The organism is Lysobacter capsici (assembly GCF_014779555.2).
GTDB classification, from domain to species: domain Bacteria; phylum Pseudomonadota; class Gammaproteobacteria; order Xanthomonadales; family Xanthomonadaceae; genus Lysobacter; species Lysobacter capsici.
Genome location: NZ_CP094357.1, coordinates 1837619 through 1951588 on the forward strand (window position 1 = coordinate 1837619; position 113970 = coordinate 1951588).

The 113970-nt window shown below is 67.8% G+C and carries 97 protein-coding genes and 1 tRNA gene (2 of these 98 only partly in view); 48 read left to right on the forward strand and 50 right to left on the reverse strand.

The window, feature by feature from the left end:
- From IEQ11_RS07615 to IEQ11_RS07655, 9 genes are all read right to left on the reverse strand, one after another.
- Positions 1-1079: the 5' portion of a hypothetical protein gene (locus IEQ11_RS07615; protein ID WP_191821454.1), read on the reverse strand. 109 nt of this gene lie to the left of the window's left edge; 1079 of the gene's 1188 nt are visible here — the first part of the coding sequence; its start codon is at positions 1077-1079; its stop codon lies beyond the left edge, outside the window.
- Between the two features lie 141 nt (positions 1080-1220).
- On the reverse strand, positions 1221-1733 hold the full coding sequence (locus IEQ11_RS07620; RefSeq protein WP_310981747.1) for an HNH endonuclease: 513 nt from the start codon (positions 1731-1733) through the stop codon (positions 1221-1223).
- A 529-nt stretch (positions 1734-2262) separates the two neighbouring features.
- Entirely contained in the window at positions 2263-4053 is a 1791-nt protein-coding gene (locus IEQ11_RS07625) for an acyl-CoA dehydrogenase C-terminal domain-containing protein (RefSeq protein ID WP_191821408.1), read from the reverse strand.
- 143 nt (positions 4054-4196) lie between these two features.
- Positions 4197-4679: an LEA/WHy family protein gene (locus IEQ11_RS07630; protein WP_046656026.1), complete on the reverse strand. Its 483-nt coding sequence runs from the start codon at positions 4677-4679 to the stop codon at positions 4197-4199.
- 293 nt (positions 4680-4972) lie between these two features.
- A complete protein-coding gene (locus tag IEQ11_RS07635) occupies positions 4973-5620 on the reverse strand; it encodes a response regulator (protein WP_036101948.1) in 648 nt (215 codons plus the stop codon).
- Between the two features lie 82 nt (positions 5621-5702).
- On the reverse strand, positions 5703-6419 hold the full coding sequence (locus IEQ11_RS07640) for a sensor histidine kinase (protein WP_191821409.1): 717 nt from the start codon (positions 6417-6419) through the stop codon (positions 5703-5705).
- Entirely contained in the window at positions 6416-9778 is a 3363-nt protein-coding gene (locus tag IEQ11_RS07645) for a serine/threonine-protein kinase (protein ID WP_191821410.1), read from the reverse strand. Before IEQ11_RS07645 ends, IEQ11_RS07640 begins: the two co-directional genes overlap by 4 nt.
- A complete protein-coding gene (locus IEQ11_RS07650) occupies positions 9775-10776 on the reverse strand; it encodes a GAF domain-containing protein (RefSeq protein WP_194735090.1) in 1002 nt (333 codons plus the stop codon). The genes IEQ11_RS07645 and IEQ11_RS07650 overlap by 4 nt, the downstream gene beginning before the upstream one ends.
- Before the next feature lie 78 nt (positions 10777-10854).
- Positions 10855-11730: a DUF6689 family protein gene (locus IEQ11_RS07655; protein WP_191821411.1), complete on the reverse strand. Its 876-nt coding sequence runs from the start codon at positions 11728-11730 to the stop codon at positions 10855-10857.
- Positions 11731-12000: 270 nt separating this feature from the next.
- Here IEQ11_RS07655 and IEQ11_RS07660 point away from each other — a divergent pair, with 270 nt between their 5' ends.
- Complete coding sequence (locus IEQ11_RS07660) at positions 12001-13392, forward strand: S8 family peptidase (protein ID WP_057921168.1); 1392 nt, start codon at positions 12001-12003, stop codon at positions 13390-13392.
- 214 nt (positions 13393-13606) lie between these two features.
- Here the strand turns inward: IEQ11_RS07660 and IEQ11_RS07665 are convergent, their stop codons facing one another.
- Together IEQ11_RS07665 and IEQ11_RS07670 are read right to left on the reverse strand one after the other, a co-directional pair.
- Positions 13607-14197, reverse strand: a complete 591-nt coding sequence (locus IEQ11_RS07665) for a hypothetical protein (protein ID WP_191821412.1) — start codon at positions 14195-14197, stop codon at positions 13607-13609.
- Positions 14198-14665: 468 nt separating this feature from the next.
- Positions 14666-15130: a DUF6491 family protein gene (locus tag IEQ11_RS07670; protein WP_191821413.1), complete on the reverse strand. Its 465-nt coding sequence runs from the start codon at positions 15128-15130 to the stop codon at positions 14666-14668.
- A gap of 168 nt (positions 15131-15298) precedes the next feature.
- On the opposite strand from IEQ11_RS07670, the gene IEQ11_RS07675 reads away from it, so the two are divergent.
- Positions 15299-15374: transfer RNA gene (locus IEQ11_RS07675), tRNA-Phe, on the forward strand.
- Positions 15375-16229: 855 nt separating this feature from the next.
- Positions 16230-16805: a GNAT family N-acetyltransferase gene (locus IEQ11_RS07680; RefSeq protein WP_247024754.1), complete on the forward strand. Its 576-nt coding sequence runs from the start codon at positions 16230-16232 to the stop codon at positions 16803-16805.
- 64 nt (positions 16806-16869) lie between these two features.
- Here the strand turns inward: IEQ11_RS07680 and IEQ11_RS07685 are convergent, their stop codons facing one another.
- From IEQ11_RS07685 to ftsY, 5 genes are all read right to left on the reverse strand, one after another.
- Positions 16870-17139, reverse strand: coding sequence for a DUF6289 family protein (locus tag IEQ11_RS07685; protein WP_036101959.1), 270 nt, complete (start codon positions 17137-17139; stop codon positions 16870-16872).
- A gap of 136 nt (positions 17140-17275) precedes the next feature.
- Positions 17276-17545 (reverse strand): oxidative damage protection protein, encoded by a 270-nt coding sequence (locus IEQ11_RS07690; protein ID WP_036101961.1) that lies wholly within the window; start codon positions 17543-17545, stop codon positions 17276-17278.
- A gap of 59 nt (positions 17546-17604) precedes the next feature.
- Positions 17605-18693, reverse strand: coding sequence for an A/G-specific adenine glycosylase (gene mutY / locus IEQ11_RS07695; RefSeq protein ID WP_191821415.1), 1089 nt, complete (start codon positions 18691-18693; stop codon positions 17605-17607).
- Between the two features lie 22 nt (positions 18694-18715).
- A complete protein-coding gene (locus IEQ11_RS07700) occupies positions 18716-20020 on the reverse strand; it encodes an AsmA family protein (RefSeq protein ID WP_191821416.1) in 1305 nt (434 codons plus the stop codon).
- Between the two features lie 6 nt (positions 20021-20026).
- Positions 20027-21454, reverse strand: coding sequence for a signal recognition particle-docking protein FtsY (gene ftsY / locus IEQ11_RS07705; protein WP_191821417.1), 1428 nt, complete (start codon positions 21452-21454; stop codon positions 20027-20029).
- Positions 21455-21519: 65 nt separating this feature from the next.
- On the opposite strand from ftsY, the gene rsmD reads away from it, so the two are divergent.
- From rsmD to IEQ11_RS07745, 8 genes are all read left to right on the forward strand, one after another.
- A complete protein-coding gene (gene rsmD, locus IEQ11_RS07710; protein ID WP_191821418.1) occupies positions 21520-22194 on the forward strand; it encodes a 16S rRNA (guanine(966)-N(2))-methyltransferase RsmD in 675 nt (224 codons plus the stop codon).
- A gap of 135 nt (positions 22195-22329) precedes the next feature.
- Positions 22330-22836, forward strand: a complete 507-nt coding sequence (gene coaD, locus IEQ11_RS07715) for a pantetheine-phosphate adenylyltransferase (protein ID WP_036101968.1) — start codon at positions 22330-22332, stop codon at positions 22834-22836.
- 40 nt (positions 22837-22876) lie between these two features.
- Positions 22877-23368, forward strand: coding sequence for a hypothetical protein (locus IEQ11_RS07720; protein WP_036101970.1), 492 nt, complete (start codon positions 22877-22879; stop codon positions 23366-23368).
- Between the two features lie 1193 nt (positions 23369-24561).
- Complete coding sequence (locus tag IEQ11_RS07725; RefSeq protein WP_036101971.1) at positions 24562-24810, forward strand: YfhL family 4Fe-4S dicluster ferredoxin; 249 nt, start codon at positions 24562-24564, stop codon at positions 24808-24810.
- Between the two features lie 14 nt (positions 24811-24824).
- Positions 24825-26570: a gamma-glutamyltransferase gene (gene ggt, locus IEQ11_RS07730; RefSeq protein WP_191821451.1), complete on the forward strand. Its 1746-nt coding sequence runs from the start codon at positions 24825-24827 to the stop codon at positions 26568-26570.
- 303 nt (positions 26571-26873) lie between these two features.
- Positions 26874-27455, forward strand: coding sequence for a hypothetical protein (locus IEQ11_RS07735; protein ID WP_191821419.1), 582 nt, complete (start codon positions 26874-26876; stop codon positions 27453-27455).
- Positions 27456-27771: 316 nt separating this feature from the next.
- Entirely contained in the window at positions 27772-28662 is an 891-nt protein-coding gene (locus IEQ11_RS07740) for an MBL fold metallo-hydrolase (RefSeq protein ID WP_191821420.1), read from the forward strand.
- On the forward strand, positions 28659-29447 hold the full coding sequence (locus tag IEQ11_RS07745) for a TMEM43 family protein (protein ID WP_191821421.1): 789 nt from the start codon (positions 28659-28661) through the stop codon (positions 29445-29447). The genes IEQ11_RS07740 and IEQ11_RS07745 overlap by 4 nt, the downstream gene beginning before the upstream one ends.
- A 248-nt stretch (positions 29448-29695) precedes the next feature.
- Here IEQ11_RS07745 and upp read toward each other — a convergent pair whose 3' ends face one another.
- The 4 genes from upp to IEQ11_RS07765 all read right to left on the reverse strand — a co-directional run bounded on the left by upp (position 29696) and on the right by IEQ11_RS07765 (position 32785).
- A complete protein-coding gene (gene upp, locus IEQ11_RS07750) occupies positions 29696-30331 on the reverse strand; it encodes a uracil phosphoribosyltransferase (RefSeq protein ID WP_036101979.1) in 636 nt (211 codons plus the stop codon).
- A 131-nt stretch (positions 30332-30462) separates the two neighbouring features.
- On the reverse strand, positions 30463-30903 hold the full coding sequence (locus tag IEQ11_RS07755) for a hypothetical protein (RefSeq protein WP_191821422.1): 441 nt from the start codon (positions 30901-30903) through the stop codon (positions 30463-30465).
- A gap of 33 nt (positions 30904-30936) precedes the next feature.
- Entirely contained in the window at positions 30937-31179 is a 243-nt protein-coding gene (locus IEQ11_RS07760) for a hypothetical protein (RefSeq protein ID WP_036101983.1), read from the reverse strand.
- 106 nt (positions 31180-31285) lie between these two features.
- Entirely contained in the window at positions 31286-32785 is a 1500-nt protein-coding gene (locus IEQ11_RS07765; RefSeq protein WP_191821423.1) for an aminotransferase class III-fold pyridoxal phosphate-dependent enzyme, read from the reverse strand.
- 426 nt (positions 32786-33211) lie between these two features.
- Here IEQ11_RS07765 and IEQ11_RS07770 point away from each other — a divergent pair, with 426 nt between their 5' ends.
- The 10 genes from IEQ11_RS07770 (at position 33212) to IEQ11_RS07815 (ending at position 43467) form a co-directional block, all read left to right on the forward strand.
- A complete protein-coding gene (locus tag IEQ11_RS07770; RefSeq protein WP_191821424.1) occupies positions 33212-33409 on the forward strand; it encodes a hypothetical protein in 198 nt (65 codons plus the stop codon).
- A 283-nt stretch (positions 33410-33692) separates the two neighbouring features.
- The gene (locus IEQ11_RS07775; protein ID WP_046656056.1) at positions 33693-34877 is read left to right on the forward strand and encodes a sensor histidine kinase; all 1185 of its coding nucleotides are present in this window, start codon (positions 33693-33695) and stop codon (positions 34875-34877) included.
- Positions 34874-35476: a response regulator transcription factor gene (locus tag IEQ11_RS07780; protein WP_036101987.1), complete on the forward strand. Its 603-nt coding sequence runs from the start codon at positions 34874-34876 to the stop codon at positions 35474-35476. Before IEQ11_RS07775 ends, IEQ11_RS07780 begins: the two co-directional genes overlap by 4 nt.
- Before the next feature lie 338 nt (positions 35477-35814).
- Positions 35815-36864 (forward strand): tRNA preQ1(34) S-adenosylmethionine ribosyltransferase-isomerase QueA, encoded by a 1050-nt coding sequence (gene queA / locus IEQ11_RS07785; RefSeq protein WP_096414020.1) that lies wholly within the window; start codon positions 35815-35817, stop codon positions 36862-36864.
- Between the two features lie 162 nt (positions 36865-37026).
- The gene (gene tgt, locus IEQ11_RS07790) at positions 37027-38133 is read left to right on the forward strand and encodes a tRNA guanosine(34) transglycosylase Tgt (RefSeq protein ID WP_191821425.1); all 1107 of its coding nucleotides are present in this window, start codon (positions 37027-37029) and stop codon (positions 38131-38133) included.
- 277 nt (positions 38134-38410) lie between these two features.
- The gene (gene yajC / locus IEQ11_RS07795) at positions 38411-38761 is read left to right on the forward strand and encodes a preprotein translocase subunit YajC (protein WP_191821426.1); all 351 of its coding nucleotides are present in this window, start codon (positions 38411-38413) and stop codon (positions 38759-38761) included.
- A 58-nt stretch (positions 38762-38819) separates the two neighbouring features.
- Complete coding sequence (gene secD, locus IEQ11_RS07800; protein ID WP_096414021.1) at positions 38820-40682, forward strand: protein translocase subunit SecD; 1863 nt, start codon at positions 38820-38822, stop codon at positions 40680-40682.
- A gap of 16 nt (positions 40683-40698) precedes the next feature.
- Positions 40699-41664, forward strand: coding sequence for a protein translocase subunit SecF (gene secF / locus IEQ11_RS07805; RefSeq protein WP_036101997.1), 966 nt, complete (start codon positions 40699-40701; stop codon positions 41662-41664).
- 135 nt (positions 41665-41799) lie between these two features.
- Positions 41800-42126 carry a hypothetical protein gene (locus tag IEQ11_RS07810; RefSeq protein ID WP_191821427.1) on the forward strand — a complete coding sequence of 109 codons (327 nt, stop codon included), beginning with the start codon at positions 41800-41802 and terminating at the stop codon, positions 42124-42126.
- A 72-nt stretch (positions 42127-42198) separates the two neighbouring features.
- Positions 42199-43467 carry a class I SAM-dependent methyltransferase gene (locus IEQ11_RS07815; protein WP_191821428.1) on the forward strand — a complete coding sequence of 423 codons (1269 nt, stop codon included), beginning with the start codon at positions 42199-42201 and terminating at the stop codon, positions 43465-43467.
- A gap of 117 nt (positions 43468-43584) precedes the next feature.
- Here the strand turns inward: IEQ11_RS07815 and IEQ11_RS07820 are convergent, their stop codons facing one another.
- Positions 43585-44403 (reverse strand): inositol monophosphatase family protein, encoded by an 819-nt coding sequence (locus tag IEQ11_RS07820; RefSeq protein WP_036102003.1) that lies wholly within the window; start codon positions 44401-44403, stop codon positions 43585-43587.
- A 96-nt stretch (positions 44404-44499) separates the two neighbouring features.
- Here IEQ11_RS07820 and IEQ11_RS07825 point away from each other — a divergent pair, with 96 nt between their 5' ends.
- The 3 genes from IEQ11_RS07825 (at position 44500) to IEQ11_RS07835 (ending at position 48582) form a co-directional block, all read left to right on the forward strand.
- Positions 44500-45357, forward strand: coding sequence for an RNA methyltransferase (locus IEQ11_RS07825; protein ID WP_191821429.1), 858 nt, complete (start codon positions 44500-44502; stop codon positions 45355-45357).
- Positions 45358-45517: 160 nt separating this feature from the next.
- The gene (locus IEQ11_RS07830; RefSeq protein ID WP_247024756.1) at positions 45518-46453 is read left to right on the forward strand and encodes a phosphate/phosphite/phosphonate ABC transporter substrate-binding protein; all 936 of its coding nucleotides are present in this window, start codon (positions 45518-45520) and stop codon (positions 46451-46453) included.
- Positions 46450-48582 carry a putative bifunctional diguanylate cyclase/phosphodiesterase gene (locus tag IEQ11_RS07835; RefSeq protein WP_036102008.1) on the forward strand — a complete coding sequence of 711 codons (2133 nt, stop codon included), beginning with the start codon at positions 46450-46452 and terminating at the stop codon, positions 48580-48582. The genes IEQ11_RS07830 and IEQ11_RS07835 overlap by 4 nt, the downstream gene beginning before the upstream one ends.
- A gap of 214 nt (positions 48583-48796) precedes the next feature.
- Here the strand turns inward: IEQ11_RS07835 and IEQ11_RS07840 are convergent, their stop codons facing one another.
- Positions 48797-49495, reverse strand: a complete 699-nt coding sequence (locus tag IEQ11_RS07840; protein ID WP_051546708.1) for an exopolysaccharide biosynthesis protein — start codon at positions 49493-49495, stop codon at positions 48797-48799.
- Positions 49479-50819: a hemolysin family protein gene (locus IEQ11_RS07845; protein WP_036102010.1), complete on the reverse strand. Its 1341-nt coding sequence runs from the start codon at positions 50817-50819 to the stop codon at positions 49479-49481. Before IEQ11_RS07845 ends, IEQ11_RS07840 begins: the two co-directional genes overlap by 17 nt.
- Before the next feature lie 405 nt (positions 50820-51224).
- On the opposite strand from IEQ11_RS07845, the gene IEQ11_RS07850 reads away from it, so the two are divergent.
- Both IEQ11_RS07850 and IEQ11_RS07855 read left to right on the forward strand, forming a co-directional pair.
- Positions 51225-51851: a DUF47 domain-containing protein gene (locus tag IEQ11_RS07850; RefSeq protein ID WP_096414026.1), complete on the forward strand. Its 627-nt coding sequence runs from the start codon at positions 51225-51227 to the stop codon at positions 51849-51851.
- A 10-nt stretch (positions 51852-51861) separates the two neighbouring features.
- A complete protein-coding gene (locus tag IEQ11_RS07855) occupies positions 51862-52989 on the forward strand; it encodes an inorganic phosphate transporter (protein WP_036102014.1) in 1128 nt (375 codons plus the stop codon).
- 492 nt (positions 52990-53481) lie between these two features.
- Here the strand turns inward: IEQ11_RS07855 and IEQ11_RS07860 are convergent, their stop codons facing one another.
- Entirely contained in the window at positions 53482-53889 is a 408-nt protein-coding gene (locus IEQ11_RS07860; RefSeq protein ID WP_046656072.1) for a hypothetical protein, read from the reverse strand.
- Between the two features lie 40 nt (positions 53890-53929).
- Here IEQ11_RS07860 and IEQ11_RS07865 point away from each other — a divergent pair, with 40 nt between their 5' ends.
- The 3 genes from IEQ11_RS07865 to IEQ11_RS07875 all read left to right on the forward strand — a co-directional run bounded on the left by IEQ11_RS07865 (position 53930) and on the right by IEQ11_RS07875 (position 55457).
- Positions 53930-54268 (forward strand): MGMT family protein, encoded by a 339-nt coding sequence (locus IEQ11_RS07865; RefSeq protein WP_191821430.1) that lies wholly within the window; start codon positions 53930-53932, stop codon positions 54266-54268.
- A 92-nt stretch (positions 54269-54360) separates the two neighbouring features.
- On the forward strand, positions 54361-55089 hold the full coding sequence (locus IEQ11_RS07870) for a rhomboid family intramembrane serine protease (protein WP_096414027.1): 729 nt from the start codon (positions 54361-54363) through the stop codon (positions 55087-55089).
- Between the two features lie 65 nt (positions 55090-55154).
- Complete coding sequence (locus tag IEQ11_RS07875) at positions 55155-55457, forward strand: hypothetical protein (protein WP_191821431.1); 303 nt, start codon at positions 55155-55157, stop codon at positions 55455-55457.
- Between the two features lie 10 nt (positions 55458-55467).
- On the opposite strand, the gene IEQ11_RS07880 is transcribed toward IEQ11_RS07875, so the two are convergent.
- Genes IEQ11_RS07880 through IEQ11_RS07890 form a run of 3 tightly spaced genes read right to left on the reverse strand, consistent with a single transcriptional unit; the run spans position 55468 to position 58234 of the window.
- On the reverse strand, positions 55468-56394 hold the full coding sequence (locus IEQ11_RS07880) for a tetratricopeptide repeat protein (protein ID WP_191821432.1): 927 nt from the start codon (positions 56392-56394) through the stop codon (positions 55468-55470).
- Positions 56391-56867, reverse strand: coding sequence for a hypothetical protein (locus IEQ11_RS07885; RefSeq protein WP_046656079.1), 477 nt, complete (start codon positions 56865-56867; stop codon positions 56391-56393). Before IEQ11_RS07885 ends, IEQ11_RS07880 begins: the two co-directional genes overlap by 4 nt.
- Positions 56867-58234, reverse strand: coding sequence for an ATP-binding protein (locus IEQ11_RS07890; RefSeq protein ID WP_036114799.1), 1368 nt, complete (start codon positions 58232-58234; stop codon positions 56867-56869). Before IEQ11_RS07890 ends, IEQ11_RS07885 begins: the two co-directional genes overlap by 1 nt.
- Positions 58235-58496: 262 nt before the next feature.
- On the opposite strand from IEQ11_RS07890, the gene IEQ11_RS07895 reads away from it, so the two are divergent.
- From IEQ11_RS07895 to IEQ11_RS07910, 4 genes are read left to right on the forward strand one after another with little or no spacing between them, the layout of a single operon-like run.
- The gene (locus IEQ11_RS07895) at positions 58497-59639 is read left to right on the forward strand and encodes an AAA family ATPase (protein ID WP_191821433.1); all 1143 of its coding nucleotides are present in this window, start codon (positions 58497-58499) and stop codon (positions 59637-59639) included.
- On the forward strand, positions 59636-60052 hold the full coding sequence (locus tag IEQ11_RS07900; protein ID WP_036114774.1) for a bpX5 domain-containing protein: 417 nt from the start codon (positions 59636-59638) through the stop codon (positions 60050-60052). Before IEQ11_RS07895 ends, IEQ11_RS07900 begins: the two co-directional genes overlap by 4 nt.
- Before the next feature lie 3 nt (positions 60053-60055).
- The gene (locus IEQ11_RS07905) at positions 60056-61915 is read left to right on the forward strand and encodes a hypothetical protein (protein ID WP_191821434.1); all 1860 of its coding nucleotides are present in this window, start codon (positions 60056-60058) and stop codon (positions 61913-61915) included.
- Positions 61908-64679: a bpX6 domain-containing protein gene (locus IEQ11_RS07910; protein ID WP_191821435.1), complete on the forward strand. Its 2772-nt coding sequence runs from the start codon at positions 61908-61910 to the stop codon at positions 64677-64679. Before IEQ11_RS07905 ends, IEQ11_RS07910 begins: the two co-directional genes overlap by 8 nt.
- A gap of 250 nt (positions 64680-64929) precedes the next feature.
- Here the strand turns inward: IEQ11_RS07910 and IEQ11_RS07915 are convergent, their stop codons facing one another.
- Positions 64930-66942 (reverse strand): M13 family metallopeptidase, encoded by a 2013-nt coding sequence (locus IEQ11_RS07915; RefSeq protein ID WP_096418253.1) that lies wholly within the window; start codon positions 66940-66942, stop codon positions 64930-64932.
- Positions 66943-67432: 490 nt separating this feature from the next.
- Between IEQ11_RS07915 and IEQ11_RS07920 the strand changes: the two genes are divergently transcribed.
- On the forward strand, positions 67433-67879 hold the full coding sequence (locus IEQ11_RS07920) for a hypothetical protein (RefSeq protein ID WP_191821436.1): 447 nt from the start codon (positions 67433-67435) through the stop codon (positions 67877-67879).
- A gap of 221 nt (positions 67880-68100) precedes the next feature.
- On the opposite strand, the gene IEQ11_RS07925 is transcribed toward IEQ11_RS07920, so the two are convergent.
- Positions 68101-70191, reverse strand: a complete 2091-nt coding sequence (locus IEQ11_RS07925; RefSeq protein ID WP_060410630.1) for a M13 family metallopeptidase — start codon at positions 70189-70191, stop codon at positions 68101-68103.
- 372 nt (positions 70192-70563) lie between these two features.
- The gene (locus tag IEQ11_RS07930) at positions 70564-72669 is read right to left on the reverse strand and encodes a M13 family metallopeptidase (RefSeq protein ID WP_191821437.1); all 2106 of its coding nucleotides are present in this window, start codon (positions 72667-72669) and stop codon (positions 70564-70566) included.
- A 418-nt stretch (positions 72670-73087) separates the two neighbouring features.
- Here IEQ11_RS07930 and IEQ11_RS07935 point away from each other — a divergent pair, with 418 nt between their 5' ends.
- From IEQ11_RS07935 to IEQ11_RS07945, 3 genes are all read left to right on the forward strand, one after another.
- Positions 73088-74461 (forward strand): MBL fold metallo-hydrolase, encoded by a 1374-nt coding sequence (locus IEQ11_RS07935; protein WP_191821438.1) that lies wholly within the window; start codon positions 73088-73090, stop codon positions 74459-74461.
- Between the two features lie 155 nt (positions 74462-74616).
- Positions 74617-75150 (forward strand): type II secretion system protein GspG, encoded by a 534-nt coding sequence (locus tag IEQ11_RS07940; RefSeq protein ID WP_191821439.1) that lies wholly within the window; start codon positions 74617-74619, stop codon positions 75148-75150.
- A gap of 104 nt (positions 75151-75254) precedes the next feature.
- Positions 75255-75671, forward strand: a complete 417-nt coding sequence (locus IEQ11_RS07945) for a hypothetical protein (protein WP_191821440.1) — start codon at positions 75255-75257, stop codon at positions 75669-75671.
- A gap of 63 nt (positions 75672-75734) precedes the next feature.
- Here the strand turns inward: IEQ11_RS07945 and IEQ11_RS07950 are convergent, their stop codons facing one another.
- From IEQ11_RS07950 to IEQ11_RS07970, 5 genes are all read right to left on the reverse strand, one after another.
- Complete coding sequence (locus tag IEQ11_RS07950; RefSeq protein WP_191821441.1) at positions 75735-77279, reverse strand: BCCT family transporter; 1545 nt, start codon at positions 77277-77279, stop codon at positions 75735-75737.
- Positions 77280-77642: 363 nt separating this feature from the next.
- The gene (locus IEQ11_RS07955; RefSeq protein ID WP_191821442.1) at positions 77643-78158 is read right to left on the reverse strand and encodes a DUF3304 domain-containing protein; all 516 of its coding nucleotides are present in this window, start codon (positions 78156-78158) and stop codon (positions 77643-77645) included.
- A gap of 81 nt (positions 78159-78239) precedes the next feature.
- Positions 78240-79439, reverse strand: coding sequence for a low temperature requirement protein A (locus IEQ11_RS07960; RefSeq protein ID WP_191821443.1), 1200 nt, complete (start codon positions 79437-79439; stop codon positions 78240-78242).
- A gap of 14 nt (positions 79440-79453) precedes the next feature.
- Positions 79454-79738, reverse strand: a complete 285-nt coding sequence (locus tag IEQ11_RS07965; RefSeq protein WP_191821444.1) for a hypothetical protein — start codon at positions 79736-79738, stop codon at positions 79454-79456.
- A 173-nt stretch (positions 79739-79911) separates the two neighbouring features.
- A complete protein-coding gene (locus tag IEQ11_RS07970; RefSeq protein WP_046656092.1) occupies positions 79912-80685 on the reverse strand; it encodes an SDR family oxidoreductase in 774 nt (257 codons plus the stop codon).
- 151 nt (positions 80686-80836) lie between these two features.
- On the opposite strand from IEQ11_RS07970, the gene IEQ11_RS07975 reads away from it, so the two are divergent.
- The 4 genes from IEQ11_RS07975 to IEQ11_RS07990 all read left to right on the forward strand — a co-directional run bounded on the left by IEQ11_RS07975 (position 80837) and on the right by IEQ11_RS07990 (position 89501).
- Positions 80837-81706, forward strand: coding sequence for an AraC family transcriptional regulator (locus IEQ11_RS07975; protein ID WP_191821445.1), 870 nt, complete (start codon positions 80837-80839; stop codon positions 81704-81706).
- A gap of 331 nt (positions 81707-82037) precedes the next feature.
- Complete coding sequence (locus tag IEQ11_RS07980) at positions 82038-82934, forward strand: ABC transporter ATP-binding protein (protein WP_036114746.1); 897 nt, start codon at positions 82038-82040, stop codon at positions 82932-82934.
- Between the two features lie 13 nt (positions 82935-82947).
- Positions 82948-86520, forward strand: a complete 3573-nt coding sequence (locus IEQ11_RS07985; RefSeq protein ID WP_191821446.1) for an ABC transporter permease/M1 family aminopeptidase — start codon at positions 82948-82950, stop codon at positions 86518-86520.
- A 1637-nt stretch (positions 86521-88157) separates the two neighbouring features.
- The gene (locus IEQ11_RS07990) at positions 88158-89501 is read left to right on the forward strand and encodes a DEAD/DEAH box helicase (RefSeq protein ID WP_036115933.1); all 1344 of its coding nucleotides are present in this window, start codon (positions 88158-88160) and stop codon (positions 89499-89501) included.
- A gap of 228 nt (positions 89502-89729) precedes the next feature.
- On the opposite strand, the gene IEQ11_RS07995 is transcribed toward IEQ11_RS07990, so the two are convergent.
- The 5 genes from IEQ11_RS07995 to IEQ11_RS08015 all read right to left on the reverse strand — a co-directional run bounded on the left by IEQ11_RS07995 (position 89730) and on the right by IEQ11_RS08015 (position 97422).
- Entirely contained in the window at positions 89730-90143 is a 414-nt protein-coding gene (locus IEQ11_RS07995; RefSeq protein WP_247024758.1) for a hypothetical protein, read from the reverse strand.
- Between the two features lie 354 nt (positions 90144-90497).
- On the reverse strand, positions 90498-92156 hold the full coding sequence (locus IEQ11_RS08000) for a CHASE2 domain-containing protein (protein WP_057921201.1): 1659 nt from the start codon (positions 92154-92156) through the stop codon (positions 90498-90500).
- Positions 92153-93760: a FecR domain-containing protein gene (locus IEQ11_RS08005; RefSeq protein WP_247024760.1), complete on the reverse strand. Its 1608-nt coding sequence runs from the start codon at positions 93758-93760 to the stop codon at positions 92153-92155. Before IEQ11_RS08005 ends, IEQ11_RS08000 begins: the two co-directional genes overlap by 4 nt.
- A 564-nt stretch (positions 93761-94324) precedes the next feature.
- Positions 94325-96190: a DUF885 domain-containing protein gene (locus tag IEQ11_RS08010; RefSeq protein ID WP_343226534.1), complete on the reverse strand. Its 1866-nt coding sequence runs from the start codon at positions 96188-96190 to the stop codon at positions 94325-94327.
- 317 nt (positions 96191-96507) lie between these two features.
- The gene (locus IEQ11_RS08015) at positions 96508-97422 is read right to left on the reverse strand and encodes a TolB family protein (RefSeq protein ID WP_191821872.1); all 915 of its coding nucleotides are present in this window, start codon (positions 97420-97422) and stop codon (positions 96508-96510) included.
- Between the two features lie 142 nt (positions 97423-97564).
- Between IEQ11_RS08015 and IEQ11_RS08020 the strand changes: the two genes are divergently transcribed.
- Together IEQ11_RS08020 and IEQ11_RS08025 are read left to right on the forward strand one after the other, a co-directional pair.
- Positions 97565-98638 (forward strand): sensor histidine kinase, encoded by a 1074-nt coding sequence (locus IEQ11_RS08020; protein WP_191821873.1) that lies wholly within the window; start codon positions 97565-97567, stop codon positions 98636-98638.
- Between the two features lie 26 nt (positions 98639-98664).
- Positions 98665-99405: a LytR/AlgR family response regulator transcription factor gene (locus IEQ11_RS08025; protein WP_191821874.1), complete on the forward strand. Its 741-nt coding sequence runs from the start codon at positions 98665-98667 to the stop codon at positions 99403-99405.
- A 347-nt stretch (positions 99406-99752) separates the two neighbouring features.
- Here the strand turns inward: IEQ11_RS08025 and IEQ11_RS08030 are convergent, their stop codons facing one another.
- The 6 genes from IEQ11_RS08030 to trxA form a co-directional block, all read right to left on the reverse strand.
- Positions 99753-100565 (reverse strand): queuosine precursor transporter, encoded by an 813-nt coding sequence (locus IEQ11_RS08030; protein ID WP_096414051.1) that lies wholly within the window; start codon positions 100563-100565, stop codon positions 99753-99755.
- The gene (locus IEQ11_RS08035) at positions 100562-101767 is read right to left on the reverse strand and encodes a PQQ-dependent sugar dehydrogenase (RefSeq protein WP_191821875.1); all 1206 of its coding nucleotides are present in this window, start codon (positions 101765-101767) and stop codon (positions 100562-100564) included. Before IEQ11_RS08035 ends, IEQ11_RS08030 begins: the two co-directional genes overlap by 4 nt.
- A complete protein-coding gene (locus IEQ11_RS08040; RefSeq protein ID WP_191821876.1) occupies positions 101764-102444 on the reverse strand; it encodes a DUF502 domain-containing protein in 681 nt (226 codons plus the stop codon). The genes IEQ11_RS08035 and IEQ11_RS08040 overlap by 4 nt, the downstream gene beginning before the upstream one ends.
- A 433-nt stretch (positions 102445-102877) precedes the next feature.
- Complete coding sequence (locus IEQ11_RS08045; RefSeq protein ID WP_057921207.1) at positions 102878-104857, reverse strand: bifunctional serine/threonine-protein kinase/formylglycine-generating enzyme family protein; 1980 nt, start codon at positions 104855-104857, stop codon at positions 102878-102880.
- Between the two features lie 207 nt (positions 104858-105064).
- Positions 105065-105523 carry a DUF4442 domain-containing protein gene (locus tag IEQ11_RS08050; RefSeq protein ID WP_191821877.1) on the reverse strand — a complete coding sequence of 153 codons (459 nt, stop codon included), beginning with the start codon at positions 105521-105523 and terminating at the stop codon, positions 105065-105067.
- A 125-nt stretch (positions 105524-105648) separates the two neighbouring features.
- Entirely contained in the window at positions 105649-106518 is an 870-nt protein-coding gene (trxA, locus tag IEQ11_RS08055) for a thioredoxin (protein ID WP_046658903.1), read from the reverse strand.
- Between the two features lie 115 nt (positions 106519-106633).
- Here trxA and IEQ11_RS08060 point away from each other — a divergent pair, with 115 nt between their 5' ends.
- Positions 106634-107287 (forward strand): DUF998 domain-containing protein, encoded by a 654-nt coding sequence (locus IEQ11_RS08060; protein ID WP_191821878.1) that lies wholly within the window; start codon positions 106634-106636, stop codon positions 107285-107287.
- Positions 107288-107426: 139 nt separating this feature from the next.
- Here the strand turns inward: IEQ11_RS08060 and IEQ11_RS08065 are convergent, their stop codons facing one another.
- Positions 107427-107648, reverse strand: coding sequence for a hypothetical protein (locus tag IEQ11_RS08065; RefSeq protein WP_057921209.1), 222 nt, complete (start codon positions 107646-107648; stop codon positions 107427-107429).
- Between the two features lie 126 nt (positions 107649-107774).
- Here IEQ11_RS08065 and IEQ11_RS08070 point away from each other — a divergent pair, with 126 nt between their 5' ends.
- Both IEQ11_RS08070 and IEQ11_RS08075 read left to right on the forward strand, forming a co-directional pair.
- On the forward strand, positions 107775-108329 hold the full coding sequence (locus tag IEQ11_RS08070) for a hypothetical protein (RefSeq protein WP_191821879.1): 555 nt from the start codon (positions 107775-107777) through the stop codon (positions 108327-108329).
- A 3-nt stretch (positions 108330-108332) separates the two neighbouring features.
- On the forward strand, positions 108333-108725 hold the full coding sequence (locus IEQ11_RS08075; protein WP_191821880.1) for a hypothetical protein: 393 nt from the start codon (positions 108333-108335) through the stop codon (positions 108723-108725).
- A gap of 2 nt (positions 108726-108727) precedes the next feature.
- On the opposite strand, the gene IEQ11_RS08080 is transcribed toward IEQ11_RS08075, so the two are convergent.
- Positions 108728-110044, reverse strand: a complete 1317-nt coding sequence (locus IEQ11_RS08080; RefSeq protein WP_191821881.1) for a metal-dependent hydrolase family protein — start codon at positions 110042-110044, stop codon at positions 108728-108730.
- 368 nt (positions 110045-110412) lie between these two features.
- Here IEQ11_RS08080 and IEQ11_RS08085 point away from each other — a divergent pair, with 368 nt between their 5' ends.
- The gene (locus IEQ11_RS08085) at positions 110413-110703 is read left to right on the forward strand and encodes a hypothetical protein (RefSeq protein WP_191821882.1); all 291 of its coding nucleotides are present in this window, start codon (positions 110413-110415) and stop codon (positions 110701-110703) included.
- A gap of 205 nt (positions 110704-110908) precedes the next feature.
- Here the strand turns inward: IEQ11_RS08085 and IEQ11_RS08090 are convergent, their stop codons facing one another.
- Positions 110909-111607, reverse strand: a complete 699-nt coding sequence (locus IEQ11_RS08090) for a hypothetical protein (RefSeq protein WP_191821883.1) — start codon at positions 111605-111607, stop codon at positions 110909-110911.
- A gap of 381 nt (positions 111608-111988) precedes the next feature.
- On the opposite strand from IEQ11_RS08090, the gene IEQ11_RS08095 reads away from it, so the two are divergent.
- Complete coding sequence (locus IEQ11_RS08095) at positions 111989-112192, forward strand: hypothetical protein (protein WP_046656106.1); 204 nt, start codon at positions 111989-111991, stop codon at positions 112190-112192.
- 199 nt (positions 112193-112391) lie between these two features.
- On the opposite strand, the gene IEQ11_RS08100 is transcribed toward IEQ11_RS08095, so the two are convergent.
- Positions 112392-113970 carry the 3' portion of a sensor domain-containing diguanylate cyclase gene (locus IEQ11_RS08100; RefSeq protein ID WP_191821884.1) on the reverse strand. 146 nt of this gene lie beyond the right edge of the window, so the window shows 1579 of its 1725 coding nt (coding positions 147-1725); the start codon falls outside the window, past its right edge — the gene reads right to left on this strand; the stop codon is at positions 112392-112394.

Below are 113970 nucleotides of genomic sequence, written 5' to 3' on the forward strand. Positions count from 1 at the left end.
TCGGCGACTTCGGCCTCGGTCACGCCGCTGGCCTCGGCGATCTCGGTCACCGTCGACGGCGCCTTCATCATCACCGTGGCGATGCGGAAGTGCTTGGGGTATTCGCGCTCGGTCTGCGGCCACTTGGTCATGCGGTAGCGGCGCTGCGGGTCGTAGCCCGGGGCGAGGCGGCCGTGGCCGGCCAGCAGGTTGCCGAACCACACCAGCCGCGCCAGCGGCATCGGCGCGCCGAGCTGGGCGGCGGCGCTGTCCCACTGCGCGGCGGGAAGCAGTTCGAATTCGGACGGGGCGAAGCCGCGGTCGAACAAGCCCGCCAGCGGCTTGAGCGCGGCCGGGCCGTGGTATTTGCGCTGATCGGCGTCGATCAGCAGGCGTTCTTCGCCGCTGCCCACGCGCAGCAGGCCGCGCAGACGGCCGGCGACCAGCCAGTCGAGCAGGCCGTCGCCGCGCGCGGTGATGCTGGGTACCGCCGGGTTGGCGACGGCGGGCGCGGCGGCCACGGGCGCGGCAGCGGGTGCGGCAGGCGCGGCGGCAACCGGAGCGGGCGCAACCGGCGCAGGCGCGGCGGGCGCCGGAACCACCGCTTCCGCGGGCGGCGCGGCGACCGGCGCCGGCGCGGACTGCTGCGCGGCCGCCTTGGCCTGGGCCAGGTCGGTTTCGAGCAGGTCGACCACCACGTCGGGCAGCGCCGCGGTCGGATCGGTGCGCGGCTGCTTGGGAATCTCGATCGCGGTCGGCGCCGCGGCGGGCGCGGGCTTGGCGATCGCGTGGCCGCTGAGGGTCGCGATTTCGCCGAGCAGGGTCGCCATCGAGTCGGCGCTGAACGGATGCGCCAGCAGGTGGTCGGCCTGGGTGCGCTGCGCGGCGGTCAGCGCGATCACCGACTTGCCCGAGGCGTGCAGGCGCAGCCAGCTCATCGGGCCGTACATGCTGTCCATGTCGACCACGACGAAATCGGCCTGTTGTTCGGGCACGAGACTCCAGTGACCGCCGAGTTGAGCGTTGGCGACCTTGAAGGCCGTCTGCAAAGCAGACTCCGTCGCCGGGTCCATACCGGTCAGACCGAGGGTCAAAGGCATCTTGATTACATCCGTAAGTCGATGGCGACGAGTGTCCGGGACGACTGGATTGTCGTCAACGCGCGCTTGACGTCGCATATGCGCACTGATTGGCACATTCGGTGCGGCTATTTTGTGAATACTGCGACGCGTTTCACGACTTCAGCCGTTGAGGCGGGCTTTCTTCGGCAGCTGGTTTTTCAAGAACGCCATCTGATCGGCCAGGATGTTCCTGTTCGACAGGATCAGATGCTCGACCCAGCTGGGCCGGTACGGCACCGCCAGCAGCGGCATGCCCGCCTGCTGCGGGGTGCGGTTGCCCTTGCGCGAATTGCAGGCGAAGCAGGCGGCGACCACGTTCTCCCACAGGTCGCGGCCGCCCTTGGACACCGGCACGACGTGATCGCGGGTCAGGTGCGGGCGATGGAAGTCGTGGCCGCAGTACATGCACAGATGACCGTCGCGCGCGAACAGCGCGGCGTTGGTCAAGGTGGGCGTGGGATCGAGCGCGCCGGGCCGCGCATGGCCGCGCGCGGCGACGATGGGATGCAGTTCGAGCACGCTGCGCTCGCCGGTGAAGCGGTTGATGCCGCCGTGCACTTCCAGGCAGGGTTCGCCGAGGGTCCAGGCGACCGCGCCGCGTGCGTACAGGCAGCTGGCTTCCTGCCAGTTCATCCAGTCCAGCACCCGCCCATGCGCGTCGAGCGACAGCAGTCGCACCGAGTTGAGTCGTTCCAGGGCGTTGCGCGGCACCGCGCGTGGACCGAGCCACGGCGAGTAAGGATCGGGGACACCCGAGGCATCCGGCTCACGCTGAAGCATTTCAGCGTGGGTTCCGGTTCGGACCAGGCGGATCTTCGCTCTATCGGTCTCCATCGGGGACCCAGCTTATACCCTCTGGATTACATTTTGTGTAGACGGGGCGACCTGTTGTCGACCGACCGGCGGCACATCGGCGGGGTCGGTGGACGATCGCGCGTGCTCACCCGGGCGGGTGAGTCGCGATGCTCGGTGTTCGCCTGATCGGAATTTGCGCCGGGGCTTGCGGCGGCGCGGTCGCAGCTTGCGCAGCTCCTACAGTGGGAGCCGTGGCGATCGCGGTGGGTGCGGATTGCAATTCGGGCGAGGTCGCGACGCGGCAGCGTCGAGCCTGAGAACCTTCTTAGGAGGTCTCAGGCATCGACGCTTTCCGCGCCGGACGGGCTCAGTCGCCGAAACCTTCGGCCGACAGGTCCATCAGCGGCGCGGTGCCGCTGTCGATCGCGGCCTTGTGCGCCTGGGTGCGCGGCAGGATGCGGCTGAAGTAGAAACGCGCGGTCTCGCGCTTGCTGTCCTTGAAACCCTGAGACTGCTTCGACGCTTCAGCCGCGGCGACGCTGCGCGCCCACCAGTAGGCCAGCGACACGTAGCCCGAATAGAACAGGTAGTCGTAGGCCGCCGCGCCGACTTCGTCGGCATTGGCCGCGGCGCGCTTGCCGATGCTCATGGTCAGCTGCATCCATTCGGCCGCGATCTTGCGCAGCGGCGCGACGAATTCGGCGACCGCGGCGTTGGCTTCGTTTTCGGCGCAGAACGCTTCGATCTTCGCCAGCATCACCTGCAGGCCCGCGCCTTGCAGCTGCATGACCTTGCGGCCGAGCAGGTCCAGCGCCTGGATGCCGGTGGTGCCTTCGTACAAGGTGGTGATGCGTGCGTCGCGGGCGAGCTGTTCCATGCCGTGCTCGGCGATGTAGCCGTGGCCGCCGAAACATTGCAGCGCGTGATAGGTGCACTCCACGCCCCATTCGGTCAGGCAGGCCTTGACGATCGGGGTCATGAAACCGATCAGCGCGTCGGCCTCGGCGCGTTCCTTTTCGTCCGGCGCGGCATGGGCGATATCGACCTGCAGCGCGGCGTCGTAACCCATCGCGCGGCCGCCTTCGACCAGTGCCTTGCAGGTCAGCAGCATGCGCCGCACGTCGGGATGGACGATGATCGGATCGGCCGGCAGTTCCGGGAACTTGGTGCCCGACAGCGAACGCATCTGCAGACGGTCGCGCGAATAGCGCAGCGCGTTCTGCAGCGCGCGGTCGGACAGGCCCAGGCCCTGCAGACCGACCGCGAGGCGCGCGGTATTCATCATCGTAAACATGGCCATCAGGCCCTTGTTCGGCTGGCCGATCAGATAGCCCTGCGCGCCGTCGAAATTCATCACGCAGGTGGCCGAGCCGTGGATGCCCATCTTGTGTTCGAGGCTGCCGCAGCGCACCGCGTTGGCCTCGCCGACGCTGCCGTCGCGCGCGACCTTGATCTTCGGCACGATGAACAAGGAAATGCCCTTGCTGCCGGCCGGTGCGTCGGGCAGGCGCGCGAGCACCAGGTGGATGATGTTGTCGGTGAGGTCGTGCTCGCCGGCGGTGATGAAGATCTTGGTGCCGGTGATCGAGTACGAGCCGTCGGCCTGCGGTTCGGCCTTGGTCTTGAGCAGGCCCAGGTCGGTGCCGCAATGCGGTTCGGTGAGGCACATGGTGCCGGTCCAGCGGCCTTCGACCAGCGGCTTGAGGAACACCTCCTGCTGCCATTCCTCACCGTGATGCAGCAGCGCCTCGGTCGCGCCGTGCGACAGCAGCGGGAAATTGCCCCAGGCCAGGTTGGCCGCGTCGATCATTTCCTTGAGCGGCACGCCGGCCGCGTGCGGCAGGCCTTGGCCGCCGAACTTCACTTCCGCGGTGAGGCCCGACCAGCCGCCTTCGACGAACTGGGTATAGGCCTGCTTGAAGCCCGGCGGCGTGGTGACCGCGCCGGTGGCCTTGTCGTGGCTGCAGCCGATCTGGTCGCCGATGCTGTTGAGCGGGGCGAGCACGGTTTCGTTGAAGCGCGCGCCTTCTTCGAGCACGGCATCGAGCGTGTCGCGGGTCGCGTCGGCGTAACCCAGGCGCTCGAACTGCGCTTCGGCGCCGAGCAGGTCGAACAGCACGAAACGCATGTCGGTGAGGGGGGCTTTGTAGGTGCTCATGGTTGTCCGGGAATGGGGAATGGGGAATCGGGAATCGGAAAAGCGCAGGTGCGAGGGGCGGGTGGGAACGCAACGAGAGCGGGACGTCGGGCTTTTGTCTTTCCGATTCCCGATTCCCCATTCCCCATTCCCGATTCCCGGCTCTACCTCATCACCCCAGGCAACCCAGGCGCCGGGCTCAGCGCGCTGCTGCGCTCGATGGTGTAGGTGCGCTGCTTGGCTTCGTCGGGGGTGGCGAAGATGTCGCCCTTGAGGCTGTAGTTCAGGCTGCGGCCGCCGGACAGGGCGTCGGCGATGGCGAGCTTGGCCGCGCCGCTCGGGGTCAGCTCGACCTTGACCACGTCGGCCGATTCGGGGCCGATCGACAGGCCGGGCTGGGCCTGCAACTGGCCGGCGGCGTCCTCGCCGAGCTTGAGCTGCAGGTCGAAGCGGTCGAAGCGCATCGGGATGCTGCTGAAGTTCTCGATCCGCACTTCCACCGCCCAACTGCCGTTGGCGTGCACGGTCAGCTGCTGAATGCGCGCGGCCGGCTCGGAGACGCGGCGGACCGGCCCGGTGCCGCAACTGGCCAGCAACGCCACCATCATCGTCAGACCGACCATCCGCACCCAGGCCCCTGCTTTCATGCCGCTGCTCCGTCGCTATCGCCAGATTGGCAGGCGAGGATACTACGGCGCATGGTGGCGCCGGCAGGGCCGGGATCGGCGGTTCGTGGCGGGTTGGTCGGCGGTTGCGGCAAATCCCCTTGGCCCCCCTCTACAAAGGGGCGGTCCTTCGGCCGTCTTCGCAGCGATCGGGGTGCGGCGCGTGAATCGGTGCCCACTTTGGAAAAGGGGGCAAGCGCCCGGCGCGGGGTCGTTATCAGGTCATCGTCCACAGCGCGGGGGATTCGCTTCACCCCGCGAGCCGCCGCCCCAGCTCAATCCAGCAACCGCTTGCGCAACGCATACCGCACCAGTTCCACGGTATTGCGCACCCCGAGCTTTTCCAGCACCCGCGCCCGGTGGTTCTCCGCGGTCTTCACGCTGATGCTGAGCTGGCGCGCGATTTCCTTGGTGGTCAGGCCCTCGGCGATCAGATGGAACACCTCGCGTTCGCGCGCGGTCAGGCGGCCGTAGGGATCGCCCAGGTCGCGTTCGGGATGACGCAGTTGCTCGGCCAGCGCGCGCGCCGCCTGCGGGCCGAAATAGCCCTTGCCGGCATGCACGCTGTGCACCGCGGCGAGCAGTTCGGCGGCCGGGCTGTCCTTGACCATGTAGCCGGTCGCGCCGGCCCGAACCGCCTGCAGGATGTACTCGTCCTCCTGGTGCATGGTCAGCACCAGCACGCGCGTGTCGGGCAGGGTTTCGTACAGGCGGCGGATCACTTCCAGCCCGCTCAGACGCGGCATCGACAGATCGGTGACGACCACGTCCGGGCGCGTGGCCTCGGCCTGCCTGAGCGTGTCCAGGCCGTCGGCGGCCTGGGCGACCACGTCGATGCCGCCGCCGCGCAGCAGCTGCACCAGGCTTTCGCGGACCATGGTGTGGTCGTCGGCGATCAGGACGCGTACGGGCGGAGACTGCATCGTCGCAGGGTGGGCAGGGTCGCGGCGGGCGTCAAGCGCGGGCGTCGACGCGGCGAACGGCGATGTGTCGATCAAGTGGGTTTCATGTGTAATCCAGCGGCACCTGCGCACTCACGCGCAAGCCCGCGCCGGGCGCGCCGCGCAAGTGCAGGCGGCCGCCGTACAGGCGCAGGCGTTCGCGCATGCCGCCCAGGCCGGTGCCGCCGCTGCCGAGCGCGAGCGCGGGGTCGCAGCCGCGGCCGTCGTCTTCGATGTCCAGCGACAGCGCCGCGCCCTGGCGCTGCAGGCGCACGCGCACGTGGCTCGCGGCGGCGTGCTTGGCGGCATTGGTCAGCGCTTCCTGGGTGACCCGGAACAGCAGGGTCTGCAGTTCGCCGTCCAGCTCGGGCAGGGCCTCGATCTGCAGATCGACGCGCGCGCCGCTGGCCTGGCTCTGGCTGCGCACCAGCCAGCGCAATGCCGCTTCCAGGCCGAGGTCGTCGAGGATCGGCGGCCGCAGCAGGCGCGACAGTTCGCGCGTGTCCTCCAGGGTGTCGCCGCACAGCGCCAGCGCGGCGGCGACGGTGTCGCGCAAGCCGGCCGGCTGCGCGGGCAAGGCCGCGTCGAGTTCGTGCAGGCGATGCTTGAGCACGGTGAGGTTCTGGCCGACGCCGTCGTGCAGCTCGCGCGCGATCCGGCGGCGTTCGTCTTCCTGCACTTTCCACACCGCGCGGCCGAGCCGGCGGAACTCGCGCTCGTTGCGTTCCAGCCGTTCGAGCAGTTGTTGGTACAGCTCGCGCAGTTCGACGGCGTCGTTCATGGGCGCGGCGCCGTGGCGGGTTCGGCTTGCGGCGACGCGTGCGGCGCGGTTTGCGCCAATGCCGCGCGCTCCGCGCCGGCGCGCAAGGCCGGCGGCAATTGTTCGCGCAAGCGTTGTCGCGCGGTCGCGGCGTCGTTCTCGGCCGTCGCTGCGAGCGCCTTGTCGCCGGCCGCATGCGCGGCGCTGACGGCCAGCGTGTGCAGCGCGGCGGCTTCGAGATTGTCGCCACGGCGCAGCACCGGTTGGATGTCGCGATAGATGCGCAGCGCGGCGGTCGGGTCGTGCCGCGCCAGCGCTTCGCGCATGCGCGCCTGGGTCCATTGCAGGCGCAGGCCGGCGTGGCCGAGCGCGGCGATCTGCGCCTCCACGGCCGCGGGCAAGCGGCCGTCGCCGGCCGCCTGCAACGCCACCTGCAATTGCAGCAGACGCACGCCCGAGGCCTGCGCGTCGCGCTGCGCTTCGGTCAGGGCGCGTCGCGCGCCGTCGCGGTCGTTCGCGCGCCGCGCCAGTTCGGCCTGAAGCAGCGCGGCGATGCCGCGTTGCTCGGACGAGGCGGCGGCGATCTGCGCGGTCAGTTCGGCCAGGCTCTTGCGCGCCTGATCGTCGGCGTCGGCGCGCAGCAAGGCTTGCGTGCGCAGCAGGCCGACATCGACCTGGCCGCGCGCGTCGCTGCGCTGGCGGAACAAGGCGTCGGCCTGCGCAACCTGTTCCAAGGCCGCGCCGAGATGGCCCTGCATCAGTTCCAGTTCGGCCAGATTGCGCCGGCTCACCGCGGCCTCTTCCATCATCTGCTTGGCCAGCGCGTCGCGCAGCGAGGATTGCAGGCGTTCGCGCGCCAGCGGCCATTGCCCGCGCGCGGCGGCGAGCTGGCCGAGGTTCTGTGCGGTGCGGATGCGTCCGGTTTCGTCATCGAGCTTGGCGTAGGCCGCCTGCGATTGCTGCAGATAGGCCTCGGCGTCGTCGTAGGCGCCGAGTTGATAATGGGCAAAGCCGATGTCGTTGAGCGCCTGCGCGGTGCCGCCGGCATCGCCGGCCTGTTGCCAGGCCGACAGCGCGCGGCGGAACGCGGCCAGCGCGCCGGGATAGTCGCCGCGTTCTTCGGCGAGCAGGCCCAGTTCGTTCTCGACCGCGGCCAAACCGTGGCGATCGTCGAGCGCGGCGTGCAGTTCGCGCGCTTGCTGCAGGCTGCGTTGGGCCTCGTCGAACTGGCCGGTCAACACCAGCACATTGCCGAGATTGCGCAGGCTGGTCGCGAGCCCGCGCCGGTTGCCGACCGCGCGGCGCAGTTCCACCGCTTGCCGGTATTGCGCCTGGGCGTGATCGTTCTGACCCAGGCGCGCATAGCCGATGCCGAGCGCATTGACGGTTTCGCCTTCGCCGTAGCGGTTGCCGCTGCGCTTGTACAGCACCAGCGCGCGCACCAGATAGTCGTCGACCGCCTGCTGCGCCTGGCCGTGCAGGATCGAGAACTTGCCGCGTTCGAACCAGGCGCGCGGGTCGTCGGGATCGCGCTCGCTGAGCGTACGCGCCTGCGCGATCGCGGCGGCCGGATCGCCGCCGGCGCCGAGCGCGCGCGCCAGGCCGAGCGCGGCGTAGGTGTCGTCGGGCGTCGCGCGCAGGCGCTGGCGCCAGTAGTTGGTCGCGGCTTCGGCGTCGCCGTCGAGTTGCGCGCGCTGCGCCGATACGTAGGCCTGCATTGGCGCATTGCCTTTGCCGGGCCGCTGGCTGTTTTCGAGCGCGGCATAGGCGGCGTCGATATCGCCGGCCGCCTGGTTCGCATCGGCCAGGGCGAGCCAGGCCGATATGAAATCCGGCGCTTGCGCGGTGGCCGCGGTGAAGCCGGCGATGGCTGCGGCGATGTCGCTGTTCTGGCGCGCGAGCAGGCCCGCGCCATAGGCCTGCAAGGCCGCATCGGACGAAGGCAGCGGCAGCGGTGTCGCCGTCGCCGTCGAGGTCTGCACGCCGGGCAGATCGCTCAGGCGCTGCGAGGCGATCAATGCGGTGAACGCGCGCAGCGCGGTCGCGCCGTCGCCGGTCGCGACGATGCGCGGCGCGGCGGCGCCGTCGTGCAACCGCGCCTGCATTCGCCACTGGCCTTCGTGCCGGCTCAGTTGCAGCGAGACGATGCGATCGGCGCGCGCGATCCGGGCCAGATCGGCGGCGCTCGGCGGCGCGGCACCGCTGGGATCGAGCTGACGGATCGCCTGCTGGCTGCGTTCGTCGTCGACCACGGCCAGGCCGGGCAGGGTGGAGAGCGCTTCGCGCAGCAAGGCGGTGAAGGCGCGGGCCTGTTCGGCATCGACCGCGCCGGCCGGCGCCTGCAACGGCGATACCACGATCCGGTGCAGCGTCGCCGCCAGCGACGCCGCGGAGAGCGAAGCGGGCGTAGCCGGCGATGGCGCGGGCGAGCGCCACAGCCACGCACCCATGCCCAAGGCGGCGAGCAACGCAGCGCTGGCCGCGCCGATCCACAACGTCTTGCCCGGCCGCCAGTCGCGCGCGACGTGGCGGGTATCGATCGCCTGCATCACCGCCTGCGCGCTTTGCAGCCGATGCGCGGGTTGCGAACGCAGCAGCCGGTCGACCAGTCGCACCAGCCACACCGGCGTATCGGCGCGCAGGCGGCTGACCGGCGGCGGTGTGCGCAGCATGCGCTGGGCCAGGATCTCGCTGATCGTGCCGCCGTCGAACGGCATCTTGCCGGTCAGCATTTCGTGCAGGATCAAGCCGAGCGCGTACAGATCGCTGCGCCCGTCGCTGGGTTCGCCGCGCGCCTGTTCGGGCGAGAGGTAATCGGGCGTGCCGACGATCGCGCCGGTCTGGGTCAGGCCGCTGCCGGCGAGCGAGCGGGCCACGCCGAAATCGCTGATGTAGGCGTCGCCGGCGCGGTCGATCAATACGTTGGCGGGTTTGAGATCGCGATGGATCACCCCGCGCGCATGCGCCGCCGCCAGGCCCTCGGCGATCTGCCGCGCGATCGCGATCGCATCGTCGATCGGCAGCGCGCCGTCGCGGTCCAAGCGCTTGTCCAGCGCCTCGCCGTCGATCAGGTCCATGCCGATCAGCCATTGCTGCTCGTGCCGGATCAGGTCGTGGATGCGCACCACCCGCGGGCTGGACACCTGGCGCGCGGTCAGCAGTTCCTGGCGGAAACGTTCGAACGCGTCGCCGCGCGCGGCCAGTTCCGGCCGCAGCAGTTTCAGGGCCACGTCGACGTCGAGCGCGGTGTCGCGGGCGCGGTAGACCACGCCCATGCCGCCGACCCCGATCAGCGCTTCGATGCGGAAACGGCCGGCCAGCATCGCGCCGGGCTTGAGGCTGTGCTGGGTGTAGATGCCGGTCGCGGTCGGTTCGCTCATGGCGTGGTGACCTGGGCGTCGACGATCCGGCCCCAGCGTTGCGCCGACCCGGCCGGGTCCGGCGCCAGCGCGTCGAACGCGCGCTGCGCGAGCAGCCACAGCGCGGCGCTGTCGGCGAAGGCGCACAGCAGTTCCAGGTCGAATTCGCTGATCGCCTCGCCGGCGCCGCGGCGATCGGCATAGACCGCGCCGAGCACGCGACCGGCGTGCAGCAGCGGCAGGCAGACCAGGCTCTTGAGGCCGCCGGCGAGGACCGAGGCGCGGCGCGCCAGCCACAGTTCGTCGGCGATCCAGTTGACCACGATCGGCCGGCGCTCGGCCAGGCAGCGCTGGACCGCGCCGACGCTGCCGGAGAACGCGCGCTGCTGCAGCGCGTCGCGGTCGAGCATCAGGCTGGCGCGCACGACGAAGTCGCCGTCCTGCGCCAGCAGCAGGAAACCGCGGCTGCAGCCGGCCAGTTCGACCACGCCGCGCAGGATGTCGTCGGCGAGGCCGGCGCCGGGATCGCGGCGGTCGGGTTCGGCGTTCGCGGGCGCGGCATTACCGGGCGCCGGCGCAGCGGCGGGTTCGGGCGAGGGTTCGGCCGCCGCGATCACGGTCGCGCCGATGCCGAGCCGTTCGACCTCGATCCGGCGCGTCCACGCCGCCGACAGGTCGCGCTGCGCGCGCTGGCGTTGTTGCTGGTCGTGCGCGCAGACTTCATCGATCACCGAGAACTCGCACAGCACATCGCCGAAGCGCAGCCAGCACTCGCCCTGGTCCAGCCGCGCGCGGCTGATCTCGATGCCGTCGACGTGCGAGCCGTTCTTGCTGCCCAGGTCGAGCAACTGCCAGCCGTTTTCGTCGTGCAGCAATTCGGCGTGGCTGCGCGACACGGTCGGGTGGTCGATGCGCAGCCCGCAATCGCTGTCGCGGCCTATCTGCACGCGCGAGCCGTCGGGTATCCATCGGCTGATGGCGGCGGCTTCGGGCGGGTATGCGATCAGGCGAGCCGGCATGGCCGCATCTTAGCGCGCGGCCATGACGTCCCGCGCCTGGTCACCGTCGTGTTTCGGACAGCCGTATCGAGGCCCGGGTTACGGGCCGTGGTCGCGCAGGAAGGCGATGCTGAAGCGCAGGGTCGCGGCGCCGGCGGCGAGCTCGCCGGCATGGTTGCGGTGGGTGCGGGTCGCGCGCCAGGTGTTGGCGATGTAGCTGCCGGCGCGGGTCTGCGCGCGGCCGCGGACATCGTCGGTCGCGGCCAGGGCGGCGGCGTAGTCGGCCACCGCCAGGGCGCTTTCGACGTCGTCGAGCAGGTCGTCGAAGCCGGCGCGCTCGGCCAGCGGCAGCAGCTCGACCCGGTTGCGCAGGCGCTGGATCTTGTTGGCGATGACCGTGCCGGTCGGGCGCAGGTCGGCCAGGATCAGGAACTGCGAGAACCCGCCGTAGGTGCCGCGCGCGCGCACGCTGCCGGCGGCGATTTCGTCGGTGATGTCGCGGAACGCGCCGCCGACCGGCGCCTTGAACAGGCGCAGCCGGCTGCCGGCGGTGTAGGGCAGCAGGTGGGTGTGCAACTCGACCCGGCCGGTGCCGTTGAAGCGCAGGCCGCCGTACAGCGGCGGTTCGATCGTGACCATCACCGGCAGCGCCGACTGCAGGGTGGTCAGGTCGACGTCGGGCAGGCGCGCGAGCAGGTCGGCGTCGCTCAGGCTCACTGTGCGCGCGCTGATCCCCAGGCTGTAGGCGCTCAATCCGCTGGCGTCCTCGAAGTCCAGCAGCACCTCGGCCAGGGGCGAGCCCGGCAGGCCGGGCAGGGTGATGCTCGCCTCGGCGTGGTTGCCGCTGGCGCTGACGCTGATCGGCAAGGTCTGCGCCTGCGCGCTGGCGGCGAACAGCCACAGGGCGGTGAGTGTCCAGGCGAGCCAGGCGGCGCTGCGGCGCGGGGCCGGCGATTGCGCGAACGTGTGTCTCATGGTCCTTCCCCCTGTTGCGTACCGGTTGCGGACCAGGTTTCCGCGCCGGCGTGACTGCCAATCCCGGTTTTTGTCGGAATCCGGGTTCCCCGTCGCAGCGATGTTGCGGTACCGGTCCGGGTTTGCACAGCCTACTGCGGGTTTCCCGGCCGGTCTGTAGGGGTTTCTCCCTATGCCGGCTGGGCGGTCTTCCGGATGTCGCCGCAACCGCCGTGCGCGCCAAGGTAGGCCACCCCAGTCGAGGGGGTCTACCAGGGAGTTTCGCCGAACATGCAACTCAACCGCCGCACCCTCCTCAAATTCTCCGCTCTGGCCGTCGGCATGATGGCCAGCGGCATGAGCTTCGCCGAAGCCCGCCTCGGCGCCGCGCTGGAAACCGCGCTGAGCACCGCGCAGGCCGCCAAGCCGCTGGAAGTGATCGTCTCCTACAACCAGAACGGCCCGCTGCGCGCGAGCCAGCTGCAGGCGCTCAAGCTGCTGGGCATCGACACCGGCGTGAGCATGCGCGCGCTGCCGATCGCCGGCGCCTTGGCCACCCCGGCGCAGATCCGCGCCCTGGCCCAGCGCGGCGACGTGCTGTCGATCCACCTCAACAAGCCGCTGACCTATTACAACCAGGAAGCGCGCGAGCTGTCCGGGGTCAACCGCGTGCAGGCCAACCCGGGCGACTTCGGCCGCACCACGCCGTTCACCGGCAAGGGCGTGACGGTGATGATCAACGACTCCGGCATCGACGCCACCCACGCCGATCTCAAGTACGGCCAGCGCGTCGTCCAGAACGTGCAGGCGCTGACCAATCTGCACTCGGTCGTCGACTTCCTGCCGGTGACGGTGCTGGAAAACCAGCTCAACACCGACATCAGCTCCGGTCACGGCACCCATTGCGCCGGCACCGTCGGCGGCAGCGGCGCGCAGTCCGCCGGGCTGTACCGCGGCGTCGCCACCGGCGCGGATCTGGTCGGTTACGGTTCGGGCGCGGTGATCTCGATCCTCGATGCGGTCGGCGGGTTCGACTACGCGATCTCGCACAAGAACAGCTTCGCCTCGCCGATCAAGGTGATCTCCAATTCCTGGGGTTCCTCGGGCACCTTCGACCCGACCGATCCGGTCAGCCTGGCGACCTACGAGGCCTACAAGAACGGCATCGTCAGCGTGTTCGCCGCCGGCAACGACGGCCCCGGCGCCAACACCCACAATCCTTATGCGCAGGCGCCGTGGGTGATCTCGGTCGGCGCCGGCAACAAGGACGGCACCCTGGCCGACTTCTCCTCGCGCGGCAATCCGGGCGAGACCGGCAGCTTCACCATGCCCGACGGCCAGAGCTGGACCTACGTCAACGAACCGACCCTGGTCGCGACCGGCGTCGACATCGTCTCGACCCGCGCCCTGACCGGCGCGCTGCCGTTGCTGGCGATCCAGCAGGACGCCTCGCTCGGCGCGCGGCTGCCGTTCTACACCCACATGAGCGGCACCTCGATGGCGACCCCGCACGTGGCCGGCATCGTCGCGCTGCTGTTCGAGGCCAAGCCCTCGCTCAGGCCGCTGGAGGTCAAGCAGATCCTGAGCCAGACCGCCAACCCGATGGCGGGCCGGCAGCGATTCGAAGTCGGCAGCGGCCACGTCGACGCCTACGAGGCGGTCGGGGTGGCGAACGCCTACTGATACACCCGAGTTCGGACCGGCCGCTCTCGTCGTACCGGTCCGCACCCCGTCCGCGGCTTCGCGTGCCCGATGCCGCGGGCGTCTCTCTCCGAGTGCGGCAACTGTTGTCATGAACGGGTATCCGGGTGGGTGCGGATACCCGTTTTTTTTGCTTGCGGGGTGGGGTCAGATCGCGCGGCGGCCCGGCCGGGTGATCGCGATTGGCTGGAATCGCTCAGCGCGGCGTCGCGGCAGCGCGAGGATCGCCCGTCCCGACCTTGAACCGCGCCGCGGCGGACGGCGATACCTCGTCTTGATGCAAAGCGCTCGAGTTGCCGGGTATCGGTGACGCGCGCTGCGACAGCGCCGCGATCAGCGCGTCATGCTCGTGCGGGTAGCCGGCTCCGCGCGAAGCGTTCGATGCGCGAGCGGCGGAGCTTGCGGCGGTGACGACGTCCACAGGGGTAAGCAGTACGTGCGGAGCCGAGGCGGCGGCGACGTCAGCAGGGGAAAGGAGCGCGCGCGGAGCCGAGGCGGCTACATCCGCAGCAGATGCGGGCACGGCGGAAACGCCCGAAACAAATGCGGGCGAAGCAGACGCAGGCGCATCAGAAGGGGGCGAAACAGAAATGGGCGAAACAGAAGAGGGCGAAACAGAAGAGGGCGAAACAGAAGAGGGCGAAACAGAACGAGACAAAGCAGAAGCGCGTGAAGCAGAAGGAGCCGCTGCTCGGGCCAACAGCGCCAGCGCCGAGACAGCGGCCAGTACGAGGAGGTAGCGGGGCAGCGCGCGGACCGAATCCTGGACCCAGATCGCTGCCTTCATACACGCGTCCCGCATCGTCCCAGCGAGACAAACCGAGCGGCCATCCTGGCCGTCGGCGCAAGTTCCTTTTTGCCGTGCATACCGCTACTCCAACCTCTGCAATCAGTAACCCCGGCTCCGCTGGCTCACCTGCTCAAGGGTGACGGCCTGTTCTCCATTGCTGAGCGGCATCCGTGTCATCGCATCGACCGTGCTGCCGGGGCCCGCATAGATTGAGCCGCAGCCCCCGCGAAAGCAGTAGGCCGACGGCGCGGCGGGGTGTAGGAATTTTCTGACCCCGATCAGGGCGCGGGTGCGAACAAACCATCCGGCCGGTCGCTGCGCCCTGGCGCGGCGCGCGACTGCGCGACCGCATTGAGACGAGGCAGCTGAGCGGCCTCGTCGCGGAATGCGCCGGTTCCATACACGGCGCATCTGGGTAACGCGTCGCGCGATGCCCGGCTGGCCGCGAATCGCCAAGTCCGACCTTCAGGGCTTCGCGTCTTCCGGCATCGTCCCGGCCGCGCGCATGTCCTGCTGCGCCTGCTTGATCGCCTTGACGTCGAGCGGAAGGATCCGGCTGATGAAGCACGGCATCTTGATCGACTGCCGGCCGAGCACCAGGACCTTGTCGAAGCGTTGATGCACGCGTCCCATCTGATTGCTGACCGTGATCGCCTGGGCGAAGTCCAGGTCCGGGCAGCGGCCGTTGAGTTCGAGCAGATAGGCCTGGTTGGGTTTGGTCCACAGCGCGAGCGCGCTGTCGCCCAGCGGCGTCCAGCCGTTGATGCTGCCGAAATACTGGAAGCTGTCGACCGGCGCACCGGCGTGCGCGCGGTACAGCGCCAGCCGCTGGTCGTCGTCCATCTTGGGGCCGGTCGCGCAGCCGGCCAGCGCGAGCGCGGCGAGCAGCGCCGAAAGCAGCGAGGGAGCCAGCGAAATAAGCCGTTTCATGATCGATCTCCGGGCGGCGCAGCCGCCGTTGCGGGCGTTCGCAGGCATGATGCGCCCGCCCGCGAACGGCGGCGTCGATGCGGCCGGGCATCGTTCAGCGCGCATGAGGCTTGCCATCGCCGCCTGCCGTCCGTATCATGCCGCCTCTCTCACGGGTTGCCGTGAAATGGCCGGGTAGCTCAGTTGGTAGAGCAGGGGATTGAAAATCCCCGTGTCGGGGGTTCAATTCCCTCCCCGGCCACCATTTCGAAACAAGGGCTTGGCAGCGATGCCAGGCCCTTTGTTTTTGCTTCTGGCCGATTCGTGCCGCGATCGGGTCGCACGATTTCTTCGTCGCGTTATCCGTCAGTCGACGATCCTGCGAGCAAAGTCGCTCGCATCGTTGCGAGCTGCGCAAGCCCGCTTGTATATCGCGCATGCTGGATCGACCGAACATGCAAAGTGTCGCGTCCGTGTCCCGGAATCGTTGTGATCGGTACGGCGCATAACGATGGCGATACCTGGTACCGATACAGGACGAGTCCGGACGCACGGCCGCGATCCGTCCCATCCCAGCGCGCACAGTCAAGCCACGACCCGTCCGGATCAGGCTTGACAGCCCCAGGCACGGACATTACGTTCGCATTCCCCATTACCGCTGATCGGCGGGCCCAGAGGGATACCATGTCTGAGAGTGTAGCCACCCGCTAATCCTTCGCTGCGCGAAGGTGGGTAACGCGTCGAGTCTTACGCCGTTCGCGCCATGCGAATGGGCGTCGTCGCGTTCGTTTCGGCTACAACCGACATGCGATATGAAAATTTCCCAGCGACAGCCGCGCATAGTGCGCGCGCGAGCCATGGGTGGAGCATCGCTCCATCGAACCAACGAAAGCCGGCGCCTGGCCGCCGATCCGATCCAGCAGTCCGTCGCCACCGCGTCGTGTCGTGTCTTCGACGACACCGCGGTCGGTTCGTGCGCGGCACGCAGGCATCGCCATGGGCACTGCTGGCCCGATGATTACGTGCAATGCATCGACATTCCGACGATCGGGCGTCACCGGCGTCGGTACGCCGTAGGGCCGAAGCCGATGCGTTTTCATCCTCACGACGAGGCGACGTCATGCTGAGCTTGCTGATGTTTGCCCGTACGTCTTGTCTTTCGAAACCATGCGCCATGGAGGAGCTTATGCAGATCGAAATCGAACAACCGCGGCATCACGCCGAAGTCTTCGAGGTCACCCGCGCGGCTTTCGGCGGCGACGACGAAGCGCATCTGGTCGAGCGCCTGCGCGCGGACGGTCTGGTGCGGCTGTCGCTGGTCGCGGTCGAGGACGACGAGGTCGTCGGCCATGTGCTGTTCACCGATTTGGCGGTGACCGTCGACGGACGTGCGTTGCGGGCACTGTGCCTGGCGCCGGTGTCGGTGCGGCCGGATTACCAGAACTCCGGCGTGGGTTCGATGTTGATCCGCGAAGGCTTGCGGCAGTCGGCGCTGGCTGGTTTCGAAGCGGTGGTCGTGCTCGGGCATCCGGCCTATTACCCGCGTTTTGGTTTCAGCGCGAAGCTCGCCGAAAAACTCGTCGCGCCGTTCTCCGGCGATGCGTTCATGGCGATCGAACTGGTCGACGGCGCGCTGCAAGGCGAGGCCGGGACGGTGGTTTATCCCGAAGCGTTCGGGATCGTCGAGGGACATTGAGCCGATGCGAAAACACAAAGCCCGGCGATACGCCGGGCTTTGTGCATGCGCGCAGGCCGACGGCTCAGGGCTGCGGATTGCTGCCGCAGTTGACCGTGCGGATGGTGAAGTAGCGGGTGTGATCGCCCCAGTCGAACGGCTCGCCGCACGAGCCGTACGACCAGCCGCCGACGACCACGGTGCGGGTGGCGTCGGAGTAATAGGTGTAGGTCTGGCTCTGACCCGGGCCCGCGGGCGGAATCGCCGCGGCGGTCAGCGAAACGATCAGGCCTGCGGCGAGCAGCGACAGCTTGGTCCTGAGCGATGTGGGCGTCTTGAACATCCGATTGAACATGTGACCCTCCTTCGTGGCGTTGCCAGGGATCGCGGATTTCTCCGCAATGCCGGTGATACACCAATGGCGAGGATCGTCGCGGGCCTGGGTCGCAGATTTCCGATCGCGAAGCGTGACCGCGGTCGGAGCGCGACGATCAGGCTTCGGGCACGTAGCCGGCCGGCTTGTCGGCGCCGCCGCCGAACAGGAATTTTTCCATCTCTTCCTGCAGGAAGGCGCGGTGCTTGGGATCCAGCGGCGACAGCCGGTTTTCGTTGATCAGCATGGTCTGGTGCGCCAGCCACTTGGCCCAGGCGGGCTTGCCGATCTCGGCGAATACGCGCTTGCCCAGTTCGCCGGGCCAGGGCACGAAATCCAGGCCCTCGGTCTCGCGTTGTTCGTAGTGGCAGAAAACGCTGCGGCTCATGGGATGGTCCTGGTTGGAGAAGGGGAGCCGCTCGAGCGGCTAAGGATGGCGAGCGACGATCAAAGCGCCGCTTCGATCAGTTTGCGGATCGGCGCCGGGATGCCGAGCGCGGCGAGTTCGGCGCGGCTGTACCAGCGCAGATCGTCATTGTCGCCGACTGCGTCGCGCAAGGCGACCCGACGCCAGCGCCGCGGCTGCAATTCCAGTTTGTAATGGCTGAACGCATGCGCGATTGGCGTCAGCGTTTCGCCGGCGTCGAACTCGATACCGGTCGTGTGCGCGGCGAACCACTGCGCGGCCTGCGCTTCATCGTCGGTCTGCGGCAAGGTCCACAACGAGGCCCAGATACCGACCGGCGGACGGCGCTGCAGCAGTACGCGATCGTCCGCGTCGAGCAGCCACAGCACCTGCGCATGACGTTGCGGCGCGACCTTGCCCGGTTTGGGCGTCGGCAGTTCGGCGACGCGGCCTTCGATGCGCGCGACGCACTCGTGTTGCAGCGGGCACAGGATGCACGCGGGATCGGCGCGCGTGCACAAGGTCGCGCCCAAGTCCATCTGCGCCTGGGTGTAATCGACCATGCGCGTGTGCGGCAGATGCGATTCGGCCAGCGCCCACAGTTGCCGCTCGATCGCCGGCAGGCCGGGATAGCCGGCGACGCCGTGATAGCGGCTGAGCACGCGCTTGACGTTGCCGTCGAGGATGGCGTGGCGATCGCCCCAGGCCTGCGAAGCGATCGCCGCGGCGGTGCTGCGGCCGATGCCGGGCAGCGCGGTCAGCGCGTCGAGATCGCGCGGCAGGTCGCCGCCGTGGTGTTCGACGCACAGCTTGGCCGCGGCGTGCAGATTGCGCGCGCGGGCGTAGTAACCCAAGCCCGACCACAGCCCGAGCACGGTATCCATCGGCGCGGCGGCAAGCGCGGGCAGGTTCGGCAATGCAGCGACGAAGCGTTCGAAGTAGGGCGCGGCGGTCTTGACCTGAGTCTGCTGCAGCATGATTTCCGACAACCACACCCGATACGGTGAGCGCGGGTGTTGCCAGGGCAGGTCGTGGCGGCCGTTGACGTCGAACCACGCCAGCAGTTTGCCGGCGAAGGCGTCGGTGTCGTCGTTGTTGTTGCTTTTGGCGCTATGGCTGGGGGCTTTCATCGACATCGGATGGGGTGAACGGCTAAGGCGTCGGGGCCGACGTCGGTGGCGGGTCGTCTTGTTCGATCTCGATCTCGACGCCTTCCAGGCTGGCGCCGGAAACCTCGATCTTCGGCGTGCTCAAGGTTCCGCTCAGCGGCGGCAGCAGCGCGCCCTGCGCGCCCGCATCGACCCATTGCAGCATTTCGGGCAGGCGAAAGCGGCCGTCGAAACGGGTCTGGTCGCGGCGCAATTGCAGCGCGGTGTCGCCGGAGAAATCGGCGGCGCCGCGGTAGTCGAGCACGAACGGCAGCGGCGATTGCGATTGGCCCAGCGGCGGCGGCAACGCCGGCCAGGCGTCGGGCCATGCGGCCAGTCGGCCGTCCAGTTGCAGTTGCATCGTCTCGCCGAACGCGAAGCGTCCGGCCGCATCGAAGTTGGGCATCACGCCGGCGCCGCGCACGGCCGCGCCCAGCGGCGCCAGGCTGACCTGGCCGTCGCGATAACGCAGCGGACCGAATAGCCCGAACGCAAACGGCAGATCGGTATCGCCTGCGCGGTAGCTCGCCTGCGCGGCCAGGCGCGTGCGGTCCAGGCCGAGTCCATCGTCGCCCGCGTGCAGCAGCGCGCCCAGGCGGATGCGCATCGGCAGCTTCCAGTCCTTGGCTTCGACCGCGACCCGGCCGGCGAGGCCGAGCCCGCGCGCGGCGGCGGGACGTTGCAAGGTCGCGGCGAGATCGAACGGCACCTGTACGCCGCTGCTTTGCACGCGGCCTTGCAGGCGGCCGCGCGCCGGCCGGTCGGGATGCAGTTCGGCGATGGCCACGGCGATGTCGTCGATCGACCAGCCCGCGCCGCCGACCCGGCCGCGCATCACGCGCAAGCCATCGCTCAGCGACGGCAGCCGCAGCGGTTCGCTCGACGGCGGACGCGTCGCCAGCCAGCGTTGCAGCGCGGCGATGTCGAGCTGCGGCGCGTCTAGCTCGACGCGTTCCACATCCAGCGCCGCGCCGGCGGCGCGGATCGTGCTCCACGGCAGCGACAGGTACACGCGTTCGGCGCGCAGCAGCGGCACGGCCGCGCCGGGTTCGCGCGCGACCAGATCGCGCACTTCCAGCATCGGGGTGCCGCGCAGGCGGTATTCGCTGGCGCCGCTGGCGGTGATCTCCAGGCCGAGCGCCTTGCCAGCCTGGCCGAGCACGATCCAGCTGACCTGGCTGGGTCGCGACACCCAGCGCAGCGCGATCAGCGCGAGCAACAGCAGCGCCGCGACGATCAGCAGTTTCCTGCGCCAGCGTCGCGGCCGCGGCGGGCGAGGCGCGGGCGGCGCCGTCGTGTCCGCGGGCATCGCGCCTCAGCCGCCGAGCGCTTCGGGCAACAGGGCGTCGACGAAGGCTTCGGCGTCGAACACGCGCAGGTCTTCCGGACGTTCGCCGATGCCGGCGAAGCGGATCGGAATGCCGAACTCGCGCGCCAGCGCGAACACCACGCCGCCCTTGGCGGTGCCGTCGAGCTTGGTCACCACCAACCCCGTGACGCCGACCGCCGCATGGAACTGGCGCAGTTGCGACAAGGCGTTCTGCCCGGTGGTGCCGTCGATCACCATCAACACTTCGTGCGGCGCGGTCGGATCGACCTTGCCGAGCACGCGGCGGATCTTGCCCAGTTCGGCCATCAGGCCGGTCTGGGTGTGCAGGCGGCCGGCGGTGTCGGCGATCAGCACCTGGGTGCCGCGCGCCTTGGCCGCCTGCAGCGCGTCGAACGCGACCGATGCGGCGTCGGCGTTCTGGCCCTGAGCGATGACCGGCACGCCGTTGCGTTCGCCCCAGGCCTGCAACTGCGCGACCGCGGCGGCGCGGAAGGTGTCGCCGGCGGCGAGCATCAGCGGACGGCCTTCGTCGCGAAAGCGCTTGGCCAACTTGCCGATGGTGGTGGTCTTGCCGACGCCGTTGACGCCGACGGTCAGCAGCACGAACGGCTTGGCATTGACGTCGATCACCAGCGGCTTGGCCACCGGCTGCAGCATCGCGATCAGGTCGGCGCGCAACGCCGCCAGCAGCGCGTTGGCGTCGGCGAACTCGCGCGACTTCATGCGCTTGCGCAGGTTCTCGATCAGCGCGGTGGTCGCGCCGACGCCGACGTCGGCGGTGATCAGCGCGGTCTCGATTTCGTCGAGCAGGTCGTCGTCCAGGCGCGGGTTGCGCGAGAACAGGCCGCCGAAGCTGCGCGCGAACGCGCTGCCGCGCAGGCGTTCGCGCCAGCCGAGCTTGCCGGCGGGGGCGGCGGGTTTGTCGATGTAGTCGGTCGGCTCGACCGGCTCGGTTTCGGCCGAGATGGTCTGGACCGATGGCGCTGCGATGGGTTGCGTCGCGGGCGTGACCGCGGCGGCGGGCATCGACGGGGCGGGCGCGGGCGCGAAGGCAACCGGAGTTTGCGCGGCAGGGGCTTGCGCCGCGGGCGCTTGCGTCGCAGCGGCAGGCACCGACGCAGCAGGAGCCGCCTGCGCAGGCACGGGTGGCTGCGTCGCCGGCTCGGCCTTCGCCGGTTGCGCGAGCGGCGCTTCGATCTCGTGCAGCGCGGCTACGACTTCGGGCGGCACCGGGGGTTCGGTCGCGCGCGGCGGGTCTGCCGGCTGATGGGCGGCGGCGGGCGGTTCAGGCGCGCCGGCTTCGGGTGGCTGCGCGCTCGGGAACGCGGCGGCCAGTTCTTCGGTGCTGAAGCCGCGCTCGGCCGATTTTTCGGCGGCGGTTTCGTTTTTCTTGCGGCGGAAAAAGCTGAGCATGAGACGGGAGATGGGGCCATGCGCGAGAATCACCACATGCTAGCACCGGCCCCCAGAGTCCCCCGATGAACACTTTTCGACGCGGCCCGCGCGGCGGCGCCGACGCCGGCCCGCCACGGTCCCCGCGAAACCCCGCCAAGCCGGGCGCCGGCGGCGGCCACAACGCGCAGGCCGGCAAGGTGCGGATCATCGGCGGGCACTGGCGCGGCACCCGTCTGAACGTGGCCGAGGCCCCCGGATTGCGGCCGACCTCCGACCGGGTGCGCGAAACCCTGTTCAATTGGCTGATCCCGGCCTTGCCCTGCGCGCGCGTGCTCGATCTGTTCGCCGGCAGCGGCGCGCTCGGCATGGAGGCGCTGTCGCGCGGCGCGGCGTCGGCGGTGCTGGTCGAACGCGACCCGGCCCTGGCCGCGGAACTGCGCGCGCTGGCCGGACGCCTGCAGGGCGGCGAGGCGGCTCAGGTGGTCCAGGCCGACGCGCTGGCGTGGCTGGCGCAACAGCCGCCGGCCGGCGAGGGCGACGCCCCGGGCTTCGATCTGGCCTTCGTCGATCCGCCGTTCGCGGCCGGGCTGTGGGACGCGGTCTGGCCGCTGCTGTTGCCGAGGCTGGCGCCTTCGGCCTGGCTGTACGTCGAAGCCCCGGCCGACGCCGCGATCGCACTGCCCGCGCAATGGGACCGCCATCGCGAAGGCGCCACCCGCGAGGTGCGTTACGCGCTGTACCGCCGCCGGCCGGCCTGAGCGGCCCGGTCGCGACCCCGGCGCGGCGCCCGCTGCGGGTGCTGACCGGCGCGCGCGGACGGCTGCTACACTGCGCCGCATCCGGCGGGGGCGGCCCACCCGCTCCCTGTCATTCCATCAGCGAACGACCATCGAATGAGCTCGGCCCGCAACCGAATCGCCGTCTATCCCGGCACGTTCGACCCCATCACCAACGGCCACATCGACCTGGTCGACCGCGCCGCTCCGTTGTTCGAACGGCTGATCATCGGCGTGGCCGAAAGCCCGAGCAAAGGTCCGGCGTTGCCGTTGGAAGTGCGGGTTGACCTCGCCCGCGAAGCGGTCGCCCATCATCCGCATGTCGAAGTGCGCGGCTTCAATTCGCTGCTGGCCCATTTCGTCGCCGAAGTCGGCGGCGGGGTGTTGCTGCGCGGACTGCGCGCGGTGTCCGACTTCGAATACGAATTCCAGCTCGCGAGCATGAACCGCCATCTGATCCCGGAGGTCGAGACCTTGTTCCTGACCCCGGCCGAACAGTACGGCTTCATTTCCTCCTCGCTGGTGCGCGAGATCGCGCGCCTGGGCGGCGACGTCTCGGGCTTCGTGCCGCCGGCCGTGGCCGCGGCGCTGCAGGCCGAATGGCGGCGCAGCAAGCAACACTGATCATCCACACGACACACGACCAATCCTTAAGGGGCTTACGATGAAAACTTCCTCCCGCTTGCTGCTGATCGCCTGCCTGACGCTGCCGTTCGTGGCCGCCTGCCAGAAAGAGGAGAAGAAGGAGGTCGTCGAAGCCGCGCCGTTGTCGGCGCCCAAGACCAGCGACGAAAATGCCTGGAACGCGTATCTGACCGACGTGGTCAAGCGCAATCTCGATAACGTCACCGGCAGCACCTACGTCTACGTCCTGCCGGCGCCGGAAGCGCCGACCTTCGCCGGCGAATACGAGCGCATGGTCGAGAAGGCGCAGACCGACCTGTCGCGCGGCATCCTCGAAGGCAACTTGGTCGCGTTCGGCTCGCCGAATTCGGCCAAGAGCGCCGACCTCGCCGTGGCCGCGCTGTCGAAGGCCGAGCCGGGCACGATGAAGGGCGTCAAGTTCATCTTCATCGGCGACGCCGCCGACAGCGAACGCGTCAAGGCCGCCGCCGCGCCGGCTGGCGTGAACTACGTGTTCGCGCAGGTCAAGTAATCGAGATCGAGTAAGCAGGGCTGATCGGGCTGGCGACGCGGTGTGTGTACCGTGTCGCCGAACGCATCGGCATGTGTCGGTCGCGTCAGCGGCCGCTGCGGGACCGCAGTACTGCAGCACTGCATAGTCGAATCGAGCCGCTGATGCGGCTCGATTCGTTTTTGTGGGCGGTCGCCGGCAATCAGATCGGGTAGGCGGTTTGTCGCGAATCTGTTCAAACCGGCCTGCTTACGCCATCCCGCTTAAGCCAACCCACTCAAGCCATCCCGCTCAAGCCGAATCGCTCAAGCCGAATCGCTAAAGACAAATCGCTCAAGCCAGCCCGCTCTTCAAGCAGGCTCTTTCCGCTTGGTTCTTTAGGCCCGTGGTCAAACAAACCCGGCCAGGCGCGTGACACAGCCCACTTTGCAAAAGGGGGCGGCGCCCGGCGCAACCGCGAGGTCGGGAAACACTGCAGCGCGGGGGATTCGCTTTTGCTTTCGCTCCACTCGCGCAGCAGAGCAAAAGCGAATCCCCCCAGTCCCCCTTTTCCAAAGGGGGGAACAGCGGTGGCGGACTGGTTGCAGCGGCCTGCTTAAACCCGGGCATATGGGCACAAGCAACGCTCTAGGCACGGATCTAATAAACACGGGCAAGCGTGTGACACAGCCCACTTTGCAAAAGGGGGCGGCGCCCGGCGCAACCGCGAGGTCGGGAAACACTGCAGCGCGGGGGATTCGCTTTTGCTTTTGCTCCACTCGCGCACTAGAGCAAAAGCGAATCCCCCCCAGCCCCCCTTTTCCAAAGGGGGGAACAGCGGTGGCGGACTGGTTCGCAGTGGCCTGCTTAAGAGCGCGTGACACAGCCCACTTTGCAAAAGGGGGCGGCGCCCGGCGCAACCGAGAGGTCGGAAAACTCTGCAGCGCGGGGGATTCGCTCCAGTCAAGGCATCGCTTCTAATCAAGGCATCGCTACAGCCAAGGCACCGCTCCTAGCCAAGTCATCGCCCCAGCCAACACATCGCTCTGACCGACACATCGTCCAACCCCATACCCACAACCCCGATCACACCTGAACAACACCGCCAGCCCACCGATCCCCGCCCACGCGACGCAGCATCCCGGCCCATGGCTATGCCCAGCGACCCGGGGGCCCTAAACTGCGCGCATGCGCTGCCATAGCGAATTCCGCTGCCCCCACGGCGCTGCCTGCCCATGTCGCTGAAGATCAACGAACTGTGCGTCAACTGCGACGTCTGCGAACCGGCCTGTCCCAATCAGGCCATCGCCCAGGGCGAGACGATCTATGTGATCGATCCGGCGCGCTGCACCGAATGCGTCGGTCACTACGACGAACCGCAATGCGTGGTCGTGTGTCCGGTCGAGTGCATCGACAAGGACCCCGCCCACCCCGAATCCGAGCCGCAGCTGCTGGAAAAACTGCGGCGTCTACAACTGGAGTGAACCCGATGCGCAAGATGCCGTGGCCGCGAGCCGGTGCGTTGTCCCCGTGGCTGCTGGCCTCGTTGCTGCTGATCGTCGCGCCCGCGTACTGCGAAGCGCCGGCGCAAAAAACCGCCGCGCGCACGCAGGCCGGCACCAGCGCCGCGCATCCGCCCGGCGCCGCGATCGCCAGCGCGCATTCGCTGTCGACCCAGGCCGGCCTGGAAATCATCGGCAAGGGCGGCAACGCCTTCGACGCCGCGATTGCGGTGTCCTCGACCCTGTCGGTGGTCGAACCGATCAGCTCGGGTATCGGCGGCGGCGGTTTCTTCCTGCTGCACGATGCGAAGAGCGGACGCGATGTGTTCGTCGACGCGCGCGAAACCGCCCCGGCCGCGTCCACGCCGGCCGCGTACCTGGACGACAAGGGCGAACTCAACCGCGACCGCGCCACCAACGGCCCGTGGTCGGCCGGCATCCCGGGGCTTCCGGCCGCGCTGGTGCACCTGGCGCAGAAGTACGGCAAGTTGCCGCTCAAGACCTCGCTGGCGCCGGCGATCCGGATCGCGCGCGAAGGCTTCCCGATCTACGCGCGCCTGGAAAAAGGCTACGGCAGCCGCCGCGAGGTGATGGAGCGTTACCGCGGCACCCGCGAGGTGTTCCTCGCCGCCGGTCACGCGCCCAAGACCGGCGAGATCCTCAAGCAACCCGATCTGGCGCGCACGTTGGAACTGCTCGCGGCCAAGGGCTTCGACGGTTTCTATCGCGGCGACGTCGCCGACAAGCTGCTCGCCGCGGTCAAGGAAGAGGGCGGCCAATGGCAGGCCAGCGAACTGGCCGACTACAAAGTCCGCGAGCGCGAACCGCTGCGGCTGAAGTACCGCGGCTGGGACATCGTCACCGCGCCGCCGCCGTCCTCGGGCGGCGTGGCGATGGCCGAGATCCTGCAGGTGATCGAGGGCTGGGACCTGAGCAAGCTCGATCCCGCGCATCGCACTCACATCCTCGCCGAGGCGATGCGCCGCGCGTACCGCGACCGCACCATCTATCTGGGCGATCCGGACTTCGTGAAGATGCCGCTCAAGCGCCTGACCAGCCCGGATTACGCGGCCGGCCTGCGCGCGACGATCCATCCGGAAAAGGCCACCCCGAGCGATCTGCTGTCGGGCCAGCCGGCGCCGCTGGAAGACGACGAGACCACCCATTTCTCGATCATCGACCGCGACGGCAACCGGGTCTCGGCGACCCAGACGGTCAACCTGCTGTACGGCTCGGGCATGATCGCGCCGGGCACCGGCGTGCTGCTCAACAACGAGATGGACGACTTCGCCCTGCGCCCGGGCACGCCCAACGCGTTCGGCGTGATGGGCTTCGCCGCCAACGCGCCGGAGCCGGGCAAGCGCATGCTCAGCTCGATGACCCCGAGCTTCCTGGAATCGCAGGACAAGGTGATCGCGGTCGGCGCCCCCGGCGGCAGCCGCATCATCACCCAGGTGCTGCTGGCGATCCTGGCCTACGACGCCGGCCTGCAACCGCAGCAGGTCGCCGCGCTGCCGCGCATCCATCACCAGTGGATGCCCGACGTGATCTCGGCCGAGCAGGGCGCGCTCGACGCCGATACGGTCAAGCAGCTGCAGGCCATGGGCCACAAGGTCAACGCTGGCGAATCGAGCTGGGGCAACCTGCAGACGGTGATGTGGGACAAGCGCGCCAACACCTTGTCGGGCGGCACCGATCCGCGCAATCCGGTGGGGTTGGCTGAGATGTTGTTGAAGCCCTGAGAAGCCGGGAATCGGGAATTGGGAGTCGGGAATCGTAAAAGCGGCTGCGTCGGCTCTGGCTGTTCCGATTCCCCATTCCCGCCGCGTGTCGGTGACATGCGCAGGTGTTGTCGAAGCTCCGATGGGCCGGGAATCGGGAGTCGGAATCGTAAAAACGGCTGCGTCGGCTTTGGCCGTTCCGATTCCCCATTCCCGATTCCCCATTCCCGTCGCGTGTCAAACCAATGGCGCACCCGCCACGCCGTGCAGTAGATTGCGCCGCATGGACAGCACGCACGGCGTTTCAGGACAGGGGAATCGGCAATGAGTGACGACGACAAGCGTTGGTACACCCGCGTGCCCGCGATCTCGATCGCGCTGGTCGCGTTTCTCGTCGCCCTGACCACGCTGATCAACAACGTGCGCGAGATCGGCGGGCTCAAGGACAAGACCCCGCCCGCGCCGGCCACCGCCACGCCGGCCGCGCCGGCGGTCAAGCCCGAGGCGCCCAAGGCGCCGTCGCGCTATTCGGTGCTGCTGACCCTGGAAAAGATCGAAGTGATCAACGACGGCACCAGCGGCAGCACCTCGTGGTCGTTCGACGTCAGCGCCGGCGGCCAGGATCTGTTCGAACTGCCGGCGCGCGATTACCTCGACACCGAGGAAAGCCGCAACGTCACCCCGCGCACCAGCGATCCGTCGATGGGCCGGGTGGTCCTGGTCCCGGGCCAGGAAATGCTGATCAAGATCAGCGGCCGTTCGTCCGGACTGATCAGCAAGACCTCGGCCAGCGGCACCGCGACCCTGGTCGCCGAGCGCGCGCTCGCGCCGGTGCGGGTGGTCGCGGCCGATCCGCGCGACGGCGAGTTCGTGTTTCATTTCGCTACGGTGGCTACGGCGCAGTGAAGCTGTGAGGCCGGGAATCGGGAATGGGGAATAGGGAATCGTAAAAGCGGCCCCGATGCGATCATGCTGTTTCGATTCCCGATTCCCGATTCCCGATTCCCGATTCCCGATTCCCGATTCCCGATTCCCGATTCCCGGCCACTTCCCGATTCCTGGCCGCGACCGGCAATGAAGCCGAGATTGGTGAATCGGCAATAAGGAATCGGAAACGCAAACGCCGGCGTGGCCTGCTTTTACGATTCCCGATTCTCCATTCCCGATTCCCGGCCCCAAGCGGCTAAAATCGACCTTCCCCCGCCAACCCGGTAGAACCGCCATGAAACTCTGGTCGATCCTGGGCAACTCGCAGAAGCTCGACGGCGGCGCGATGTTCGGCAACGCGCCGCGTGCGATGTGGGCCAAATGGTCGCCGCCCGACGAACACAACCGCATCGCGCTGGCCTGCCGCGCGCTGCTCGCCAGCCCGCTGGCCGGCAAGACGGTGTTGTTCGAGGCCGGCATCGGCGCGTTCTTCGAACCCAAGCTGCGCGAGCGCTACGGCGTGGTCGAAGATCGCCATGTGCTGATCGAGTCGCTGGCCAAGGCCGGTTTCGCGCCGCAGGACATCGACGTGGTGGTGCTGTCGCATCTGCATTTCGACCATGCCGGCGGTTTGCTGGCGCCGTGGTCGCAAGGGCAGGCGCCGCAGCTGTTGTTCCCGAATGCGTCCTACCTGGTCGGCCGCGAACATTACGAGCGCGCGCGCCATCCGCATGCGCGCGACCGCGCCAGTTTCATCGCCGAGTTGCCGCAATTGCTGGAAGCCACCGGCCGCCTGGAACTGGTCGAAGGCGCGTATTCGAAACTGCTCGGCGACAGCGTGCGCTTCCACTACAGCGACGGCCACACGCCCGGCCTGATGCTGGCCGAGATCGTCGGCCCCGAGCGCGAAGACGGCCAGCCGCACGGCGGCGTGGTGTTCTGCGCCGACCTGATTCCCGGCCGGCCGTGGGTGCATGTGCCGATCACGATGGGTTACGACCGCAACGCCGAGCTGCTGATCGACGAGAAGAAGGCGTTCCTCAGCGACAAGCTCGAACGCAACGTGCATCTGTTCTTCACCCACGATCCCGAGTGCGCGCTGGCCCAGGTGGTGCGCGACGACAAGGGCAAGTTCGGCACCACCCACGAGGTCGCCGAATTGCAGGCGCGGGCCTTGGCTGCATGAACCTGCGCCGCGCGATGCGGCGTTGGCGCGGCCTCGCGCTCGCCGCGGTGGTGCTGATCTGCGCCGCCTGCCCGTTATCGGCGCAGGAAACCGCGGACGGCGAACCGCTGGGCGACCCGCAGGCCGGCAAGGCCTTGTCGGATCGCGATTTCGGCGTGACCACGCGGCAGTTCGGTCTCGATCGTCGGGTCGAGATGTATCAATGGCGGCGCGAGTTCGGTATCGCCACCCAGGGCGACGGCTACGAGCGGGTCTGGAACGCGGCGCCGATCGATTCGACCGGTTTTACTTCCGGCTACGTCAATCCGCCCAGGATGCCGCTGGAAAACAAGCGCTGGTGGTCGGAGTCGGCGACGCTCGACGGCAAGCCGCTCGGCAGCGAGGTGTTGCGCGCGGTCGGCGAGTGGCGGGTGTTCCGGCCGAATTTCAGCCGCTTGCCGGCGAACCTGGCGGCGACCTTCCAGCCCGAAGGCGATGGCCTGGGCAGTTCCGAGAATCCGCTCGATCCGCAGATCGGCGACCTGCGCGTCACTTGGCGCGAACTGCGCCTGCCGTCGCTGGAGGGCAAGCTGGAACTGCGCGACGGCGTGTGGCATCTGCGGCCCGAAGCGATCGCCGCGGCCCTGAATCCGGCGGCGGCGCGCGATCGCGCGATCGTGGTCGGGCCGGAGCCGGAGGACAAGCGCTGGTCGCCGGGGTGGTTCGCGCTGGCGGTCGTGTTCGCGCTCGGGTTGCTGTATCGGTTGCGCAGGCGGCGTCGGGCTAAGGCGCAAGCGAAGTCGTAGTTGCGCAGGTCGGCTACGTCATGTCTGCCGCGCAGAGGCGTCAGTGCGTTTTGCCTTTATTGCTCGTCATTCCCGCGAACGCGGGAATCCAGCGACTTTCGCGCCGACGCGGTCAAGCGATGGCAGATCGACGGACAGTGGCAACTTCAAAGTCACTGGATTCCCGCGTTCGCGGGAATGACGGAATGCAGGGGCGTCGGTATTCGTGCTTTCAGACCGACTCAGGCCTGCGCAGGCTGCGCGAAACATCAAGCGTAATGCTTGGTCCCGAAAATCTTGTCCCCCGCATCGCCCAATCCCGGCAGGATGTAGCCGACCTCGTTGAGGCGCTCGTCGACCGAGGCGGTGAACACTTCCACGTCCGGATGCCGCGCTTCCAGCGCCTTGAGGCCTTCCGGCGCGGCGACCAGGAACAGGCCCTTGATGCGCTTGCAGCCGGCGTTCTTGAGCAGGTCGACGGTGGCGATCAGGCTGCCGCCGGTGGCGAGCATCGGGTCGAGGATCAGCGCGGTGCGCTCGTCCATGCGGCCGGTGAGTTTTTCGTAGTAGCCGACCGGCTGCAGGGTGTCCTCGTCGCGCTGCAGGCCGACCACGCCGACCTTGGCCGCCGGAATCAGCTCCAGCACGCCCGGCAGCATGCCCAGGCCGGCGCGCAGGATCGGCACCAGGGTGACTTTCGCGCCCTTGATCCGACGGGTGACGACCGGCCCGGCCCAGCCTTCGACCACGGCTTCCTCGGTTTCCAGGTCGGCGGTGGCCTCGTAGGTCAGCAGGGTGGCGACTTCCGAGGCCAGCTCGCGGAACGACTTGGTGCTGTTGTCGGCGCGGCGCATCAGGCCGAGTTTGTGCTGCACCAGGGGATGGCGGACTTCTACGATTTTCATGAGGGGCCTGGGGATGCGGGCGGCGGTTGCCGCAAGGATTGATGGTTACGCGGCGGCGCGCAAGCGCGGTTTGACCATTGCCCGGACTGGAAGCCGCGGCGTGTTGTCCGATACACACGCGCAACGCGGTTTCACGCCGCGATGCGTTCCACCCGCAGGCTAGGCGGCATCGCGTCGTCGAAGCTCCAGCGGTAACGGAAAGGCGGGTCTTCGGATATGGCGACGATGCCGCGCGGTTCGAACGTCGCCGAAACGAAGATTTCGGCGCAATCGCAATACAGCAGCCAGCGCGGCGTTTGCTTGCCGGCATCGAATAAAGCGAGAAACCCTTCCGCTTCGTAGGCCCCGCCGCCGCCGATGGCAATGCGTCCGTCCGCATCCCGAGCCTCGAACCCGGGATAGAGCGTCGCCATGCCGGTATCGTCGTCAGGCGGCGCAAGCGAATCCCGATCGGCCAATCGCAGCTCGTCGCAGAGACTTCCGTGCAGGGCGAACCAACGCCCGTCGCGAAGTCGCACGCCGTTCGCCACCGGCAGCTCGAACGGCTCGGTGGCGACGATACGGGGAAACACCGTGGCGGTGTCGCGCTCGATTACCGGATCGGCTCAGGCGGTACGAACGTACTGGATCTCGATCCCGTCGCTGCCGCCGATCGCCGCGCGCAGCACGGTGATCAGCGAGCCGGCGTTGAGATGATCGATTTCGATCATGTCGACCACCGCGTGATCGATCCAGTAGTCCTGATCCTTGCTGTCTTCTTCTTCCAGCGCGGCGACCAGAATCTGCAGTTCCTCTTCGCTGATCTCGCCGATGTCGGCGCCGGTTTCCTTGTTCGACAAACGAATCATTGCGTAGATCCTGAAAGCAGAAGTGAGTGGAGAAAAGTGAGAAACGAGTATAAGCGACGGATCGCTCCCACTCACTCCTCACTCCTCTTAACTCACTCCCAGGCCGTCAGGCCGCCGCTGCCTGCTGCGCATGCGGGCCTTCGCGCAGGGCGCGGCCGACCATCGACACCAGCAGTTCCAGCTCGTCGCTGGCGATGGTGAAGTTCGGGGTGAAGCGCAGCGAATTGACACCGCCGTGGATCACGCCGATGCCGCGCTCGCGCAGCCATTCCTCGGTGGAGCCGGCGCCGAAGCACTTGAACTGCGGGGCGAGTTCGCACGAGAACAGCAGGCCGGTGCCCTGGACCTTGGTGATCAGGCCGCCGAGTTCGCTCTTGAGCTTCTCCAGCTTTTCGATCGCCTCGGCGCCGCGCGCGCGGATGTTGGCGCGCAATTCCGGGGTGACCTGCTGCAGCACGGCGACGGCGACGTCGAGCGCGCGCGGGTTGGTGGTCATGGTGTTGCCGTACAAACCCTTGCGGTACAGCGAGGCGGCGCGTTCGCCGACCGCGAGCACCGACAGCGGGTACTGGCCGGCGTTGAGCGCCTTGGAGTAGGTCTCCATGTCCGGCGCGTCCAGGCCTTCGAAGCCGGGGTAGTCGATGATCGACAGCACGCCGTGCGCGCGCAGGCCGGCCTGGATCGAATCGACCAGCAGCAGCGAGCCGTGGTTGCGGGTGAGTTCGCGCGCGGCGGCGTAGAACGCCGGCGGCACGCCGCGGCCCGGGTCGCCTTCGCCCATCACCGGTTCCAGGAACATCGCCTCGACGAACCAGCCGTTGCTGTCGGCATCGGCGAAGGCTTTCTTCAGCGCGTCGATGTCGTAGGGCTCGATGGTGATCATCGAGTCCTCGTGGCGGAAGCTGGCCAGGTGCTGCACGTAGGCCTTGCGCGAGGAATCCGAATACAGCGCCGGGCGCTCGGTGCGGCCGTGGAAGCTGCCCTTGACCACGATGCGCTTGATCGCGCGGCCGGCATGCTTGGCGCCCGGGTCGGTCATCAGCTTGCTGTTGACGTCGGCGATGCGCGCGGCCAGCGAGACCGATTCGGAACCCGAGTTCAGGCAGAAGAAGCGCTCGTACGGGCAACCGCCGCGTTCGGCGCCGATGGCCGCGCGCAGGGCGCGCTCGAAGCGCAGCTGCGACAGCGACGGGGTCATGATGTTGGCCATCACCTGCGGCTTGGCCATCGCCGCGATCACCGCCGACGGGGTGTGGCCGAAACCGAGCATGCCGTAGCCGCCGGAGTCGTGCAGCACCGCGCCCTTGAGGGTGACCACCCAGGGGCCGCGCGCGGACAGGGCGATGTACGGGTTGACCGCGTCGTCGGGATAGAAATTGACGTAGCCGTCCTGGACCGCGTGAATCTGCGCGTCTTCGTCCAGATCGAGCAGGTCGGCGTGCAGGTCGCGGATCAGCGCGTATTCGGCGGCGGCGGCGGCGACGGCTTCGGCCAAGTCGGGATGATTGACCGCGAAACGCACGATGGTGTCGTCGTCCAGGCCGAGGGTGCGGCGCTTGCCGGCATGGGCGCGCAGCGGCGCGAGTTGGTTGAGCAGGTTGGTCATCTCGATCTCCAAAAGGTGTCCGGCGTCCGGCCGGGTTGACTACGTGGGAGACCGTCCGCCCTCATGGCTGGACGCTCGCAGTTGCAGCAGCCCCCGGCTGCCAAGCGCCATCTCTCACAAACCGAAGCGGCCCTGAAACGGCCTCTTCGCTAACTCCTTGAAATGCCGGAACCTCGCGCAAGAATTTTGCGTGGCGCCATCGCCTTTCGACGATTTTTCGTTTCATTTCAATGATTTATGGGAGTCTATCACGTCCCCTGAGCGCCGATAACCCCCTGGGGGTACGGCGGTTTATCGGGTGCGCCGCGGCGCCGATCCGGCGCTGGTGACGCTTGTCACCGGCGATGGATGCTTTCGCCCACTGCCGCGGCCGCGGCGTGGCGCCGACAGTGAAGTCACCTTCCGGCCAGCCGCGTGGAGCCGCTCATGACCGCGATCCATCCGTTCCATCGTGTTGTCGCCGCCACCGTGCGCATCGGTGGCGCGGCGGCCGCCGTGGCGCCGTTGCCCGGCGCGCTGGCGCCGTGGCTGCGCTACCGCTGCGGCTCCGCGAGCGCCGCGCCGATCGCCAAGCGCGACGTCGACGGGCGTCGGCGCGATGCCGCTTCGGCGCGGAGCCCTTGAGTTCGTCGCCGCGCGCCCGCCATGCCGCAGATGCGAACGATCGCGCCTGCTCGCGCATCGACGCGGTGATCGCGCGTCGCGCGCGGCGTGAGCGTTGCGTCGGCAAGGGACGCATTCGCGATCGAAGCCGTCGAACTCCGTTAAAGTCCGCAACGACCGCGACCCGCGGTCGGCCTGAATCGTTCAGATCGACCCGTTTGCATCGTCGCGCTCCGATCATCCGCCGTCGAGCTGCACGCACCCGCTCAGCGCGGGTGCCGATCGCACCGTAGGACCTTCGAACATGCGTTTGCACACTCCGCCGATCGACACCCAAGACAACCTGCTGGGTTGGCACCTGGCGTCGTTGCTGTACTTGAGTTTCGTGTTCATCCCGCTGTTCTTCTGGCAGCCGCCGTGGTGGATCATCGCCATGGCGATCGCTTCGGTGGTCGCGTTCCTGCCGATCTACTGGGCGTTCTATCGCGGCGGTTCCAAGCTGCGCCTGTGGCTGGTGCTGGCGGTCGCGGGCATCGGTTACGGGGTGTTGCCGTACGGGATAGGCGGCGGCACCTATCTGATCTTCGCCGCCGGCATGATCGCCAGTTTCCTGCCGCGCTGGCACGGGCTGGCGCTGGCGGTGGCGCTGTTCGCGATCTTCAGCGTCGAGGCGCTGTGGATTCTTCCGCCGGAGTTCTCGCCGGTGTCGAGCGTGCTGATCCAGACCCTGGTCGGCGCGATCGTCTACGCCGGCGTGCTGGCCGCGCGTTCGCGCGAGCTGCGCAACGCCGAGCTGCGCCTCACTCAAGAGGAAGTGCGGCGTCTAGCCAGCCTGGCCGAGCGCGAACGCATCGGCCGCGATCTGCACGATCTGCTCGGCCACACCTTGTCGGTGGTGGTGCTCAAGTCGCAGCTGGCCGCGCGCTTGCTCGAACACGACAAGAAGGCCGCACAGGACCAGATCTGCGAAGTCGAGCGGGTCGCGCGCGAAGCGCTGACCCAGGTGCGCGAAGCGGTCGCCGGCATCCGCGCCAACGGCCTGCAGGCCGAACTCGCGGCGGCGCGGCTGGCCTTGCTCGGCGGCGAAATCAGCCTGGATCACAAGCTCGCGCCGGTGGATATCCCGCTCAACGTCGAGGCCGCGCTGGCGCTGGCGCTGCGCGAATCGGTGACCAACGTGCTGCGGCATGCGCGCGCGCGCCGGGTCGATGTCGAACTGACCCAGGACGCGCGCGGCGGCATCGTGCTGCGCATCGCCGACGACGGTCGCGGCGGCGTGAGCGGCGAGGGCCACGGCCTGACCGGCATGCGCGAACGCCTGCATTCGGTCGGCGGCGTGGTCGAAATCGAAAGTCCGCACGGCGCCGGCACGCGCCTGAGTCTGCTGGTGTCGCGCGAGGCGCTCGCCGCCGCGCGCCGGCTGCCGGCGCCCGCCGCCACTCCCGGGACCGCGCGCGAGCCGGTCCTGCTCGAACGAGGTACCGCATGATCCGTTTGTTGCTCGCCGAAGATCAGGCCCTGGTACGCGGCGCGCTTGCCGCGCTGCTGAACCTGGAACCCGACATCGAAGTCGTCGCCGAAGCCGGCGACGGCGCCACCGCCTGGGAGGCGGTCAAACGCGTCCAGCCCGACATGGTGGTGACCGATATCGAGATGCCGGGCATGACCGGCATCGACCTGGCGATGCGGGTGCGCGATTCGGGCATGCCGACCCGGGTGGTGATCGTTACCACGTTTGGCCGCGCCGGTTATCTGCGTCGGGCGATGGATGCAGGCGTGCGTGGTTATCTGCTCAAGGACGCGCCGGCCGGGCAATTGGCCGAAGCCTTGCGTCAGGTGCATCGCGGCGGTCGCGCGATCGACCCGCAACTGGCGGTCGCCGCGTGGAGCGACGAAGACCCGCTGACCGAGCGCGAGCGCCAGGTGCTGCGGCTCGCCGGCGAAGGCCTGTCCACCGCCGAGATCGGCGAGCGGCTGCATTTGAGCCAGGGTACGGTGCGCAATTATTTGTCGGAAGCGATCGGCAAGCTCGACAGCAGCAACCGGATCGAGGCGTATCGGCGGGCTCGGCAGAACGGTTGGCTGTAAGCCTGCCGCTCCGGGTTTCCCCCTGATCGCAGCCTCGATGCCTACCTGTAGGAGCGGCGCAAGCCGCGACCGCGACCTCTCGACTGCGCTGCAACCTGCAAGAACGCGGTCGCGGCTCGCGCCGCTCCTACAGGGGTTGCCAAAACGCCACCTGGGCGGGTCGTCCGATCAGGGACATCGTCCACTTTTGCCGATCCACCCAACACCCCGGATAATGGCCGCCTTCCCGATCCCGGCCCCGGCGCTAGCCGCCGTCCGGCATCGCCCGCGTCCGCCCGTCCGAGCCGGCTAGCACCGGCCCGTCCCCCGCGACGCCTCGCGCCCAACGATCCGGTTTCTTGAAAAAGTCCGATTTCAACTACGAACTCCCGCCCGAGCTGATCGCCCAGGCGCCCCTGGCCGAGCGTTCGGCCAGCCGCCTGCTGGTGGTCCCGCCCGCTCCCGCGCCGCGCGAGGACCGGGTGTTCAGCGATCTGCCGCAGCTGCTGCAGCCCGGCGACCTGCTGGTGTTCAACGACACCCGGGTGATCCCGGCGCGCCTGTTCGGGCAGAAAAGCACCGGCGGGCGGGTCGAGATCCTGATCGAGCGCCTGCTCGGCGGCAGCGAGGCGCGGGCTCAGCTCGGCGTGAGCAAATCGCCGAAGCAAGGCGCGCGCATCGCCCTGGACGCCGGCGGCGAGGCCGAGGTGCTCGGCCGCGACGGCGAGTTCTACCGCCTGCGCTTCCACGTGCCCGAATCGCTGGAGCAATGGCTGCTGCACGCCGGCCGCCTGCCGCTGCCGCCGTACATCCAGCGCGAGCCCGGCCAGGACGACGACGAGCGCTACCAGACCGTGTTCGCGCGCGAAATCGGCGCGGTCGCCGCGCCGACCGCGGGCCTGCATTTCGACGAAGCGCTGCTGGCCCAACTGCGCGAACGCGGGATCGAATTCGGCCACGTGACCCTGCACGTCGGCGCCGGCACCTTCCAGCCGGTGCGCGCCGACAGCCTCGACCAGCACGTGATGCACAGCGAGTGGCTCAACGTCGGCGCCGGCCTGATCGAACAGATCCGCCGTTGCCGCGCGCGCGGCGGGCGGGTGATCGCGGTCGGCACGACGGTGGTGCGCGCGCTGGAAAGCGCGATCCGCCTGAACCCGGCCGACGACGGCGAACTGCTGCCGTTCGCAGGCGAAACCCGCTTGTTCATCCTGCCGGGCTATCGGATCACCTCGGTCGACGGCCTGATCACCAATTTCCATCTGCCCGAAAGCACCTTGCTGATGCTGGTGTCGGCGTTCTCGGGCAAGGAGCAGGTGTTCGCCGCGTACGAACACGCGATCGCGCAGCGCTACCGCTTCTTCTCCTACGGCGACGCGATGCTGCTGTGGCCACTCGCAGCCGATTAGCCCCGCCGACCTGGCCCGAAGCGACAAAGCCGCAAGCCGTCCTGGCGGAATCGTCCGCAACCGACGCCAGGCGGGCACCCGCGCAGTCGCAATCGCAATGACTACCGAATCCTCTTTCCCGCGCGACGCTCCATGCGCCTCACCATATAAAGGAACCCGCGCATGAGCCGCATGTCCTTCGAATTGCTCGGCAACGACGGCGCCGCGCGCCGCGGCCGGCTGACCTTTCCGCGCGGCACGGTCGAAACCCCGGCGTTCATGCCGGTGGGCACCTACGGCTCGGTCAAGGGGATCATGCCCGAGCACGTCGCCGAACTCGGCGCGCAGATCATTCTGGGCAACACCTTCCATCTGTACCTGCGTCCGGGCCTGGACGTGATCGGCGATCACGGCGGCCTGCACGGTTTCGCGCGCTGGAACGGGCCGATCCTGACCGACTCGGGCGGCTTCCAGGTGTTCTCGCTCGCGCACCGGCGCAAGATCACCGAGCAGGGCGTGACCTTCGCCTCGCCGGTCGACGGCAGCAAGGTGTTCCTCGGGCCGGAGGAGAGCATGAACATCCAGCGCGTGCTCGATTCGGACATCGTGATGATCTTCGACGAATGCACGCCGTATCCGGCGACCATCGATGTCGCGCGCAAGTCGATGGAACTGAGCCTGCGCTGGGCCGAGCGTTCGAAGAAGGCGCACGAGGGCAACGACGCGGCGCTGTTCGGGATCGTCCAGGGCGGCGTGCATCACGACCTGCGCACGCGTTCGGCCGACGGCCTGAAGGCGATCGGCTTCGACGGCTACGCGGTCGGCGGCCTGGCCGTCGGCGAGCCCGAGGAGGAGCGCAACGCCATGCTCGAACACACCTGCCCGCAGCTGCCCGAAGACCGGCCTCGCTATCTGATGGGGGTGGGCCGGCCCGAGGATCTGGTCGAATCGGTCGCGCGCGGCGTGGACATGTTCGACTGCGTGATGCCGACCCGCAACGCGCGCAACGGCCACTACTTCACCGCCCACGGCACGGTGCGGGTGCGCAACGCCAAGTACGAGCGCGACCTGCGCCCGATCGAGGAAGGCTGCGACTGCTACGCCTGCCGCAACGGTTTCAGCCGCGCCTACCTGCGCCATCTGGACCGCTGCAACGAGATGCTCGGGCCGATGCTGGGCACCTTGCACAACCTGCGCTACTACCAGCGGTTGATGGCGCAGATGCGATCGGCGATCGAGCAGGGAACCTTTGCGGCCTTCCGCGAGTCTTTCTACGCCGCACGCCAATAGAAAGCCGTTCGCCCGCAAGCGGGCGAACTCCCCATCCCCCTGTCCCGTTAACGGGAGAGGGCAGGGGTGAGGGCCCGACCGTCGATCCCGAATCCCGTCCCGGCCGTACCGCGGGGGCGCGGGCAGGGCGCGAAGGTCGTCCCAGCCGCGCCCGGGCTCTGTCCCAGGCCGGCGAACGCCTCGTAAAACCGTGCGCTGGCGCCCATTTGGGCCCCGGCCGTAGCCCCCACCCAGCCGTGGCATAATCCCCGGCTATTTTTCGCTCCAGGACTTTCCGATGAATCTGCTCGACCTCCTGATCGCTCCGGCCTATGCCCAAGCAGCGGGCGCCGCTCCGAAGGCCGGCTTCCTTGGCGGCTATGAGAGCCTGCTGCTCCCGTTGGTGCTGATCGCGGTGATGTACTTCCTGATCTTCCGCCCGCAGGCCAAGCGCGCGAAGGAACACCGCTCGATGCTCGAAAAGCTGTCCAAGGGCGACGAAGTGCTGACCAACGGCGGCATCGCCGGCACCGTCGCCGATATCGGCGAGAACTTCATCACCGTGGAAATCGCCGCCAACGTGCGCATCCGCGTGCAGAAGGGCGCGATCGCCAATGTTTTGCCCAAGGGCACCTTGAAGTCGGCCTGAGCCGACGCCACGCCATTTTTACAAGCGGCGACCGGGGAGGTTGCCGCAGGGGTTCTCGATGCTGACCTTCGCGCGCTGGAAATACTTCGTCATCCTGCTAGTCCTTGTGGTCAGCGTGATCTACGCGCTGCCCAATGCCTATCCGCAGGACCCATCGGTACAGATTTCCGCGGCGCGCAGTGACGGCGTCCAGGTCAACGCGAGCCTGGCCAAGAAGGTAGAAAGCCTGCTCAGCCAGGCCAAGATCCCGTCCAAGTCGATCAAGGTCGAGGACCAGGGCAACCTGCTGGTGCGTCTGGAAGACACCGACCAGCAGACCCGCGCCGCCGACCTGCTGCGTCCGCAACTGGGCAACGACTACGTGGTGGCGCTGAGTCTGGCCCCGACCGCGCCGGCTTGGCTGGAATTCCTGCGCGCCAAGCCGATGCCGCGCGGCCTCGACCTTCAGGGCGGCGTGCACTTCGTCATGCAGGTCGATCAGGCCAGCGCGATCGACAAGCGCCTGGACGCTTACGTCGAAGACGTCCGCTCGACCCTGCGCGATAACCGCGTGCCGTACACCTCGGTGGTCCGCCGCGGCAACGAGGCGCTGGTCGCCACCCTCGGCACCGGCGCCGACACGGCCAAGGCGCAGAGCCAGTTGCGCACCGCGTTCCCGACCCTGACCCAGAACCTTCAGGATCAGACCCTGACCCTGGAAGTGCCGCAGGCCGAACTGCAGCGCATCTCGCTGGAAGCCATCGAACAGAACCTCAACACCCTGCGCAACCGCATCAACGCCTTCGGCGTGGCCGAGCCGGTGATCCAGCGCCAGGGCACCGACCGCATCGTGATCCAGCTGCCGGGCCTGCAGGACACGGTCGAGGCCAAGCGCCAGATCGGCGCGACCGCGACCTTGGAATTCCGCGCGGTGATCGGCAACGAAGCCACCGCCGACGCGGCGGTGCGCGACCGCAGCGTGCCGCCGGATGCGCGCGTGTACTACACCGAGACCAAGCAGCCGCTGCTGCTGTCCAAGCGCCTGCTGGTGTCGGGCGAGCAACTGGTCAACGCCCAGCCGATGACCGACCCGCAGGACGGCCGCCAGGGCGTGTCGATCACGCTCAACAGCGTCGGCGGCCAGCGCATGCTCGACCACACCCTGGAAAACGTCGGCAAGCGCCTGGGCATCGTGTATGTCGAGCAGACCCCGATCACCGCGATCGTCGACGGCAAGGAAGTGCAGACCATCCGCACCGACGAGCGCGTGATCAACTCGGCCGAAATCAAGGGCGTGTTCGGCAAGAACTTCCAGACCACCGGCCTGAGCGCGGAAGAATCCAAGGCCCTGGCCAGCCAGCTCAAGTCCGGCGCGCTGGCCGCGCCGATGATCTTCGTCGAAGAGCGCGTGGTCGGCCCGAGCCTGGGCGCCGAGAACGTCAAGCGCGGCACCATGGCGGTGGCGTACTCCTTCATCTTCGCGCTGAGCTTCTTCCTGATCTACTACCGCATGTTCGGCCTGATCACCTGCATGGCGCTGGTGCTCAACCTGCTGATGGTGGTGGCGCTGATGTCGATCGTCGGCGCGACCATGAGCCTGCCCGGCTTCGCCGGCCTGGCCTTGTCGGTGGGCATGTCGGTCGACGCCAACGTGCTGATCAACGAACGAATAAGAGAAGAACTGCGCGCCGGGATACCGCCGCAGACCGCGATCGCGACCGGTTACGACAAGGCCTCGGGCACCATCTTCGACTCCAATATGACCGCGCTGCTGGCCGGCGTGGCCCTGTACGCCTTCGGTACCGGTCCGCTGCAGGGCTTCGCGATCACCATGATCGTCGGCATCCTGACCTCGGTGTTCACCGCCGTCACCGTGTCGCGCGGTATCGCCACGCTGATCTACGGTGGCAACCGCCGCAAGCTCAAGTCCATCGCGATCTGACGGGAATACTCCAGACATGAAAATTTTCCCGCTGACCCTGCTGCCGAACGACGCCAACATCAACTTCATGAAGATGCGGTGGCTGTCGATCGCCATCGCCGCCATCATCATGTTCGTCGCGATCGGAGCGATGGCCACCCGCGGCTTCAACTTCGCCCTCGACTTCACCGGCGGCAACCTGGTCGAAGTGCACCTGGACAAGTCCGCCTCGCTCGACACCATCCGCGACAAACTGGCCGCCGACGGTTACGACAGCGCCCAGGTCCAGACCTACGGCTCGGGCAACGAACTGCTGGTGCGCCTGCAGCCGCGCGAGGGCGACGATTCCTCCGCCGCCACCGCGCACGCCGCCCAGGCGGTGATGAAGGCGGTGACCGCCAGCGGCAACACCGGCAAGATCCTGCGCAACGAATTCGTCGGTCCCCAGGTCGGCAAGGAACTGGCTCTCAACGGCCTGTACGCGCTGATCTTCGTGGTCGTCGGCTTCCTGATCTACATCGCCTTCCGCTTCGAATGGAAGTTCGCGGTGGCGGCGATCATCACCACCTTGCACGACGTGATCGTGGTCGCCGGCTGGTTCGCGCTCAGCGGCCACGAATTCGACCTGACCGTGCTGGCCGGCATCCTGTCGGTGATGGGCTACTCGATCAACGACACCATCGTGGTGTTCGACCGCGTGCGCGAGAACTTCCGTTCGATGCGCGCCGATCCGGAGACCATCCTCAACCGCTCGATCAACCAGACCCTGTCGCGCACGGTGATCACCTCGTTCGTGGCGTTCCTGACCGTGGTCGCGCTGTACATCTACGGCGGCGGTTCGCTGCGCGGCATGGCCGAATCGCAGATGCTCGGCATCATCATCGGCACCGTGTCCTCGATCTTCGTCGCCTGTCCGTTGCTGACCCTGGGCTTCCTGAAGGTCACCAAGCAGGACTTGCTGCCCAAGGCCAAGGACGACGCGGCGCTGGCGCGTCGTCCGTAACGGTCGGCGTTTGGTTGGACGAAAAAGGCCGCGCATTGCGCGGCCTTTTTCGTAGGCGTGGTCACCGATCGGTCGCATGTCCGTGGCCGGCCGCACTCGCTATGCTGCCGTCATTACCGGCCCGGATGACCGAACATGACGCTGGATCCGCACGACATCGAGTTGCACGACGCAAGCCTCCATTCGATCGCCACGGATCATCGAGCGCGTACCGTGAAGATCGTGCTCGAGTATTACCGCGAGTCCGACAGCCGCGCTCGAGTCATGGCCGCGATCAAATTCCTCGGCGTCGTGCGCATGCAGGAGGCCGCCGACCTGGACGAACTGGCGGACAATGCGCGCGCCGGCAATGTCGTCCAATGGGTTCCTTCGCGGGGGCCGGGCACGACTTATCTGCATCTGGTGCGCGGATTCATCGCCATCACCGCGGAACGCGTGGAGTTCGAAGAAGCAGCGCCGTGAGTAGCGATGGCGAAACACGCCAGGATGCTTCGTACTGTCTGAGCCGCCTTTGATCCAACCCATGGAGCCGGAATGTCCGCACGCAACCAACAACAAATCAGCGACTGGAACGGCCCGGTCGGCGGCCGCTGGCTGACCTACAACGATTGGCTCGACGAGCGCACAGCCGCCTACGGCGAGATGGCGTTCGCCGCCGCCGCGCCGCAACCCGGCGAAGCCGTGCTCGACATCGGCTGCGGCGCAGGCGCGACCTCGCTCGAACTGGCAAGGGCGGTCGGCGCGAGCGGCCGGGTGATCGGCGTGGACGTGTCCGAACCGCTGATCGGCCGTGCGCGCGAACGCGCGCAGGCCTCCGAGCTGCCGATCGAGTTTCGCCTCGCCGACGCCAGCGCGCCCTTGTTCGCGCCGCGCAGCTTCGACCTGCTGTTCTCGCGCTTCGGCGTGATGTTCTTCGACGACCCGGCCGCCGCGTTCACCGAACTGCGCAAGACGCTCAAGCCCGGCGGCCGAATCGCGTTCGCGTGCTGGCAGGAACCGGCGAAGAACGACTGGTACGTGCTGCCCTTGAAAGCGATCGCCGGCATAGTCGAGCAGCCGAGCGTCGACACGAACGCGCCCGGCCCGTTCGCCTTCAGCGATCCGCAGCGGGTCGAACGGATTCTGACCGAGGCGGGATTCGCCCAGGTCGAATTGCGAGCTTTCGAAGCGCCGTTCTATTACGGACGAGGCGACACCCGGGAGGCCATGGCCGAGGACGCATTGCAGCAAGTGTTTCGGGTCGGCCCGATCCAGCGTTTGCTCTCCGCGCAGAGCGAACAGGTGCGCGAGCGCGCGGCGGCTGCGATACGCGCGAAGCTCACGGGTCTGGCGAATGAGCAGGGTATTGCGGTGAGCGGCGCGATTTGGGTGGTTACGACGCGCAGGGGGCATGACTCCGCGCAGGGGGATCTTAGTCAATACGAGCGCGCCGAATCCTTGATCCGCGCCATGGCCGAATATGTAATTGCGGACGAGACGGCGCTTTCGGAAGCTCAAGCGCAGGTCGGAGCGCAACCTCTGCGGCTGGTTTGCATCAATATGCTCAGCTGGCTAAGCAGTCGCAGCCGATGCCCCACCATGGTGGCGAATTCAAAGCGGTTTTGGGGGTCTGCGTGGCAAACCTTATCGACGTTGCTGTCGGTTCCCGGCGCGTTTTCGGACGTGTTTGAATTCCAAGGCGAGGCCGTGGTGTTGAATCCGGGTTTGACTCCTGAGCAAATTCGCGAATTGTGCAAGCTAGTAGCCGAGATTTATCGGCCTCGAAGGTTCATCACGGTGCGAAAGCCCAGCCGTCAGGACTGAATCAAGCGGATGAATACCTGCGTCTTTTCCCGGAGATTTTCAGGAGCGGCGGCTGAAACAAAAAAACGCCGCGATCATCGCGGCGTTTCGTCTTCAGATACAGGCCGGCTCAGCGCATCAATCAAACGCCGCCGCATACCCCGTATTGACGATCCGATTCTGCAACGCATCGGCGATCTTCAAATTACCGGCCACCAACTGCCGCGGCGGCAATCCGCGGTTGTCCATCGGTCCGGTCGAGCGGCCCTTGAAGTCGCAGACCTTGCCGCCGGCCTCGCGCACCATCAGGGCGCCGGCGGCGATGTCCCACGGCTTCAGGCCGGCTTCGAAATAGGCGTCGGCGCGGCCGCAGGCGACGTAGGCCAGGTCGAGCGCGGCCGAGCCGGTGCGGCGCACGTCTTCGGCGTCGACCAGCAGATTGTCCAGGCACTTGAGGTGGGCGCTGGCGCGGGCGCGTTCGCGCGGCGGGAAGCCGGTGATCAGCATCGCGCCGGTCAGGTCCTTGCGCTCGGCGATGCGCACGCGCTTTTCGTTGAGCTGGGTGCCGCTGCCGCGGCTGGTGGTGAACAGGTCGTTGCGCAGCGGATCGAAGATCACGCCGTGGATCGGTTCGCCGTTTTCGCACAGCGCGATCGACACGCAGAAATGCGGGATGCCGTGCAGGTAGTTGCTGGTGCCGTCGAGCGGATCGATGACCCAGGTGAAACGGGCCTGGCCGATCGGGCCGCTTTCCTCGCCGAGGATGGCGTAGTCGGGGGTGGCGCGGCGGAATTCCTTGATGATCTCCGCTTCGGCCAGGCTGTCGACTTCGCTGGCGTAGTCCATGCGGTCCTTCTCGACGATGTTCAGCGCATCCAGGCGGTGCATGTGGCGCAGCAGCACGTTGCCGGCGGAGCGAGCGGCCTTGACCATGAGGGTGACGGCGGGTTTCTGCATGGTTTACGGCCTCGAACGGGTGAGGTGGGGCAGGACTGACGGGGATAAAGAGCGGGCCGGCGCGTATGGCCGGGGCGGGGAGTTTACCATTTGCGCATGAACTCCGATCCTCGCGAAACCCCGCCGCCGCCCGAGCGGCCCGAAATTGCCAACTCCGCCGTCGCCCCGGGCGACCCCGCCGCGGCCCCGCCCACCGCCGCGCCCGACCCAGCTGCCGCCCGCATCCGCATCGTCCTGGTCGGCACCCAGCACCCGGGCAACATCGGCTCGGCGGCCCGGGCCATGAAGACCATGGGCCTGTCGCGGCTGGTCCTGGTCGCGCCGGAGAAGCCGCTCGACCGCGACGCCTATGCCATGGCCGCCGGCGCCGACGACGTGCTGGAGGCCGCGCCGATCCTGCCCGACCTGGCCGCGGCGATCGCCGATTGCCATTGGGTCCTGGGCTGCACCGCGCGCAGCCGCCGGATCGCGCTGGAGGAACTGCCGCCGCGCTTGGCCGCCGAACGCGTCGACGCCCGCGCCCGCGAGGGCGCCCAGGTCGCGCTGGTGTTCGGGCGCGAGCGCACCGGCCTGAACAACGACGAATTGCAGCTGTGCCATGCCGCGGTGCATATCCCGGCCAATCCCGATTACAGCTCGCTCAACCTCGGCGCGGCGGTGCAGGTGCTCAGTTACGAGCTGCGCATGGCCGCGCTGGCCGCGGCCGCGGCCGATCCGGCCGGCGATCATCGCGACCCGCCGGCCTCGCACGCGCAGTTGGAAGGTTTCTTCGGCCAACTCGGCGAGGCGTTGGACGCGATCGACTTCCACAAGGGCCGCGCGCCCGAATCGGCGATGCGCAAGCTGCGCCGGCTGTTCCTGCGCGCCGACCTGGACGAGCGCGAAGTGCGGCTGCTGCGCGGCGTGCTCGCCGATGTCGAGCGCATGGCGATGCTGGCCGGCCAACGGCGCTGATGCAGCGGGCGTGGCGCGGCCGGCGCTCGGCTTCGGCGCGCGGCGCCGGGCCGTTGCGCGGCCGCAACGCGGGCGTATCGGCGCGGCGGCGGTTCGATTACGCTGCGGTGGCAATCCGACCGGGTGACTTGAGTTGATCGCTAGCGCGCGGATTCTGAGAGTGCTGTTGGGGCTCGCCCTGGCCGGGGCGTCGGCCTGCGTCGCGGCGTCGGCCGATCCGCACGACGCGCGCGGCGGCCATCCGGAGGACACCGATGCCCATGTGCTGGTGCTCGGCCGGATCAGCGACGATCCCAAGGCCCATTACGAACAGCTCAAGCCATTGCTGGATTACGTGGTCCCGCGCATGGCCGAGGTCGGCATCCGCGAGGGCCGCATCCTGATGGCCAAGGACGTGCAGCAGATGGCCAGCTATCTGCGCCGCGGCCGGGTCGACTGGGTCAGCGAGACCGCCGGCACCGCGATGCTGCTGCGGCAGCGCGCCGACGCGCGGCCGTTGCTGCTGACCGAGCGCGACGGGGTCAGCCATTACCACAGCGTGTTCTTCGCCCGCCGCGACAGCGGCTTGCGCTCGCTCGAAGACCTCAGCGGCCACAACGTCGCGTTCCAGCGGCCGACCTCGACCAGCGCCTACTTCGTCCCGGCCGCGACCTTGCTCGAACGCGGCCTGACCCTGGAAATCCTGTTGTCGCCGACCGACCGGATCAACCGCGGCGGGGTCGGCTATCTGTTCGCGCGCTCCGAGCTCAACGTCTCGACCTGGGTCCACAAGCGCCTGGTCGATGCCGGGGTGATGAGCAATCTGGACTGGAACAACCCGCGCCGCATGCCCGAAGCCTTCCGCCGCGACCTGATCGAGATCGGCCGCAGCGAGGACTATCCGCGCGCGCTGGAAGTCGTGCGCGGCGATCTGGACGCGAAGGTCGCCGCGCGCCTGCGCGAGGTGCTGATGGACGCGGCCGGCGATCCCGAGGCCGGCGAAGCGCTGCTGCGCTTCTTCAAGACCACCGGCTTCATGCCGATCGACGCTGAATCGCAGCGCGCGCTGGACCATATCGGTTCGGGCGTGGCGCGGGTGCGGGCGGAGGTCGAATGAGACTGCGCGCCGGCCTGCAGGCCAAGTTCCTGTCGATCATGGGGGTGGCGTTTCTGGTGGTGGTCGCGCTGATCGCGCTGTTGCTGTACCGGCAGGAGCGCATCCAGGCCGAAGTGGTCGGGGTCAGCCGCGACGCGATGCGCGACAGTTTCGTCGAAAGCCTGCGCCGTCACGGCGAAGGCGAGGTGGCGCAGCTCGCCGGCTCGCTGACCAATCCGCTGTATTACTTCGATCTGGACGCGATCGGCGAACTCAGCCGCGCGGCGCTGGCCAATCCGGGCGTGCGCTACGTGATCGTCTACGACAACGACGGCAACATCGTCCACGACGGCAGCGAGGAGATTCCCAGCTACGGCAAGCGCATGGACGATGCGATGGCGAAGCAGGTGGTGGCCGCGCGCGCGCTGCACACCCAGTGGGGCGAGAGCACCTTCGACGTGTCGATGCCGATCAAGATCGGCCAGCAGCGGCTCGGCGGCGTGCGCGTGGGCTACGACCTCAAGGCGATGCGCACCTATCAGGACAGCGCGCTCGATCAGTTGCGGCAACGGCTGGAGGAACTGGGCCGGCGCCAGCTGCTGTGGGTCGGGCTGCTCAGCGTCGGCCTGCTCGCGCTCGGCGCGCTGATGGTGTGGCTGATCCAGCGCTGGCTGGTCAAGCCGATCCGCGAACTCGCCGACGCCGCCCAGGCGATCGAGAACGGACAGTTCGACAGCGCGCCGCCGGCCGGTCATCCCAACGACGAAGTCGGCGACCTGATGCATGCGTTCAGCCGCATGAGCCACAGCCTCGCGCGCCACGACCGCGACATCCGCCGCATGGCCTACACCGATGCGCTGACCGGGCTGGCCAACCGGCTCGCGTTCCGCGAGTGGCTGGACCAGCGCTTGCTGCATCTGCGCGGCGACGGCGGCCAGCTCGGCCTGTTGTTCGCCGACATCGACGATTTCAAGCGCGTCAACGACACCCTCGGCCACGACGCCGGCGACGATGTGCTGCTGCAATTCGCCCAGCGCATCCAGGACACGGTGCGCCGGATCGGCGGCGAACGCGCGCTGTTGGCGCGCTTCGGCGGCGACGAGTTCGTGATCCTGGTCGAGGGCAGCCGCGAGCGCAACGGCGAGGCGCGCACCGTCGCCACCCATCTGGCCGAAGTGCTGGTGTCCGAACTCGGCCAGCCGATCGTGGTGCACGACCGTCAGGTCTTTCTCGGCACCTCGATCGGCGTGACCCTGTATCCGGAAGACGCCTCCGGCGCGACCGCGCTGATGAAGAACGGCGACATCGCCATGTATCAGGCCAAGGTCGCCGGCAAGAACTGCTACCGCTTCTACAGCCGGGCGATGGATCAGGCGGTGGAACGCCGGGTGCATCTGGAGCACGAATTGCGCGGCGCCTGGGATCGCGGCGAACTGAGCCTGGTGTATCAGCCGGTGTTCCGCCTCGCCGACGGCAAGATGGTCGGCGCCGAGGCGTTGCTGCGCTGGAAGCATCCCGAGCAGGGCCTGATCGCGCCGTCGGTGTTCATCGATGTCGCCGAGCAGAGCGGCCTGATCGAAACGCTCGGCCCGCAGGTGCTGCGCGCGGCCTGCGAGGACGCGGTGTCGTGGCGCGATACGCGCGTGGGCGCCGATCCGATGTTCGTCTCGGTCAACGTCTCGCCGCGCCAGTTGCGCAGCGGCGACCTGCCCAACGTGGTCGCCGCCTGCCTGCGCGAAACCGGATTGCCCGCGCAGCAACTGCATCTGGAACTCACCGAGACCGCGGTGATCGGCGACGAGGTCCATGCCAGCAGCCTGCTGTCGCGGCTGCGCGCGAGCGGGGTGAAGGTGTGGCTGGACGATTTCGGCACCGGCTTCTCCGGCCTGAGCCATCTGCGCCGGGTGCCGGTGGACGGGGTCAAGATCGACCGCAGTTTCATCGCCGACGTGCTGCGCGATCCCGACGATCTGGCGCTGACCACCGCGATCATCGCGATGGCGCATTCGCTGGGCATCATCGTCGTCGCCGAGGGCGTGGAGAAGGAAGGCCAGTACGCGGTGTTGCGCGAGCGCGGCTGCGATCTGGCGCAGGGCTACTGGCTGGGGCATCCGGTGAATGCGCAGGAGTTTTTGGTGCTGCTCGGCTAGCGGCCTGGTGGCACTTGGTTTTACCGGCCGCGCCGCTGTATCGAGCGATTTTGTTTTTGCTCGTCATTCCCGCGAACGCGGGAATCCAGTGCCTTTCGTGCGAGAACGATTAAAGTCGCTGGATTCCCGCGTTCGCGGGAATGACGTTCCGTGAAATTCAAATTAGCGGGTGAGATGGCTTCACTGCTTCGAAAGCTCGAAACAGACAACTCCCTCAGCCCAACTTCGCCCGAGCCAACGCAATCCACTCCGCCGCCGCCTGCGCCAGGCTGCCCGACAGCACGCCGAACACCGCCACCGCGATCACCCCGGCGACCCAGGCGATGCCCATCAGCTTGCCGTCGCGTTCCAGCAGCGCGAACGCGAACAACAGCAGCAACGCGCCGAACAGGAAATTGGTGAACGGGATCGGCAGCGACAGCAGGATGCCGAGCAGCACCAGCAGCAAACCGGTGAACGCATTGGCGGCGCGATGATCGAGCAGCGCGGTCGCGCGCGGGCTGACGAAACGTTCCAGCCGGGTCAGCCACGGCGCCAGCAGATTGCGGAACTTGGCCATCGCGCTGCGGTGCGGGCCGCGCCGGGCGATGAAGCCCGGCAGCCACGGCCGGCGCAGGCCGATCAGCAGTTGCAGGCCGACCAGCACCACCAGCGGGCCGCTGATCGCGCCGCCCACGCCCGGGATCGGGATGAAGGCGGGCAGGGTGGAGACGAACAGCAGCATGCCGAACGAGCGGTTGCCCAGGCCGTTGAACACGTCGCCGAACTTGACCACCTCGTCCGGATCGCCGGCGACGATGGCGTCGAGCAGGGCGCGGGTGCCGGCCTCGTGGACGTCGCCGCGACGCGCGCGGTCGCGGCCACGCTCGCCGCCGCCCTCGTCCTCAGGCCCGCGGTCAGCCGCTGCCGTCATCGTCGGTGGACTCGGCGGGCTTGGGCAGTTGCCGCTGCAGCAGCAGCTTGTCGATGCGCGGGCCGTCCAGGTCGATCACCTCGATCCGCCAGCCGCTCCAGGCGAAATACTCGCCGACGTGCGGAATCCGGCCGAAGTGGGCGATCACCATGCCGGCGACGGTGTGGAAGTCGTGCTCGTCCTCGTTCGGCAGGCGTCCGCCGCCGAGCACTTCGCGCAGTTCCTCCACCGGCAGCGCGCCGTCGATCAGATACGAGCCGTCCTCGCGCTGCACCACCGGCCCGGCCTGATCGTCGGACTCGGCGGTCTGGACCCGGCCGATCACCGCGCCCATCAGGTCGTTGACGGTGATCAGCCCGGTCACGTCGCCGTATTCGTCGACCACCAGCGCCAGCGACTGCTGTTCCTCGCGGAAGATTTCCAGCAGCTTGAGCGCGTGGGTGGATTCGGACACGAACAAGGCTTCGGTCAGCTGGCCGAACAGGTCCGGCAGATTGCCCACGCCCAGGTTGCGCAGCAGCGACTTGGCCTCGAGCACGCCGAGCACGTCCTGATCGCTGCCGCGGTAGACCGGGAAGCGCGAGAACGGCGATTCGCGCATCGCCGCGAGGTTGTCCTCGATCGAAGCGCTGGCGTCGAGCCAGGTGATGCGGGTGCGCGGCGTCATCAGGCTGTCGGTGGTGCGATCGCCGAGGCTGAGCACGCGATTCATCATCTTGCGTTCGTCGGCGTCGATCACGCCCTGCTCGTGGCTTTCGCTGACCAGCAGACGGATCTCTTCTTCGCTGATCTCGCTGCGCGCGTCGTCCTTGATCCCGAGCAGGCGCAGCACCAGGCGATTGATCGCGCCCAGGGTGGCGACGACCGGCTTGGCGAAGCGGGCCAGCCCGGCCAGCACGATCGCCACGGAACTGGCGATCTTTTCCGGATTGGTCAGGGCCAGCCGCTTGGGGATCAGCTCGCCGAAGATCACGCTGGCGGCGGTGATCAGGGTGACCGCGGTGCCGATGCCGATGGTGCGCGCGTACTCGGCCGCGCCCGGGAAGATGCCGCCGATCCAGCCGGCGATCGCCAGGCCGATCGACTCGCCGCCGAAGGTGCCGGTCAGCACGCCGATCGCGGTGATGCCCACCTGCACGGTCGACAGCAGGTTGTCGGGGTGTTCGGCCAGCTGCAGGGCCATGCGGGCGCCGCGGCTGGGGTGGGTCGGGTTGTCGGCCATCTGCTTCAGGCGCAGCTTGCGCGAGGTCATCAGCGCCATCTCCGACATCGCGAAGAAGGCGTTGAGGACGATCAGGGCCATGACGATCAGTAGTTCCAGCATCGGCAATGCCTCCTGTGGCCGGTGGGTTCACGGAAGGAGCGCGCATTGCGGGCGGAACGGGCCGGGCATTGCCGGCTGGGTCGCGGTTTTGGGTCGTCGTCCATGGGTTGCGGGGGAAACGGTAGGGGAGGCGGCATGGCCGGAGCCGGACCGGGGCCGATCTTAGCAGGCATTCACGACGCCTCTTCGTGAAAGCGACCGGGCCGGGCGGACCGCCCCGGGCCTGCCGATCGCCCCGCGATGGCGTTTTTGTGGGCTGCGACCGGCCCGCGCGCAGGCCAAGGTGGGCGCGGCGTCGTCAAACGGTCATAATCGCGCCCGCAAACCCGTGCCGGCCCAGCCGGCGCCAGAACACCCACCGGCGCGGCCGGCATTCAGCGGCTTACGGCCCAGAGGCTTTCCAGCATGTTTTCCCTGCAGACCATTTTCGGCCAAGGCAACCAGTTCTATACCCTGCTCGAGGAGGCCGCCGTCGCCGCCCACGACAGCACCAAGGCCCTGCACGGCATGCTCAAGGCCGCCGACCGCCAGCCCGCGCTGGACGCGTTCAAGCTCGCCCGCCAGCGTGAGCGCGAGGCCTCCGACAAGATCAGCCAGGAGCTGGTCGACAGCTTCATCACCCCGATCGAGCGCGAGGACATCGAGTCGCTGAGCACCGCGCTGTACAAGATCCCCAAGCAGGTCGAGAAGTTCGCCGACCGCTATTCGCTGGCCACCCGCCACCTGGAACACATCGACTTCGCGCCGCGCGCGGCGATGCTGGAGCAGGCCGCCGAGGTCGTGGTCAAGATGGTCCACCAGCTGCGCCATCTCAAGCTCGAGCCGATGAAGGCGCTCAACGACCAGCTGCGCGCGCTGGAGAACGAGGCCGACCGGCTGATGCTGGAGCTGTACCGCGACATCTATTCCGGCCAACTCGACAACCTGCAGATGTTCTTGCTGAAGGAGTTCTTCGAGATCCTGGAAAAGGCGATCGACCGCTGCCGCGAGGCCGGCGTGGTCGCCTACCAGATCGTCCTGAAAAATTCCTGAGGCGCGCGCGATGCTTACGCTCGTCATCGTGGTAGTGCTGGCCGCGCTGATCTTCGAATACGTCAACGGCTTCCACGACACCGCCAACTCGATCGCCACCGTGGTCGCGACCAAGGTGCTCTCGCCGATGCAGGCGGTGATCCTGGCCGCCTCGACCAATCTGATCGGCGCGCTGTGGGGCACCGCGGTGGCCAAGACCATCGCCTCGGGCCTGATCGACGCCGGCGTGGTCGAAGTCGGTTCGCAGCTGCTGCTGTGCGCGCTGCTCGGCGGCATCATCTGGAACCTGATCACCTGGTGGCTGGGCCTGCCGTCCTCGTCCTCGCACGCCTTGATCGGCGGCCTGTGCGGCGCGGCGGTCGCGGCCTCGTCGAACAACTGGCACGCGGTAGTCTGGTCGCATCCGGCCGAACCGATCTGGAAGAGCGCCGGCGTGCTGTGGAAGGTGATCGTGCCGATGTTCACCTCCCCGGTGCTCGGCTTCGCCGCCGGTTTCCTGGTGATGGGCGTGCTGTTCGCGCTGATCTCGTTCATGGCCCGCAGCGGCGGCATCCTGCGCCGGCTGGCGCGGCCGCGCTGGGTCAACGGCTTCTTCGGCAAGGCGCAGCTGCTCAGCGCCGCCGGCATGGGCTTCGCCCACGGCATGAACGATGCGCAGAAGACCATGGGCATCATCGCCCTGGCCCTGATCAGCGCGCAGGCCGCCGGCACCCTGGACAACCTGCCGGGCTGGCTGGCGTTCCTGCATCCTTCGCCCGAAGCGATCGCCAACAACGACATCGACACCTGGATCAAGCTGACCTGCGCGGTGGTGATGGCCGCCGGCACCGCCGCGGGCGGCTGGCGCATCATCAAGACCCTGGGCCACAAGCTGGTCAAGCTGCACCCGATCCACGGCTTCGCCGCCGAGACCAGCGCCGCGACGGTGATCATGTTCGCCTCCTCGCTGGGCATCCCGGTGTCGACCACCCACAACATCTCCGCCGCGATCATGGGCGTGGGCACGGCCAAGCGTTTCAACTCGATCAAGTGGACCGTGGTCGAGAAGATGATCTGGGCGTGGATTCTTACGATTCCGGCGGCGGGCGGTATCGCTTATGGGTTGTTCGAGTTGATGCGGTTCTTGGGGTGGATTTGATTGCGGTGGTGAATATTGCCGCGTCGCGGTAACTACCACCGCTAGGTTGAGCTACGCAAAAGGCCGCGAATGCGGGCCTTTTGTTTGCGGCGCGATTGGGGTTTCAACGCGTTCTTCCGAGTCGTCATTCCCGCCTTCGCGGGAATGACGGTCTGGTTGGGGCGCGGATATCGCTCGGATACGCGATGGCCCACTCCCGATGTCGACCTCGCGCATCGAGGCAACCGACAAGCGCCACTGACGGATGCGATGAAACAGATGTCGCGTCGCGGTCGGAGGCAGCGCGGTCGCGGCTCGCGCCGCTCCTACATGGGCTACCTGTAGGAGCGGCGCGAGCCGCGACCGCGAAAATCGGATTACCACGAAACTGGAATCAGGCCCGCCAACGGCGAAACCGAAATAGGCTCCCGGATCGGAATTAATCCTCGGCGAGCAGCCAAGCCCCGCAAACCCAAGACTCAGCACATCCGCTTAAGGCCGATTCCCCTGCGCTTAAAGCAAATCCCCATTCGCCGACAGCACCCGCTCCATCCGATCGCCCACGCCGCCGATCTCCATCACTAGGCGCTGCACCTCGGCCGCGTCCAGGGTTTCCAGCGGACGGTTCTCGCACAGTTGCAGATACGGCACGCCGTCGAGGTCGCCGATCGCCAGGTAGCCGACGTGGCTTTCCCAGTTGAAGGCCAGCGCGCGGCGCGCGTCCAGGCCGGTGGTCGGGGCCACCGCGGTGCTCACGCGCAGGAACGCGCGGCCGTCGTCGTCCTCGATCTCGGACAGGAACAAGGCCTGATGGCGGGTGCCCTGTTCGAGCGACAGCTCGATGCAGATCACGCTCTCGTCGTGAACGGTGAGGTGGAACCCGGCCCGGGTCAGTTGATGGCGGATCTGTTCGAATTGCATGGGGGCGACTCCTGCGCGTTGCAGCGCATATGCTACCGCGATGGACAGCGAAACTGCCGCCAAACGCATCCGCGCCGCGATCCGCGCCATTCCCAAGGGCGAAGTCGCCGGTTACGGCGAGGTCGCGCGCCGCGCCGGACTGCCCGGCCGCGCGCGCCTGGTCGCGCGCCTGCTCAGCGAAAACGACGACCCCAAACTGCCCTGGCACCGGGTCCTGCGCTCGGACGGCCGGATCGCGCTGCCGGAAGGCTCCAAAGGCTATCGCGAGCAATGCCAGCGGCTGCGCGCGGAAGGGGTGACGGTCGAAAACGGCCGGGTCCGCGGCCAGCGCGCGGCGCCGACGGTGGACGCGCAGATATGGGGCCCGCCGGACGACTGAACGCCCCCTGCGCGGGCGCGCGCCGTGTACGCCGCGCTCACGTCCTCGCGGCGCGGTCGCGGCTACCATAGCGCCCGCCCCGAGGAGTCGCGATGTTTTCCAGTATCCCGTCGATCACCCGCCGACTGTTGATCGCCAATGTCGTCGTATTCGTCCTGCAATCCCTGTTGGGACTGAGCGAGTCCACCCACGCCTGGCCGTCGTGGTTCGAGCTGTGGCCGTGGGTACCGTCGCAGTTCGTAGTCGACGGCCCGGGCTTCATGCCGTGGCAGTTGCTGACCTCGGGTTTCATGCACGGCAACATCGGCCATCTGGTGTTCAACATGCTCGCGCTGGTGATGTTCGGCGCGTCGCTGGAATACCACTGGGGCGCAAGACGCTATGCGATCTATTACTTCGTCTGCCTGATCGGTTCGGCGTTGCTGCAACTGCTGTTCGCGTCGATCGCGATCTACGAGGGCCAGCTGTATGTGACCCTGGGCGCGTCCGGCGCGATCTACGGCCTGTTGCTCGCCTACGGCATGTTGTTCCCCAATCGCCGCGTCACCCTGCTGCCGTTCCCTATCGTGCTCAAGGCGCGCACCCTGGTGATCATCTACGCGCTGGCGTCGGTGTTCTACGGCGTGTTCACCACCGGTACCGGCGTGGCCCATTTCGCCCATCTGGGCGGGATGATCGTGGGCTGGATGGTGATCCGCTACTGGCGCAAGTACCCGCCGAAGAACGGCGGTGGCGGCAACAGCGACGCCGCCCGCCGCGATGCGCGGATGCGCGAACTGCGCGAGCGCAGAAAGGCGTCCAAGTTGCGGGTGGTGAAGTAAGGCCTTTTCCCGGCCGCAACGGTCTGATGTTGGCGTTGTGATGAGCCGATACAGGAGCGACTGCAATGAAGATGCCCGCTGCGACGTGGTTGCCCATCGTTGTTTACGCTGATTTCTGCGATGTCCCGCGCTGGGTGCTCGCGGGCGGCCAGGACGACGGCTTTTGGCTGCTGGATTCGCGGTTCGACGATGACGCCGACGAGTATCCGTCGTTTTTCCGGGTCAAGTTCGTTGGCGACGAGCTTGGGGCCGCACGGGCTGTTTTCGACACGGGCGCGATCGGCGATGTCGCCGCCGCCGAAGTCATCGCCGTGGACGAACTCCAGTTCGATCCGACCGTTCGCGCCAGCGTGATGCGCCGAGTCTGAGCGTGCGGACTTAAAACCCCGGCCGCAGCTTCACCTGCTCCAGTTCCTTCTTGACCGACCGCCAGAACAGGCTCGGCGCGATCCAGGTGTAGGCGCAGAACAGCAGCCAGGCATACGACAGCGGACCGGTCCATTGCGGCAGACCGTTCTGCGGCAGCGCGATCAGGGCGATGCGGTAGATCAGGAACATGCCGATCAGCAGTACCACCGCGCGGGTGCGCGAGCCGGCGCTGATGAAGCTCTGGAACCGCCACCACAGGCCCAGCGCCCAACTGCGCCGCGCCTTGACCGCCGCCATCAGGGTCAGCGCTTCGCCGTCCATGGGATCGATCTGCAAGGCCCAGGCGGCGTGATCGCGCGCGCTGTCGGTGCGGCCGGCGGCGAGTTCGCAATGACCGAGCACGCACAGGGCCTCGACGTGTTCGGGATGGCCGCGCAGCACGTCGCGCGCCAGCGCTTCGGCGCGCGCGCGATCGCCGCGGCGCAGTTCCAGCGAGGCGAGCAGGGCCGGGTAGTCGGGATCGTCCGGGTCGAGCTCGCAGGCGCGCCGCGCTTCTTCCAGCGCCTGCGCGTCGCGGCCCCAGGCCAGGTACAGGCGCGCATAGGCGTCGGCGATCGCGGCCGAGTCGGGTTGCAGTTCGCGCGCCGAATCCAGATGCGCCTGCGCCTGCTTCAGGCTGCGCCGCGCGATCGCCGCGATCGCGGCGGCGAGGTGGGCGAACGGCGATTCGGGTTCGAGTTCCAGCGCTCGCGCGGCTTCCATTTCGGCCGCGTGCAGGCGGTTGCGCTTGATCAGGCACAGCGACAGGAATGCGTGCGCATCGGACTGGTCCGGGTCTTCGCCGAGCGATTGCAGCAGCATGTCGATGGCGTCGTCGACCTGGCCGTTGGCGTAATAGCGCTCGGCCATGCGGTACAGATGATCGTGGCGGCTCATTGCAGCACCATTCGCAGCATCAACGGCCAGCCGGTCATGTCGAGCGCGCCGCGTCCGACCACGGCGAGCAGGATCATCAGCGGCATGCCGTTGCGCGGCTCGCCGCCGTAGTGCTCGAAGATTTCGAAACAGCGTTGCTGCATCAGATACAGCGCGTAAGCCACGCCGACCTTGAGCAGCAACAGCGACAAGAACGCGTAGGCCTGATGCTCGGGCCGCAGCCAGCCGCTGCCCAGCAGCACGCCGATGGTGAATACCAGCGCGACGGTGCCGAACACGCTCAACGCGACGCAGGCCCATTCGCGGCCGCGGGTCGGGCTGCCGAGCGCGGCGGAATTGAACGCGAACCAGGCCAGGCCGAAGCCGCCGCCGGCGAGCATCAGGGTCAGCAGCGGCCACAACGGGTCGACCGCGTAACGCGACAGCCCCGACGGACGCGGTTCGTCGGGCAGGCGATAAGGCAGGGTCGCCATCAGCCGCCTCCGTGGCGTTTGAGAAAGTCGAGGACTTCGTCGTACTGCCCGCCCTGGTTGGCGTAGCGCGCGTGATTGCGCGCGGTGGTCAGCCATTCCAGCGTGGTCGAGCGGGTGTCCTTGAGCGCGGCGCGCAGGTGGGTCATGGTCAACGGGCTTTCGCGGCCTTGTTCGATCGAATCCTCGATCGCTTCGTCGATCGCGGTTTCGACCAGATTGCGCAGGTCGGCGCCGGAAAAACCCGAGGTCAGCCGCGCCAGTTCGCCCACGTCGATGCCCTCGCCGAGCGGTCGGTCGCGCAGCAGCAGATCGACGATCGCGCGCCGCGCGGTTTCGTCCGGCGGCGGCACGAACAGCACGCGGTCGAAGCGGCCGGGCCGGCGGAACGCGGCGTCGACCGCCCACGGCACGTTGGTCGCGCCGAGGATCAGCACGCCGTGGTTGTTCTGGGCGAAGCCGTCGAGTTCGGTCAGGAACTGGCTGACCAGCTTGGCCGAGGTCGCCTCGCGCGAGTACTGGCGCTTGCCGCCGATCGCCTCGACTTCGTCGAAGAACACCACCGCCGGCGCGGTGCGCCGCGCGGTTTCGAAGATCGCGTGCAGCTTGCGCTCGGATTCGCCGATATACATGTCGAGCACATCGGTGATCGCCACGTTGTAGAACTTCGCCCCGCATTCGCCGGCGGTGGCGCGCGCGAGCAGGGTCTTGCCGCAGCCGGGCGGGCCGTATAGCAGGATGCCGCCGCCGGAGCGGCGCTTGAAGCGCTCGAACAGCGACGGCTTGAGGAACGGGGTGATGATGCGGCGGCGGATCTGGTGCTTGACCTCGTCGAGCCCGCCGACGTCGGCGAACGCGATGCGCGCCTGCGGCGGCTGCAACAGCCGGGCCACGTCGTCGGCGTCGGTGTCGTCGTTGGCCAGGCTGGCCTGCGCGCCGGGGCGCAGGCCTTCGGACTGCTGACGCTTGGCGTTGGCGAAGGAAATCACCTTGCCGGCCAATTCGTTGGCGAGCGCGGCGTCCTCCAGCGCGGGATTGAGCGCGACCGCCTGCTGATACAGCCCGCGCGCGCTGTCGCGATCGCCGTCGGCCAGGCGCAGGCGGGCGAGCGCGAACAGCGCGGCGGCCGAGTCGTCCGGGGCGATCCGCGCGACCAGTTCGTCGCGGCCGTGTTGCAGCAGCACGCGCACGGCGGCGTCGCGCTGGGTCGGGTCGTTCAGCAGATCGTCGCCGGCCAGTTCGAGCGCGCGGGTCAGCGCGTCGGGATCGGCCTCGGCCAGGCAGGCATTGACCACCAGCATCCGCAGGGCCGGGTTCTGCGGACTGGCCGCGAGCGCGGCGAGCAGATCGTCGAGAGAGGTGTCGGGCATGGCGTGAGCGGGGTCCTGGCCGGTGTCGCGAGGCGATAGGGTAATGAAAAATCGGCCGGCGCAGGCCGATCGTGTGCCAGCGGCGGGCCGAGCGCGACGGGGCCGCGCGCGATCGGCGCATGCCGTGGTTGCGGGACGCGCGGGCCCGCGCCTACAGTGCGCAATGTGGCACCGGTCGCAAGCCGAACGCGCGCCGCGTCCCGTCCGCACGTCGCCGTTGTCCGCCTCGCGCGGGCCGCCAAGGATCCAGGCCGTCCAGTCCATGACACTTCCGATCGAACCCTCCGCCGCGCAGCAGGCCGCGGCCCGCGTCCGCGATGCCGTGCATTCGGCCACCGTCGGCCTGATCGAACGCGAGCAGCTCGCCGAGTTGATCGTGCTCGCCGCGGTCGCGCAGGAGCATCTGCTGATCCTCGGCCCACCCGGCACCGCCAAGAGCGCGGTCGTGCGCCGCGTCGCCAGCGCCTTGGGCGGGCGTTATTTCGAATACCTGCTGGGCCGTTTCACCGAGCCGTCGGAACTGTTCGGCCCGGTCGACCTGCGCCGGCTGCGCGAGGGCGTGGTCGAGACCGATGTCAGCGGCATGCTGCCGGAGGCCGAGGTCGCGTTCCTCGACGAGGTGTTTCTGGGCTCGACCGCGATCCTCAACACCTTGCTCGGCGTGCTCAACGAGCGCCGCTTCCGTCGCGGTCACACTCAGATCGAATGCCCGCTGCGGGTCTGCGTCGGCGCGGCCAATGCCTTGCCCGACGACGAATCGCTGGCCGCGTTCGCCGACCGTTTCCTGCTGCACCTGTTCGTCGAACCGGTGCCGGACCATCAGCTCGAGGCCTTGCTCGAAGGCGGCTGGCAGTCCGAACGCGCGCCGCTGGCGCATCGCACCGAATTGTCCGACATCGACGAACTCAGCCGGCGCGTGCCGCTGGTCGATCTGAGCCACGCGCGCGGCCTGCTCGCCGATGCGATCCGTAAACTGCGCGCCGCCGGCCTGAGCCTGTCGGACCGCCGCATCGTCAAGGTGCAGCGTCTGATCGCCGCGGCCACCGTGCTGGCCGGCCGCGACACCGCGACCGACGCCGACCTGTGGCCGCTGTTCTACGTGATGCCGACCCGCGAGGCGCAGGCCAGCGCCCAGGACGTGCTGCGCGATTCGATGTCGGCCGCGGCCAACCCGACCCTGCGCGCCGCGGTCGAACACGCGGTGCTGCAGCCGGTGTCGCGCGCCGCGCGGCTGGTCGAAGCCGCGCGCAGTTGCCTGCAGGACGGCGCCGACGCGCCGGCCGCGGCGACCATCGCCGAAGCCTTGCTGCGCGAGATCGATGCGAATTTCGACGTGAAATCGTTGCCGCCCGAACTCGCCGCCGAGCGCGCGCGCCTGATCGAACGGGTCGCGACGCCGACATGAAGTGGGGTTGGCGGAGCGAAGCCGATCCGCCGCCGCCGCAGGGCGCGGTCGGTGTCGGCGCGGCGGCGCATGGGCTGCTGGACGCGATCGAGCGTCTGGACGAGTCCGTGCGCGAGCGCCTGATGCTGACCGCCAACGACGATGTGGTGATCCTTACCGGCGCGCCGCAATCGCTGCCGTGGAGCGAGGGCGTGGCCTATGTCGCGCCGCGCGCCGATGCGCCCGCGCTGTGGCTGTCGACGGTGGAGCGCCCGGATCTGCCGCTGGACCTGCTGCATCGCGCGATCGCGCGCCGGCATCCGCAGTCGCCGTTGTTGCTGCTGCGCGAACCGGCGCGGATCGTGCCGCTGCATCGCGCCTTGCCGGCGACGGCGGCGCTGATCGCGCAGATTCGCGGCCATTGGCGGGGCTGAGCGATGCGCCTGCCCGATACGCTCAAACCGTGGCATGCCTGGCTGGGCTGGTTCGACCCGGAACTGGCCGGCGTGCTCGGCGAACTGATGCTGCGCCTGCATCCGATGCTCGGCGCGTTCCGCATGCGCGCGTTGCGCGGCGCGGTCGAACCCGAGGGCATCGACGACCTGCGCCGGCGCGGCAGCTACGAACGCCTGTTGCTGAGCGAATGGGCGATGGCCGAGGTGGTGCCGGAGGAATTCGATCGCCGCGCCGCCGCCGGCGAGCATCTGTTCCTGTCGCCGAAACTGGTCGCGCGCGAAGTCGACGCGCTGACCGTGGCGGTGTTCGACACCGGCCCCACGCAACTGGGCGCGCCGCGGCTGGTGCATGTGGCGATGTGGATATTGCTGGCGCAGCGCGCGCAGGCGGCCAAGGCGCGTTTTGCCTGGGGCGTGCTCGGTAAGCCGGGCGAGCTGCATGCGGCCGATACGCCGCAAGCGCTCAAGCGTCTGCTGGACGCGCGGACGTACACGCCCGGCGGCGCGGTCGTGGCGCGCGATGGCCTCGATCCGGAGCACGCTGCGCTGTCCTTGTCCGAACGCCTGGAGCGCGAATGGACCTTGCGCCTGGATGCGGCCGATCCGAGTCCCGGTGAGCGCTGGTCGATCGGTTCGCACGCCCATGGTTATGGCTTGGGCCATCGCGTCGATGTGCAACGCGCCAGCCAGGACGAACTGGCGATCGTGATCGCCGCGCGCCAGGCGCGGCGCGAGCTGCGGCTGAATCTGCCCGATCCCAACGTGTCGTCGCGCCTGCTGCGCGGACGGTTCGAGTCGGTCGCGCGCGAGCAGTCCGTGTTGCCCGGCACGGGCAGGCTGTCGCTGAAGCAACCGCCGTTGATTTCCTTCGGCGGCAACAGCGTCGCCGTGCCGTTGATCGGAGAAAACGCGGCCAACGTCTACCGGCTGCCGCGCGGAACGATGCGATCGCAGTCGCCGCCGAAGACCACGCGCTGGTCCAAGGAGAAAACCTTGCTCGCGGCGACCTTGGTCGGTCGGCATTTCGGCGGGGTGATCGCGCATTCCGACCGACTCGAATTCTGGCAGCTCGCCCCACTGCGCCGCGCCGACCTGCCGCCGGTGGAGGAATTCGATCCAGCGGCCAGCCGGGCACGGCTGCTGCCGTGTTTCGTGCTCAACGGAGCTTTCAACGCAAGCCCGCACGCACGCGTGTTGCTGCTGTCCGGTCAGGGCCGTTTGTTGTCGTGGACGCATAACAAGTTCACCGCGCGCGGCGCGGAATACCAGATCTTTGCCGGCCGCACCCTGGCCATCGCCAATGCCGGCAACGATCATGCCTTGCATTTGCGCCAGCTGGGCAACGAGCTGCACTGCGAGTTTCTGGGTGTGCAGACCGGTCGAATCCTGGAAAAGATCGCGTTGCAAGGCGAAGCCCGTGCTGGTTTCGTGTGTGGGCGTTGGTTCGGCTCCGGTTGGCATGGCGGCTGTTGCGTGGAACAGCCGGTCGGCGGTCATGGCGGCGAGCGTTCCAGCATCTGGCGCGTGTTCCTGCGCAGCCAGCATCGGGCCAAGTCCGCCGATCACGAGATCGTGCTGCCGGCGGACTGGAAGGTCGTGGGCTTGAGGATGAACGCCGCCGACGAACTCGACCTGATCGCGTTGCGGCCCGATCGCAGAGCGGTGGTCAGCATCGGTGCGCAAGGCCGCGCGACGTTGTACGAATCGCCTTATCAGATCTCGGTCGCCAGCGTCGCCACCGATTGCGACATGATCGCGCTGGTCGATCTGCGCGGCCGGCTGGTGGTGTTGCGCGATAACGCCAAGAGCGTGTTGCTGTATGCCGGAGGCGGCGATGAGTGATCGCACGACGCCCGCCGACGCAACCGTGCGTCATCCCGTCTGGCGCGGCCGGCAAACGGTCGACGGGCTGTGGCTGGCCGCCGACTGGCTGTCGCCGGAGCGGCGCAGCGAACGCGTCCTGCACGAATGGATGCCCGGCTGCCGCGCATGGCGGTTCGAGCACGGCGATGTGCTGTGTTTCGAAGCGCCGCGCATGCTGCAGTGCGAATTCGCCGGCGGCACGCCGCTGCGCCGGGTCGGCGCGCATGGCCTGTACGCCGGTCCGCTGACCGAGGAGGAACGCGCCGCGCTCGCGGCCGGCGATGTGCATCTGGTGATCGGTGGGCAATTGCAGTCGCTGCATTTCGCCAAGGCGCAGACGCTCGATCCGTCGCTGGTGATCGACATCGACGACTACGCGTTGCACGACACCTACGACGGCCGCCGCAGCCTGGCCTTGCCCAAGGCCGGTCGCCTGACCGGCAAACCTTTGCGCGAGGTGTTGGGCGACAAGATTCCACCGCCGAGCCAGGAGCGCGAAGCGTTCCTGCGCGATGCGGCGGCGCGCGGCGCGGGCAAGGACGCCGACGGCAAACCGATCGGCCTGGGATTGTCCAGCGCGAAGCCGAGCCTGCGCGAACGCGCGGTCGGCACTCGCGACCGCATGGCCGACTGGTTGCTGCAGCGTTTTCCCGGTTTGTCGGGCGATGCGTCGTCGGGTCGCGGCGGCGGCGCGGCGACCAGCGGGCGAGGCGCGGGCACCGGCGGCGGCAGCGTGCGGCCGCGCAATCGGGCGATCGTGCCGCAACGCTGGCGCGACATGCTGGTGCGCTTCGCCATCGCCAGCCGCGCGTCGCGGCTGATCGGCATGCGTCACGGCGCGTACCTGCGCCGGTTGATGGAGCAGTTCGATCGCGGCGATCTCCACGAGGCCTTGCGCAATGCCTTGCCGATCGACGGCAGCGGCGATTCGCTGGGGCAGGCGTTCAGCGCGCCGGGCCGGCGCGACAGTCTGCGCCTGAGCCAGGGCAACGGCGCGGCGACCTCGATCGATTTCGGCGACAGCGCGCGCGATCGCTTGCGCAAGCTGTACCGCAACGCGTTCGAACAACTCGATCGGCAAGGCAAGATCGACGAAGCGGTGTTCGTGCTCGCCGAATTGCTGAGCGCGCGCAATGAAGCGCTGGACTATCTGGTCAAGCACGAGCGTTTCGCCCAGGCCGCCGAACTGGCGCTGAGCTGGGACATGGCGCCGGACCTCATCATCCGCTTGCTGATGCTGGCCGGCGACCGCGAACGCGCGGTGCTGGTCGCGCGTCGCGACAATGCCTTCGCCGCGGCGGTCGCGCTGCTGGAAAACGGCCATCCGCAGCAGGCGCGGCAATTGCGCGGTGAGTGGGGACAGGCGCTGGCCGAGCAGGGCCTGTGGCTGGCCGCGGTCGACGCGGTGTGGCCCGATCCGCAGGCGCGCGAGCAGGCCGGGCGCTGGCTGCTGGCGGCCGAAGCGGCCGGCGCCGAATTGTCCGCGCGCGCCCTGGTGCAGCGCGCGAGCCTGCTGCCCGATACCGTGCAGCATTACGCCGAGCGCATCGCGCGATTGGCCGATCCGGCCTCGCCGGCGGCGCCGCGCGAAGCCTTGGGTCGCGACCTCGCCGAGGTCAAGCAAAGCAACCCGGCGCTGCGTGTGCTCGCCGCGCAGGTGCTGCCCGCGCTCGCCGCTGATCGCGCCGCATGCGCGAACGATATCGAGCGCGCGCAGTTCGAACGCTTGCGCAAGCTGGCCGACGATCCGTGGCTCAGCGCCGATCTGCCCGAATGGTCGTTGCCGACGCCACAGGGCCGGCGTCGCTTGTGGGAGACGGCCGGCGCGTTGAGCGCGAGCGCGCCGGATGCGCCGGGCCTGCAGTCGCCGCACGACGTGGCGGCGCTCGGCGACGGCCGCTATCTGGTCGCGCTGGGCGAGGCCGGCGCCGCGGTGGTCGATCGCAACGGCCGACGCGTGCGCAGTTACGCGGTGCCCGCGTACCGGTTCGTGATGAGCCACAGCGGCCAGATCGCGTTGGCGATCGCGCGGCGCGACTCGGTGTCGCGGATCGCGCGGCTGGATCTGGCCCATCACGAAATCACCGACCTGGGCGCGATGCCGCTGCAATTCTTCGCCGATCGTTTCGACGGCATCGCCTGGTCGGTGGTGTCGGGCGAGCGGATCATGGTGGTGGACGCGGCGCGCGCGTCGCTGGACGTGCTGTGGAGCGTGGGCGATCTGGGCGGCCCGGTGGTCGCGGCGGAATTCTTCCCGATCGAGGAATCGTTCCTGGTGCATGGCGATCGCGAGCAGGTGCTGTGGCGTTATCGCAACGCGCCGCAGCGGCGCTTGCTGTCGCGCGATCCGATCCTCGAGGATGGACGGTTCCGGCAGTTGCATCCGGCGATGGGCGCGTTGCCGCTGCAGCTGACCCAGGACGACGATGGCGGCGTCCGTTTTGCCTACACCTGGGGCACGCGCGATTTCCAGATGCGGTTGTCGCCGCCGCCCGGCGAGCTCAGCGGGCACGGCGTGATTCCGCTGACCCACGGTTGCCTGGTGTGGTTGCGCGGCGAGCGCGCGATGCGCTTGCATCTGGTGCGGCCGTCGCATGCGGATGTGGCGGCGAGCATCGATTGGCCGGTGGCGGCGTTGCGTACGCGCGAGTACGAGGGCGGGGTGCTGCTGTTCGATCATCAGGGGCGGGTGATGGATATCGCCAGCGAGACCTCGAAGGTGCGGGTGTTTACCTTGCTTTGATTCGTGCAAGTGGCGTGGCGTCGCGCGTGCGGTTGCGTCGCTGCGATGGAAGTTGCGCGGAAGTCGTTGGTTCGCGGTCGCGGCTTGCGCCGCTCCTACAGGGGGATACGTAAGCCGCGTTTCAGACTGTAGGAGCGGCGCAAGCCGCGACCGCGAAACGCCGACTACGACGAATCACCGCTACTCACCGCCACCCAACAAAAAGCCCGGCTCGCGCCGGGCTTTTCGCGTTATCGCTTTCGCCAACCGATCAGAAAATCTTGATCTGCTGATCGGCCTTGCGCTGCATCGCCGTGCCGGCCTTGCAGCCGAAGGCTTCGCCGAACGCGGGCAGGTTGGACAGCGGCACGTTGGTGCGCGCCGGGCCCGGCGCGTGGATGCCGGTGGCGGCGCGCTGGGCGGCGACTTCCGGGCTCAGCTGCTGCGCCCACAGGCCGGCCCAGGCGCGGAAGAACGCCTGGTTGGCGTCCTTGCTGGCCGCGGGCTGGGCGGCGTGCAGCGCCGACCAGGCGAGTTCGACGCCGGCCTGATCGGCGATCGCGACCTCGCGCACCTGCGCGCCGTTGATCTTGGTCGCGGTCAGGCCCGGATACGGTTCGGCGCTGTACTGCGCGGCGACGCGGCTGCCGAGCGCTTCCCAGGCGGCGACTTCGGTCGGGGTCCACCAGTCGCGCACTTCCTGCTTGGCGTTGACGTAGCGGCCGCGGCCGTCGATGCCGTGGGTCAGTTCGGCGCCGACCAGCGCGCCGTAGGAACCGTACTGCGCGGCTTCGGGCTTGCTCATGTCGAGCACCGGCGCCTGCAGCATCGCGGCGGTGACGATCAGGCGGTTCTGGGCGATGTCGTAGGCCAGCGACGGCTCCTGCGGCAGCACGTCCCAGCGGCGGTCGGCGTTGCCGCGGCCGATGCGCTTCATTTCCTCGCGATGGCGCCAGGTCGAGGCGATCAGCATGTTGCTGCCGAAGCTGCCGCGGCCCATCGGCTGCACGGTGTAGTCCAGGTCGCGCTTGGGCGTGCCGACTTCGATCTTGAGCTTGGCCAGCTTGGCCTTGGCTTCGTTCTTGACCGCCTCGCTGAAGCGGGTGTCGGCCTCGACGTCCTTGCCCAGCGCTTCGCGCACCTGCGAGGCGATCTGCTCGGCGCGCGCATCGGTGGCGGCCGGCAGGTAGCGCGCGGCGTATTCGTGGCCGACCATCGGGCCGGCGGCGAGGGTGATCGCGTCGAGCACGGCCTGCTGGCGCGCGGGCTGTTCGCGCTGACCGCGCAGGACCTTGCCGCGGAAATCGAATTCGGCGTCGCGGAACGGCTTGGCCAGGTACGGCGCCATCGAATCGCCGACGCGCCAGCGCAGGTAGGTCTTCCACTGGTCGGGCTTGAGGCTGCCCAGCAGCTTGTCGAGTTCGGCGAACAACTGCGGGTTGGCCAGCGAGACGCTGTCGTCGCTGACGCCCTGGGCCTTGAGGAAGTCGGCCAGTTGCAGGCCCTTGTAGGTCTTGGCCAGGGTCGCGACCTGCACCGGCGCGTAGTTGGCGCGCGGATCGCGCAGGTCCGGCAGCGCCTTGGACGCGCGCGCGATGCGGGTTTCCAGATCGATCACCTGCAAGGACTCGGCCGCGAGTTTCTCCTTCGGCGTGCCGGTCAGGGTCAGGATCTTCTGCACGTAGTTGTTGTAGTGGCCGAGCAGCTGACGGGTGTCGGCGTCGCTGCGGGTGTAATAGGCCGGGTCGGGCAGGCCCAGGCCGCCCTGGCTGAAATAGCCGATGTGACGGTCGAGGTCCTGCAGGTCGATGTCGGCGCCGAAGTTGAACAGCACCGGGATGCCGACCTGGTGTAGCGCGGCGATCGAGGCCGGAATTTCCTTGGCCTTCTTGATCGCGTTGATGCGGCCGAGCAGCGGCGCGATCGGCTGCGAGCCGTCGCGCTCGACCGCCGCTTCGTCCAGGCCGCTGGCCCAGAAGTCGCCGAGCAGCTTCTGCACGTTGCCCTGCGGCGCGGTCATCGCGCTGTTGAGCAGTTCCAGCTGCTGGCGGCGGGCGTTGGCGGCCAGGGTTTCCAGCGAGGACACCGAGGCGGCGCCCGACAGCGGGTTGGCGCGCAGCCAGTCGGCGTTGGCGCTGGCGTAGAAATCGCTGCAGGCGTTGGCGGCGGCCGGAGCCTTCGGCTTGGCGGCGGCCTTCTTCTTGGCGGCATCGGCGGCGGGCGAGGCCAGGCCGGCGATCAGGCTCAGGGCGAGGGCACAGGCAAGCGGGCGTAGGGTCGACATCGCGTATTCCATCCTGGGGATGCGGGAGTTTAACAACTGGGGCGGGTGAGGCGATGAACGGGTTTGGCGGTTGTGGCTGGGCGGGGTGGGTACTGCCCTTCTCCCGCCTTACGGGAGAAGAGGCCCGAAGGGCGGATGAGGGCGTGCGGGATGTGGAGTGTCGCTGCTTGGGGTGACGCGAGCCCTCACCCCGGCCCTCTCCCGCGAGCGGGAGAGGGAGAAGGAGAGGGAGAAGTAAGGAGCATGGTCGTAGCGCGATCGGTGATAGGAGGGCCGCCGCTACGACGGTGTGCTGTCCTTCTCCCGCAAAGCGGGAGAAGGTGCCCGAAGGGCGGATGAGGGCGCACGGATGGGGCGCGTTGCTTGAGGCGCCGCCCCTCACCCCAGCCCTCTCCCGCAAGCGGGAGAGGGAGCTTGAAGAAAGCGTTTGGAGAAGACGGGCAGCCGATCGAATTAGACTCGGCGACGCGTTGCGTATATCCGGATACCCATGACCCCAGACTACAAAACCGGCGAGCAGGCGCTCGACGCGGCCATCCGGGCCTACCCGTGGATGGACTTCCATCTGGTCGCCTACGACGAAGTCAGCCTGATCGTCCGCGGCACCCTGGACCTGAGCTACGGCTACCAGTTGCAGATCGAGTTCGGCGATGTGGGCTACCTCGATTGCCCGATGACCTGGCGCACCGCCACCGACGCGCAGGTGTTCTCGAAAGTCGATCCGGCCACCTTGCGCGACGATGCGCGCGAGCGCTTTTTCGACGGCAACGGCGGAGAGGTGTTCCGCTTCGCGGTCGAAGGCGTCCATCGCCCGTGGTTCGCCCACGTCGTCGCGGCGCGCATGCGGTTTTTCGCCGCCGCGCACGGCGAGTATTTGAGCTGGAGCGACCAGGCCGGCGCTTTCGATTCCCGCTGCCGGGCTGGGCGGGAAGGGTGAATCGAGTGGTCGAGTATTCGGGTCGTCTGATCGAAAGGCGTCGGGCCTGAAGGCCCGCCCACAAAAGACCTCGCGGCGGCCGGGGCGTTTGGGTGAGGCCTTCAGGCCCGGTGCAAGGTGATGCAATCCCGTGAGATCCCCACCGCCAGAAAAGCGAAGGCCCGGGAATCCCGGGCCTTCGTTGGCACGTCAGATTGAGCGCGAGAACCGCGCCGATCCGATTACCAGATCACCACCTGCTTGTCGCCCTCGCGCACCATTGGCTGGCCCGGCTTGCACGAGAACGCCGCGGCGAACGCCGGCAGGTTCGACGGCGCGCCGATCGCGCGGAAGTTGGCCGGCGCGTGCTCGTCGGTCTGCAGACGCACCTTCAGCTCTTCCGGGGTGAAGTTGCGGCGCCACACGGTGCCCCAGTTGAGGAAGAAGCGCTGCTCGCGGGTGAAACCGTCGGTCTTCGGATCCGGGGTGTCGCCGGCGGCCTTCTTCATCGCGTCGTACGCGGTGGCCAGGCCGCCCAGGTCGGCGATGTTCTCGCCCAGGGTGTGCTTGCCGCTGACGTGCGCGCCCGGCGCGGCTTCATAGCCGTCGAACTGCTTGATCAGCTTGTCGGTCAGGCCCGAGAACGCCTTCGCGTCCGACGGCGCCCACCACACTTCCATGTTGCCGGTCGGTCCGAAACGCGAACCCTGGTCGTCGTAACCGTGGGTCATCTCGTGGCCGATCACCGCGCCGATGCCGCCGTAGTTGGTGGCGTCGTCGGCCTTGGGATCGAAGAACGGCGGCTGCAGGATCGCGGCCGGGAACACGATCTCGTTCTGCAACGGGTTGTAGTAGGCGTTGACCATCTGCGGCGGCATGCCCCATTCGGTCTTGTCGACCGGCTTGCCGATCTTGCTCAGGTTCCACTTGTAGTTGAACTCGTTGGCCGCCTTGACGTTGGCGTAGTAGCTGTCGCGGCCGGTGCTCAGGCCGCTCCAGTCGCGCCACTTGTCCGGGTAGCCGATCTTCGGGGTGAAGCTCGCCCACTTCTCCAGCGCCTTCTTCTTGGTGTCCGCGCTCATCCACGACAGGTTCTCGATGCGCGCCTTGAGGGCTTCGCTGAGATTCTTGACCAGCGCCTGCATGCGCTCCTTGGACTCCGGGGTGAAGGCGACCTTGACGTACAGCTGGCCCATCGCTTCGCCGGTCTGGCCTTCGATGGTGTCGAGCACGCGCTTGCCGCGCTCCTTGAGTTCCTTCTGCCCGCGCAGGGTCTTGTTGTAGAAGTTGAAGCTTTCGTTGACGAAGGCTTCCGACAGGTACGGCGAGGCGCCGTCGATCGCGTGGAAGCGCAGGTAGGCCTGCCACTGCGCGGCCGGCAGTTCGCCGATCATCTTGCTGACTTCCTGGTGGAACGCCGGCACCGCGAGCGAGAACTTCGCCGGCAGGGCGACCTTCTGCGATTCGAAGAACTTGGTCCAGGAGAAGTTCGGGGTCAGTTCGTCGGCCTGCGCCGGGCTGACCGGGTTGTAGTACAGCGAGACATCGCGCGAGAGCTCTTCGCGCGACTTGGACGCCTTGGCCAGGCGGGTTTCGAACGCGATCACGTCCTTGGCCTGCTTGGCGGCGTCTTCGGGCTTGGCGCCGCCCAGTTCCAGCACCTTGGCGACGTGGACTTCGTACGCGGCGAGCTTGTCCTTGTGCTTGGCGTCGGTGTAGTAGGTCGTGTCCGGCAGGCCCAGGCCGCCCTGCGAGGCGTAGGCGATGTTGTTGGCCGAATCCTTGAAGTCGGCTTCGGCGCCGAAGCCGAACAGGTTGTTGTCGCCGGTCGCGGCGGCGTCGCGCAGGTAGGCGGCGATCTTTTCCGGGCTGTCGATCGCGTCGATCTTGGCCAGGTCGGGCTTCAGCGGCTCCAGGCCCTGGGCGTTGACCTTGGCCACGTCCATGCCGGTGGCCCACAGGTCGCCGACGATCTTCTCCACGCCGGTGGCCTTGGTGTCGGCGGCGGCCTGCTCGGCGAGCTGGCGCTGCACGGCGTTGGAACGCTCATCGAGCATTTCGAACGCGCCCCACGAGGTGCGGTCGTTCGGGATGGTGTTGGCGGCGAGCCACTTGCCGTTGACGTAGCCGCCGAAGTCGGTGCAGGCGTCCTTGGTGGTGTCCAGGTCGGTCGCCAGGAAGCGGTTGACCGGCGGCAGCTTGCTTTCGTCGAGCTTGAGGGTGGCCTCGGCGGGCGCGGCGGCGGCCGTGGTGTCGGCCGGCGCGGTCGGCGCCGGGGCTTCGGTCTTGCCGCAGGCGGCCACGACCGTGGCGATGGCGAGGGACAACAGCAGGACTTGCGGTTTCTTGAAGGTCACAGCGGGCTCCAGCCGGGAAGGCATAGGCGAGAAACGAATCGGGAATTGTCGCGGATTTCCGACCACGGGGTGAGGTCGTCGCCGGGACACGGGCGGACGATAGTCCCGTTCCGGTCGTGAGAAGGGTGTCGAAGGTCATGTGGGGTGGGGTGGGGCTTGTTCAGCTTTGCCCTGGGTGGCGGGAAGCGAGGAACGAGTTGAGAGGAGTGAGGAACGAGTAAGGGCGGCTGCGCTCTCACTCACTTCTCACTCCTCTCCACTCGTTCCTGCCCCGCCGGGGAGTGGAAACGAGTAAAGGCCGCTCCTCGCCTCTCACTCACTCCTCACTCCTCTCAACTCATTCCTGCTTCACCAAATCACCACCTGCTCCGCCGCCCCGCGCACCATCGGCTGGCCGGGCTTGCACGAGAACGCCGCGGCGAACGCCGGCAGGTTCGACGGCGCGCCGATCGCGCGGAAATCGCTCGGCGCGTGCGGGTCGGAATTGACCAGCACCTTGAGCATGTCCGGCGTGTAGCGATCGCGCCAGCTGGTGGCGAAGCTGTAGAAGAAGCGCTGGTCGCGGCTGAGGCCGTCGGTCTTCGGGTCGGGCGTGTCGCCTATCGCCAGCCGCATCGCATCGTAGGCCGTGGCGATGCCGCCCAGGTCGGCGATGTTCTCGCCGAGGGTGAGCTTGCCGTTGACCTTCAGCCCGGGCGCGGCCTGATAACCGTCGAACTGCTGCACCAGCTTGGCGCTGCGCTCGGCGAAGCCCTTGGCGTCGGCCGGCGTCCACCAGTTGTTGAAATTGCCGTCGGGACCGAAGCGCGAACCCTGGTCGTCGTACCCGTGGGTCATCTCGTGGCCGATCACCGCGCCGATGCCGCCGTAGTTGGTGGCCTCGTCGGCCTTGGGATCGAAGAACGGCGGCTGCAGGATCGCGGCCGGGAACACGATCTCGTTCTGCAGCGGGTTGTAGTACGCGTTGACCGTCTGCGGCGACATGCCCCATTCGGTCTTGTCGACCGGCTTGCCGATCTTGCTCAGGTTCCACTGGTAATTGAAGCGATTGGCGGCCTGGGCATTGGCGTAATAACTGTCGCGATCGGTCTTCAGCCCCGACCAGTCGCGCCACTTGTCCGGATAGCCGATCTTGGGCGTGAAGCTGGCCCATTTCTCCAGCGCTTTCTTCTTGGTTTCATCGCTCATCCAGCTCAGATTCTCGATCCGCGCCTTGAGCGCCGTGCGCAGGCCCTGCACCAGGGTTTCCATCTGCGCCTTGGACTGTTGCGGAAACGCGACCTTGACGTACAACTGGCCCATCGCTTCGCCGGCCTGATCGTCGATGTCGCCGAGCACGCGCTTCCAGCGCGCCTTGGGTTCTTTCTGCCCGCGCATGGTCTTGTTGTGGAACTCGTAATGCTCGGCGACGAAGTTGTCGGCCAGGTACGGCGAGGCGTCGTCGACGGTGTGATAGCGCAGATACGCCTGCCAGGTCGCCGCCGGCGTGTCGGCGATCATCTTGCTGACCTCCTTGTGGAAGTCGGGCATCGCCAGCGAGAACTGCGCCGGCGTGGCCACGCCCTGCGATTCGAAGAACTTGGTCCAGGAGAAATTCGGCGTGAGTTCGTTGGCCGCGGCGACGCTGATCGGCTGGTAGTACAGGGCCACGTCGCGCTGCAGTTGTTCGCTCGACAGCGAGGCGCGCGCCAGGCGGGTTTCGAAATCGATCACCGCCTTGGCCTGCTGCGCGGCATCGGCTGCGGCGACGCCCGACAGCACCAGCACCTTGGCGATGTGCTGCTGGTAGGCGGCGAGCTTGTCGTGCTTGTCCTTGTCGAAGTAATAGCCCTTGTCGGGCAGGCCCAGGCCGCCTTGCGTGGCGAAGGCGATGTTCATGGATGAATTCTTGAAGTCGGCCTCGGCGCCGAAATCGAACACCACGTTGTGGCCTTGCGCGGCGCTGCTGCGCAGGTAGGCGGCGATCTTCTCCGGGCTGTCGAGCGCGGCGATCGCGGCCAGGTCGGCCTGCACCGGCGTGAGGCCCTGGGCGTTGATCCTGGCTTCGTCCATGCCGGTCGACCACAGATCGCCGATCAGCTTTTCCACGCCGCTGGCCTTGGGATCGGCGGCGGCCTGCTGCGCGAGTTGGTGCTGCACCGCCAGCGAGCGTTCGGCCAGCACGTCGGACACGCCCCAGGACGAACGATCGCCGGGGATCGGATTGGCGGCGAACCAGCGGCTGTTGACGTACTCGCCGAGGTTGTCGCAGGCGTTCTTGGCCGGGTCCAGATCGGCGACGGCGAAGCGCACCGGCTGCGGCAGCTTGCTTTCGTCGAGCGTGAGCGCGGTGGCCTCGGCGGGTTTCGCGGCGGGCGTGCCCGCGGCCGGCGCCGGGGTTTCGGGCTTGCTGCAGGCCGCGAGCGCGGCGGCGATCGCCAGCGACAGCAGCAGGGGGGAGGATTTCATGGGCATCAGTGAGACTCCGGGCCGACGGGCATGGGAAGGATCTGACGTGGCGCAGATCGGGGTTGTGAACGAAACGGCGGCGTGGCGGCGGCCACGATGCAGCGGCGACGGCGCGAACGCCCGCGGCTGCGACGCCTGCTGGATTGGCGATGGCTCCCGATGCGGCCCGTCGTCGTCGGCCCTCAACGTGATCGGTCGACGATAAACCCGTTCGCGCGTGGGGAAGGGTGTCGTCAGTCATGTGGGGTGATGCGGGATCGGCGGGTTTCGCCTCGGCTCGGTTCGCGCAAGGCGTTCGGACCGATGCGGCAAACAACCAAGCCTTCGGCGGCCACGACCTCGTCCGCATCGCCTGCATGCTAAGTTCCAGACCCACACCGCGGCCGCGCCCGGCCGCCGCACTCTAGCGAAGGAGTCGATAGCAATGCGCGTCCACTTTCACGGCGCCGCCGGCGAGGTCACCGGTTCCCTGCACGAAGTCGAAGCCGCCGGCCATCGCATCTTGCTCGACTGCGGCATGATCCAGGGCAGCCCCGAGGCCGAACTGCGCAATCTCGATGCGTTCGCGTTCGACGCGGCGACGCTCGACGCGCTGGTGATCAGCCACGCCCATATCGATCACATCGGCCGGGTGCCGCTGCTGGTCAAGCGCGGCTTTCGCGGGCCGATCTTCGCCCAGGCCGCGACCGCCGACCTGATGCGAATCATGCTGCTGGACTCGGCCTCGATCGCCGAAAGCGAAGCCGAGCGCGGCAACCGCAGGCGCGCGCACGGCGAGCCCGAACTGCTGCCGCTGTACACCCGCGACGATGTCGAAGCGACCATGCAGCGGGTGCAGCCGCTGCCCTACGACACGCACCGCGAAATCCTGGCGGGGGTGACGGTGCAGTTCCGCGAGGCCGGGCACATCCTGGGTTCGTCGGTGGTCGAGCTGTTCGCCGATGGCCGCAAGCTGGTGTTCTCCGGCGATCTGGGGCCGAAGGGCACGCCGATCCTGCGCGACCCCGCGCCGATCGACAGCGCCGACCTGGTGCTGATGGAATCGACCTACGGCGATCGCCTGCACAAGGACCGCGCCGAAACCATCCTCGAACTCGGCCGCATCCTCGACGCGGCCTGGAACGACGGCGGTAATGTGTTGATCCCGGCGTTCGCGGTCGGCCGCAGCCAGGAACTGCTGTACTGGTTCGCCAAATACTGGGACGAGTGGAACGTCGGCCGCTTCAAGATCTTCCTCGACAGCCCGATGGCCAGCAAAGTGGTCGGCGTCTACGACCGCCACGTCGAACTGTTCGACGAAGACGCGCTGCGGGTGTGGAAGCACAAGCCCGATCCCTTCCATCTGCCGAACCTGCAGCTGACCGAATCGGCGCAGGACTCGATGGCGATCAACCAGATCGAACGCGGCGCGATCGTCATCGCCGGCTCGGGCATGGCCAACGCCGGCCGCATCCTGCACCACTTCAAGCACAACCTGGGCAAGCCGCAGACCCATGTGGTGTTCGTCGGTTACCAGGCCGAGGGCACGATCGGGCGGCGTCTGGTCGAAGGCGCCAAGTGGGTGCGCATCCACGGTCGCGATACTCGCGCCGAAGCGCAGCGCCACACCATCGGCGGCTTGTCGGCGCACACCGATCAGAACGGCTTGATCGCGTGGTACGGACAGATCGAAGGCCATCCGCCGCTGGTGCTGGTGCATGGCGAAGACAAGGCGCGCGAGGCGCTAGCCGGCGAAATCGGCGAACGCTTCGGCACCCAGGTGGCGTTGGCGCGGCCGGGCATGACGCTGGAGGTTTAAGCGCGCGCTGCGGCGATCCCGTCGGCGGGGTGGCGGACCTGGATATCCGGATCGCCCACCCCGAACGGCCGTTCGGCGCGTTTCATGAGGATCTGCCGATGCAGGCAGCGCCGTTGCGCGGCCGCGCAACGGGACAAGAACTCAGGTGAGCGGGCATGAGCAAACGCATCTGGAAGATCGCTGTCGGCGCAGTGCTGGTCGTCGCATGCCTGATCCTGATCGGATGGGTGCTGAGCCGGGTGCTCGGCGGATCCCGATGCACCGTCAGCGGCCGGGTCCGCGGACAGGTGGCGACCATGGGCGCGAAGCTCCAGTCCTTTCAATGCGATCAGGGCGTCTTTCCCCCGACCTTGCGGGTGCTGACCGACCCGAAGCTGCCTTTGGGGCCGTATACGAAAGAGACCGAGCTGCGCGACAGCTGGGGTCGTCCGCTGTACTACCACGTCGAGAGCGACGAACAACGCTTCGTGCTGTTTTCGCTCGGCCACGACGGGCTGATCGGCGGCGAGGACGAGGATGCCGACATCGCCTACGTCGGCAGCAGGGCCAGGGTCGACGACGAGCAATGGTGGCGCCGTGACGCGAACTTCCAATCGCCCGATTGTCCAAAACTCGTGCCGCCGCCTTCGGCGATGACGCGCCCGCCGCAAGATACCGCGACCTCGCCCGGCGCCTGCGACGAAGAATGACCGCAACGGTTTGCGCAGAATTTATGCGATCGGCGCGGTGACGGCATGGAGGCTTTACCGATCTCGCGCGCAAGCTGGCGGCATCTTCCACGCCAACCTCCCCCGTGAGCATCCTGATCCTGCAAGGCCGTCATCTGTCTTCAAAACCGCTGCAATCCCAGTTCCTGCTCGAACTGCGCGGCCTGGCCGCGGCGGTCGGCCGCAATCTCGAGCTGCGCCCCTGCGCCAGCCTGCGCGAACTGGTCGGCAGCCTGCGCGCCGCGCGCCGTCGCCGCAGCGAATTCGTGCTGCTCGACCCGGGCGAGCTGGCGCCGCACGCCTTGGCCGAACCCGAAGCCCTGCGCCAGGCGCTGGACGAACTGCCCAGCGCCTACATCGAAGTCCACGACGCCAGCGCCACCACCCTGGACGAGCGCCTGCACGCGCACGCGCCGCCGCTGGCGACGATCGTGATCAACGGCGATCTGGCGATGAGTTATCGCATCGCGCTCGGCATCGCGTTGCGCCGGCTTTCGCGCTGAATCGCTCGCACGCTGCGTCGCTTGCGAGTCGAGCCGCCTGCGCGCTGAGCCGCCTGCGCGCGGCTAGACCGGCGCTGCGCCGTCGTTCTCGCGCGCCAGCCAGCGCTGCATCGCATGCCGGAAGCGCGTGGCCTCGCGTTGCTTGTGCAGGTACTCCTGATCCAGCACGCGATACAGCGACCACATGATCAGCACCAGCAGCAGCGCGAACGGCAACGCGGCGACGATGATCACGCCCTGCAACGCATCCAGGCCGCCGGCCAGCAGCAGCGCGACCGCGATCAGGGCCTGGATCACGCCCCAGGTCGCGCGCCGCGACAGCGGCGGATCGGCGCGGTCCTCGCTGGACATGCTGGCCAGCACCAGGGTCGCCGAGTCGGCCGAGGTCACGAAGAACAGCATCAACAAGGCGATCGCCGCGGCCATCAGCAACGGTGCCCACGGCAGGCTTTCGAGCAGGGCGAACAGCACCTGCTCGTAACCCTGGCCCAAGGCGCCGGCCAGGTCGACGCCGCCGAACATCTGCGCCCACAGCGCGCTGCCGCCGAACGCGGCGAACCACACGAAGCTCATCAGCGAAGGCACCAGCACCACGCCGAACACGAACTCGCGCACGCGCCGGCCGCGCGAGATGCGGGCGATGAAGCTGCCCACGAACGGCGCCCAGGCGATCCACCACGCCCAGTAGAAGATCGTCCACTCGCCGACCCAGGGATCGCGCGAGAACGGCGCCATGCGCAGGCTCATGTTCGGCAATTGGTTGATGTAGCTGCCCAGGGTGGTGGTGAAGGTCTCGAAGATGAAACTGGTCGGCCCGGCCACCAGCACGAACGCGAGCAGCAGCGCGGCCAGGGCGAGGTTGAGATTGCTCAGCCATTTGATCCCGCGGTGCAGGCCGGTGAGGCTCGACGCCATGTACAGCGCGAACGCCACCGCGACCACGCACAGTTGCAGCGCCGGGGTCACGCTCAGGCCGAACACCCGCGCCAGCCCGGCGCTGATCTGCACGGTGCCGAAGCCCAGCGTGGTCGCCACGCCGATCGCGGTGGCGACGACCGCGGCGACATCGATCAACTGCCCGGGCCAGCGCCGGTGCCAGCGGCCGATCACCGGTTGCAGCAAGTCGCTGATCTGGCCGCGTCCGTTGCGGTTGAACTGGAACCACGCCATCGCCAGCCCGACCAGTGCGTACACCGCCCACGGGTGCAGGCCCCAATGGAAGAACACATAGCGCATCGACGCGCGCGCGGCCGGCATGCTCTGCGCGGCAAGGCCTTCGGGCGGATGCAGGTAATGCGACACCGGTTCGGCCGCGCCCCAGAACACCAGACCGATGCCCATGCCGGCGGCGAACAGCATCGACAGCCAGCTCAGGCGCGAGAACTCCGGCTCGGCGTCGTCGCCGCCGATGCGCAGGTCGGCGAAGCGGCCGAGCGAGAGATACAACAGGAACAGCAGCGAGGCGAACACGATCAGCAGGTACAGCCAGCCGGCCCGCGCCACGGTCAGCGACAGCGCGTGCTGGATCGTTTCGTTGAACGATTGCGGGGCCAGCACGCCGGCGGCGACCAGCGCGGCGAGCAGGACGATCGAAAGTCGGAAAACCAAAATCCACTCCAGACAGGCGCGCGAACGAATCGCGCGCGTGAGGCGTGCCGGACGCGCGCGGCGCGTCGACAGGCATGAGACGCAGCCGCGCCGATGCGCGCATGGAGCACGCGCCATCGCCGCCGCGATCAGCGGGCGAGCGAGTCGACAGCAGGCTGTTGAGGGCGATCCGCGCTGCGAGCCATGGCCGTAGCAGTGACGGCGCAAGCGGACGTGTGAGTCCGGTGCGGTGTGCGGAGCGGGGCGATTTTAACAGACGCGCTGTTTTGCGCCTTCACATTGTCGCGATAAACGCGTGCGCGGGGAAAATCCGGCTGGCGCCCCGCATCTGTTGCTTAACATCGCCTTCTTCGGGAGCGTGCCTCAGTCTTTCTGCTCCGGGTTCGCGCGCAGGTATTCGAGGTGCTCCTTGCTGGTTTGCCAAGGACGCTTGTCCGTTTCGCTCATCGGATAGTACGGATGCTCGATGCCGAGGCTGCTGATCACGATCTTGAGCTTGTCGCCGGGGTAGAAGTGAACCTGCAGCGAGCCCGGCCCTCTCGCGTTGTAATCGGGAATATCCACCGTGGCTTCGCGCGGCGGAGGAATCGGGCGCTTGTCGTTCGCCAGACGGCTGTAACTCCATTTCACCTTGGCCTGTAATCCAGGGTGCCAGCGCTTGGGTATCTGGACGCAGCAGGTGGCGCCGGCCCCAGCCTCGGGCTCGGCGTTCGAGCCGGCCGCGTCATCGACCGAGAATCCCTGGACGTACAGCCCCGATGCTTCGGTGTTGTGGTTATAGCCGGTAATCGATGCGATCGTCATCGGGTCTTCGCAGGCCGCCAATGCCATCGTGCCAGCGCACAGCAGGATCATCAGCGGGTTTTTCCACAGGCTCATGGCGTGTTGTCGTCTTCGGCGTTGTTGAGTGGCATGACCGTCGCGGCGCCGACAGCGAGCGCCTGACCGAAAAGCACGAGCTCAGTGGGTCGCGCTCGCCGGCATCCGCCGCAACGCCGCGGTCTCCCATCCCGCGACGATCATGAACACCAGCGTCGTCGCCGCGCCAAGCATCAACGCCGACAGGTGCAGCGGCGCGCTGGCGAACCACAGCGCCGCCAACATCAACAACCCGGCGCAGTGCGAAATCGGCGGGAACCGGCGGGTATTGGTCACCCATTTGAACAGGGCGCAACCCAGCAGATACAGCGCCGGGCCGCCGACGATCGCGGCGATGCCGGCGGCGTCGGCGTGATCGGGGTGGACCAGCACCAGTTCGTCGGCGACCGCGCACACGATGATGCCGCCGACGATCAGCAGATGCATATAGGTGTAGGCCAATCGCGCCAGGCGCGCGCGACGGGTCGCGTCTTCGTCGTGGGCGATGCGGTGTTCGCCGCGCGCCGCGCCGCTGTCGAAATAGATCCACCACATCGCCACGCTGCCGAGGAAGGCGATGCAGAACGCGGCGACGGTGGTCGGGTTCCAGTCGAGCTTGGCGAAGGTCGCGCCGGTGATCAGGATCGATTCGCCCAGCGCGATGATGATGAACAAGCCGCAGCGTTCCGACAGATGGCCGCCTTCCACGTCCCAGTCCGACAGGGTCGAGCGGCCCAGCCCGGGCACGCGGAAGAACGCGATCGGCCCGAGGTATTCGATCCCGATCGCGATCATCCACCAGCCCACGCGCGCGTCGGGCTCGGCCAGTCCGCCGGCGATCCAGAATCCGCCCGAGACCAGCAGCCACAAGGTGATGCGGATGAAATTGCGGAAATTGCCGGGGCTGCGCCCGCCGCGCAGCGCCCACAGCATGAACGCGCTGCGCCCGACCTGCATGCTGGCGAACACCGCCGCATAGATCAGACCGCGTTCGCCGAAGGCATCGGGCAGCGACGACGACAGCAGCAGGCCGCCGAGCATCAGCCCGAAGATCATGAGCCGCACCGGCACTTTCTCCGGGTCCAGCCAGTTGGTGACCCAGGAGGTGTAGATCCACAGCCACCACACGCCGAGGAACAACAGGCCGGTGCGCAGCGCGCCGACCGGATCGAGGTGTTCGAGCAGGGTGTGCGACAGCTGGGTCACCGCGAACACGAACACCAGGTCGAAGAACAATTCGGCGTAGCCGACCTTGGCGTGGCCTTCGCGGCTGCGCAGCAGGGTGGGGCGGGGGGCGGTCATGGCGCGGCCTTGGGCTAGGGCGTGGATCGGGTTCGCGACAGTATCCACCCCAGCGCGAGCGCGAATGCGGCCGGCACGGCGAAGATAAGCAAGAAGATCGGCAGTTCCTCGGCCACGCTGTAGCCGGCGTGGATCACGCCGACCGCCATGTTGATGCCCGCGCCGATCAGCCACAGCGGCAGGAAGATCCTGATCGCGCTGCGCAGCGGCGCCGTGCCGGGGCCGACCAGCACGCGCGCGGCCAGCAGGCACAGCGCCAGCAGGGCGAAACCGCCGAGTATCACCAGTACCGTGTGCATGCCGATCCCCTGGGTCGTGGCGCTTGTGTCGATGTCAGGTTACCGCGATCGCTGGCGCATCGCGCGCAGCCAACGCCTGCGCTCATGGTTGGCGCCGGCGCGTGCATGCGGCGTGCAGGCACGCGCCGGCGGACGCTATCGCCTCAACCGGTGCTGCTTCAGCGGGTCCCGCTTCAACGCGTGGTGTACCCGCCGTTGGCGAAGATGGTCTGGCCGGTGATCCACCAGCCGTCGCTGACCAGGAACTTGATCAGCGGCGCGATGTCGGCGATCTCGGTCAGGCCGCTCTTGGTGCGGCTGCTCAACGCCGCGGCGGTGGCGTGGTACGCGGCCGATTCCTTCGACTCGGCCGGATAGAAGAACGGCGTGTCCATCGGCCCCGGGCCGACCGCGTTGACCGAGATGCCGCGTTCGCCGAATTCCTTGGACGCGGCGCGGGTGAAGTGCTCGATCGGCGCCTTGCTGCCGGGATAGACCGCATAGAACGGCGTGTACGCGGCGAGCAGCGAGCTGACGATGGTGCAGATGTTGCCGTCGTCGGCGAGCTGCTTGCCGGCTTGCTGGATAAAGAAGAACGCGGCCTTGGCGTTGACCGCGAACATCCGGTCGTACTCGTCCTCGGTCACTTCGATCAGCGGCTTCTTGATCACCATGCCGGTGGTGTTGATGGCGATGTCGAGCTTGCCGAAGCGCGCCTTGGCCGCGTCGAACAGGGCGGCGACCTCGCCGGGCCGGGTCAGGTCGCCCTGGTGGGCGAAGGCGTCGGCGCCGGCCGCGCGTACCGCGGCGACGGTCTCTTCGGCCGCGGCGCGGGTGGCGTCGCTGTTGTAATGCACGGCGATCGCGCCGGCGCCGCCGGCGGCGAGTTCGCGCGAGATCAGACCGCCGAGGTTCTTGGCGCCGCCGCCGATGACGACGGCCTTGCCGGTGAGGGAACGGTTGGGCATGGGGTGCTCCGGTAGGGGATTCAGGGCGTTGGCCACTTGCCGCGTTGACGCGCATGTGACCGAAGTCGTGTTTACATCGGCCTGGGTCCCCGGTGCTTTCACGATGTCCGACGCGCTGTCAGTTTCTCCGCCGCCGCCGGCGATCCCGGTCGTGTCCCGTCCCGATCCGGGCCAACGCGAGCTGATGCGCCGCGAGCTGTCGCTGGGCGACGGCGTGCAGTTCGCCTTCGCCGCCGAACGCATCGCCGAGCCGACCCAGTGGAGCGTGCATCACGACCGCCACACCCTGATCGTGCATCTCGACGGCACGATGCGCCGGCTGGAAACCCGCATCGAAGGCGTCGGCCGCCTGCGCGCGCGGGCCGCGGCCGGCGACCTGTGGCTGATTCCGGCCGGCCGGCGTTACCAGGGCGAGGCGCGGGGCGGCGAGATCGCCTACGCCGAACTGACCATCGACCCGGCCCGCTACCCCGGCCTGCGCGACACCCCGGCCGGCGGCACCGACCTGGCCGCGCGCATGAAACACCACGACCCGCTGGTGCATGCGCTGGCCGCGCGGCTCGCCCAGCTGAGCGGCGAATCCGACGACCTGGCGGCGATGCTGTGCGACACGTTGAGCCAGAGCCTGTGCCTGCATCTGCTGCGCGAACACGGCGCCGCCGCCGCGCCGTCGCGGCCGCCGCGCGAGCCGTCGCCGCGCTTGAGCGAGCCGCAGCGGCGCCGGGTCGAGGACTACATCGCGTCGCATCTGGACCAGCCGATCCGTCTGGCCGCGCTGGCCGCGCTGACCGGCCTGAGCACCCATCGCCTGCTGATCGCGTTTCGCGCCAGCTTCGGCGCGACGCCGATCCAGTACGTGCTCGCCCAGCGCCTGCAACGGGTCTGCACGCGCCTGCGTCGCGGCGACGACGACATCACCACGATCGCGATCGGCAGCGGCTTTTCCAGCCACAGTCATCTGTCGGCCGTGTTCAAGCGTCAGTACGGCATCACCCCGAGCGAGTACCGCCAGCGCGGCTGAGCGCGGACCCGCGCGCATCGACGCCGGTCCGCCGGCGCCGCGGCCTTCGTCGCGAACGCAATTCGGCCGCCGCTCCCCACCCCGGTGCCGCGATCCCCTGTCGTCGGTCACGCTGACCATTCGGACATGGTGCGGCCGCGCCCGCGCTCTAGCATGATCGCGTCCACGATCGCGTCCATCGCGCGCACAGCCGGGCCCTGCCATCGGTCATGCCCACCAAGCGCCCATGGCCGGGTCACGTTTTGTGGCTAGGATCGTCTCACTGGCATCGTCTCAATCTGCACGGACCGCGTTCTCGCCGCGTCCACGTCCCTTCCCTGGAGCCCGCCGCATGCTGACCATTCGCGACCTCACCAAGACCTATGCCAACGGCGTGCGCGCGCTCGACGGCATTTCGCTGGACATTCCGCGCGGCATGTTCGGCCTGCTCGGCCCCAACGGGGCCGGCAAGTCGTCGCTGATGCGGACCCTGGCGACCTTGCAGGAGGCCGACGCCGGCAGCGCGATCCTCGACAACGGCGACGGCCCGGCCATCGACGTGCTGCGCGACAAGGACGCGGTGCGCCGGCAACTGGGCTATCTGCCGCAGGATTTCGGCGTGTACCCGAAGGTCAGCGCGCTCGACCTGCTCGAACATTTCGCCGTGCTCAAGGGCCTGACCAATCGCAAGCAGCGCCGCGAAGTGGTCGACGGCCTGCTGCACCAGGTCAACCTGTGGAACGTGCGCAAGCAGAAACTCGGCGGCTTCTCCGGCGGCATGCGCCAGCGCTTCGGCATCGCCCAGGCCCTGCTCGGCGATCCGCGCCTGGTGATCGTCGACGAACCCACCGCCGGCCTCGACCCGGAAGAGCGCAACCGCTTCCTCAACCTGCTGGCCGAGATCGGCGAGAACGTCGCGGTGATCCTGTCGACCCACATCGTCGAGGACGTCACCGACCTGTGCCCGAGCATGGCCATCGTCAACAAGGGCAAGGTGCTGCTCAGCGGCGAGCCGAACGCGGCGATCGCCGCGCTCAGCGATCAGGTCTGGCGCAAGCAGGTCAGCAAGGCCACCTTGTCGAGTTACGAAACCCGTTTCACCGTGCTGTCGACGCGACTGGTCGGCGGCCAGCCGGTGATTCACGTGTTCAGTCCGGACTCGCCCGAGGAGGGCTTCGAACGCGTCGCGCCCGATCTGGAAGACGTGTACTTCCAGCGCCTGCGCCAGCACGCGCGCGTCGCGGCCTGAGCGGAGCATCCCGATGATTCTTGAATTTTTCCGCTTCGAGCTGCGCCAGCAGCTGCGCTCGCCGTTGCTGTGGCTGTTCGCGCTGCTGTTCGGCTTGATGGCCTTCGGCGCCGCCTCCAGCGACGCGATCCAGATCGGCGGCGGCGTCGGCAACGTCAACCGCAATGCGCCGACCACGATCGCCACCTTCTACGGCATGTTCAGCCTGCTCGGCCTGCTGGTGATCGCGGTGTTCGTGTCCGGCGCCTTGCTGCGCGATTTCGAATTGGGCACGGCTGATCTGTTCTTCTCCAGCCCGATGCGCAAGCGCGATTTCCTGATCGGCCGCTTCGCCGGCGCCCTGGCCGCGAGCCTGCTGGTGTTCGTGATGATCACCGTCGGCCTGCTGATCGCGCCGTACATGCCCTGGGTCGATCCCGAGCGGGTCGGCGCGTTCTCGTTGCAGCCGTACCTGTGGAGCTTCGCGGTGTTCGTGCTGCCCAACCTGATCTTCATCGGCGCCTTGCTGGCGCTGCTGGCGGTCACCGGGCGCAGCCTGTTGATCGTGTATCTGGGCGTGATCGGCTTCTTCGTGTTGCGCGGCGTGGCCAACAGCCTGCTTGCCGATCTCGACAACGAGTGGCTGGCGACGATGATGGACCCGTTCGGCCTGACCGCGTTCCGGCGCACGGTGCGTTACTGGTCCGCGCCTGAACTCAACACCCGCCTGCCGGCGATCACCGGTTATCTGCTGGTCAACCGCGCGCTGTGGATGGGCGTGGGCGTGGCGATGATCGCCGCCGCGTTCGCCCTGTTCAAACCCCAGCGCACCGGCACCGGCAAGGCCTGGTTCCGGCGCAAGCGCAAGGCCGCGGCGGCGATCGATGCGCAGGGCGCGGGCAAGCCGGCGCCGAAGGTGCAGCCGACGTTCTCGGCCACGACCGCGCGCACCCAGTTCCTGCACGCGCTGCGCTTCGACACCGTCGGCGTGCTCAAGAGCGTGCCGTTCCTGATCATCCTCGCCTTCGCCGTGACCAGCTTCCTGGCCAGCGCCGGCTCGGTCCAGAGCATCTTCGGCACCAAGACCTATCCGACCACCTCGCTGATGCTCACCGCGCTGCAGGGCAGCTACAGCTTCATGCTGATCTTCGTGGTGATGTTCTACGCCGGCGAACTGGTGTTCAAGGAACGCGGCGTCAAGCTGGCCGAAGTCAGCGACGCGATGCCGGTGCCCAACTGGCTGCCGCTGCTGAGCAAGTTCATCGCCCTGATCGCGGTGGTGCTGGTGTTCCAGGCGATCGGCGGCGTGGCCTCGATGGTCATGCAGTTGTTCAAGGGCTACAGCGCGCTGGAGCCGCTGCTGTACGCCAAGCAACTGCTGCTCGATTCGATCCCGTTCGTGCTGATGGGCGGACTGGCGCTGGTGCTGCAGGTGCTGACCAACAACAAGTTCATCGGCTACGGCCTGCTGATCGTGGTGGTGATCCTGCAGGCCACGCTCGGCCTGATGCACTTCGAGCACAACCTCTACAACTACGCCAACGCACCGGGCGCGCCGTATTCGGACATGAACGGCTACGGCCAGTTCCTCGGCGCGCGGCTGTGGTTCCAGACCTACTGGGGCCTGCTGCTGCTCGCGCTGATGCTGCTCGCCGCGGCGTTCTGGGTGCGCGGCGTGGCGCCGAGCCTGCGCGAGCGCATCAAGCTGGCGCGCGCGCGCCTGCGCGGCGGTCGCGGCGTCGCCCTGGCGGTCGCGGTGCTGGCCTGGGTCGCGGCCGGCGGCTGGATCTTCTGGAACACCAACGTGCTCAACCGCTACGTGCCGTCGGACGTGGCGATGGACGAGCAGGCGCGTTACGAGAAGCAGTACCGCAAGTACCACAACCTGCCGCAGCCGCGCATCGTCGCGGTCGAGAACGAGGTCGACCTGCGTCCGGAAACCCTCAGCGTGCGCACCCGCGGCCACTACGAAATCGTCAACCAGCATGCCGCGCCGATCGCCGAGTTCCATATCGCGGTCGATCCCGACGCGACGATCGAGAAGCTTGAGTTCGGCGGCGCCAAGCTGATCCATGACGATGCGCGCGTGGGCTATCGCATCTATCGCCTGGACAAGCCGATGCAGCCGGGCGAACACCGCCAGTTGAACTTCGTCCAGTCCTACGCCCAGCGCGGCTTCTCCAACGAGCCGAGCAACACCCAGATCGTCGCGAACGGCAGCTTCTTCAACTCGTCGGTGTTCCCGAGCTTCGGCTACAGCGAAGGCCGCCAGCTCAGCGACCGCAACGAACGCCGCAAGCGCGGCCTGGGCGAAGCGCCGCGCATGCCCAAGCTCGAGGACCAGGCCGCGCGCGCGAATCACTACATCGCCTCCGATGCGGACTGGATCGACTTCAATACCACCGTGTGCACCGCGCCGGACCAGATCGCGCTGTCGCCGGGTTATCTCAAGCGCGAGTTCCGTCGCGACGGCCGCCGTTGCTTCGAATATGCGATGGACCGGCCGATGCTGCCGTTCTACTCGTACCTGTCGGCGCGCTGGGAGGTGCGCCGCGCCGAGCACGCCGGCATTCCGATCGAGGTGTACTACGATCCCAAGCACGCCTACAACGTCGACCGCATGATCGACGGGGTCAAGAAGTCGCTGGACTACTTCCAGGCGAACTTCACCCCGTACCAGCACCGGCAGGTGCGCATCCTCGAGTTCCCAGGCTATTCGCGTTTCGCCCAGAGCTTCGCCAACACCATCCCGTTCTCCGAATCGATCGGCTTCGTCGCCGACCTGCGCGATCCCGAGGCGGTCGACTACGTGTTCTACGTGACCGCGCACGAAGTCGCGCACCAGTGGTGGGCGCACCAGGTGATCGGCGCCAACGTGCAGGGTTCGACGATGCTGTCGGAATCGCTGTCGCAGTATTCGGCGCTGATGGTGATGGAGAAGGAATACGGCCGGGCCAAGATGCGCCGCTTCCTCAAGTACGAACTGGACCGTTACCTGTCCGAGCGCGGCGGCGAGCGGCTGGAGGAATTGCCGCTGTACCGGGTGGAGAACCAGCAGTACATCCATTACCGCAAGGGCTCGCTGGTGTTCTATCGCCTGCGCGAGGAACTGGGCGAGGCGACGGTCAATCGCGCGCTCAGGCGCTTCCTGGAAGACAAGGGCTACCAGAACCCGCCGTACACCACCTCGGCCGAGTTGCTGGAGTACCTGCGCGCGCAAGCCAAGCCCGAGCAGCAGCAACTGATCACCGACCTGTTCGAGAAGATCAGCTTCTACGACAACCGCGTGGTCGAGGCGAGTTCGAAGAAGCGTCCCGACGGTAAGTACGAAGTCAGCTTGAACCTGCACGCGGCCAAGTTGTACGCCGACGGCAAGGGCAAGGAGACCGCCGCGCCGCTGGACGACTGGATCGAGATCGGCGTGTTCGCGCGCGGGCCGTCGGGCAAGGAAGGCGACGAGAAGGTCTTGTCGCTGGAGCGTCGTCACATCACCAGGAACGATCAGACGGTGACGGTGGTGGTCGACCAGGCGCCGTACGAGGTCGGGTTCGATCCGTACAACAAGTTGATCGATCGGGTGCCGGCGGATAATCGCAAGAAGTTGTGATGCTGTTTATCCGAGGCAACACGTTGTGATCGGGTGTTCTCAATAAGAAGTTGAGATTCTCGTGCGGCGAACTGCATGCCCCCTTTGCAAAAGGGGGCGGACGCCCAGCGACGGCACGAAGTAGTAAGCGATCCCCCGCGCGCGGGGGATTCGCTTTTTTGGCCTTTGTCCTTCTTCTCTGCTGGGAGCCCGGCTTTGGCTCAGGGGCTGACGCGGCAGTGTTGAAACCTGCGTCGTCGTTATGTTTGCGCGGTCGCGGCTTGCGCCGCTCCTACAGGTAGGCCATGTAGCTTTGGCTTGTGCCTGAAGTCGAGCAGTTCATCCAGCGCTGCGACGCTTGGAACTCGCGAGAACAACAGAACACCCGAAGGGCGGCGCACATGGATGTGCGCCGTGCGCCACCGAGACAGGATGTCTCGTGTGGCGCATGCCTGCGAATGCACCGCACGCACGGGCCCTTGATTCACAAAAAAGCGTTTTTCTTTGGTTACCTTTCTTTTGTCGCTTTTGACAAAAGAAAGTAACTCGGCCGCTTGCGGACGAAAGCTGTTGATCTTGCCTCTGGCTTCAAAGCTCTAGAGCTTCAAAGCTTCAAAGCTTCGAAGCCTTTAAAGCCTTTAAAGCTGCAAGCAGGATCAAAAGCGTTCCGCCGCTGAAGCGGCGGGTCACTTTCTTTTGTCAAAAGCAACAAAAGAAAGGTAACCAAAGAAAAATGCTTTTTTGTGAATCAAGTGCCCGCAAGATCGGTGCTGACGCGGGCATGCGCCACACGGGACATCCATGTCCCGGTGGCGCACGGCGTGCATCCTGCACGCCGCCCTTCGGGTGTGCGTTTGCTAACGCAAGTCAGTGGCCTCGCAGCGCTGGAAGTGGACGACGAAATGGGGCGTAAGCCAAAGCTAGGTGCTCTGGAATTATTGAGATCGCGGACCTGCGTCGGGCTTTGAGTCCGGGCGTTCTGTACGAAGCACCCCTGTAGGAGCTGCGCAAGCTGCGACCGGCATGTGACCGATCGCGCCGCGGGTTGCGCCAGGTTGCGCGGTGGGTGCGGGTTCGCGGTCGCAGCTTGCGCAGCTCCTACAGGAGGGCAATCCGGCATACGTCGACCGGGGAGAAGGGGGGGGGCTGGCAACGACGAAGCCAGAAAACAGCGGCTTGGCCATGCAATTTCGGGTGTTTGTTTCCCCGATAAGCAACCGCAACAAGCAGTTCCAGCCGCGCAGACCCACCCGCCACCCAAGTCCCGATCCAGGCAATGGACTCCAGCCCGGCCAGGGTCCAGCCCCAACCCGGCGACCACATGACCGCCCGCTAACGCCTCCCACCCGGCAAAACTGGCGGTTTGGTCCGGTTTCGCGTACAGTTCGCGCCGTTCAGCGCACGGCTGCCTCCCCGCAAGGGTACGTTTCCCAGGTTGCCTGTCGCCCCGCACCGAGTTCTCGGATTCGCCGGCGCGACTTTTTATCCCGCACGTCTTTCGTAGCGCAGACACGGCCCGGAGCTTCCGGCGTCGTCAAATTTAGATACTCGCAGCGCGGTTCAAGGGAACGCTGGGGTCATCACGCGATCGTCTCGTTCGCGCGTCCGTTCCGTCGGGCGCGTCGCGTGCGCGCATCGCGAACCACTGGAGTTCCAACATGACGTTTGAATCGCTTGGGCTTGCGCCCGCGCTGCTGCGCGCGCTGTCCGAACAGAACTACATCAACCCCACCCCGATCCAGTCCGAAGCGATCCCGCTCGCGCTGGCCGGGCACGACCTGCTCGGCGGCGCCCAGACCGGCACCGGCAAGACCGCCGCGTTCGGTCTGCCGCTGCTGCACCGTCTGGCCACCACGCCGGGCAACAGCCAGCGCAAGCCGCGCGTGCTGATCCTGGCCCCGACCCGCGAGCTCGCGCTGCAAGTCAGCGACAGCCTGCGCGCTTACGCCAAGTACCTGCGCATCAACGTGCACGCCATCTTCGGCGGCGCCGGCATGGGCCCGCAGCTCGACGCGCTGCGTCGCGGCGTCGATGTGCTGGTCGCCACCCCGGGCCGTCTGATCGATCACCTCGAGCGCGGCAGCGCCAAGCTCGACGCGGTCGAAGTGCTGGTCATGGACGAAGCCGACCGCATGCTCGACATGGGCTTCCTGCCCGCGATCAAGCGCATCCTCGGCCGCCTGCCGCCGCAGCGTCAGACCCTGTTGTTCTCGGCGACGTTCGAGGCGCAGATCAAGCAGCTGGCACTGGAGTTCATGCGCAACCCGCAGCAGGTGCAGATCGCCTCCAACAGCGTCGTCGCCGATGCGATCACCCATCGCGTGCATCCGGTCGACGGCGGCCGCAAGCGCGATCTGCTGATCCAGATCCTCGCGTCGCGCCCGAACGATCAGGTGATCGTGTTCGGCCGCACCAAGCACGGCTGCAACCGTTTGTCCGAGCAGCTCGAGGAAGCCGGTCTGAAGTCGGTCGCGATCCACGGCAACAAGAGCCAGGCGCAGCGTCAGAAAGCCCTGCGCGATTTCAAGGCGAACAAGGCCCGCGTGCTGGTCGCCACCGACGTCGCCGCGCGCGGTCTCGACATTCCGAGCCTGCCGCTAGTGATCAACTTCGATCTGCCGATGGTCGCCGAGGACTACGTCCACCGTATCGGCCGCACCGGCCGCAATGGTCTGACCGGTGAGGCGCTGTCGCTGGTGTCGCCGGACGAGGGCGGTCTGCTGCGTCAGATCCAGCGCATCCTCAAGGACGACATCGAGATGGTGACGGTCGCCGGCTTCGAGCCGTCGCGTCCGATCCGCATGGGTTCCGACGCTCCGGGCGCGCGTCGTCCCGGCGCTCCGGGCGGCAACCGCGCCGGCGCCAACGCGCCGCGCAAGCCGGCGCATCGTCCGCACGGCAAGCCGCCGGCGCGTCATGCGCATGCCGGTCCGAAGCAGCACCGCGGTGGCGGTGCCGGCGCGGGTCAGCCGGGTCAGCGGCGCGATCGCAACGCGGGTTGATTGATCGGCGAGGTTCGCCGGTGATGCAAAAAGGGTCGGCTTAGCCGGCCCTTTTTGTTTGGGCGGGTGTTTGGTCTGGGATGGCGACCGTGAATCGCGGTTGGTGTGCTGATGTCTGCGGTTGCATCGCTGCCTCTTTAGCAGCGACGCAGGCCGCGACTGCGGGAATGCAGCTACGAAGAACGTTTCGTCGTTGCCGTGATGGCGCGGTCGCGGCTTGCGCCGCTCCTACAGGTAGGCCATGCCGCTTTCGCTTGAAGCCGCGCAGTTCATCCAGCGCTGCGAGGCTTGGGACTCGCGAGAACAAATGCACACCCGAAGGGCGACGCGCATGGATGCGCGTCGCGCGCCACCGGGACATGGATGTCCCGTGTGGCGCGTGCCCACGTCGGCACCGAGCTTGCGGGCCCTTGATTTACAAAAAAGCATTTTTCTTTGGTTACCTTTCTTTTGTTGCTTTAGACAAAAGAAAGTGACCCGCCGCTTCAGCGGCGGAACGCTTTTGATCTTGCTTGCAGTTTTAAAGGCTTCAAAGCTTTGAAGCTCTAGAGCTTTTGAAGCCAAAGGCAAGATCAACAGCTTTCGTCCGCAAGCGGCCGAGTTACTTTCTTTTGTCAAAAGCGACAAAAGAAAGGTAACCAAAGAAAAACGCTTTTCTTTGAATCAAAGGCCCGCGCGTGCGGAGCATTCGCGGGCACGCGCCACACGGGACATCCTGTCCCGGTGGCGCGCGGCGCACATCCATGTGCGCCGCCCTTCGGGTGTGCCTTTGCCAACGCGAGTTACAAGCTTCGCAGCGCTGGTGATGTACGACGGAATGAGGCGCAAGCCAAGGCCTGAGCAAGAGCTAAAAAATAGAGGCCGCGCTGAGCTGCAAAGGCGAAGGCAAGCGGTAAGGCAAAGGGCCAGGGGCAAGGCAAGAGCAAGGCAAGGGCAAGGTAGAGGTAAAGGTAAAGATCATCGAATTGCACCGGCTTGCGCCGCCGCGATCGGCAATCAAACCTCGCCCAATCGTCCCGCCTCGCGTCGATCGCGCCCATTCTCCTTGGCGCGATACAAGGCCGCATCGGCCCCGTCGAACAAGGTCCGCACGTGGGTGTGGACACCCGGCACGCAGGTGTACAGGCCGATGCTCAGGCTGACGCGTTGGTCGGCCGCGCCTTCGCCATAGCGCGCGTCGAGGCTGCGCATGTCGGCGAGGATCGCGTCGGCGACGCGGGCGGCGCCTTCGACGTGGGTGTCGGGCAGGATCACCGCGAACTCGTCGCCGCCGAATCGCGCGGCCAGGTCGCGCGGACGGCGCGCGTGCGAGGCGATGATCTGGGCGATCTGGCGCAGCAGTTTGTCGCCGGCGCGGTGGCCTTCGGAATCGTTGTAGGCCTTGAAGAAATCCACGTCGATCAAGGCCAGCGACATCGGCGCGCGGGTGCGGCGCGCGCTCGACAGTTCGCGCTGCAACACGTGATCGAAACGGCGGCGGTTGCCGAGTTGGGTCAGGGTGTCGAGGTTGGCTTCGCGCCGCCAATGCCGCAGGTGGCCGATCAGCCAGGCCAGGTAGGCCAGCGCGATCATCACGATCGTCGTCGCCGGCGGGAACCACACATCGCCCAGGCGCAGCAGCAGCACGCTGCCGGCCGCGGTCGCCAGCGCGGTTGCGCCGAGGGTCAGCAGCGGGCGCTGAAAACGCGGATGCAGCATCAGCAGGACCACGGCGAACAGCATCGCCGCGGCCAGCAACGCCTGCCACAGCGGCCGCAACGGCACGATCGCGCGGTCGTGCAGCAGCATCTCGATCACGTTGGCCTGGTACTCGGCGCCGTGCATGCGCAGGTCGTCGGACATCGGGGTGAGGTAGCTCGGCACCAGCCCGGTCGCGGTCACGCCGATCACCACCCAGCGCCCGCGCAGCAGGTCGGCCGGTACTTCGCCGTTCAACACGTCCGAATACGAAACCTGGCCGAAGGTGCCCGGCGGTCCGGCGAAGCGGATGCGCACGTAGTTGTCGCGCGTCCATTGGTAGGGCGAGCCGTGTTCGTCGGCGGGACGGCGCAGGCCGGGCAGCGGGTTAGGCACGCTGGCCGGTTCCAGGCCGATCAGCGCCAGTGCGAGCGCGGGCCAGCGCGATTCGCCCAGGCCGGCCTTGAGGTACATGCCGCGGGTGGTGCCCTCGGCGTCGAGTTCGATATCGGTGTGGCCCAGGGTGGTCGCGGCGGTCGCGATCACCGGGGTCGGCAGCACTTCCACCGGCGGCGCGTTCTGGCGCAGCGGCGCGGTGGTCACCGGCAGGGCGACGCGGCCGAGCCGGCGCATCGCGGTGGCGAGCGCGCGGTCGTGTTCGTCGCCGCTGCGGTCGGCCTCGGCCAGCACCAGGTCCAGCGCCACGCCGCGCACGCCGGCGTAGCCGAGGCGGTCGAGCATCTGCGCGTGGATGTCGCGCGGCCACGGCCATTGGCCGATCTCGTTGAGGCTGCGGTCGTCGATGGCGACGATCACCACGTCGTCGTCGGGCGCGTAGGTCCAGTGCGACAGGTGCAGGTCGTAGAGAAAATCGTCGAGCCGCCAGGTCGCGCCGCTGACGGTCAGCAACGCGGCCAGGCCGCCGGCCAGCAGAGCGGCACCGCCACGCATCAGCCTGGACAGCGCGCTCGGGGTCATAAGGCCAGCAGCAACAAGGCCGCGCCGGCGGCGCCGGCGCCGTAGCACACGCGGCAGGGCAGGCGGATCTGCTGCGCCGGGCCGTACGGGGCGGCGTAGCCGTCGTCTTCGAGCGTCTGCACGCGCACGTACCAGGTGCCGCCGCCGGGACGCTTGAGTTCCACCTGCGGTACGTCGACTTCTTGTTCGAGCAGCAGCTTGGCGAAGTCGGGCTTGCGCGCGATCTGCACGCGGTAACGCTGGCCGGGTTCGCCCTTCTGCCAGCGCAGGGTCAGCAAGCCCTTGGCCGCCTGCGGCGATTCCAATCCCGGATCGACCGGCGCGTCGCTGACGGTGAACGGCAAGACGTTGCCGAAGCGGCCGCTGCGGCCGGCGGCGTCGCGCGAGGCGACGCGCCAGAAGTAGTTGCCGGGCGGCAGCGCGTCGTCGGGGCGATAGCGCTGGCCCTTGAGTTCGGTGTCGACCAGCGGTTGTTCGAAGCGATCGTCGCGCGCCAGTTGCAGGCGGGTGCGTTCGGCGTCGGCGGCGTGCGCCCATTCGAACCGCGGCCGCGGCACGCTGACGGTCTGGCCGTCGAGCGGGCTGATCGTCAGCGGCGGCAAGGGTTGATCGTTGACGGTGAACACCCGTTCGCTGTCGCGGCCGCTCAGGCCGTTGGCGGCGATCGCGCGCACCAGCAGGCGCTGGCGTCCGGCCGGCAGGTCGTCGATGCGCACCTGCGGGCTGTCGACGCGGCTTTCGTACAACAACACTTCCGGCGCATCGTCGCGGACCACTTCGACCCGATAGCCGATCGCGCCGGGCACCGGCGTCCACGCCACGCTGGCAGGCAGCGGTTCCAGCCGGGTGCCATCGTCGAGCAGGCTCGGCGCGGGCAGCAGGGCGATCGCGGCGGTGGGCGCGGTGCCGGCCGCGGCGACCGTGCCGAAGCCGGGCAACACCAGCACCTGACTGCGTTGCGAACCGACCTGGACCTTGCCTTCGAGCACTTCGGTCGCATCGGCCGCGCCGTGGTCGCCGGCGCTGACGCGGAAATGGGTGCCGCGCACGCTGGAGGTCGCCGACGGGGTTTCGATGATGTAGCGCGAGGCCGGGCCCTTGGCCGGGATCACCCGGTTGCTGGTGCGGCCGCGCTGCAGGCGCATGCGCGTGTCGACCATGCCGGTGCTGCCGTAGCTGCTGAGTTCGTCGAACACGATGCGGCTGTTGTCCTGCACCATCAGGCGCGAACCGTCGGCGAATTCGAGGGTCGCGCTGGCGCCCGGTCCGGTTTCCAGCCGGCTGCCGATGCCGATGCGCATGCCTTCGCTGACCAAGCGGGCCGGCGCGTTGTCGGAGGCCAGCACGTTGACCGCGCCGCGCACCGCGACGACCTTGGCCTTCGCCGGTTCGATCCGCAGCCAGCCGATCGGGAACGCCATGCGCGTGCCCGGCGGCAGGTGATAGGGGTTGGCGATGCGGTTGTGTTCCTGCAGGCGGCGCCAGTTGATGCCGGCCTTGAGGTGCTTGGCGCCCAGGTCCCACAAGGTGTCGCCGGGACGGACCCGATAGCTCCAGTCCTGGGCCTGGGCCAGGCCGCAGCCGGCCAGCAGCAGCGCCGACACGGCGAGGCAACGACCCAGGCGCCGGCGAAGGGCGGCGGCCGCGCGCCGGCCGGCGTGCGTCGCATCAAGGGGCGAGGGCGCAGTAATCGAAGGCATCCGTATTCCGGGCTGAGTGAGACGACGTGTGCCAGCAAGCAGCCGGCAGGAGGCGCAACAACCTGCAATTATGCGGCTTCGGTCACGTTTTTTCCGCCATCTGCCTGGCCGAGCGTGGCCTGGGGCGGATGGACGGTGTCGGCCAGTACCTTGATTGCGTATGTCTCCAAAGTGGATGCGACGATCGGCCGGCGTCATGCGGGCTGATTTGCTGCGTACTTCGGGGCGATCGTAGCGCCGATGCGGGCGAGTTTGCGATGTGGCGGCGGGCGCGAGGTTTCGGGCGCTGCGGCCCGGTCGGCCGGTGGCGATGGGGCCGGCCGGATGCGGGCGCCGCTTGGCTTGTCCGGGTGAGAGTTCGTGGCGGTTTTGTGTCGTTGGAAACGGCGATGCGCATGCGCGCCGCTCACTGCAATGACCGCAACACTCGCCGGTTCGCACCGGCGAGCGCCCGCGTCATCGCGCGACTCAGCCTTTCTTCGCCGCGATCCAGCGATCGATCTTGCCGTCGAGCACATCCAGCGGCACCGAACCGTCCTTGAGCACTTCGGCGTGGAACTCGCGGATGTCGAAACGCGCGCCGAGGGCTTTCTCGGCGCGCTTGCGCAGTTCCATGATCTTGAGTTCGCCGATCTTGTACGCCAGCGCCTGGCCGGGAATGGCCATGTAGCGTTCGGCTTCGGCGGTCGACTGGGTTTCGCTTTCGGCCGAGTTGGCCAGCATGTAGGCGATCACCTGTTCGCGGGTCCAGCCCTTGCTGTGCAGGCCGGTGTCGACGACCAGGCGGATCGCGCGCCACAACTCGTTCTGCAGATAACCGAAGCGGTCGTACGGGGTTTCGTACACGCCCAGGGCGGTGCCGAGCGATTCGGCGTACAGGCCCCAGCCTTCGCTGAAGGCGGTCTCGCCGCCGAAGCGGCGGAACTTCGGCAGGTCGGTGAGCTCCTGCTGCAAGGCCAGCTGGAAGTGATGGCCCGGGATCGCCTCGTGCAGGTACAGGTCTTCGGCGTCCCAGGTCTTGCGCGTGGGCAGGTCGAAGGTGTTGACGTAGAAGATGCCCGGACGCGTGCCGTCTTCGCTGGGCCGCATGTACGAGCCGCCCGCGGCCGATTGCGCGCGATAGGCCTCGACCGGGCGGATCTCGAACGGCGCCTTCGGCGTGAGCGAGAACAGTTGCGGGATCTTCTGGTTGATCTTCGCTTCCAGGCCGCGGTAATGCGCGAGCAGCGCCGGTTCGTCCTTGAAGGTGAAACGCGGGTCGTTCTGCATGAACTTGAAGAAGTCCTGCAGCGTGCCCTTGAATTTCAGCTCGACCAGGATCGAGTTCATCTCGCCGTGGATGCGCGCGACTTCGTCCAGGCCGATCTGATGGATCTGCGCCGGCGTCATCGAGGTGGTGGTCGAACGACGCGCGTTGAACGCGTACCACGCCTCGCCGTTGGGCAATGCGCTCATGCCGGCGGTGTCGCGGGTGTGCGGCAGGTAATCGTCGCGGATGAAATCGCGCAGACGCCGGTAGGCCGGCATCAGCTGGGTGTCGATCATGCGGCGGTAGTCGTCGCTGAGCCGGGTCTTGTCGGCCTGCGAAAACGAAGCCGGCAGATTCGCGATCGGCTTCCAGAACAGGCTGTCCTCGGGCTTGTCCTTGACCAGCGCATCGAGCTGCGACACCACCTTGACCATCAGCGGCCTGGGCTGGACCACGCCGCGCTTGATGCCTTCGCGGCTGTTGGCGATGAGCTGGTCGAACACCACCGGCACCAGCGCGCCGCGCTTGAGCCAGTTGTCGTAGTCGGCGACGGTCTTGAACGGCTGCGACCCGGTGCCGGACCCGAGCTGGGCGACGCTGGAGGCGAAATTGCCGAACTGGTTGATCGGCTGCAGCCAGGTCGGGTAGCGATCGGATTCCAGGTCCATCTTCGCGTTGCGCACGAAGATTTCGTAGCTCAGCAGGTCCTGCGCGGACAGGCCTTGCGAGCCGACCGCTTCGATGGTCTTGAGCCAGCGCTGGGTGAATTCGCGACTTTGCTTGCGGAACTGCGAACTGGCGAAGTTGGGCAGCTGATCGTTGTAGCGCGCATCGCCTTGCGCGGTGGCGCGCAGCGGGTTGAGCTTGAGCTGTTCTTCCCAGTACTGCTCGTACAGACGCTTGAGTTTTTCGCCCTTGGTCTGCACGGTGACCGCGGGCGCGGCTGTCGCGGCCGGCGTGGATTGGGCGAACGCGGGCAGGGCCAGGCACAGCGTGCCGGCCAGGGCGAGCGATACGGCCGCGCGCAAGGCGAGCGCGGGCGCGCGGCGGGGCGTGCTGGAACGACGGAACGGGGACGGGCGCATGCGGCATCGATCCGGACGGATGGAATGGCAGACTCGCGCGCGCCGTGGGCGAGGGCATGAGCCGAAGGTCATGCGCGATCGCGCGTGGGGGCGATGGCGGTCGCGTTTGGCGATGCGCGCGGTGACTCCAGCGTAGTCACGCGCCGCGAATGAGGGTTTCGCACTGTAGGAGCGGCGCGAGCCGCGACCGCATCCTCGCAGGTTCGCCGCGACCGTTTGAATGCGCGGTCGCGGCTCGCGCCGCTCCTACAGGGGGCGACCAACTCGCGTGGCGACCGGGCTTTATGCCGGCCGCGAGCGCGTTCGATACGCGACGCTCAATCGTCCAGATCAGGCAGGCGCAGGCGGGTGGTGTAGAAATCGCTGGGCTGGCCGATGTCGCGCGCGAAGAACAACAGGCCGCGATCCCACAGCACGGTGGGATGGAATTCGTCCCAGGCGGTGTTGACGCAGGGGCCGAGGTTCTTCGGCGCGCCGAAGCTGCCGTCGCGCTGCTGCCGCGCCGCGTACAGATCGCCCCAGCCGTAGCCCAGGTCGGGCAGCGGATCGCCGGGAAAATCCAGGCGGGTGAACAGCAGGACGCGGCCGTCGGGCGAGATCTCCGGATTGAATTCCCAGCGCTGCGCGCTGTTGACCGCGCCGGCGATTTTCTCCGCCGGTGCGTAGTGGCCGTCGCGTTGGCGGCGGCTGCGGTAGATGTCGAATTCGCCGTCGCGGTCGCTGGCGAAATACACCGTGCCGCGCAGGTCCATGCTCGGATACAACTCATCGCCGCCGCTGTTGACCGCCGCGCCCAGGTTTTGCGGTTCGCTCCATCCGCGCGCGCCGCGGCGGGCGATCCACACGTCCATTTTCGCCGCCACGCCGTCGGCGCGCGGCCGTTCGGAGGAGAACACCAGGTAACGACCGTCGGGCGATACGAACGGGTCCATGTCGCTGTGGACGCCGGAGAACGGCGCGACCTGCGGCGTGCTCCAACCTGATGGCTGCCGCTGCGAGGTCATGATGGTCGCGCGTTCGCGCGTGCCCGGCCACCAGCCGGTGGTGGTCGCCCAATAGGCGCGCAGCCGGGTCGGGGTGAAACTCAGCCGCCATTCCCAGCGCGGGGTGGAGATGGTGCCTTCTTCGAATTTGCGCACCGGCGGACACGATTGAGCGGCGTGGCCGGGCATCGCGATGATGGCGAGCGCGCAGGCGCTGACAGCGACGGCAAGATGCGAGCGAAGCGACATGGCGGCATTCCTGTGGGAAGTGGCCGCAGCCTGCGCCGGCGAATGCGGGTTGCTCATGCTGCTGGGACGAATGCGCGGTTCGCCGGGACCAATGCGGCGTCCGCGATTGCCAGCGCGGCGACGCCGGTCCAGCATGGCCGGCATGCGCAATCGACTGTCGCTGCTGCTGGTGGTGCTGGGCTGGTGGACCCTCAACGCCTTGGTCTGGGTCGGCCAGGTCGCGACCATGCGCGAAGCCGCCGGGCAGGCGCCGCAATGGGCGGACACGCTGCGCCAGCAATTGGCCAGCGCCTGGCTGTGGGTGCCGATCACGCTGTTTCTATTGTGGGTGGTGCGCCGCTATCCGTTCGAACGCGGCCGCCATGCGCGCGCGGCGCTGGCGCAGGCCGCGGCGGTGGCGCTGGTGATCGTGCTGCGCGCGTTGGCGGTGATCGGCTTGAACGGCTGGATCGGCTGGTATGCGGTGTTGCCGCCGTTGGGCGAGGTGCTGATCGCCAGCGTGCTCAACAACCTGCTGATGAGCTGGATGATCGTCGGCGTCGCGCATGCGCTGGTGTACGCGCGCCGCGCGCGCCGCCGCGAGCGTCAGGCGATGCAACTGGAAGCGCGGCTGGCGCGGGCGCGGCTGGATGCGCTGACCGCGCAGCTCAACCCGCATTTCCTGTTCAATGCCTTGAATTCGATCGCCGAGATGGTGCATCGCGATCCCGACGGCGCCGATCGCATGATGGTCGATCTGGGCGCGCTGCTGCGCCACAGCCTGGACAGTTCGCGCAGCCAGGAAATCGCCTTGCGCGACGAACTGGCCGCGCTGGATCATTACATCGGCATCGAGAAGATCCGGCTCGGCGATCGCCTGCAAGTGCGGTGGTCGATCGATTCGACGCTGCTCGATGCGCAGGTGCCGCAGTTGCTGCTGCAACCGCTGGTGGAGAACGCGATCCATCATGCGGTGGCGACCCGCACCACGCCCGGTCAGGTGTCGGTGCGCGCGCAACGCGATCATGCCGAACTGCTGCTGGAAGTCAGCGACGACGGCGGCCAACGCAGCGCGCCGCCGGGCGCCGGCCTGGGCCTGGGCAATACCCGCGAACGCCTGCGTTGTCTGTACGGCGAGGATCATCGGTTCGAGATCGGCGCGCGCGCCGGTGGAGGCACCCAGGTCTGCCTGCGGCTGCCGTTGCGGATGGCGCCGGCCGGCGGGGTGGCGGCGTGAGCGCGTTCGGCGTGAATGGCCCCGGCATGAGCGCGCCGCTGCGCGCGGTGGTGGTCGACGACGAGGCGATGTCGCGCGCGCGACTGCGTCGTCTGCTGGGGCAGCAGCGCGATGTCGAGGTGGTCGCCGAATGCGCCGACGGCGACAGTGCGTTGGCGGCCTTGCGGCGCTTGCGTCCGGACGTGGTGTTTCTGGATATCCGTCTGCCCGACCTCAACGGCTTCGGTGTGATCGATGCGTTGCCGCCCGAACAGCGGCCGCAAGTGGTATTCGTGACCGCGCACGCCGAGCATGCGCTGCGCGCGTTCGATGCGCAGGCGATCGATTACCTGCTCAAGCCGTATTCGGCCGAACGCCTGCAGGCGGCGTTGGAGCGCATTCGCCGCTTGCGCGCGCCGACGCCGGCGGCACCGTTCGTCGCATCGGCCGAGGGTTTCGCGCAGCGGCTCGCGGTGCCGGTCGGCGCGCGTCTGCGCCTGCTCCCGGTCGAGACGATCGAATGCGTGATCGCGCAAAGCAACTATGTCGAGCTGCGCGCCGAGGGTCAGACCTATGTGCTGCGCGAGACCTTGAGCGGTCTGCATGCGCGGCTGGACCCGCGCCGCTTCGTGCGCATCCATCGCTCGCGGATCGTGCGCGTGGATGCGGTGCGCGACATCGAGCATCTCGACGGCGGGCGCTATGTGCTGCGGCTGGCGAACGGATTGCGTCTGGCCAGCGGCGCGAGTTATCGCGAACGGGTGCGCGAGGCGATGGGGTTGGGGTGATCGCGTTGCGAATTTAGCGATGCGACGCGGATCGTGCCCGCGGGTCGCGCCTGTATCCGTGACTGTCCCGTGCCCGTGCCTATGTCCGTGTCCGTATCTGTATTTGTATCCTTATCCATCGTCGCTTCATGTCCGTCATCCCCGCGAAGGCGGGGATCCAGAGGCTTCAGCGCCATCCCTCAATTCGTCATTCCCGCGAACGCGGGAATCCAGTGACTTTGATCGTGGTTGCACGAAAGTCACTGGATTCCCGCGTTCGCGGGAATGACGGTCTGGGGGATGAAGTTCCGGCTGGAACGTTGCGTGGTTTATTGCGATGACGCTATTGAAAAGCGTCAACCGCAGCCTCAATCCGCCGCCGCCTCATCGCGCAACTGCTTAGCCCGCGCATGGCCCAGATAGCCGTGAATCCACACCCGCAGCAGATAGATCAACGGAATCATCGCGAACGCCGCCAGCATCTTGTAGCCGTAGTTGACCGTGCTGATCGCCAGGAACTGCGGGATCGGCCAGTGCTGCGGGCCGAGCACGAAGGCGATGTACAGCACCACGAAGCTGTCGACCAGTTGCGACACCGCGGTCGAGCCGGTCGCGCGCAACCAGATGTGCTTGTCGCCGGTGGCGCTGCGGATGCGATGGAACACCGCCACGTCGATCAGCTGGCCCAGCATGAAGGCGACCAGCGAGCCGCCGATGCTCCACATGCCTTGGCCGAAGATCGCCGCGAACGCGGCCTGATAGTCGGGCACGCCCTGCGCCTGCGCGGCCTTGACCCACCAGCCGGCCGGCGCCAGCGCGATCGCGGCGAACGCGAACACAAAGCCGTAGGCGATCAGGATCGCCGCCAGCCACGAGATCAGGCGCACGCCGCGACGGCCGAAGAATTCGTTGATGACGTCGGTCATCAGGAACACCACCGGCCACAGCAGGGTGCCGGCGGTGAAGTTCAACGAGCCGGTCTGACCGAACAGATTCCATTGCAGCGGGGCGATGCCGAGGGTGTCCTCCAGGGCGAAGATCTTGACCCCGATGAACTCGGCCAGCGCCGCGTTGACGCAGAAGAACGCCGACAACACGATGAACAAGCGCAGCGAGCGGTCCTGCAAGGTGCGCGTGCCTTCGCCGCCGGCGAACGGAATGCTGGACTCGCCCGCGCTCACCGCTTCGGCCTCACGCGATAGATCACGCCGCTCTTGTCGTCGGTGAACAAAAAGCTGTCGCGGCCGGTGTGCAGCACGTCGCAGGGACGGCCGAGCACCTTGCCGTCGGCGAGGAAACCGGTGATCAGATCGCCGCCGCTGCGGCCGTCGGCCTTGACCCGCACGAGGCGGTAGCCGTGGTTGAGCGCGAGCTTGCTGGCGCCGTGCAGCGCGACCACGAACTCGTCGCTCAACTGGCCTTTGTCGCTGGACGGAAACCAGGCCAGGCCCAGCGCGGACGCGTGCGAGGGGAAATACGCGAAGGTCTTGGGCGCGCTCGCGCAGCCGCTCTTGCGCGGAAACTTCGGATCGGCCGCGACCTTGCCGTTGCTGTAATAGCAATACGGCCAGCCGTAATCGGCGCCATCGTTGACCACGAACATGGTTTCGTCGGGCTTCTGGTCGCCCAGGTGATCGGAGCCTTGGTTGGTCGCGTACAACTTGCCGTCGCGGTACAGCAGGCCGACCGCGTTGCGCAGGCCGCGCGCGTAGATGCGGCGCTGGCTGCCGTCGGGATTCATCTGCAGGATCGCCGCGCGCACGTCTTCTTTTTCCACGCAGGCGTTGCAGCTGCTGCCGACCGAGACGTACAGCTTGCCGTCGCCGAACGCCAACGTGCGGGTCAGGTGCCAGCCGCCGTATTTGTAGCTCAGGCCGTAGTCGGGAAAGCTGGCCAGCACTTCGGGTTCGGATGAAGGCTTGAGGTCGCCGCTGCGGTAGCGATAGCGCAGCAGCTTGTCGGTGTTGGCCAGGTACAGCCACGACTGGCCGGCGGCGTCGGTGTGGAAGGCGACGCTGTTGGGATTGCGCTGCTTGTCCAGGTACACCGAGACCTTGCTGTAGCGCTCGGTCTTTTCGTCCCAGCCGTCGAGCGCGTACACGCGGCCGAGCTTGTTGTCGCTCAGGTTCTGCATGTCGGTGACGAACACTCGGCCGTCCGGGCTGCGGGCGAAGAAACGCACGCGCTTGAGCCCTTGCACCACCGGCATGATTTCGAGATTGGCCGGCAGGTTGAGCGAGAAGCTGCGGCCGTCGTCGAGCTTGACTGGGTGCGGGGTGAGCGGCGCGGCCGCGGCGTGAGCGGTGTCGGCGAATATCGCGCCGCCGCACAGCAACGCGGTCGCGGCGAGGGTGCGGGCCAGGCTGGCCAAAGCAAAGGTCATGAACTGCGCTCCGAATCGGCGGTGGCGCCCGCTGCGGGCGCGGAGAAGGGAATGGTCGAGGGCGAGACCGCGCCGCCGGAGATGATGAAGCTCATCGCCTGATCGACGGTCCAGTCGGTCGGGGTGATCAGTTCCACCGGCACGATTTCCAGATAACCCGAGGTCGGGTTGGGCGTGGTCGGCACGTACACCGCGGCGAGTTCGCGGCCGGTGCCTTCCTCGCGCATGACCTTGGTGACGAAGCCGATCGACTTCATCTCGTTATGCGGGAAATCCACCAACACCACGCGCTGGGTGCCGTCGGGCTTGGTCTGCAGGATGTCGAGCAACTGCCGCGCGCTGCCGTAGATGGTGCTGGCCAGCGGGATGCGCTTGATCATCGCCTCGAACCAGCGCAGCACGGTCTGGCCGACCACGCGCCGCGCCATCGCGCCCGACAGCAGGATCACACCGACGGTGGCGATCAGGGCGATCGCGGTCTGCACCCACTGATCGTCCAACCAGCCCAGGGCCTGCGGCGAGGTGGTGGCCAGATTGTTGAGCAGAGGGCCGATCAGCGGACGGCTGGTGTCGGACAGCAGGACGAATACGAACTTGACCACGACCCAGGTCAGCCAGATCGGCAACAGGGTCAACAGGCCGGTGAGGAACAGGCGTTGCAGATTGGGCGGGCGCATGGCGCGGATTGTAGGGGAGGGAACTGGTTTGCGTGGTGTCGGGGCGGTGCCTGGTTTGGCGGTGCTGGTCGGGAGGTGGTGCGTGGGTTGGTGGGATGGCGCGGTGGAGGCGCGGCGGAGCTTAGGTAGTTACACGTTGTTGCGCGGGCTAAAAGCGAATCCCCCGCGCCGGTCGATACGGGGCTCCGGGGCGCGGCGTCGGGCGCTCGCCCCCTTTTGCAAAGTGGGCGATGGTTTTCGTGGCTTCGTTCGGATGTGGGAGCTGCGACGACGCGATCGCTTGTATGAGGTTGGCGTCAAACGCACTCGATCAGGCGCGCCATCCATCGCCCACTTTGCAAAAGGGGGCGAGCGCCTTGCGCAGGCACGAAGTCAGATCACTATCGCGGCGCGGGGGATTCGCTTTCACGCAACACCAAGACCAAAAACAGCCTCAGCGTTCACGCACCAACCGGAACCCCACATCGTCATACCCGCGCCCCGCGCTCAGCGGACGCTGCGCGCTGCCGCTGCGCCATGACCCGCCACCGACCTGACGCTGTTGGCAGTTGCGGCCGCAATCGGCCGACCACATCGACAAGGCGCGGCCGCTGCTGCCTGGCATGCGCTGGGCTTCGTCGGCGGTCGGCAGGCGATAGCGGCGGCCGGTCTGCTGGCTGTACCACTGCGCATAGGCTTCGGCGTCGGCGATCGAAACGCACACCACCGGTTCGGCCTCGGTCTGATCGAAGCCCGGCGCGCGCCAGTCCTTGGGCGCGATCACCCGCAGCAGCGACACGCGTTCGCGGCACAGCGCCGGCGCGCGCTGATGGGCGCTGACGAAACGCGCGTACTCGCCGCGGCTGACCGGACGCGGGTTGAAGCTGACCGCGACGCTGGCGGCCGGCGCGACCGCGCTGGTGGCGACGCCGCGCGCGACCGGCGAGTCGCCGGCGATGCCGCGCGCCTGCGCGACCAGGCGGGTCGACACCGCGCGCGGCAAGCCGAATTCCTCGGCCAGGGCGATGACCTTGCCGGCATCGGCGCCATCGCCGCGGCGCGCGGCCTGTTCGAGCCGGGTCTGCAACGCCTGCGCGGCTTTCTCGCGCAGGCCGCGCTGCGCCGGCGAATCGGCGGTGCCGGTCTGCTGGCCCAGGGCGGTGGCGTTGACCAGATGCTCGCGCGCGCGCTGGTCGCGGCCTTCGCGCAGATCGCGCGCCATTTCCTCGGAGAACGCCTGGGTCAGTTCGTCGACCACCACCGCGACTTCCGGATTGGTGCTGTCCAGATGCCAGGCGGTGAGCAGGCTGTTGTAAGCGTTGGCGTCGGCCGGCGAGGCCAGCCGGCCTTGCGCGATGTAGCCGCGCGCGGCCTGCAGCGAATCCTGCAGCGGCGCCTGCGGCAGCGGCGCCATCATCGCCTGGGTCGGGTCTTCGCTGGCGCTCGGCGCGGCGGTCTTGTTGGCCGCGTCGGGCGCGACCCGGAAGAAGCCGTCCTGCTCGACCCGGTTCAAGGCGAAGGCGATGGTGACCACCGCGATCGCCAGCACCGCCAGCCCGGCCCACGCCGGCGTGGCCCAGCGCTTGAGCGGACGCAGCCGGCTGGCCATGCGGCCGAAGCCGCTCATCTGGCCGCGGTGTTTGATCTCGGCCAGCGCGGTGGCCATTTCGGCGGCGTCGTCGAAACGCTGATCGGGCTGCTTGGCCAGCGCGCGGTTCATGAAGCGCTGCCAGTGCTTGAGCGGCGGCGGCAGTTTCGGAATCGGGTTCTGCGCGTGCATCACCGCCATCGACAGCGCGTCGGGCGCTTCGAACGGCAGCCGGCCGGTCAGCATTTCCCAGCACAGCACGCCGAGGCTGTAGAGGTCGGCGCGGCCGTCGACTTCCTCGCCGCGCGCCTGCTCGGGCGCCATGTAGGCGGTGCTGCCCACGGCCAGGCCGGTCGCGGTCATGCGCGCGCCGAAGCCGCGCCGCAGGGCGATGCCGAAGTCGGCCAGCAATGGCCGCTCGGTGACGTCGAACAACACGTTCTCGGCCTTGACGTCGCGATGCACGACGCCGCGCGCATGCGCGTATTCCAAGGCCGACAGCAGCGGTTCGACGATCGCGATCACGTCGGTTTCGCCGCGCGCGAAGCCTTGCTCGATGCGCTTGCCCAGATGGCCGCGCGGCAGGAACGGCATGGCGTAGTAGGGCAGGCCGTCGCGGGTGCGGCCGACTTCGTGGATGCCGACCACATGCGGATGTTCCAGCCGCGCGATCGTGCGCACTTCGTTCTCGAAGCGGCGCCGGCTGACCTCGTCGGCCAGGGCGTGCGGCAGCATGATCTTGATCGCCACTTCGCGCCCAAGCGCGATCTGCTCGCCCAGGTAGACCGTGGACAAGCCGCCGTGGTTGATGATCTCGCGCAACCGATAGCCCGGAATTTCCGGCATCGGAACGCTATTGGCATCGTTTTGTGGTGTGAAAGTCGACATTCGCGGCCCCGTGTCGCGACTGCACAGCATACGCTGCCGCAGTGCCCGCGTGAGGCTTAGTGTGTCTTTTCTGTGCCTTTACTTACAAGTAGCGGCGCAGCCGGAGTTGCGAAATCGCGTCGGTCGCCATACCCGAACGGCGTGCAACGAATGGCGACCGGGGTCTCATTGCGCGACCCGGTCGCGTTTGCGCCGTACGTACAACTGCTTGCGGACCTTCGCCACGACCTCGCCGGAGGCGTCGACCACGTCGGTGTCGAACCAGCGCAGGTACTTGTCGCCGCCGGCGGTGGCCGCGCGCAATTCCTCCAGCACCGTGTAGTCCAGGTCGAACTGGGCGTGCACGGTGCCGCGGCCGGGTTTGACGAATTCGATCGCGCCGGCGCGGTCCCAGACGATGTAGTCGCGGCCCAGCGCGTTCATCGCCAGCAGCATCCAGAACGGATCGGTCATCGAGAACAGGCTGCCGCCGAAGTGGGTGCCGACGTAGTTGCGGTTCCAAGGCCGCATCCGCAGTTCGACCCGGGCATGGCGGTAATCGTCGGCGATCCGGACCACCCGGATGCCGGAAAACAGGAACGGCGGCCACAGGTTCAGGCCGAGTCGCAGGGTGTTGGCTTTCATGGGCGAGGCAGTGGCTAGGGCGGGCCTAGCCTGCCATACGGGTGCGTATAGTCAAGTCGCGGATGCCGAAGCGGCCGGTTCGGGCCGCCTCGGCCTGCCGGGCGAGCGGCCCGGCACGGCGCGGCTCAGAACAGCAGCGACGCCATCTTGCGGCGGTAGCGGCCGATCAGGTCTTCGTCGGCGACCACCCGGAACGCGTCGATCAGCGCCTTGCGCGGCAGGCCGTCCTGGTAGGCGCGGTCGCGCCGCAGCAGTTCGATGAACTGCTCCAGCCCGGCTTCGTCGCGGCCGGCGGCGATCTGGCGCGCGCCGAGCAGGTAGCGCGCCTGCAGGTCGTCGGGCTGGGCGGCGATGGCCGCTTCCAGGGTTTCGATCGGCGGCGCGTCGCGGGTCACGGCGAGGAAGTTCAGGCGCGAACGCGCGCGCAGGGTGCGGTCGTCGGTCGCCAGGTTGGCGGGCAGGGCGTCGAGCAACTGCTCGGACTCGGTGGCCGCGCCGGTGGCGAGCAGGGCCAGGGCCAGGTCGAGCTTGAGTTCGGACTTGTCGGGGTGCTCGGCGACTTCGTGACGCAGGCGCACGACCTCGGCGTGCAGGTCGACCGGCGGCGCTTCGACCGGCGCTTCTTCCTCGACCGCGGGCGCGGCCGGCTCGATGCCGTGATGCTTGAGGAATTCGCGCACCGCGCTTTCCGGCAGCGCTTCGGCGAAGCCGTCGACCAATTGCCCGTCCTTGACCAGGAACACGGTCGGGATCGAGCGGATCTGGAACGCGGCGCCCAGCTGCTGTTCGGCCTCGACGTCGACCTTGGCCAGTTCGAACGCGCCGTTGTAGTCGGCGGCGAGTTTTTCCAGGATCGGGCCGAGCGTCTTGCACGGTTGGCACCACTCGGCCCAGAAGTCGATCAGGACCGGCACCTGCAGAGATTTCTGCAGCACCTCTTCCTGGAATCGCTCGGTGGTGGCGTCGAATACGTGGGGCTTGGCGGGTGCGGTCATCGGCGGGCTCATGGTTCGTACGCGGGGGTTGCTCCCCGAGGTGGGGACGGTGCGCGCCGCAGGCAAGCGGATGAAGGCAAGCGCGGCGCGCGGCAGCGCACGCTAGCATGGCGCGATGAATCGCTCATCGACATCGCCCGCATCGACATCGTCTCCATCGACCGCGCCGCCGCGGACGCGCGCCGCGCGCTGGATCGCGGTGGCCGCCGGGCTGTGCTGCCTGGCGTCGCTGTACGGATTCGGCGCCGTCCTGGACGGTTATTCGCAGCGTCTGCATCCGCCGGGCCTGCTCGGCGCGCGCGGCATCGAACTCGCCGCGGCCTTCAATCTGCTCGGTTTCGCCCTGCCGGGGCTGGCGCTGGCCTGGGTCGGCTGGCGTCTGCGCGAACGTCTCGCCCAACGCAGCCGCGCGACCCGCATCGGCGCATGGATGTGGAGTGTGTCGGCCCTGGCCTGGGCGGCGCAGGGCGCGTTCGTGCTGGATCCGGCCAATCTCGACGCGCAATCCAGCCGCCTGCATGCGGCGATGTGGTTGCTGTGGGCGCTGGCCTTCGTCGCCGGCGCGTTGCTGGTGGGACTGGATGCGATCCGGCGACCGGGCGAACGCGGCCTTGCGTTGATCGCGTGGCTGGCGGCCGCGGCGATGGTGATCGTGCTCAGGGACGGCCAGTTCGGCCTGATGAGCGGGCCGGTCGCGCAGCGGCTGGCGTTGGGCGCGTGGCTGGTGGCCTATGTCGCGATGATGTGGCGCGAACGCGGGCAGCGGTGAGCGCGGGCCGTTCGTCGCGCGTGCGGCGGGCGATGTCTTCAGGTTGAGCGGCGTCGATCGGCTATCGGCCGACGCGCGCCGGATTGCCCGGCGCGCGTTCGAATCCTTATCGCGGAAATCCCGGATCGATGCGGCCGCTTCACTCCGGCGCGGGGCAGAACCGGGTCATGCACCACTGGCGTTCGCGCTGGCACAGGCTCAATTGCGCCGGCGTCTGCGCCGCGGCGCGGCAGGCGCTGTATTCGGCGGCGCATTCCAGGCATTGCGGCGGCAACGCGGCATAGGCCGGCGCGATCGAGGCCAGGCCGAAGCCGCTCAGGCCGGCGAGTACGGCGGTGAATACGAGGCTGGATGTCTTCATGGGTGGCGTTCCTTGCGGTGGGTGGGCGCCGCGACGTCGCGGCGTGATTTCAGCGGTCGATCAAGCCAGGCGTCTGCCGGCCGGCCCGGCTCGTCATGACGCCAGTGAATCGTCCGGAAGCCGGCAATGGCCGCGCTTGCACAGGCGGTATATCACGGCGCAATCCAACGGCCGGGCGGGATGGTCGAATTGGTTTTCCGGCCGCCATTGCGCGAACACGCCATCGCAGTCGCGGGCTTGGCTGGCCCGCAGCGCGGCGACGAAACCGAACCCGGCTGCGGCGATCGCGATGGACGTCGTGGAGCGCCGCAATGCGCTGCTTATCGAGGCTTGCCTGAGTCGAGCGGAGCGACCGGATCAAGAGCCGATGCCGCAACAAGGCCAGTCGTGATCGGCGCCAACCGCGGATCGGAATCCGCGGCGGCCTTGTTGCGGCAACGGCAAAACAGCGTGGGCGAATCAGAGGTTGTGGCCCGGTCACGCGGCGGTTTTCAGGCAGCGCTCGCAGCGATCGAAACCGTATTGGCACGACAGCTCGGCGGGTGCCGGCGGGGAAGTGAAGGCGACGGGCGCGCCGATCAACGTCCAGGATTTCATCGCGAACTCCCTTTCCAGGCGGCCGTGGACGGGCCTGTTGCGGTGGCGATCCACGTTTGCACAGCCGCGACGGCGGCGCTGTGACTTATGTCATTCCAGGGCCGTGACCTTCGTGACCGAGTTCACGGGCACGGCAATGCGCGCGCGATCTGCGCTGTCGGCGCCGTGAAATATGCGTTGGCGGCTGCGCCGAGCCTGCCTGCATCTCGCGAGGGCCTCACCGCGAATCGGCGCGCGACGATGCGCGCCGATTCGCGGCGCAAGCGATACAACGACGCGTTCGACACCGTGACCGATGCAACAGTGGCGCGGGCGCCAATCGGGCTGGCGATTCGCGCCGGCAAACCGCGCGTGGCCGACCGCAGTCGCATCCGTCGCCAGGCGCGGGTCATCGCAAAAAAACGACGCCCCGACCGCGACGCGGCCGGGGCGCGCGGACCGAATCCGCACGCGACCGCGCGCGGACCCGGCGAACGATGAGGTCAGAACGTCTGCTTGTAGACCTTGCCGTCCTTCATCACGAACTCGACCTTCATCACCGCGTTGATGTCCTCGACCGGATTGCCCGGCACCGCGACGATGTCGGCGCGCTTGCCGGTTTCGATCACGCCCTGGTCGTCGACGCCGAGCACTTCGGCGGCGCGGATCGTCGCCGCCTGCAAGGCCACCGCGGCCGGAATGCCGGCTTCGACCATGTACAGGAATTCGCGCGCGTTATCGCCGTGCGGGCCCACGCCCATGTCGGTGCCGAAACCGATCTTGACCCCGTTCTTGTAGGCCTTGGCCGCGGTGTCCTGGATCAGCGCGCCGATCCGCGCGGCCTTGGGCCGCACCACGTCGGGGAAATACCCGTCGATCTTGGCCTTGTCGGCGACGAAACGGCCGGCATAGATGGTCGGGATGTACCAGGTGCCTTTCTGCTTCATCAGCGACATGACCTCGTCGGTCATGTAGGTGCCGTGTTCGATCGAGGTCACCCCGCCGAGCACCGCGCGTTTCATGCCCTCGGTGCCGTGCGCGTGCGCGGCGACGCGATAGCCATAATCCCGCGCCGTATCCACGATCGCTTTCACTTCCTCCACCGTGAACTGCGGCGCGTCGCCGGACTTGGCGTACGACAGCACGCCGCCGGTGGCGGTGATCTTGATGACGTCGCTGCCCTCCTTGTAGCGCTGGCGCACGGCCTGGCGCGCGTCGTCGATCGAATTGATCACGCCGTCGGTCGGGCCGGGCGGGCCGATCAGATGCGACAGCGCGTCGTTGTAGCCGTTGGTGGGATCGGCGTGGCCGCCGGTGGTGGCGATCGACTTGCCGGCCGCCCAGATGCGCGGGCCTTCGACCAGGCCTTGATTGATCGCATCGCGCAGATGCGGACTGACCTCGCCGCCGAGATCGCGCACGCTGGTAAAACCCGCCTGCAAGGTCTTGTTGGCGTAACCGACCGCGCGGAAGGCGAAGTCCACTTCGTCCAGGCGGAAGCCTTCGGAATAGCTTTGCGGGCTCGATTGCGAACCCAGATGCACATGCAGGTCGGTCCAGCCCGGCGTGCAGGTGTGTTGCGACAGGTCGATGGCGCGCGCGCCCGGCGCCTCGGCGCGGCCGTCGAGCACCTGCTCGATCTTGCCGTCGCGCACGACCACCGTACGCGCGCCGAGCACCTTGCCACTGCGCGCGTCGAACAGTTTTCCGCATTGCAGCGCGAGCGGTTCGGCCGGGACGGCGGCGGCGAGGGCGGGCGCGGCGAACGCGCCGGCCGCGGCGGCGAGGGCGATCGATACAGCGGTGGCTAAGCGGGTCATGAGCGATTCCGGCAGGAGGGCGGGATCGAACCCGCGGTGGAGATCCGCCGCTGCGCGCGCGGCGAATCGCGATTTGCATTGGCCAGGGGAATCGCGCAACCATCCCCCGCGCGACCGTCGAAGCTTCTGGAGCATGCAATCGACCGTGGCGATGGGTCAACGTGACTAACGTACTAGGGGCGATTGTCCGGGTCGGCGCGGGTATCGCGCGAGATGGGCGCGGCGTCGTCGATGCTCATCGGCTCAGTGGGATTTCCCTTGGGCTCTGCCTTGATCCGAATCCGTCGCGCGATCCGAGTCTTTCAACACGGCCCTGAGCGAGTTCGGGGTCGAATCCCGAGCCTCATTCAATTCCAGGAGCGATACCCATGAAACGCATCAACATCCTGATCGCCGCCTTGTTCGCGTTGTCCAGCGCCAGCGCATTCGCCGAAGGCGACGATCAGCACGGCGGCCAAGGCCAGGGCGGCACCGATCGCAGCAACTTGCAGGCGCCGTTGATCTGTCGCACGGGTGAAAACGCGGTTCCGGTGCAGGGCGCGGACGGCAAGGTCGCGTGGAAGTGCTCGAGCCCGTCCGTACTGGCCCGGACGTACTTGCCGACCAGTTGTCGGGCCACCAACAGCATCGACTGGACCTGCCGCGGCGCTAATTCTTGAGCCCGCGGCCGCAGCGCCGCGGATGCGGGGCTGCGGCCGTGTTGCGGCGCGGCATGCAACGAGACGCTGCACATTGCTAGCGAGTACTGCGGTCGAAACCTTCGCGGCATGCAAGCCGATCGGGCGAGCATCAACCTGGCCAGACCACTGACTGCTTGCGGCGCTCAGGCCGCAGCCGGCCGTTAGCCGGCTCGAAGGTCGCGAGTTACAGCCAGTAACACCAGGCAGGAAAGGCTTCTATCGAACGCGGCCTGTATTGGTCGTCGCCGCGCGGTATTTCTCGGCAGCGAAAGCGGCACCTCATGGCATCGGTCGAGGATTTCCAATAGACGGGCTGCCAATCGTCGAGAGCATCGAACTGTTCGGAGCCGGCGGCGATCTCGTAGTCGGTCCGTACCGCGCACATGTATTGATCGAGGATGTTGGGGTGCGCCGTGGTCACATACATTGAGCGCCATTGCTCCGGATCTTCGGGATGGCCGAGCATTCCGCTTGCATCGATTTCGTAAACATCGTTGTATTCGTGCTCGATGAACCAATGCCATTGCGGTCGCGCGAATTGCTCCCACGCGTGGCCACCCGCGGCGGTGAGGCCATAGTAAGTGCCGCCGAAATTCGTCCGGGGCTTGCCCAGTTCGGCGCGGATCGTCGCCAGATCCCCAGGCAGCGCCTCGGTTTTTTCGTGGCAGCGCTGTAGCGCGATCCAGCCTCGCTCAGCGAGCTCGTGCAGGGTTTGCGCCAATTCGTCGAATCCCATGCCATGGCCTTGGCAATTGAGCGCCATGTCGATCGTGTTGACGTCCCAAGGCGGGCCTTCGGGCAGGGCGATGAGGGACAAGGGAAGTTTGAACCGGACTGCCTGGGTCAGCAGCCAGTATTCGCCACGAGTGAGGCGTACAGACATGGAGTCGAGGGCCGATGGCGGCCGGGTTGCGAATGCAATACTTCGAATGAAGCGATCGGGACGCTACGCCGGCTGCCCGGCGCGGTCAAGCGATGCGTGAACGGTCGACAGTAGCGATCCTGCGCCCCATGACCATACGCCAGGCAATGGGGAGTAACCCTGTCGTCAGCGTGGGCATGACGTGCGCCACGCATGCAAAGCGGCATCGGCCGATCACGTTTTCGCGACGACGTTAGCCGATTGTGGCCGTTCATCCGATTTGCGACGCTTGTCGCGGGCGAAAGGCTCGTGCAAGGTAGCGCTCGCCTGAGGCCGTACGGACCGGGACTTCAGGCGGTCAACGCAGCGCGAATCCGGTTCGCCAGCGCGAGTCGAACCCCAATGAACAAACTCCTTCTCCAGATCGCCGCGGCCGCCGTCGTGGTGGTGTCGTTTTCCGCATCGGCCGTCGACGTGCGGTCGGCGCCTGCGCCGAGCAACAGCGGCGGCGGGTTCCAGACCTTGCCCAAGAGCTGCCCGGCGGGCAAGACCGCACGCATCATCTATGACGAGAAAGGCACGCCGGTCGGCGTGGTCTGCGTCTAACGCGGCAGGTAGCTCCAGATTGGGCGAACCGTGAGGGTTCGCCTTTTTACATGGCGCTTGAAGACGAAGCCGCGGCATCCGCCGCGGCTTCGTCGCATCCCTGCGGGCGCGGTATCGATGCGCGCGACGGGCCGGGCCTATCGGTCGGTGTCGGTCCGCATAGCGCGCGCGGCGCGGCGCGCCGACTCAGGTCGTCGCCTCAGGCCGTAGTAAGCGCGCGATTGCCGTCGACCACGCGGTCGCGGCCTTCGCCCTTGGCGCGGTACAGCGCGGCGTCGGCGATCTGCAGCAGTTGCTGCGGGGTTTCGCGATCGTCCTGCGAGGTCGCCAGACCGATTGAGCAGGTCGCCGGGCCGAAGGTCTGGCGCAGGTGCAGGATCGTGGTCGAACCGATCGCCGCGCGGATCTGCTCGGCGCGCTTGAGCGCGGTGGCGGCATCGGTTTCGGGCAGCACGATGGTGAATTCCTCGCCGCCGTAGCGGCAGGCGATGTCTTCGTTGCGGACCAGGTCGTGCAGCACTTGCCCGACCCGCGCCAGCAGCGCGTCGCCGGCGGCGTGGCCGTGGGTGTCGTTGAAGCGCTTGAAGTGGTCGATGTCGAGCATCAGCACCGACAGCGGCAGTTTGCGGCGCTGGCAGCGCAGCAGTTCGCGCTGCAGGTTCTCTTCCAGATAGCGGCGGTTGAATAGGCCGGTCAGCGGATCGCGCAAGGACTGCACGCGCAGGGTTTCGCGCAGTTGCAGGTTGACGATGGCCTGGCTGAGTTGTTCGGCGATGGACTGGATCAGCAGCAGGTCGGCGTCCTGGGGCGGTTGCTCGCCGCTCAGGCACAGCAGGCCCAGCGAGGTGTTCTGCGCCATCAGCGGCACGCACAGGTTCCAGCGCGGGTCGTCGCCGCCGCGCGCCGGTTCCAGGTGATTGCAGCGCACCGCGCCGCGATCGCCCTGGACCTGCTGCAACTGGCCGCGGCGCAGCGCCCAGCAGTCGTTGGGATGGAGCAGGTCGGCGCTGACGATCTTTTCCTCGCCGAAGCGCGCGGCGGTTTCGGCCAGGTTCTGCGAGGCGCGCAGGATGTAGCAGCGTCCGCCGATGCTCGGGATCAGGTCGGCGATCAGGTGCGCGGTCATGTCCATCGCTTCGTGCAGGTTCTGGCAGCTCTGCAGCAGGCCGGCGTAATGGCTCAGGCTGCGGTGGCGCTCGGTCAGCAGATGGCGTTCGGACGCCGAGGCTTCCAGGTCGATCAGGGCCTGGCGGGTCTCGCGTTCCAGCTCGCGGCTGCGCCGGTTCTCGCGCCACAGGCTGTACATCAGCAGCGCCAGCAGGACCATCGCCAGGCCGATGCCGAGCACCACCAGCGCGGTCAGCAGGCTGGCGCGATGTTCGCTGCGGGCGTGGCGCGCGGCCAGCAGCGCGCGCTCGCGCTCGCGCATGACCTGGGCGAGCGCGGTCAGCTCGCGCATCTGCTCGTAGCCCTTGCTGGTCTGGGCGTCGATCCGCGCCTGCGCCGGGTCGCGGCTGTGCAGTTCGACCAGGCGGTCGATCTCGGTCAGGCGCGCGCGCACCTTGCGTTCGAGGTCGCGGGCGAGGTGGTTCTGCTGCGGGTTGTCGGCGGTCAGGGCGATCAGTCGGCCGGCGCTGCTGAGCGCGCCGGGGATGCTGGTCAGGTATTCGGCGTGCAGGGTCGAGCGGTCGGTGAGGCGGTAACCGCGGGCGCTGGATTCGACCGTGCGGGTCGCCGCCACGGTCGCTTCGATCTCGCCGAGCACCTGGTAGGAATGC

What these genes read in the sequence shown, in the direction of transcription:
- rsmD (WP_191821418.1), top strand. Translation starts at nt 21,520, where the DNA reads ATGAACACTTTTCGACGCGGCCCGCGCGGCGGCGCCGACGCCGGCCCG.
- IEQ11_RS08080 (WP_191821881.1), bottom strand. Translation starts at nt 110,044, where the DNA reads ATGACCCGCTTAGCCACCGCTGTATCGATCGCCCTCGCCGCCGCGGCC.
- IEQ11_RS07660 (WP_057921168.1), top strand. Translation starts at nt 12,001, where the DNA reads ATGCAACTCAACCGCCGCACCCTCCTCAAATTCTCCGCTCTGGCCGTC.
- IEQ11_RS08045 (WP_057921207.1), bottom strand. Translation starts at nt 104,857, where the DNA reads ATGCCGGAAATTCCGGGCTATCGGTTGCGCGAGATCATCAACCACGGC.
- IEQ11_RS07835 (WP_036102008.1), top strand. Translation starts at nt 46,450, where the DNA reads ATGAGACTGCGCGCCGGCCTGCAGGCCAAGTTCCTGTCGATCATGGGG.
- IEQ11_RS07840 (WP_051546708.1), bottom strand. Translation starts at nt 49,495, where the DNA reads ATGACGGCAGCGGCTGACCGCGGGCCTGAGGACGAGGGCGGCGGCGAG.
- IEQ11_RS07775 (WP_046656056.1), top strand. Translation starts at nt 33,693, where the DNA reads ATGCGTTTGCACACTCCGCCGATCGACACCCAAGACAACCTGCTGGGT.
- IEQ11_RS07955 (WP_191821442.1), bottom strand. Translation starts at nt 78,158, where the DNA reads ATGAGCCTGTGGAAAAACCCGCTGATGATCCTGCTGTGCGCTGGCACG.
- yajC (WP_191821426.1), top strand. Translation starts at nt 38,411, where the DNA reads ATGAATCTGCTCGACCTCCTGATCGCTCCGGCCTATGCCCAAGCAGCG.
- IEQ11_RS08065 (WP_057921209.1), bottom strand. Translation starts at nt 107,648, where the DNA reads ATGAAGACATCCAGCCTCGTATTCACCGCCGTACTCGCCGGCCTGAGC.
- IEQ11_RS07960 (WP_191821443.1), bottom strand. Translation starts at nt 79,439, where the DNA reads ATGACCGCCCCCCGCCCCACCCTGCTGCGCAGCCGCGAAGGCCACGCC.
- IEQ11_RS07860 (WP_046656072.1), bottom strand. Translation starts at nt 53,889, where the DNA reads ATGCAATTCGAACAGATCCGCCATCAACTGACCCGGGCCGGGTTCCAC.
- IEQ11_RS08020 (WP_191821873.1), top strand. Translation starts at nt 97,565, where the DNA reads ATGCGCAATCGACTGTCGCTGCTGCTGGTGGTGCTGGGCTGGTGGACC.
- IEQ11_RS07690 (WP_036101961.1), bottom strand. Translation starts at nt 17,545, where the DNA reads ATGAGCCGCAGCGTTTTCTGCCACTACGAACAACGCGAGACCGAGGGC.
- IEQ11_RS07850 (WP_096414026.1), top strand. Translation starts at nt 51,225, where the DNA reads ATGTTTTCCCTGCAGACCATTTTCGGCCAAGGCAACCAGTTCTATACC.
- ftsY (WP_191821417.1), bottom strand. Translation starts at nt 21,454, where the DNA reads ATGCTCAGCTTTTTCCGCCGCAAGAAAAACGAAACCGCCGCCGAAAAA.
- IEQ11_RS07935 (WP_191821438.1), top strand. Translation starts at nt 73,088, where the DNA reads ATGCGCGTCCACTTTCACGGCGCCGCCGGCGAGGTCACCGGTTCCCTG.
- IEQ11_RS07880 (WP_191821432.1), bottom strand. Translation starts at nt 56,394, where the DNA reads ATGAGCCGCCACGATCATCTGTACCGCATGGCCGAGCGCTATTACGCC.
- IEQ11_RS07720 (WP_036101970.1), top strand. Translation starts at nt 22,877, where the DNA reads ATGAAAACTTCCTCCCGCTTGCTGCTGATCGCCTGCCTGACGCTGCCG.
- IEQ11_RS07620 (WP_310981747.1), bottom strand. Translation starts at nt 1,733, where the DNA reads ATGAACTGGCAGGAAGCCAGCTGCCTGTACGCACGCGGCGCGGTCGCC.
- IEQ11_RS07735 (WP_191821419.1), top strand. Translation starts at nt 26,874, where the DNA reads ATGAGTGACGACGACAAGCGTTGGTACACCCGCGTGCCCGCGATCTCG.
- IEQ11_RS08035 (WP_191821875.1), bottom strand. Translation starts at nt 101,767, where the DNA reads ATGACCTTTGCTTTGGCCAGCCTGGCCCGCACCCTCGCCGCGACCGCG.
- IEQ11_RS07885 (WP_046656079.1), bottom strand. Translation starts at nt 56,867, where the DNA reads ATGGCGACCCTGCCTTATCGCCTGCCCGACGAACCGCGTCCGTCGGGG.
- IEQ11_RS07740 (WP_191821420.1), top strand. Translation starts at nt 27,772, where the DNA reads ATGAAACTCTGGTCGATCCTGGGCAACTCGCAGAAGCTCGACGGCGGC.
- IEQ11_RS07875 (WP_191821431.1), top strand. Translation starts at nt 55,155, where the DNA reads ATGAAGATGCCCGCTGCGACGTGGTTGCCCATCGTTGTTTACGCTGAT.
- IEQ11_RS07670 (WP_191821413.1), bottom strand. Translation starts at nt 15,130, where the DNA reads ATGAAACGGCTTATTTCGCTGGCTCCCTCGCTGCTTTCGGCGCTGCTC.
- IEQ11_RS07725 (WP_036101971.1), top strand. Translation starts at nt 24,562, where the DNA reads ATGTCGCTGAAGATCAACGAACTGTGCGTCAACTGCGACGTCTGCGAA.
- IEQ11_RS07635 (WP_036101948.1), bottom strand. Translation starts at nt 5,620, where the DNA reads ATGCAGTCTCCGCCCGTACGCGTCCTGATCGCCGACGACCACACCATG.
- upp (WP_036101979.1), bottom strand. Translation starts at nt 30,331, where the DNA reads ATGAAAATCGTAGAAGTCCGCCATCCCCTGGTGCAGCACAAACTCGGC.
- IEQ11_RS07980 (WP_036114746.1), top strand. Translation starts at nt 82,038, where the DNA reads ATGCTGACCATTCGCGACCTCACCAAGACCTATGCCAACGGCGTGCGC.
- IEQ11_RS07760 (WP_036101983.1), bottom strand. Translation starts at nt 31,179, where the DNA reads ATGATTCGTTTGTCGAACAAGGAAACCGGCGCCGACATCGGCGAGATC.
- IEQ11_RS07680 (WP_247024754.1), top strand. Translation starts at nt 16,230, where the DNA reads ATGCTGAGCTTGCTGATGTTTGCCCGTACGTCTTGTCTTTCGAAACCA.
- secD (WP_096414021.1), top strand. Translation starts at nt 38,820, where the DNA reads ATGCTGACCTTCGCGCGCTGGAAATACTTCGTCATCCTGCTAGTCCTT.
- IEQ11_RS07700 (WP_191821416.1), bottom strand. Translation starts at nt 20,020, where the DNA reads ATGCCCGCGGACACGACGGCGCCGCCCGCGCCTCGCCCGCCGCGGCCG.
- IEQ11_RS07815 (WP_191821428.1), top strand. Translation starts at nt 42,199, where the DNA reads ATGTCCGCACGCAACCAACAACAAATCAGCGACTGGAACGGCCCGGTC.
- IEQ11_RS07665 (WP_191821412.1), bottom strand. Translation starts at nt 14,197, where the DNA reads ATGAAGGCAGCGATCTGGGTCCAGGATTCGGTCCGCGCGCTGCCCCGC.
- IEQ11_RS07985 (WP_191821446.1), top strand. Translation starts at nt 82,948, where the DNA reads ATGATTCTTGAATTTTTCCGCTTCGAGCTGCGCCAGCAGCTGCGCTCG.
- IEQ11_RS07810 (WP_191821427.1), top strand. Translation starts at nt 41,800, where the DNA reads ATGACGCTGGATCCGCACGACATCGAGTTGCACGACGCAAGCCTCCAT.
- IEQ11_RS07630 (WP_046656026.1), bottom strand. Translation starts at nt 4,679, where the DNA reads ATGAAAGCAGGGGCCTGGGTGCGGATGGTCGGTCTGACGATGATGGTG.
- IEQ11_RS07780 (WP_036101987.1), top strand. Translation starts at nt 34,874, where the DNA reads ATGATCCGTTTGTTGCTCGCCGAAGATCAGGCCCTGGTACGCGGCGCG.
- IEQ11_RS07640 (WP_191821409.1), bottom strand. Translation starts at nt 6,419, where the DNA reads ATGAACGACGCCGTCGAACTGCGCGAGCTGTACCAACAACTGCTCGAA.
- IEQ11_RS07990 (WP_036115933.1), top strand. Translation starts at nt 88,158, where the DNA reads ATGACGTTTGAATCGCTTGGGCTTGCGCCCGCGCTGCTGCGCGCGCTG.
- IEQ11_RS07870 (WP_096414027.1), top strand. Translation starts at nt 54,361, where the DNA reads ATGTTTTCCAGTATCCCGTCGATCACCCGCCGACTGTTGATCGCCAAT.
- IEQ11_RS07905 (WP_191821434.1), top strand. Translation starts at nt 60,056, where the DNA reads ATGCGCCTGCCCGATACGCTCAAACCGTGGCATGCCTGGCTGGGCTGG.
- IEQ11_RS08015 (WP_191821872.1), bottom strand. Translation starts at nt 97,422, where the DNA reads ATGTCGCTTCGCTCGCATCTTGCCGTCGCTGTCAGCGCCTGCGCGCTC.
- IEQ11_RS07890 (WP_036114799.1), bottom strand. Translation starts at nt 58,234, where the DNA reads ATGCCCGACACCTCTCTCGACGATCTGCTCGCCGCGCTCGCGGCCAGT.
- IEQ11_RS08010 (WP_343226534.1), bottom strand. Translation starts at nt 96,190, where the DNA reads ATGCGCCCGTCCCCGTTCCGTCGTTCCAGCACGCCCCGCCGCGCGCCC.
- IEQ11_RS07855 (WP_036102014.1), top strand. Translation starts at nt 51,862, where the DNA reads ATGCTTACGCTCGTCATCGTGGTAGTGCTGGCCGCGCTGATCTTCGAA.
- IEQ11_RS08000 (WP_057921201.1), bottom strand. Translation starts at nt 92,156, where the DNA reads ATGACCCCGAGCGCGCTGTCCAGGCTGATGCGTGGCGGTGCCGCTCTG.
- IEQ11_RS07745 (WP_191821421.1), top strand. Translation starts at nt 28,659, where the DNA reads ATGAACCTGCGCCGCGCGATGCGGCGTTGGCGCGGCCTCGCGCTCGCC.
- trxA (WP_046658903.1), bottom strand. Translation starts at nt 106,518, where the DNA reads ATGACCGCACCCGCCAAGCCCCACGTATTCGACGCCACCACCGAGCGA.
- IEQ11_RS07965 (WP_191821444.1), bottom strand. Translation starts at nt 79,738, where the DNA reads ATGCACACGGTACTGGTGATACTCGGCGGTTTCGCCCTGCTGGCGCTG.
- IEQ11_RS07920 (WP_191821436.1), top strand. Translation starts at nt 67,433, where the DNA reads ATGACCCCAGACTACAAAACCGGCGAGCAGGCGCTCGACGCGGCCATC.
- IEQ11_RS08095 (WP_046656106.1), top strand. Translation starts at nt 111,989, where the DNA reads ATGAACAAACTCCTTCTCCAGATCGCCGCGGCCGCCGTCGTGGTGGTG.
- IEQ11_RS07685 (WP_036101959.1), bottom strand. Translation starts at nt 17,139, where the DNA reads ATGTTCAATCGGATGTTCAAGACGCCCACATCGCTCAGGACCAAGCTG.
- IEQ11_RS07940 (WP_191821439.1), top strand. Translation starts at nt 74,617, where the DNA reads ATGAGCAAACGCATCTGGAAGATCGCTGTCGGCGCAGTGCTGGTCGTC.
- IEQ11_RS07845 (WP_036102010.1), bottom strand. Translation starts at nt 50,819, where the DNA reads ATGCTGGAACTACTGATCGTCATGGCCCTGATCGTCCTCAACGCCTTC.
- IEQ11_RS08025 (WP_191821874.1), top strand. Translation starts at nt 98,665, where the DNA reads ATGAGCGCGCCGCTGCGCGCGGTGGTGGTCGACGACGAGGCGATGTCG.
- IEQ11_RS08075 (WP_191821880.1), top strand. Translation starts at nt 108,333, where the DNA reads ATGTCATTCCAGGGCCGTGACCTTCGTGACCGAGTTCACGGGCACGGC.
- mutY (WP_191821415.1), bottom strand. Translation starts at nt 18,693, where the DNA reads ATGAAAGCCCCCAGCCATAGCGCCAAAAGCAACAACAACGACGACACC.
- IEQ11_RS07650 (WP_194735090.1), bottom strand. Translation starts at nt 10,776, where the DNA reads ATGCCGGCTCGCCTGATCGCATACCCGCCCGAAGCCGCCGCCATCAGC.
- IEQ11_RS07915 (WP_096418253.1), bottom strand. Translation starts at nt 66,942, where the DNA reads ATGTCGACCCTACGCCCGCTTGCCTGTGCCCTCGCCCTGAGCCTGATC.
- IEQ11_RS08060 (WP_191821878.1), top strand. Translation starts at nt 106,634, where the DNA reads ATGAATCGCTCATCGACATCGCCCGCATCGACATCGTCTCCATCGACC.
- IEQ11_RS07765 (WP_191821423.1), bottom strand. Translation starts at nt 32,785, where the DNA reads ATGACCAACCTGCTCAACCAACTCGCGCCGCTGCGCGCCCATGCCGGC.
- IEQ11_RS07825 (WP_191821429.1), top strand. Translation starts at nt 44,500, where the DNA reads ATGAACTCCGATCCTCGCGAAACCCCGCCGCCGCCCGAGCGGCCCGAA.
- IEQ11_RS07820 (WP_036102003.1), bottom strand. Translation starts at nt 44,403, where the DNA reads ATGCAGAAACCCGCCGTCACCCTCATGGTCAAGGCCGCTCGCTCCGCC.
- IEQ11_RS08090 (WP_191821883.1), bottom strand. Translation starts at nt 111,607, where the DNA reads ATGTCTGTACGCCTCACTCGTGGCGAATACTGGCTGCTGACCCAGGCA.
- IEQ11_RS07930 (WP_191821437.1), bottom strand. Translation starts at nt 72,669, where the DNA reads ATGCCCATGAAATCCTCCCCCCTGCTGCTGTCGCTGGCGATCGCCGCC.
- coaD (WP_036101968.1), top strand. Translation starts at nt 22,330, where the DNA reads ATGAGCTCGGCCCGCAACCGAATCGCCGTCTATCCCGGCACGTTCGAC.
- IEQ11_RS07865 (WP_191821430.1), top strand. Translation starts at nt 53,930, where the DNA reads ATGGACAGCGAAACTGCCGCCAAACGCATCCGCGCCGCGATCCGCGCC.
- IEQ11_RS08050 (WP_191821877.1), bottom strand. Translation starts at nt 105,523, where the DNA reads ATGAAAGCCAACACCCTGCGACTCGGCCTGAACCTGTGGCCGCCGTTC.
- IEQ11_RS07900 (WP_036114774.1), top strand. Translation starts at nt 59,636, where the DNA reads ATGAAGTGGGGTTGGCGGAGCGAAGCCGATCCGCCGCCGCCGCAGGGC.
- IEQ11_RS07895 (WP_191821433.1), top strand. Translation starts at nt 58,497, where the DNA reads ATGACACTTCCGATCGAACCCTCCGCCGCGCAGCAGGCCGCGGCCCGC.
- IEQ11_RS07625 (WP_191821408.1), bottom strand. Translation starts at nt 4,053, where the DNA reads ATGAGCACCTACAAAGCCCCCCTCACCGACATGCGTTTCGTGCTGTTC.
- ggt (WP_191821451.1), top strand. Translation starts at nt 24,825, where the DNA reads ATGCCGTGGCCGCGAGCCGGTGCGTTGTCCCCGTGGCTGCTGGCCTCG.
- IEQ11_RS07655 (WP_191821411.1), bottom strand. Translation starts at nt 11,730, where the DNA reads ATGAGACACACGTTCGCGCAATCGCCGGCCCCGCGCCGCAGCGCCGCC.
- IEQ11_RS08070 (WP_191821879.1), top strand. Translation starts at nt 107,775, where the DNA reads ATGGCCGCGCTTGCACAGGCGGTATATCACGGCGCAATCCAACGGCCG.
- IEQ11_RS07645 (WP_191821410.1), bottom strand. Translation starts at nt 9,778, where the DNA reads ATGAGCGAACCGACCGCGACCGGCATCTACACCCAGCACAGCCTCAAG.
- secF (WP_036101997.1), top strand. Translation starts at nt 40,699, where the DNA reads ATGAAAATTTTCCCGCTGACCCTGCTGCCGAACGACGCCAACATCAAC.
- IEQ11_RS08085 (WP_191821882.1), top strand. Translation starts at nt 110,413, where the DNA reads ATGAAACGCATCAACATCCTGATCGCCGCCTTGTTCGCGTTGTCCAGC.
- tgt (WP_191821425.1), top strand. Translation starts at nt 37,027, where the DNA reads ATGAGCCGCATGTCCTTCGAATTGCTCGGCAACGACGGCGCCGCGCGC.
- IEQ11_RS07970 (WP_046656092.1), bottom strand. Translation starts at nt 80,685, where the DNA reads ATGCCCAACCGTTCCCTCACCGGCAAGGCCGTCGTCATCGGCGGCGGC.
- IEQ11_RS08040 (WP_191821876.1), bottom strand. Translation starts at nt 102,444, where the DNA reads ATGCGCCCGCCCAATCTGCAACGCCTGTTCCTCACCGGCCTGTTGACC.
- IEQ11_RS07910 (WP_191821435.1), top strand. Translation starts at nt 61,908, where the DNA reads ATGAGTGATCGCACGACGCCCGCCGACGCAACCGTGCGTCATCCCGTC.
- IEQ11_RS07770 (WP_191821424.1), top strand. Translation starts at nt 33,212, where the DNA reads ATGACCGCGATCCATCCGTTCCATCGTGTTGTCGCCGCCACCGTGCGC.